Source organism: Pseudomonas sp. D5(2026), assembly GCF_057766845.1.
Map to the genome: position 1 here is coordinate 1 of NZ_CM173421.1, position 111,543 is coordinate 111,543.

At 61.4% G+C, this 111,543-nt stretch carries 109 protein-coding genes; 56 read left to right on the forward strand and 53 right to left on the reverse strand.

The genetic code is table 11. The features are described 5' to 3' along the window. The 4 genes from dnaA to gyrB are packed head-to-tail and all read left to right on the forward strand — an operon-like array spanning window position 1 to window position 6,206. Window positions 1-1,518 carry a chromosomal replication initiator protein DnaA gene (dnaA, locus tag AC3B5Q_RS00005; protein WP_021785315.1) on the forward strand — a complete coding sequence of 506 codons (1,518 nt, stop codon included), beginning with the start codon at window positions 1-3 and terminating at the stop codon, window positions 1,516-1,518. A 40-nt stretch (window positions 1,519-1,558) separates the two neighbouring features. After that, the gene (gene dnaN, locus AC3B5Q_RS00010) at window positions 1,559-2,662 is read left to right on the forward strand and encodes a DNA polymerase III subunit beta (protein WP_021785316.1); all 1,104 of its coding nucleotides are present in this window, start codon (window positions 1,559-1,561) and stop codon (window positions 2,660-2,662) included. Between the two features lie 15 nt (window positions 2,663-2,677). Further along, window positions 2,678-3,781, forward strand: coding sequence for a DNA replication/repair protein RecF (gene recF / locus AC3B5Q_RS00015; protein ID WP_003253154.1), 1,104 nt, complete (start codon window positions 2,678-2,680; stop codon window positions 3,779-3,781). 4 nt (window positions 3,782-3,785) lie between these two features. Continuing rightward, window positions 3,786-6,206, forward strand: a complete 2,421-nt coding sequence (gene gyrB, locus AC3B5Q_RS00020) for a DNA topoisomerase (ATP-hydrolyzing) subunit B (RefSeq protein ID WP_021785317.1) — start codon at window positions 3,786-3,788, stop codon at window positions 6,204-6,206. Window positions 6,207-6,270: 64 nt separating this feature from the next. On the opposite strand, the gene AC3B5Q_RS00025 is transcribed toward gyrB, so the two are convergent. Then, window positions 6,271-6,678, reverse strand: a complete 408-nt coding sequence (locus AC3B5Q_RS00025; protein WP_275966570.1) for an RcnB family protein — start codon at window positions 6,676-6,678, stop codon at window positions 6,271-6,273. Between the two features lie 130 nt (window positions 6,679-6,808). After that, window positions 6,809-8,101 (reverse strand): sigma-54 interaction domain-containing protein, encoded by a 1,293-nt coding sequence (locus AC3B5Q_RS00030; protein ID WP_003253147.1) that lies wholly within the window; start codon window positions 8,099-8,101, stop codon window positions 6,809-6,811. 222 nt (window positions 8,102-8,323) lie between these two features. On the opposite strand from AC3B5Q_RS00030, the gene AC3B5Q_RS00035 reads away from it, so the two are divergent. From AC3B5Q_RS00035 to AC3B5Q_RS00045, 3 genes are read left to right on the forward strand one after another with little or no spacing between them, the layout of a single operon-like run. Next, window positions 8,324-9,208, forward strand: coding sequence for an MBL fold metallo-hydrolase (locus tag AC3B5Q_RS00035; RefSeq protein ID WP_010951461.1), 885 nt, complete (start codon window positions 8,324-8,326; stop codon window positions 9,206-9,208). Between the two features lie 41 nt (window positions 9,209-9,249). Continuing rightward, entirely contained in the window at window positions 9,250-10,518 is a 1,269-nt protein-coding gene (locus AC3B5Q_RS00040; protein WP_021784546.1) for an NAD(P)/FAD-dependent oxidoreductase, read from the forward strand. Further along, a complete protein-coding gene (locus AC3B5Q_RS00045) occupies window positions 10,515-11,333 on the forward strand; it encodes a sulfite exporter TauE/SafE family protein (RefSeq protein WP_488392780.1) in 819 nt (272 codons plus the stop codon). The genes AC3B5Q_RS00040 and AC3B5Q_RS00045 overlap by 4 nt, the downstream gene beginning before the upstream one ends. Here AC3B5Q_RS00045 and AC3B5Q_RS00050 read toward each other — a convergent pair. Then, window positions 11,322-12,209, reverse strand: a complete 888-nt coding sequence (locus tag AC3B5Q_RS00050) for a LysR family transcriptional regulator (RefSeq protein ID WP_021784548.1) — start codon at window positions 12,207-12,209, stop codon at window positions 11,322-11,324. The genes AC3B5Q_RS00045 and AC3B5Q_RS00050 overlap by 12 nt on opposite strands. Window positions 12,210-12,440: 231 nt before the next feature. Between AC3B5Q_RS00050 and AC3B5Q_RS00055 the strand changes: the two genes are divergently transcribed. Together AC3B5Q_RS00055 and AC3B5Q_RS00060 are read left to right on the forward strand one after the other, a co-directional pair. Then, a complete protein-coding gene (locus AC3B5Q_RS00055) occupies window positions 12,441-14,087 on the forward strand; it encodes a GMC family oxidoreductase (RefSeq protein WP_330508774.1) in 1,647 nt (548 codons plus the stop codon). 97 nt (window positions 14,088-14,184) lie between these two features. Beyond that, on the forward strand, window positions 14,185-15,804 hold the full coding sequence (locus tag AC3B5Q_RS00060) for an MFS transporter (protein ID WP_021784550.1): 1,620 nt from the start codon (window positions 14,185-14,187) through the stop codon (window positions 15,802-15,804). 176 nt (window positions 15,805-15,980) lie between these two features. Here the strand turns inward: AC3B5Q_RS00060 and AC3B5Q_RS00065 are convergent, their stop codons facing one another. From AC3B5Q_RS00065 to glyQ, 4 genes are read right to left on the reverse strand one after another with little or no spacing between them, the layout of a single operon-like run. Beyond that, window positions 15,981-16,766: a lysophospholipid acyltransferase family protein gene (locus AC3B5Q_RS00065; RefSeq protein ID WP_021784551.1), complete on the reverse strand. Its 786-nt coding sequence runs from the start codon at window positions 16,764-16,766 to the stop codon at window positions 15,981-15,983. A 45-nt stretch (window positions 16,767-16,811) separates the two neighbouring features. After that, the gene (gene gmhB, locus AC3B5Q_RS00070) at window positions 16,812-17,339 is read right to left on the reverse strand and encodes a D-glycero-beta-D-manno-heptose 1,7-bisphosphate 7-phosphatase (protein WP_003253129.1); all 528 of its coding nucleotides are present in this window, start codon (window positions 17,337-17,339) and stop codon (window positions 16,812-16,814) included. Window positions 17,340-17,342: 3 nt separating this feature from the next. Then, complete coding sequence (gene glyS / locus AC3B5Q_RS00075; RefSeq protein ID WP_488392781.1) at window positions 17,343-19,397, reverse strand: glycine--tRNA ligase subunit beta; 2,055 nt, start codon at window positions 19,395-19,397, stop codon at window positions 17,343-17,345. Further along, entirely contained in the window at window positions 19,394-20,341 is a 948-nt protein-coding gene (glyQ, locus tag AC3B5Q_RS00080) for a glycine--tRNA ligase subunit alpha (protein WP_003253126.1), read from the reverse strand. The genes glyS and glyQ overlap by 4 nt, the downstream gene beginning before the upstream one ends. A gap of 83 nt (window positions 20,342-20,424) precedes the next feature. On the opposite strand from glyQ, the gene AC3B5Q_RS00085 reads away from it, so the two are divergent. Both AC3B5Q_RS00085 and AC3B5Q_RS00090 read left to right on the forward strand, forming a co-directional pair. Then, window positions 20,425-20,976: a DNA-3-methyladenine glycosylase I gene (locus tag AC3B5Q_RS00085; RefSeq protein ID WP_488392782.1), complete on the forward strand. Its 552-nt coding sequence runs from the start codon at window positions 20,425-20,427 to the stop codon at window positions 20,974-20,976. A 40-nt stretch (window positions 20,977-21,016) separates the two neighbouring features. Continuing rightward, window positions 21,017-21,904 (forward strand): lysophospholipid acyltransferase, encoded by an 888-nt coding sequence (locus AC3B5Q_RS00090; protein WP_003253121.1) that lies wholly within the window; start codon window positions 21,017-21,019, stop codon window positions 21,902-21,904. A 96-nt stretch (window positions 21,905-22,000) separates the two neighbouring features. Here AC3B5Q_RS00090 and AC3B5Q_RS00095 read toward each other — a convergent pair whose 3' ends face one another. Genes AC3B5Q_RS00095 through def form a run of 5 tightly spaced genes read right to left on the reverse strand, consistent with a single transcriptional unit; the run spans window position 22,001 to window position 26,530 of the window. Next, window positions 22,001-22,315, reverse strand: a complete 315-nt coding sequence (locus AC3B5Q_RS00095; RefSeq protein ID WP_014589214.1) for a tetratricopeptide repeat protein — start codon at window positions 22,313-22,315, stop codon at window positions 22,001-22,003. 11 nt (window positions 22,316-22,326) lie between these two features. Then, window positions 22,327-23,700, reverse strand: coding sequence for a Trk system potassium transporter TrkA (gene trkA, locus AC3B5Q_RS00100; protein ID WP_021784554.1), 1,374 nt, complete (start codon window positions 23,698-23,700; stop codon window positions 22,327-22,329). A 23-nt stretch (window positions 23,701-23,723) separates the two neighbouring features. Beyond that, complete coding sequence (gene rsmB / locus AC3B5Q_RS00105; RefSeq protein ID WP_392522116.1) at window positions 23,724-25,034, reverse strand: 16S rRNA (cytosine(967)-C(5))-methyltransferase RsmB; 1,311 nt, start codon at window positions 25,032-25,034, stop codon at window positions 23,724-23,726. After that, a complete protein-coding gene (fmt, locus tag AC3B5Q_RS00110) occupies window positions 25,031-25,963 on the reverse strand; it encodes a methionyl-tRNA formyltransferase (protein WP_488392783.1) in 933 nt (310 codons plus the stop codon). The genes rsmB and fmt overlap by 4 nt, the downstream gene beginning before the upstream one ends. A 60-nt stretch (window positions 25,964-26,023) precedes the next feature. Continuing rightward, window positions 26,024-26,530, reverse strand: coding sequence for a peptide deformylase (gene def, locus AC3B5Q_RS00115; RefSeq protein ID WP_003253111.1), 507 nt, complete (start codon window positions 26,528-26,530; stop codon window positions 26,024-26,026). 206 nt (window positions 26,531-26,736) lie between these two features. On the opposite strand from def, the gene dprA reads away from it, so the two are divergent. From dprA to AC3B5Q_RS00130, 3 genes are all read left to right on the forward strand, one after another. Then, window positions 26,737-27,834, forward strand: coding sequence for a DNA-processing protein DprA (gene dprA / locus AC3B5Q_RS00120; protein WP_084850788.1), 1,098 nt, complete (start codon window positions 26,737-26,739; stop codon window positions 27,832-27,834). Between the two features lie 42 nt (window positions 27,835-27,876). Continuing rightward, a complete protein-coding gene (gene tsaC / locus AC3B5Q_RS00125; RefSeq protein ID WP_014859478.1) occupies window positions 27,877-28,434 on the forward strand; it encodes an L-threonylcarbamoyladenylate synthase type 1 TsaC in 558 nt (185 codons plus the stop codon). Window positions 28,435-29,348: 914 nt separating this feature from the next. After that, entirely contained in the window at window positions 29,349-29,666 is a 318-nt protein-coding gene (locus AC3B5Q_RS00130) for a hypothetical protein (protein WP_021784558.1), read from the forward strand. A gap of 127 nt (window positions 29,667-29,793) precedes the next feature. Here the strand turns inward: AC3B5Q_RS00130 and AC3B5Q_RS00135 are convergent, their stop codons facing one another. Then, on the reverse strand, window positions 29,794-30,771 hold the full coding sequence (locus AC3B5Q_RS00135) for an NADPH:quinone reductase (protein ID WP_021784559.1): 978 nt from the start codon (window positions 30,769-30,771) through the stop codon (window positions 29,794-29,796). A gap of 134 nt (window positions 30,772-30,905) precedes the next feature. Here AC3B5Q_RS00135 and hemF point away from each other — a divergent pair, with 134 nt between their 5' ends. Then, a complete protein-coding gene (gene hemF / locus AC3B5Q_RS00140; RefSeq protein ID WP_014754944.1) occupies window positions 30,906-31,817 on the forward strand; it encodes an oxygen-dependent coproporphyrinogen oxidase in 912 nt (303 codons plus the stop codon). Between the two features lie 25 nt (window positions 31,818-31,842). Then, on the forward strand, window positions 31,843-32,667 hold the full coding sequence (gene aroE / locus AC3B5Q_RS00145) for a shikimate dehydrogenase (RefSeq protein ID WP_021784560.1): 825 nt from the start codon (window positions 31,843-31,845) through the stop codon (window positions 32,665-32,667). 27 nt (window positions 32,668-32,694) lie between these two features. Here the strand turns inward: aroE and AC3B5Q_RS00150 are convergent, their stop codons facing one another. From AC3B5Q_RS00150 to betC, 3 genes are all read right to left on the reverse strand, one after another. Continuing rightward, window positions 32,695-34,260, reverse strand: coding sequence for a SulP family inorganic anion transporter (locus AC3B5Q_RS00150; RefSeq protein WP_028697694.1), 1,566 nt, complete (start codon window positions 34,258-34,260; stop codon window positions 32,695-32,697). Between the two features lie 142 nt (window positions 34,261-34,402). Beyond that, window positions 34,403-35,326, reverse strand: coding sequence for a choline ABC transporter substrate-binding protein (choX, locus tag AC3B5Q_RS00155; RefSeq protein WP_021784562.1), 924 nt, complete (start codon window positions 35,324-35,326; stop codon window positions 34,403-34,405). Window positions 35,327-35,340: 14 nt separating this feature from the next. Then, window positions 35,341-36,858 (reverse strand): choline-sulfatase, encoded by a 1,518-nt coding sequence (gene betC / locus AC3B5Q_RS00160; RefSeq protein ID WP_021784563.1) that lies wholly within the window; start codon window positions 36,856-36,858, stop codon window positions 35,341-35,343. A 108-nt stretch (window positions 36,859-36,966) separates the two neighbouring features. On the opposite strand from betC, the gene AC3B5Q_RS00165 reads away from it, so the two are divergent. Next, window positions 36,967-37,866 (forward strand): choline sulfate utilization transcriptional regulator, encoded by a 900-nt coding sequence (locus AC3B5Q_RS00165; RefSeq protein WP_053870428.1) that lies wholly within the window; start codon window positions 36,967-36,969, stop codon window positions 37,864-37,866. A 21-nt stretch (window positions 37,867-37,887) separates the two neighbouring features. Here AC3B5Q_RS00165 and AC3B5Q_RS00170 read toward each other — a convergent pair whose 3' ends face one another. Then, entirely contained in the window at window positions 37,888-38,442 is a 555-nt protein-coding gene (locus AC3B5Q_RS00170) for an NAD(P)-dependent oxidoreductase (protein WP_021784565.1), read from the reverse strand. 52 nt (window positions 38,443-38,494) lie between these two features. Between AC3B5Q_RS00170 and AC3B5Q_RS00175 the strand changes: the two genes are divergently transcribed. Further along, window positions 38,495-38,827, forward strand: coding sequence for a DOPA 4,5-dioxygenase family protein (locus AC3B5Q_RS00175; protein WP_020189868.1), 333 nt, complete (start codon window positions 38,495-38,497; stop codon window positions 38,825-38,827). A gap of 120 nt (window positions 38,828-38,947) precedes the next feature. Here the strand turns inward: AC3B5Q_RS00175 and trpA are convergent, their stop codons facing one another. Continuing rightward, window positions 38,948-39,757, reverse strand: a complete 810-nt coding sequence (gene trpA, locus AC3B5Q_RS00180; RefSeq protein ID WP_064492530.1) for a tryptophan synthase subunit alpha — start codon at window positions 39,755-39,757, stop codon at window positions 38,948-38,950. Then, the gene (gene trpB / locus AC3B5Q_RS00185) at window positions 39,754-40,971 is read right to left on the reverse strand and encodes a tryptophan synthase subunit beta (RefSeq protein WP_021784567.1); all 1,218 of its coding nucleotides are present in this window, start codon (window positions 40,969-40,971) and stop codon (window positions 39,754-39,756) included. The genes trpA and trpB overlap by 4 nt, the downstream gene beginning before the upstream one ends. Window positions 40,972-41,081: 110 nt before the next feature. Here trpB and AC3B5Q_RS00190 point away from each other — a divergent pair, with 110 nt between their 5' ends. Beyond that, window positions 41,082-41,978 (forward strand): LysR family transcriptional regulator, encoded by an 897-nt coding sequence (locus tag AC3B5Q_RS00190; RefSeq protein WP_392520807.1) that lies wholly within the window; start codon window positions 41,082-41,084, stop codon window positions 41,976-41,978. Here the strand turns inward: AC3B5Q_RS00190 and AC3B5Q_RS00195 are convergent. After that, on the reverse strand, window positions 41,975-42,298 hold the full coding sequence (locus AC3B5Q_RS00195; protein WP_016712811.1) for an ElaB/YgaM/YqjD family protein: 324 nt from the start codon (window positions 42,296-42,298) through the stop codon (window positions 41,975-41,977). The genes AC3B5Q_RS00190 and AC3B5Q_RS00195 overlap by 4 nt on opposite strands. Window positions 42,299-42,448: 150 nt before the next feature. Here AC3B5Q_RS00195 and AC3B5Q_RS00200 point away from each other — a divergent pair, with 150 nt between their 5' ends. Together AC3B5Q_RS00200 and AC3B5Q_RS00205 are read left to right on the forward strand one after the other, a co-directional pair. Then, window positions 42,449-42,664, forward strand: coding sequence for a dodecin (locus AC3B5Q_RS00200; protein ID WP_012269893.1), 216 nt, complete (start codon window positions 42,449-42,451; stop codon window positions 42,662-42,664). A gap of 101 nt (window positions 42,665-42,765) precedes the next feature. Continuing rightward, complete coding sequence (locus AC3B5Q_RS00205) at window positions 42,766-42,987, forward strand: DUF1161 domain-containing protein (protein ID WP_021784569.1); 222 nt, start codon at window positions 42,766-42,768, stop codon at window positions 42,985-42,987. Window positions 42,988-43,086: 99 nt separating this feature from the next. On the opposite strand, the gene AC3B5Q_RS00210 is transcribed toward AC3B5Q_RS00205, so the two are convergent. Next, on the reverse strand, window positions 43,087-44,091 hold the full coding sequence (locus AC3B5Q_RS00210; protein WP_021784570.1) for an LLM class flavin-dependent oxidoreductase: 1,005 nt from the start codon (window positions 44,089-44,091) through the stop codon (window positions 43,087-43,089). A gap of 152 nt (window positions 44,092-44,243) precedes the next feature. Here AC3B5Q_RS00210 and AC3B5Q_RS00215 point away from each other — a divergent pair, with 152 nt between their 5' ends. Then, the gene (locus AC3B5Q_RS00215; protein WP_392520808.1) at window positions 44,244-44,669 is read left to right on the forward strand and encodes an OsmC family protein; all 426 of its coding nucleotides are present in this window, start codon (window positions 44,244-44,246) and stop codon (window positions 44,667-44,669) included. A gap of 75 nt (window positions 44,670-44,744) precedes the next feature. After that, window positions 44,745-44,978: a DUF1161 domain-containing protein gene (locus AC3B5Q_RS00220; RefSeq protein WP_021784572.1), complete on the forward strand. Its 234-nt coding sequence runs from the start codon at window positions 44,745-44,747 to the stop codon at window positions 44,976-44,978. 35 nt (window positions 44,979-45,013) lie between these two features. On the opposite strand, the gene AC3B5Q_RS00225 is transcribed toward AC3B5Q_RS00220, so the two are convergent. Next, on the reverse strand, window positions 45,014-45,427 hold the full coding sequence (locus tag AC3B5Q_RS00225) for a PA0061/PA0062 family lipoprotein (RefSeq protein ID WP_021784573.1): 414 nt from the start codon (window positions 45,425-45,427) through the stop codon (window positions 45,014-45,016). A 55-nt stretch (window positions 45,428-45,482) separates the two neighbouring features. Beyond that, window positions 45,483-45,896, reverse strand: a complete 414-nt coding sequence (locus AC3B5Q_RS00230; protein ID WP_488392784.1) for a PA0061/PA0062 family lipoprotein — start codon at window positions 45,894-45,896, stop codon at window positions 45,483-45,485. Between the two features lie 85 nt (window positions 45,897-45,981). Here AC3B5Q_RS00230 and AC3B5Q_RS00235 point away from each other — a divergent pair, with 85 nt between their 5' ends. Then, window positions 45,982-47,058 carry an aminopeptidase gene (locus AC3B5Q_RS00235; RefSeq protein WP_488392785.1) on the forward strand — a complete coding sequence of 359 codons (1,077 nt, stop codon included), beginning with the start codon at window positions 45,982-45,984 and terminating at the stop codon, window positions 47,056-47,058. Window positions 47,059-47,092: 34 nt separating this feature from the next. Here AC3B5Q_RS00235 and AC3B5Q_RS00240 read toward each other — a convergent pair whose 3' ends face one another. Then, entirely contained in the window at window positions 47,093-47,743 is a 651-nt protein-coding gene (locus tag AC3B5Q_RS00240; RefSeq protein WP_275967245.1) for an HAD family hydrolase, read from the reverse strand. A 121-nt stretch (window positions 47,744-47,864) separates the two neighbouring features. Next, on the reverse strand, window positions 47,865-48,413 hold the full coding sequence (locus AC3B5Q_RS00245; protein ID WP_004575263.1) for a gamma carbonic anhydrase family protein: 549 nt from the start codon (window positions 48,411-48,413) through the stop codon (window positions 47,865-47,867). Window positions 48,414-48,479: 66 nt separating this feature from the next. Between AC3B5Q_RS00245 and prlC the strand changes: the two genes are divergently transcribed. The 6 genes from prlC (at window position 48,480) to AC3B5Q_RS00275 (ending at window position 56,839) form a co-directional block, all read left to right on the forward strand. Next, window positions 48,480-50,567 carry an oligopeptidase A gene (gene prlC, locus AC3B5Q_RS00250; RefSeq protein WP_488392786.1) on the forward strand — a complete coding sequence of 696 codons (2,088 nt, stop codon included), beginning with the start codon at window positions 48,480-48,482 and terminating at the stop codon, window positions 50,565-50,567. After that, window positions 50,564-50,845: a YheV family putative zinc ribbon protein gene (locus tag AC3B5Q_RS00255; protein ID WP_010951500.1), complete on the forward strand. Its 282-nt coding sequence runs from the start codon at window positions 50,564-50,566 to the stop codon at window positions 50,843-50,845. The genes prlC and AC3B5Q_RS00255 overlap by 4 nt, the downstream gene beginning before the upstream one ends. Window positions 50,846-50,968: 123 nt before the next feature. Continuing rightward, window positions 50,969-52,963 carry a M3 family metallopeptidase gene (locus AC3B5Q_RS00260; RefSeq protein ID WP_488392787.1) on the forward strand — a complete coding sequence of 665 codons (1,995 nt, stop codon included), beginning with the start codon at window positions 50,969-50,971 and terminating at the stop codon, window positions 52,961-52,963. A 70-nt stretch (window positions 52,964-53,033) separates the two neighbouring features. Then, the gene (locus AC3B5Q_RS00265) at window positions 53,034-54,092 is read left to right on the forward strand and encodes a PA0069 family radical SAM protein (protein WP_488392788.1); all 1,059 of its coding nucleotides are present in this window, start codon (window positions 53,034-53,036) and stop codon (window positions 54,090-54,092) included. Between the two features lie 302 nt (window positions 54,093-54,394). Further along, a complete protein-coding gene (locus AC3B5Q_RS00270; protein WP_003253046.1) occupies window positions 54,395-55,114 on the forward strand; it encodes a carbonic anhydrase in 720 nt (239 codons plus the stop codon). 192 nt (window positions 55,115-55,306) lie between these two features. Continuing rightward, window positions 55,307-56,839, forward strand: coding sequence for a SulP family inorganic anion transporter (locus AC3B5Q_RS00275; protein ID WP_021784581.1), 1,533 nt, complete (start codon window positions 55,307-55,309; stop codon window positions 56,837-56,839). 188 nt (window positions 56,840-57,027) lie between these two features. Here AC3B5Q_RS00275 and AC3B5Q_RS00280 read toward each other — a convergent pair whose 3' ends face one another. Further along, window positions 57,028-57,669: a hypothetical protein gene (locus tag AC3B5Q_RS00280; protein ID WP_028697691.1), complete on the reverse strand. Its 642-nt coding sequence runs from the start codon at window positions 57,667-57,669 to the stop codon at window positions 57,028-57,030. A gap of 369 nt (window positions 57,670-58,038) precedes the next feature. On the opposite strand from AC3B5Q_RS00280, the gene coxB reads away from it, so the two are divergent. Genes coxB through AC3B5Q_RS00300 form a run of 4 tightly spaced genes read left to right on the forward strand, consistent with a single transcriptional unit; the run spans window position 58,039 to window position 62,279 of the window. Next, window positions 58,039-59,166: a cytochrome c oxidase subunit II gene (gene coxB / locus AC3B5Q_RS00285; RefSeq protein WP_103443604.1), complete on the forward strand. Its 1,128-nt coding sequence runs from the start codon at window positions 58,039-58,041 to the stop codon at window positions 59,164-59,166. Window positions 59,167-59,209: 43 nt separating this feature from the next. After that, the gene (gene ctaD / locus AC3B5Q_RS00290) at window positions 59,210-60,799 is read left to right on the forward strand and encodes a cytochrome c oxidase subunit I (RefSeq protein WP_021784584.1); all 1,590 of its coding nucleotides are present in this window, start codon (window positions 59,210-59,212) and stop codon (window positions 60,797-60,799) included. 9 nt (window positions 60,800-60,808) lie between these two features. Beyond that, a complete protein-coding gene (locus tag AC3B5Q_RS00295; RefSeq protein ID WP_021784585.1) occupies window positions 60,809-61,375 on the forward strand; it encodes a cytochrome c oxidase assembly protein in 567 nt (188 codons plus the stop codon). A 16-nt stretch (window positions 61,376-61,391) separates the two neighbouring features. Further along, entirely contained in the window at window positions 61,392-62,279 is an 888-nt protein-coding gene (locus AC3B5Q_RS00300; protein WP_020191170.1) for a cytochrome c oxidase subunit 3, read from the forward strand. Window positions 62,280-62,311: 32 nt separating this feature from the next. Here AC3B5Q_RS00300 and AC3B5Q_RS00305 read toward each other — a convergent pair whose 3' ends face one another. Next, a complete protein-coding gene (locus AC3B5Q_RS00305; protein WP_003253030.1) occupies window positions 62,312-62,515 on the reverse strand; it encodes a twin transmembrane helix small protein in 204 nt (67 codons plus the stop codon). Between the two features lie 51 nt (window positions 62,516-62,566). Between AC3B5Q_RS00305 and AC3B5Q_RS00310 the strand changes: the two genes are divergently transcribed. From AC3B5Q_RS00310 to AC3B5Q_RS00330, 5 genes are read left to right on the forward strand one after another with little or no spacing between them, the layout of a single operon-like run. Further along, a complete protein-coding gene (locus AC3B5Q_RS00310) occupies window positions 62,567-63,304 on the forward strand; it encodes an SURF1 family protein (RefSeq protein WP_028697690.1) in 738 nt (245 codons plus the stop codon). Continuing rightward, a complete protein-coding gene (locus AC3B5Q_RS00315; RefSeq protein ID WP_021784587.1) occupies window positions 63,273-63,854 on the forward strand; it encodes a PA_0111/PP_0108 family redox-active disulfide protein in 582 nt (193 codons plus the stop codon). The genes AC3B5Q_RS00310 and AC3B5Q_RS00315 overlap by 32 nt, the downstream gene beginning before the upstream one ends. A gap of 9 nt (window positions 63,855-63,863) precedes the next feature. Then, window positions 63,864-64,943 (forward strand): COX15/CtaA family protein, encoded by a 1,080-nt coding sequence (locus tag AC3B5Q_RS00320; protein ID WP_021784588.1) that lies wholly within the window; start codon window positions 63,864-63,866, stop codon window positions 64,941-64,943. Continuing rightward, on the forward strand, window positions 64,928-65,821 hold the full coding sequence (gene cyoE / locus AC3B5Q_RS00325; RefSeq protein ID WP_274102802.1) for a heme o synthase: 894 nt from the start codon (window positions 64,928-64,930) through the stop codon (window positions 65,819-65,821). Before AC3B5Q_RS00320 ends, cyoE begins: the two co-directional genes overlap by 16 nt. After that, a complete protein-coding gene (locus tag AC3B5Q_RS00330; RefSeq protein WP_021784590.1) occupies window positions 65,818-66,450 on the forward strand; it encodes an SCO family protein in 633 nt (210 codons plus the stop codon). Before cyoE ends, AC3B5Q_RS00330 begins: the two co-directional genes overlap by 4 nt. 93 nt (window positions 66,451-66,543) lie before the next feature. Here the strand turns inward: AC3B5Q_RS00330 and AC3B5Q_RS00335 are convergent, their stop codons facing one another. The 3 genes from AC3B5Q_RS00335 to AC3B5Q_RS00345 all read right to left on the reverse strand — a co-directional run bounded on the left by AC3B5Q_RS00335 (window position 66,544) and on the right by AC3B5Q_RS00345 (window position 69,057). After that, complete coding sequence (locus tag AC3B5Q_RS00335) at window positions 66,544-67,314, reverse strand: MetQ/NlpA family ABC transporter substrate-binding protein (RefSeq protein WP_252459055.1); 771 nt, start codon at window positions 67,312-67,314, stop codon at window positions 66,544-66,546. 64 nt (window positions 67,315-67,378) lie between these two features. Continuing rightward, the gene (locus AC3B5Q_RS00340; protein ID WP_021784592.1) at window positions 67,379-68,050 is read right to left on the reverse strand and encodes a methionine ABC transporter permease; all 672 of its coding nucleotides are present in this window, start codon (window positions 68,048-68,050) and stop codon (window positions 67,379-67,381) included. Beyond that, the gene (locus AC3B5Q_RS00345; RefSeq protein WP_021784593.1) at window positions 68,050-69,057 is read right to left on the reverse strand and encodes a methionine ABC transporter ATP-binding protein; all 1,008 of its coding nucleotides are present in this window, start codon (window positions 69,055-69,057) and stop codon (window positions 68,050-68,052) included. The genes AC3B5Q_RS00340 and AC3B5Q_RS00345 overlap by 1 nt, the downstream gene beginning before the upstream one ends. 227 nt (window positions 69,058-69,284) lie before the next feature. On the opposite strand from AC3B5Q_RS00345, the gene katE reads away from it, so the two are divergent. Then, on the forward strand, window positions 69,285-71,420 hold the full coding sequence (gene katE, locus AC3B5Q_RS00350) for a catalase HPII (RefSeq protein ID WP_275967242.1): 2,136 nt from the start codon (window positions 69,285-69,287) through the stop codon (window positions 71,418-71,420). 60 nt (window positions 71,421-71,480) lie between these two features. Here the strand turns inward: katE and AC3B5Q_RS00355 are convergent, their stop codons facing one another. The 4 genes from AC3B5Q_RS00355 to zur all read right to left on the reverse strand — a co-directional run bounded on the left by AC3B5Q_RS00355 (window position 71,481) and on the right by zur (window position 74,345). Next, window positions 71,481-72,188, reverse strand: coding sequence for a PA5502 family lipoprotein (locus AC3B5Q_RS00355; protein ID WP_021784595.1), 708 nt, complete (start codon window positions 72,186-72,188; stop codon window positions 71,481-71,483). 126 nt (window positions 72,189-72,314) lie between these two features. Next, window positions 72,315-73,097 (reverse strand): zinc ABC transporter permease subunit ZnuB, encoded by a 783-nt coding sequence (gene znuB, locus AC3B5Q_RS00360; protein WP_021784596.1) that lies wholly within the window; start codon window positions 73,095-73,097, stop codon window positions 72,315-72,317. Then, window positions 73,090-73,863: a zinc ABC transporter ATP-binding protein ZnuC gene (gene znuC, locus AC3B5Q_RS00365; RefSeq protein ID WP_021784597.1), complete on the reverse strand. Its 774-nt coding sequence runs from the start codon at window positions 73,861-73,863 to the stop codon at window positions 73,090-73,092. The genes znuB and znuC overlap by 8 nt, the downstream gene beginning before the upstream one ends. Next, window positions 73,860-74,345: a zinc uptake transcriptional repressor Zur gene (zur, locus tag AC3B5Q_RS00370; RefSeq protein ID WP_021784598.1), complete on the reverse strand. Its 486-nt coding sequence runs from the start codon at window positions 74,343-74,345 to the stop codon at window positions 73,860-73,862. Before zur ends, znuC begins: the two co-directional genes overlap by 4 nt. Window positions 74,346-74,411: 66 nt before the next feature. Between zur and AC3B5Q_RS00375 the strand changes: the two genes are divergently transcribed. Further along, window positions 74,412-75,320, forward strand: coding sequence for a zinc ABC transporter substrate-binding protein (locus AC3B5Q_RS00375; RefSeq protein ID WP_488392789.1), 909 nt, complete (start codon window positions 74,412-74,414; stop codon window positions 75,318-75,320). A 48-nt stretch (window positions 75,321-75,368) separates the two neighbouring features. Here the strand turns inward: AC3B5Q_RS00375 and AC3B5Q_RS00380 are convergent, their stop codons facing one another. Next, the gene (locus AC3B5Q_RS00380; RefSeq protein WP_021784600.1) at window positions 75,369-76,319 is read right to left on the reverse strand and encodes a homoserine kinase; all 951 of its coding nucleotides are present in this window, start codon (window positions 76,317-76,319) and stop codon (window positions 75,369-75,371) included. A gap of 69 nt (window positions 76,320-76,388) precedes the next feature. Continuing rightward, entirely contained in the window at window positions 76,389-76,676 is a 288-nt protein-coding gene (locus AC3B5Q_RS00385) for a DUF2782 domain-containing protein (protein WP_003252997.1), read from the reverse strand. A gap of 75 nt (window positions 76,677-76,751) precedes the next feature. Between AC3B5Q_RS00385 and polA the strand changes: the two genes are divergently transcribed. After that, entirely contained in the window at window positions 76,752-79,499 is a 2,748-nt protein-coding gene (gene polA / locus AC3B5Q_RS00390) for a DNA polymerase I (protein ID WP_021784601.1), read from the forward strand. Between the two features lie 357 nt (window positions 79,500-79,856). Here polA and yihA read toward each other — a convergent pair whose 3' ends face one another. Further along, window positions 79,857-80,489, reverse strand: coding sequence for a ribosome biogenesis GTP-binding protein YihA/YsxC (yihA, locus tag AC3B5Q_RS00395; protein ID WP_010951522.1), 633 nt, complete (start codon window positions 80,487-80,489; stop codon window positions 79,857-79,859). A 201-nt stretch (window positions 80,490-80,690) separates the two neighbouring features. Between yihA and AC3B5Q_RS00400 the strand changes: the two genes are divergently transcribed. From AC3B5Q_RS00400 to AC3B5Q_RS00430, 7 genes are all read left to right on the forward strand, one after another. After that, window positions 80,691-80,993, forward strand: a complete 303-nt coding sequence (locus AC3B5Q_RS00400) for a c-type cytochrome (protein WP_003252992.1) — start codon at window positions 80,691-80,693, stop codon at window positions 80,991-80,993. Between the two features lie 31 nt (window positions 80,994-81,024). Continuing rightward, the gene (locus AC3B5Q_RS00405) at window positions 81,025-81,642 is read left to right on the forward strand and encodes a c-type cytochrome (RefSeq protein WP_003252989.1); all 618 of its coding nucleotides are present in this window, start codon (window positions 81,025-81,027) and stop codon (window positions 81,640-81,642) included. A gap of 151 nt (window positions 81,643-81,793) precedes the next feature. Next, window positions 81,794-82,426, forward strand: coding sequence for a thiol:disulfide interchange protein DsbA (dsbA, locus tag AC3B5Q_RS00410; protein ID WP_003252987.1), 633 nt, complete (start codon window positions 81,794-81,796; stop codon window positions 82,424-82,426). Between the two features lie 12 nt (window positions 82,427-82,438). Beyond that, window positions 82,439-83,293, forward strand: coding sequence for an endonuclease/exonuclease/phosphatase family protein (locus AC3B5Q_RS00415; protein ID WP_021784602.1), 855 nt, complete (start codon window positions 82,439-82,441; stop codon window positions 83,291-83,293). A gap of 27 nt (window positions 83,294-83,320) precedes the next feature. Next, the gene (locus tag AC3B5Q_RS00420; RefSeq protein WP_021784603.1) at window positions 83,321-85,258 is read left to right on the forward strand and encodes a GGDEF domain-containing protein; all 1,938 of its coding nucleotides are present in this window, start codon (window positions 83,321-83,323) and stop codon (window positions 85,256-85,258) included. Between the two features lie 77 nt (window positions 85,259-85,335). Then, on the forward strand, window positions 85,336-86,124 hold the full coding sequence (locus AC3B5Q_RS00425) for an N-acetylmuramoyl-L-alanine amidase (protein ID WP_021784604.1): 789 nt from the start codon (window positions 85,336-85,338) through the stop codon (window positions 86,122-86,124). Window positions 86,125-86,330: 206 nt separating this feature from the next. Then, complete coding sequence (locus AC3B5Q_RS00430; protein WP_021784605.1) at window positions 86,331-87,929, forward strand: EAL domain-containing protein; 1,599 nt, start codon at window positions 86,331-86,333, stop codon at window positions 87,927-87,929. A gap of 14 nt (window positions 87,930-87,943) precedes the next feature. Here the strand turns inward: AC3B5Q_RS00430 and AC3B5Q_RS00435 are convergent, their stop codons facing one another. Continuing rightward, entirely contained in the window at window positions 87,944-89,725 is a 1,782-nt protein-coding gene (locus AC3B5Q_RS00435) for a KinB sensor domain-containing domain (protein WP_021784606.1), read from the reverse strand. After that, entirely contained in the window at window positions 89,722-91,068 is a 1,347-nt protein-coding gene (gene algB, locus AC3B5Q_RS00440; RefSeq protein ID WP_392505111.1) for a sigma-54-dependent response regulator transcription factor AlgB, read from the reverse strand. The genes AC3B5Q_RS00435 and algB overlap by 4 nt, the downstream gene beginning before the upstream one ends. A gap of 209 nt (window positions 91,069-91,277) precedes the next feature. On the opposite strand from algB, the gene AC3B5Q_RS00445 reads away from it, so the two are divergent. From AC3B5Q_RS00445 to AC3B5Q_RS00470, 6 genes are all read left to right on the forward strand, one after another. Next, a complete protein-coding gene (locus tag AC3B5Q_RS00445; protein WP_021784608.1) occupies window positions 91,278-92,099 on the forward strand; it encodes a BON domain-containing protein in 822 nt (273 codons plus the stop codon). 174 nt (window positions 92,100-92,273) lie between these two features. Further along, window positions 92,274-92,564, forward strand: a complete 291-nt coding sequence (locus tag AC3B5Q_RS00450; protein ID WP_021784609.1) for a hypothetical protein — start codon at window positions 92,274-92,276, stop codon at window positions 92,562-92,564. A 43-nt stretch (window positions 92,565-92,607) separates the two neighbouring features. After that, on the forward strand, window positions 92,608-92,769 hold the full coding sequence (locus AC3B5Q_RS00455) for a DUF1328 domain-containing protein (protein ID WP_003252966.1): 162 nt from the start codon (window positions 92,608-92,610) through the stop codon (window positions 92,767-92,769). A 2-nt stretch (window positions 92,770-92,771) separates the two neighbouring features. Next, window positions 92,772-93,242: an inhibitor of vertebrate lysozyme family protein gene (locus tag AC3B5Q_RS00460; protein ID WP_021784610.1), complete on the forward strand. Its 471-nt coding sequence runs from the start codon at window positions 92,772-92,774 to the stop codon at window positions 93,240-93,242. A gap of 744 nt (window positions 93,243-93,986) precedes the next feature. Next, complete coding sequence (gltP, locus tag AC3B5Q_RS00465; protein WP_021784611.1) at window positions 93,987-95,315, forward strand: glutamate/aspartate:proton symporter GltP; 1,329 nt, start codon at window positions 93,987-93,989, stop codon at window positions 95,313-95,315. A 147-nt stretch (window positions 95,316-95,462) separates the two neighbouring features. Then, window positions 95,463-96,692 (forward strand): spore maturation protein, encoded by a 1,230-nt coding sequence (locus AC3B5Q_RS00470; protein ID WP_021784612.1) that lies wholly within the window; start codon window positions 95,463-95,465, stop codon window positions 96,690-96,692. Here AC3B5Q_RS00470 and AC3B5Q_RS00475 read toward each other — a convergent pair. From AC3B5Q_RS00475 to AC3B5Q_RS00515, 9 genes are all read right to left on the reverse strand, one after another. Then, on the reverse strand, window positions 96,674-97,306 hold the full coding sequence (locus AC3B5Q_RS00475; protein WP_021784613.1) for an ABC-type transport auxiliary lipoprotein family protein: 633 nt from the start codon (window positions 97,304-97,306) through the stop codon (window positions 96,674-96,676). The two genes, AC3B5Q_RS00470 and AC3B5Q_RS00475, sit on opposite strands and share 19 nt — an antisense overlap. Next, window positions 97,303-98,241, reverse strand: coding sequence for an MlaD family protein (locus AC3B5Q_RS00480; protein WP_021784614.1), 939 nt, complete (start codon window positions 98,239-98,241; stop codon window positions 97,303-97,305). Before AC3B5Q_RS00480 ends, AC3B5Q_RS00475 begins: the two co-directional genes overlap by 4 nt. Before the next feature lie 3 nt (window positions 98,242-98,244). After that, entirely contained in the window at window positions 98,245-99,036 is a 792-nt protein-coding gene (locus AC3B5Q_RS00485) for an ABC transporter ATP-binding protein (RefSeq protein WP_014754977.1), read from the reverse strand. Then, window positions 99,033-100,166 carry an ABC transporter permease gene (locus AC3B5Q_RS00490; RefSeq protein ID WP_021784615.1) on the reverse strand — a complete coding sequence of 378 codons (1,134 nt, stop codon included), beginning with the start codon at window positions 100,164-100,166 and terminating at the stop codon, window positions 99,033-99,035. The genes AC3B5Q_RS00485 and AC3B5Q_RS00490 overlap by 4 nt, the downstream gene beginning before the upstream one ends. Before the next feature lie 129 nt (window positions 100,167-100,295). Next, window positions 100,296-101,321 carry a DUF5924 family protein gene (locus AC3B5Q_RS00495; RefSeq protein ID WP_021784616.1) on the reverse strand — a complete coding sequence of 342 codons (1,026 nt, stop codon included), beginning with the start codon at window positions 101,319-101,321 and terminating at the stop codon, window positions 100,296-100,298. Window positions 101,322-101,414: 93 nt separating this feature from the next. Next, entirely contained in the window at window positions 101,415-102,821 is a 1,407-nt protein-coding gene (locus AC3B5Q_RS00500; RefSeq protein WP_028697684.1) for a M16 family metallopeptidase, read from the reverse strand. Window positions 102,822-102,851: 30 nt separating this feature from the next. Continuing rightward, a complete protein-coding gene (locus AC3B5Q_RS00505; RefSeq protein ID WP_021784618.1) occupies window positions 102,852-104,510 on the reverse strand; it encodes a Na/Pi cotransporter family protein in 1,659 nt (552 codons plus the stop codon). 268 nt (window positions 104,511-104,778) lie between these two features. Next, window positions 104,779-105,549 carry a TerC family protein gene (locus AC3B5Q_RS00510; RefSeq protein WP_003252940.1) on the reverse strand — a complete coding sequence of 257 codons (771 nt, stop codon included), beginning with the start codon at window positions 105,547-105,549 and terminating at the stop codon, window positions 104,779-104,781. Between the two features lie 69 nt (window positions 105,550-105,618). Further along, window positions 105,619-106,926 carry a CitMHS family transporter gene (locus tag AC3B5Q_RS00515; RefSeq protein ID WP_021784619.1) on the reverse strand — a complete coding sequence of 436 codons (1,308 nt, stop codon included), beginning with the start codon at window positions 106,924-106,926 and terminating at the stop codon, window positions 105,619-105,621. 267 nt (window positions 106,927-107,193) lie between these two features. Between AC3B5Q_RS00515 and AC3B5Q_RS00520 the strand changes: the two genes are divergently transcribed. Then, window positions 107,194-107,595, forward strand: coding sequence for a GFA family protein (locus AC3B5Q_RS00520; protein ID WP_252459033.1), 402 nt, complete (start codon window positions 107,194-107,196; stop codon window positions 107,593-107,595). 38 nt (window positions 107,596-107,633) lie between these two features. On the opposite strand, the gene AC3B5Q_RS00525 is transcribed toward AC3B5Q_RS00520, so the two are convergent. The 5 genes from AC3B5Q_RS00525 to AC3B5Q_RS00545 all read right to left on the reverse strand — a co-directional run bounded on the left by AC3B5Q_RS00525 (window position 107,634) and on the right by AC3B5Q_RS00545 (window position 111,171). After that, entirely contained in the window at window positions 107,634-109,589 is a 1,956-nt protein-coding gene (locus AC3B5Q_RS00525; RefSeq protein WP_274119143.1) for a DUF7844 domain-containing protein, read from the reverse strand. Next, on the reverse strand, window positions 109,586-109,906 hold the full coding sequence (locus AC3B5Q_RS00530; RefSeq protein ID WP_021784622.1) for a DUF2388 domain-containing protein: 321 nt from the start codon (window positions 109,904-109,906) through the stop codon (window positions 109,586-109,588). Before AC3B5Q_RS00530 ends, AC3B5Q_RS00525 begins: the two co-directional genes overlap by 4 nt. A gap of 36 nt (window positions 109,907-109,942) precedes the next feature. Beyond that, on the reverse strand, window positions 109,943-110,236 hold the full coding sequence (locus tag AC3B5Q_RS00535; protein ID WP_021784623.1) for a DUF2388 domain-containing protein: 294 nt from the start codon (window positions 110,234-110,236) through the stop codon (window positions 109,943-109,945). A gap of 89 nt (window positions 110,237-110,325) precedes the next feature. Next, window positions 110,326-110,643, reverse strand: coding sequence for a DUF2388 domain-containing protein (locus AC3B5Q_RS00540; protein ID WP_274102781.1), 318 nt, complete (start codon window positions 110,641-110,643; stop codon window positions 110,326-110,328). Window positions 110,644-110,955: 312 nt separating this feature from the next. Beyond that, the gene (locus tag AC3B5Q_RS00545) at window positions 110,956-111,171 is read right to left on the reverse strand and encodes a DUF1127 domain-containing protein (protein WP_021784625.1); all 216 of its coding nucleotides are present in this window, start codon (window positions 111,169-111,171) and stop codon (window positions 110,956-110,958) included. Window positions 111,172-111,543 lie beyond the last annotated feature (372 nt).

Consider the following 111,543-nt stretch of genomic DNA (forward strand, 5'->3'; position numbering starts at 1 on the left):
GTGTCAGTGGAACTTTGGCAGCAGTGCGTGGAGCTTCTGCGCGATGAACTGCCTGCCCAGCAATTCAACACCTGGATCCGTCCGCTACAGGTCGAAGCCGAAGGCGACGAGTTGCGCGTCTATGCGCCTAACCGTTTCGTCCTCGATTGGGTCAATGAAAAGTACCTGGGTCGCTTGCTCGAGCTGTTGGGTGAGAACGGTAGCGGCATTGCACCTGCCCTTTCCTTATTAATAGGTAGCCGACGCAGCTCGGCCCCGAGGGCTGCGCCGAACGCGCCAGTCAGCGCTGCCGTTGCGGCTTCGCTGGCGCAGACCCAGGCACACAAGGCGGCCCCGGCAGCAGCGGTTGAGCCTGTTGCCGTGGCTGCGGCCGAGCCTGTGCTGGTCGAGACGTCTTCGCGTGACAGCTTTGATGCCATGGCAGAGCCCGCTTCGGCGCCGCCCAGTGGTGGCCGGGCTGAACAGCGCACCGTGCAGGTTGAAGGTGCGCTCAAGCACACCAGCTACCTGAACCGAACCTTTACCTTTGACACTTTCGTCGAAGGCAAGTCGAACCAGCTCGCCCGCGCGGCTGCCTGGCAGGTTGCGGACAACCCCAAGCATGGCTACAACCCGCTGTTCCTTTATGGCGGTGTGGGTTTGGGTAAAACCCACCTTATGCATGCTGTGGGTAACCATCTGCTGAAGAAGAATCCGAACGCCAAGGTGGTGTACCTGCATTCGGAGCGTTTCGTCGCGGACATGGTCAAAGCGTTGCAGCTCAACGCCATCAACGAATTCAAGCGCTTCTACCGCTCGGTGGACGCGTTGCTGATCGACGATATCCAGTTCTTCGCTCGCAAAGAGCGCTCGCAGGAAGAGTTTTTCCACACCTTCAACGCCTTGCTTGAGGGTGGCCAGCAGGTAATCCTTACTTCTGACCGCTATCCCAAGGAAATCGAAGGCCTGGAAGAGCGTCTGAAGTCGCGCTTTGGTTGGGGGCTGACGGTGGCTGTCGAGCCGCCAGAACTGGAGACCCGCGTAGCAATTCTGATGAAGAAGGCGGACCAGGCCAAAGTCGAGCTCCCGCATGACGCAGCCTTTTTCATCGCTCAGCGCATTCGATCCAACGTCCGTGAGCTGGAAGGTGCACTGAAGCGGGTTATCGCTCACTCGCATTTCATGGGGCGTGACATCACCATCGAGCTGATTCGTGAATCGCTCAAGGACCTGTTGGCGCTGCAAGACAAACTGGTCAGTGTGGATAACATTCAGCGTACTGTTGCTGAGTACTACAAGATCAAGATCTCCGATCTGCTGTCCAAGCGTCGTTCGCGTTCTGTCGCGCGCCCGCGTCAGGTAGCCATGGCCCTGTCCAAGGAGTTGACCAACCACAGTCTGCCGGAAATCGGCGACATGTTCGGTGGTCGCGACCATACGACCGTGCTGCATGCCTGCCGCAAAATCAATGAACTGAAGGAATCCGACGCGGACATCCGCGAGGACTACAAGAACCTGCTGCGGACGCTGACGACCTGATGGCCGTCTGCGCAGCTAATTGAAGGCAAGGGACTAGACCATGCATTTCACCATTCAACGCGAAGCCCTGTTGAAACCCCTGCAACTGGTCGCCGGTGTCGTCGAGCGCCGTCAGACCTTGCCGGTCCTGTCCAACGTATTGCTGGTCGTACAAGGCCAGCAACTTTCGTTGACCGGTACCGACCTGGAAGTCGAACTGGTAGGCCGCGTGCAACTGGATGAGCCGGCCGAGCCTGGCGAAATCACTGTTCCGGCGCGCAAGCTGATGGACATCTGTAAAAGCTTGCCTAACGACGCCCTGATCGATATCAAGGTCGATGAGCAGAAATTGTTGGTAAAGGCCGGCCGCAGCCGCTTCACCCTGTCGACCCTGCCTGCCAACGACTTCCCGACTGTGGAAGAAGGCCCGGGTTCGCTGACCTGCAACCTGGAGCAGAGCAAGCTGCGCCGCCTGATCGAGCGAACCAGCTTCGCCATGGCCCAGCAGGATGTGCGCTATTACCTCAACGGTATGCTGCTTGAGGTTTCCCGCAACACGTTGCGCGCCGTATCCACCGACGGTCACCGCTTGGCGCTTTGCTCGATGAGCGCGCCGATCGAGCAAGAGGATCGACACCAGGTCATCGTGCCGCGTAAAGGTATCCTGGAATTGGCGCGCCTGCTGACCGACCCTGAAGGTATGGTCAGCATCGTGCTGGGCCAGCATCACATCCGCGCCACTACTGGCGAGTTCACCTTTACCTCCAAGCTGGTGGACGGCAAGTTCCCGGACTACGAGCGCGTACTGCCCAAAGGCGGTGACAAGCTGGTTGTCGGAGACCGCCAGGCGCTGCGTGAGGCCTTCAGCCGTACCGCGATTCTTTCCAACGAAAAGTACCGCGGTATTCGCCTGCAACTGGCAGCTGGCCAACTGAAGATCCAGGCTAACAACCCCGAGCAGGAAGAAGCTGAAGAAGAAATCAGCGTGGACTACGAAGGTAGCTCGCTGGAGATTGGTTTCAACGTCAGCTACTTGCTGGACGTGCTGGGCGTGATGACTACTGAGCAAGTTCGTCTGATCTTGTCCGATTCCAACAGCAGTGCGCTGCTGCAGGAAGCTGGCAATGACGATTCTTCCTACGTTGTCATGCCGATGCGCCTGTAACCTGTAGCAGGCGAAATGTCCCTTCGACGTATCATGGTCACCGCGGTGCGCAACTTGCACCCGGTGACACTCTTACCCTCCCCCCGCATCAACATCCTTTACGGCGCCAACGGCAGCGGCAAGACCAGCGTGCTAGAAGCCGTGCATTTGCTCGGGCTGGCCCGTTCATTTCGCAGCACCCGCCTTAATCCGGTTATTCAGTACGAACAGGCTGCCTGTACTGTGTTCGGCGAGGTTCAGCTGACGGAGGGTGGTACGAGCAACCTGGGTGTGTCCCGTGAGCGCCAAGGGGAGTTTACTATCCGTATCGATGGGCAGAATGCGCGCAGTGCTGCGCAATTGGCTGAGTTACTGCCGCTTCAGCTCATCAACCCAGACAGTTTCCGGCTGCTTGAAGGTGCCCCAAAAATACGCCGCCAGTTTCTGGACTGGGGTGTGTTCCACGTGGAACCTCGTTTTCTGCCAGCCTGGCAACGCCTTCAGAAGGCGCTGCGGCAGCGGAACTCATGGTTGCGTCATGGTACACTTGACCCAGCTTCGCAAGCCGCCTGGGACCGGGAACTGTGCCTGGCTAGCGCGGAAATAGATGAATACCGTCGCAACTACATCAAGGCCTTGAAGCCCGTCTTCGAGCGAACCCTGAGCGAACTGGTCGAGCTGGACGGGTTGACCCTGAGCTACTACCGAGGCTGGGACAAGGACCGGGAACTGCAAGAAGTACTCGCCTCCTCTCTCCTTCGCGATCAGCAGATGGGCCATACCCAAGCCGGTCCGCAGCGTGCTGATCTGCGTTTGCGGTTGGCTGGCAACAACGCAGCCGACATCCTGTCGCGTGGTCAGCAAAAGTTGGTGGTATGCGCATTGCGCATTGCCCAAGGCCACCTCGTTAGTCAGGCTCGCCGCGGTCACTGTATTTATCTCGTGGATGACTTGCCGTCCGAACTGGATGACCAGCATCGCCGCGCACTGTGCCGCTTGCTTGAAGAATTACGCTGCCAGGTGTTCATCACCTGTGTAGATCACGAATTACTGAGGGAAGGCTGGCAGACGGAAACGCCAGTTGCTTTGTTCCACGTGGAACAAGGCCGTATCACCCAGACCCACGACCATCGGGAGTGAAGGCATGAGCGAAAATCAAACGTACGACTCCTCCAGCATCAAGGTGCTGAAAGGTTTGGATGCCGTACGCAAGCGTCCCGGCATGTACATTGGCGACACCGATGATGGTAGTGGCCTGCACCACATGGTCTTCGAGGTGGTCGACAACTCGATCGACGAAGCCCTCGCCGGTCACTGCGATGACATCACTGTCATCATCCACCCGGACGAATCTATCAGTGTGCGCGACAACGGTCGCGGCATTCCGGTCGATGTGCACAAGGAAGAAGGCGTTTCCGCAGCCGAGGTCATCATGACTGTGCTGCACGCCGGCGGTAAGTTCGACGACAACTCCTACAAAGTATCCGGCGGTCTGCACGGTGTAGGTGTGTCGGTTGTGAACGCCCTGTCCGAGAAGCTGGTTCTGACCGTTCGCCGTAGCGGCAAGATCTGGGAACAGACTTATGTTCACGGTGTTCCACAAGCGCCTATGGCGGTTGTCGGTGACAGTGAAACCACGGGTACCCACATCCACTTCAAGCCATCGGCTGAAACCTTCAAGAACATTCACTTCAGCTGGGACATCCTGGCCAAGCGCATCCGCGAACTGTCGTTCCTCAACTCGGGCGTTGGCATTCTGCTGAAGGATGAGCGCAGCGGTAAGGAAGAGTTCTTCAAGTACGAAGGCGGCCTGCGTGCGTTCGTCGAGTACTTGAACACCAACAAGACGCCGGTCAACTCCCAGGTGTTCCACTTCAACGTTCAGCGTGAGGATGGCGTGGGTGTTGAAGTCGCCCTGCAATGGAACGACAGCTTCAACGAAAACCTGCTGTGCTTCACCAACAACATTCCGCAACGTGATGGCGGTACCCACCTGGTGGGTTTCCGTTCCTCGCTGACCCGTAGCCTTAACAACTACATCGAGCAGGAAGGCCTGGCCAAGAAGAACAAGGTGGCAACCACTGGCGACGACGCCCGTGAAGGCCTTACTGCGATCATCTCGGTTAAGGTACCGGACCCGAAGTTCAGCTCGCAGACCAAAGACAAGCTGGTCTCCTCGGAGGTGAAAACTGCCGTGGAACAGGAGATGAACAAGTTCTTCGCCGATTTCCTGTTGGAAAACCCGAACGAGGCCAAGGCCGTCGTTGGCAAGATGATCGACGCTGCTCGCGCCCGTGAAGCCGCCCGTAAAGCCCGTGAGATGACCCGCCGTAAAGGTGCGCTGGATATCGCTGGCCTGCCGGGCAAACTGGCGGACTGCCAAGAGAAGGATCCTGCTCTCTCCGAACTGTACCTGGTGGAGGGTGACTCTGCGGGTGGCTCGGCCAAGCAAGGCCGCAACCGTCGTACCCAGGCGATCTTGCCGCTGAAGGGTAAAATCCTCAACGTCGAGAAAGCGCGCTTCGACAAGATGATTTCTTCCCAGGAAGTGGGCACGCTGATCACCGCGCTGGGCTGTGGTATCGGCCGCGAAGAGTACAACATCGATAAACTGCGTTATCACAACATCATCATCATGACCGATGCTGACGTTGACGGTTCGCACATCCGTACACTGCTGCTGACCTTCTTCTTCCGTCAGCTGCCGGAGCTGGTCGAGCGTGGTTACATCTATATTGCCCAGCCACCGCTGTACAAGGTGAAGAGAGGCAAGCAGGAGCAGTACATCAAGGACGATGAGGCCATGGAAGAGTACATGACCCAGTCGGCTCTGGAGGATGCCAGCCTGCACCTGGACGAATCGGCGCCAGCAGTTTCCGGTGTGCAGTTGGAAGCGCTGGTGAATGAGTTCCGTAGTGTCATGAAGACCCTCAAGCGCCTGTCGCGCTTGTACCCGGAAGAGCTGACTGAGCACTTCGTCTACCTGCCTGAGGTGACTCTGGAGCAGTTGGGTGACCACGCTGTGATGCAAGCCTGGCTGGCCCAGTTCCAGGCGCGTCTGAACTCCAATCAGAAGTCTGGCTTGGCTTACAACGCCAGCCTGCGTGAAGACAAAGAGCGCAACGTATGGCTGCCAGAAGTAGAAATCACCTCTCATGGCCTGGCCAGCTACATCACGTTCAACCGTGATTTCTTCGGCAGCAATGACTACCGTACCGTAGTCAACATTGGTGCCAAGCTGTCGAGCCTGTTGGGTGAAGGTGCGTATGTGCAGCGCGGTGAACGGCGCAAGGCGATCGTCGAGTTCAAAGAGGGCCTGGATTGGCTGATGAATGAGACCACCAAGCGCCATACGATTCAGCGATACAAAGGGCTGGGTGAGATGAACCCGGACCAGCTGTGGGAAACCACCATGGACCCGACCGTTCGCCGTATGCTCAAGGTCACCATCGAAGATGCCATCGCAGCAGACCAGATCTTCAACACCCTGATGGGTGATGCGGTCGAGCCGCGTCGTGACTTCATCGAAAGTAACGCGCTGTCGGTGTCGAACCTGGACTTCTGATCCGGTGTAATTCGCTAGACACTAAGAAGCCCGCTGATGCGGGCTTTTTAGTGCCTGCAAAGAATCAGTAGCCGGTGAGAATGTTCACGATCACACCGCTGGCAATAGCCACCAGCACATAGTCGCCATTCACATACAGCCAGCGATGATCACGAGGTGGCGCATACAGGTGGCGCGCTTTCCAGTCGGTTACCCAGTAACGGTCACCACGGTAATGTGGATCAACGGCATGACCACGGTGCCACTGCTTATGAGGTATCGGCATGCCTTGTTGTGGGCGGAAGTTTGGATCACGGTAAGCAGGTCCGCGGCCATTGTCATGTCGGCCCTGGTGCTGTGGTTGACCATGTGGCGGGTTGCCTTGGTGCGATGGGCCGCCATCATGCCGATCAGGCGGGCCCGGTTGCGCGAAGCTTGCCAGCGGTGTGCTGAGCATGAGCGCGGCGCAGATCACGGTTAGGGCTTTCTTCATTTGATGCGGTCCTCTGCCTGTTAATCGCCTGGCAGGTATTGAGTGCCAGGTTCGGTTAACTGATCAGACCACGATTTTTCCCTTTCAATGTCAGGGCGCAGGTAAAGGTCCGGTAAAGTCTGGCGTTCTTTCAGTTCAGCCCGAGCGCTTTCAAGCGGCGATACAGCGTGCGTTCACTCATGCCAAGATGACTGGCCAGTTCACTGCGCGAGCCTTTGAACTGCTCCAGCGCCTGCGCCAGCTCACCCAAGTCATTGCGACGGCCGCTTCCTTTAGCCGCGCCAGTCAGCCCAGTGTCTTCCGGTAAATGCTCCGGTCTGATTACTCCGTCATCGGCAAACAAACGCGCGCGTTCCAGAATGTTGCGCAGCTCGCGGATATTGCCCGGAAACGGATGCAACGCAAGTTGCTGCAAGGCGTCTTCACTCAGCCTGGGCGTCGGCTGGCCGGCCATGCGCTGCAGCAGGCTCTGTGCGAGCAGCGGCAGATCTTCCACCCGTTCGCGCAATGCAGGCAGACGAATCGGGAAGCCGCTGATGCGGTAATACAGGTCTTCCCGGAAGGAGCCATCCGCGACCATTTGTTTAAGTGGTTTATGGGTGGCCGATATCAGGCGGAAATCTGAATGGACAGTGCGCAGGCTACCCACAGGACGGAAACTGCCGGACTCTATCAGGCGCAGCAGCTTCACCTGCATCGCCAGCGGCACTTCACCGATTTCGTCGAGGAACAGGGTGCCGCCATGGGCTGCCTCGGCCAAGCCGATCTTGCGCTGATTCGCCCCGGTGAACGCACCCTTCTCATAGCCGAACAGTTCACTCTCGAACAACGACTCGGTCAGGCCGGTGCAGTCGACCACCACCAGTGGGCCGTTGGCCCTGGGGCTGCCCATATGCACTGCGCGGGCGAACAGCTCTTTGCCGGTCCCCGACTCCCCCTGCAACAACACCGGGATCTGCGCCGGTGCCGCACGCTGCAGGCTGGCCAGCGCGGCCTTGAAGGTTGGCGCGCGGCCGACCAACCCTTGCTCCTGTGGCTGCGCCGAGGCGAGGGTGATGGTGGTGAGGCGTTCGACAAAGGCCACTACCTTGCCCTGTTCATCCAGGATCGGCCGCAACTCGACATCCACATGCTCCGGGCCGCGTGGTGTGTGATGAATGTGCAATACCCGCTCCGGTACCTTGCTGTCCCACGCCTTGCGCATCGGGCAATGTTCGCCAGCCTGGTCGCACGGCACAGCGTAGTGATGCGAAACCCTGTGGCACTTCTCGCCCAGTGGGGCCTGATCATGCCGCCCAAACTGACGGCGATAGGCCGCATTGGCCGCGAGGATGTTGTAGTCGGTGTCCAACACGATGGTCGGGAGGGCATCGTGCTCGAGGTAGGAAACCAGAGCTAGGATGAGGGGATGGGCTTCAGGCATGACGGCACCGTATGGATGACCGACGCAGGGTAACAAGGACTGCCAAACACTGCCATTGGCTGTCAGTCGACTGCCACCTGGGCTGCCAGTTTTGCCGGCAGCAGTCTGCAACTGGCCGGTTTTATTGGCCAGTGAGTGGCAAAAAGCCTGGCATGCATCTTGATAAAGCTCCTGTCACTGCCTACGCCTGTACAAGGCGGGGCGGATAAATTGGAGAACGTGATGATCATCGGCAACAACCTTCACGTGGACGCCTTCTACGACGAGGCGACCTCGACCATCAGCTACCTGGTCATGGACCGTGAAACCCGACAATGCGCATTGATCGACAGCGTGCTGGATTACGACCCCAAGTCCGGGCGCACCTGCAGCGCTTCGGCTGATCGCCTGATCGAGCGTGTGAACGAGCTGAATGCCAGTGTGCGGTGGGTGCTGGAAACCCATGTACACGCCGACCACCTTTCAGCCGCTGCCTACCTGAAGGAAAAGCTGGGCGGTCATACCGCTATCGGCGCGCATATCACCCAGGTGCAGAAAGTGTTTGGCGCCTTGTTCAATGCAGAGCCCGGATTCGCCCGTGATGGCAGCCAGTTCGATGTGCTGCTCGAAGACGAGGAAGGTTTCCGGATTGGCAACCTGCAGGCCCGGGCGCTGCACACACCTGGGCACACGCCCGCGTGCATGAGTTTCATGATCGAGGATGCCGGCGAGATTGCGGTATTTGTTGGAGACACCTTGTTCATGCCCGACTACGGCACCGCCCGCTGCGACTTCCCCGGGGCCGATGCCCGCACCTTGTACCGCTCAATCCGTCGCCTGCTGGCTTTCCCCGATCAGACTCGGTTGTTCATGTGCCACGACTACCTGCCAGGTGGCCGCGACATGCAGTACGTCACTACTGTCGCCGAGCAGCGCGCCCACAACATTCACATCCACCAGGGTATCGACGAGGACAGCTTCGTGGCCATGCGCGAAGCCCGCGACAAGACGCTCGAAATGCCGGTGCTGATATTGCCTTCAGTGCAGGTGAACATGCGCAGCGGCCAACTGCCCCCACCGGAGGCGAACGGTGTGAGCTATCTGAAAATCCCGCTGAACAAGCTGTAACCGCCCTGCCCTCCATAATCAGATTTCCAGGATTTACCGCCATGCCTGCCTCGTTGTCCCCTGCCAATACCGACCACCACAAAGTGGTCATCGTCGGTGCCGGTGCCGCCGGTATCGCCACTGCTTCCAGCCTGATCAGCCGCGACCCGTCGTTGGACGTCGCCTTGATCGACCCTGCCGAAGTGCACTATTACCAACCCGGCTGGACCATGGTCGGTGCAGGTGTGTTCAAGGCACCAAGCACGGCCCGCACCATGGCGTCGACCATTCCTCGTGGTGTGCGCTGGGTCAAGGCTCGGGTAAAGGGATTCGACCCGTTGGGCCAGCTGGTCATCCTCGATGATGGTCGCACCATCAGCTATGAACAGCTGATCGTCTGCCCCGGCCTCAAGCTGGACTGGGTGGCCATCGATGGGCTCAGCGAGACCCTGGGCCGCAACGGTGTCACCTCCAACTATCGCTACGACCTGGCGCCCTATACCTGGGAACTGGTGCAAAAGCTCAAGCAAGGACGCGCGGTGTTCTGCCAGCCGCCCATGCCGATCAAGTGCGCCGGTGCACCCCAGAAGGCGCTGTATCTGTCTTGCGACCACTGGCTACGCCATGGCCATTTGGGCGCGGTGAAAGCCAGCTTCTACAATGCGGGTGCCGTGTTGTTCGGTGTCGCCGACTACGTGCCCGCGCTGATGAAATACATCGAGAAATACGCCGTCGATCTCAACTTCTCCCACAGGCTGCTTGCCGTAGATGGCCCGGGCAAGCGCGCTACATTCTTGCGTACCTTGCCCGATGGCAGCAGCGAAACGCGCATCGAGGCCTTCGACATGCTGCACGTGGTGCCACCACAGGTGGCGCCAGACTTCATTCGCGAAAGCCCCTTGGCCGATAGCTCCGGCTGGGTCGACGTCGATCCGCATACCCTGCGCCATCGCAAATACACCAACGTTCATGCCCTGGGTGACGTGGCTAACACCAGCAATGCCAAGACCGCCGCGGCGGCCCGCAAGCAGGCACCGGTGGTCGCCAACAATGTGCTGGTGGCATTGGGCAGGCTGGGAACCCTGGCCCATTACGACGGCTATGGCTCGTGCCCGCTTACCGTCGAGCGCGGCAAGATCGTCCTGGCCGAGTTCACCTATGGCGGCAAGCTGGCACCGAGCTTCCCCAATTGGTTGCTGGATGGCCGCAAGCCAACACGCTTGGCCTGGCTGCTCAAGGCACAGGCGCTGCCACCGTTGTACTGGCAAGGCATGCTCAAGGGGCGCGAGTGGTTGGCACGTCCGCAACTGGTAGCCGAGGGTGGGCAGTGATCGAGCATCAACTGTTAGGGGCGGGCCTGGGCGCAATCATCGGCGCGGTGCTGGCACTGACCGGCGCAGGCGGTGGCATTCTCGCTGTACCCTTGCTGGTGTTCGGCCTGGGGTTATCGATAGTCGAGGCGGCCCCGGTCGGCCTGCTGGCTGTTGGTTTGGCTGCGGGGGTTGGCGCAGTGCTGGGCTTGCGCCAAGGGCTGGTGCGTTATCGGGCTGCGCTGTTCATTGCGTCGGTTGGTGTGGCAGCAGCGCCGTTCGGGCTGATGCTGGCGCACCGCCTGCCAAATACACCGTTGCAGCTGGTATTCGCCGGGGTGCTAGTTTATGCCTGCCTGCGTATCTGGCGCAAGGCGGCCAAAGAACTGCGTGGCGAAGCCAATGAAGCTCATCGCTTTATCGAGCCGTGTGTGCTGAACCCGCTGCAGGGTCGTTTGCGCTGGACCCTGCCCTGCGCGCGCGCATTGGCATCCACGGGGGCCTTGTCCGGCTTGTTGTCCGGCCTGCTCGGCGTGGGTGGGGGGTTCGTCATCATCCCGGCCCTGAACCGCTACACCAATCTGCGCATGGCCAGCATCGTCTCCACCTCGCTGGCGGTGATTGCCCTGGTCTCTACCGGCAGTGTGGTCAGCGCCAGCCTTGCGGGCGTCATGCACTGGCAGGTTGGCGCCCCGTTTGCCGTCGGCGCGGTGCTCGGCCTGTTGCTGTCGCGACCATTGGCAGCCAGGTTGGCCGGGCCGCGCCTGCAGCAGATGTTTGCCTTGGCAGGTTGGGCCGCTGCCTTGTTGTTGGCCGGCAAGGCGTTACTGGGCTAGCAACTCGCTCTGTTCGGCCGCGCACAACGCCAGCAGGTAGTCCCACACCACCCGCAGGCGCACAGACTTGTGCAGCTCGCGGCGGGTGCAGATCCAGTAGCTGCGCTGGATGGTCTCACCCGGCAGCACGCGCACCAGTGTCGGGTCGTGGCGGGCCATGTAATTGGGCAGCACGGCGATGCCCAGCCCCGCGCGGGCGGCGGCTTGTTGGGCGATCACGCTGGTGCTGCGAAACACCACGTTGGGTGCTCGGCAGAAACTGTTGAGAAACAGCAGTTCCTGGCTGAACAGCAAATCGTCGACGTAGCCGATCCAGCTGTGCCGAGCCAGGTCTTCGCGGTGGCGCAGTGGCGGCGCGCGGTCCAGGTAGTCCTGGCTGGCGTATAGCGCCAAGCGGTAGTCGGTGAGTTTGCGGGTGATCAGCAGGTCGGCGTTGGGTCGCTCCAGATGGATACTGATTTCCGCCTCGCGGTTGAGGATGCTGACGAAACGCGGCACCGCTACCAGCTCCACTTCCAGGCCGGGGTAGCGCTCGAACAACGCGTTCATGCGCGGGGTGAAGAACATGATGCCGATGCCTTCGGTTACCCCCAGGCGAATCTTGCCCAGCGGGGTGATGGCCTGGGTGATTTCTTCCTGCGCCAGCAGGGCGACATTTTCCATGGCTTCGGCATGCTTGAGCAGGGCTTGGCCCGATGGGGTCAGCTCGTACCCCTGGGCATGCTGCACGAACAGCGCGGTCCCCAGGCTCTGCTCGATGCTCTCGATGTGCCGGGCCACGGTGCTGTGGGTAGTGTTGAGGCGCTTGGCGGCGGTCAGCAGGCGGCCGCTGCGCTGCAACTCGAGGAAAAACCGCAGATCGTTCCAGTCGAACATGCTTGTCCTTTTTGGCAGTTCGTTCCGGCCTCTCCGCGGGCAGTCCAGGTGCGCTGAACATCCTGCAGGCAACGTGGCCCCGGTGGGAGCGGGCGAGCCCGCGAAGAGGTCGGTACAGGCTTGCCACTGTGCTAAAACGCACAGCGGCTGCGCGAAATCTCGTGTTTCCACCACGAAATTACTCACTAAGATGGACCGGGACAAGAATAAAAAACAGGCGCGAGGTTGCACATGCCATCAGCCGATTCTGTCTTCGACTACGTGGTGGTGGGGGCCGGTCCCGCCGGATGCCTGCTGGCCAATCGTTTGTCCGCCGACCCTTCCTGCCGCGTGCTGCTGCTGGAGGCGGGTGGTCGTGACAATTATCCCTGGATCCACATCCCCGTCGGTTACCTCTACTGCATCGGCAACCCACGCACCGACTGGTGCTTCAAGACCGAGGCACAGCCTGGCCTCGGCGGTCGCGCTTTGGGTTATCCAAGGGGCAAGGTGCTAGGTGGCTGCTCTTCGATCAACGGCATGATTTACATGCGGGGCCAAGCCGCCGACTATGACCATTGGGCCGCGCAAGGCAACGACGGCTGGGCGTGGAAAGATGTGTTGCCGCTGTTCAAGGCCAGTGAAAACCACTTTGCCGGCGCCAGTGAGCACCATGGCGCGGAGGGCGAATGGCGGGTCGAGCGCCAGCGCTACAGCTGGCCGATTCTTGATGCTTTCCGTGATGCCGCCGAGCAGAGCGGAATTGGCAAGGTCGAAGATTTCAACACCGGCGACAACCAAGGTTGTGGATATTTTCAGGTCAACCAGCGCAGTGGTGTGCGTTGGAACGCTTCCAAAGCCTTCCTGCGGCCGATCAAGGATCGCGCCAACCTCACTGTGCTGACTGGCGTGCAGGTTGACCAGGTACTGCTCGACAACACCCGCGCAAGGGCGGTGAAGGCGCTCTGGCAAGGGGCCTGGCATGAGTTTGCGGCGCGTCGCGAGATCATCCTCTGTGCTGGGGCGGTTGGTTCACCGGGCATCCTCCAGCGCTCCGGCATCGGTCCGCGTCAGTTGCTGGAAAGCTTGGGCATTGCTGTTCGCCACGATATGCCCGGCGTTGGTGGCAACTTGCAGGACCACCTGCAACTTCGCCTGATCTACCAGATCCGCAACACCCGCACCTTGAACCAGATGGCCAACAGCCTGTGGGGCAAGATGGGCATGGGCGTGCGTTACCTCTACGACCGCAGCGGGCCGCTGGCCATGGCGCCGAGCCAGTTAGGCGCGTTCGTGCGTTCAAGCCCCGAACAGGCCACCGCCAACCTTCAGTATCACGTGCAGCCGCTGTCACTGGAACGCTTCGGTGAGCCGTTGCATCAGTTCCCGGCCTTTACTGCCTCGGTGTGCAACCTGCGCCCAGCCAGCCGCGGGCGTATCGATATCTGCAGCACCGACATGAACAGCACACCGCTGATCGACCCCAATTACCTCAGTGCTCCCCAGGACTTGCGCGTTGCCGCCGAAGCCATTCGCCTTACCCGGCGCATCGTCCAGGCCCCTGCCCTCGCCGCTTTCGAGCCCAAGGAATATTTGCCGGGCCCAGCGCTGCAAAGCGAGGAAGAACTGTTCGAGGCCGCTGGCAAGATCGGCACCACCATCTTCCACCCGGTCGGTACCTGTCGCATGGGCAACGGTGCCATGGACGTTGTGGATAACCAACTGCGTGTACATGGCATCCCCGGTCTTCGCGTGGCAGATGCTTCGATCATGCCGCAGATTACTTCCGGCAATACATGTTCCCCCACCCTGATGATCGCTGAAAAGGCGGCGCAACTGATCCTCAAAGGAGCTGCTACCCAGACCAACCTGAACGAAGACGCGTTACCGACGCCCTGACCCGGGTGCGTGCAGTACCGGCGGCTTGCGGTCAGAAGTCGCCGACAGTGGAACAACAAGAATAATCACTGTGGCCTACGGGCCGAGGACAGCAACGATGTCGGATTACATCCAAGAGCAGGATGCGGTGGCCAGCAGCCCCAGCCGCCGTGAAGAACGCAAGATCATTTTCGCGTCATCCCTCGGGACGGTTTTCGAGTGGTATGACTTTTTTCTCTATGGTGCGTTGGCAGCGGTCATCAGCAAGCAGTTCTTCGCTGGCGTGAACGATACCACCGCTTTTATCTTCGCCCTTATGGCCTTTGCTGCAGGCTTTCTGGTGCGGCCGTTTGGTGCGCTGGTGTTCGGCCGCCTGGGAGACATGATCGGGCGCAAGTACACCTTTCTGGTCACCATCGTGCTGATGGGCCTGTCCACTTTCGCTGTTGGGTTGTTGCCCACCTACGCCAGCATCGGCATCGCCGCACCGATCATCCTGGTGGTCCTGCGCATGCTTCAGGGGCTGGCGCTGGGCGGTGAGTATGGCGGTGCCGCCACTTACGTGGCCGAGCATGCGCCGCCCGGCAAGCGTGGCTTGCACACAGGTTTCATCCAGTCCACCGCAACGCTGGGCCTGTTGTTGTCGCTCTTGGTGGTGCTGGGTAGTCGCTACGTCAGTGGCGACCAGTTCGAAACCTGGGGCTGGCGCTTGCCGTTCCTGCTGTCGATCGTGCTGCTGGCGATCTCGACCTGGATTCGCATGAGCATGCACGAGTCGCCGGCCTTTGTGAAAATGAAGGCTCAGGGCAAGGTCAGCAAGTCGCCCATCCGCGAGTCCTTCACCTCCTGGCCAAACCTGAAAGTGGTGCTTACCGCCCTGTTCAGCATCAACGCTGGGCAGGCGGTGACCTTTTACACGGCGCAGTTCTACGTTCTGTTCTTCATGACCCAGATGCTGAAAATGGACTCGGCTCAGGCCAATACCCTGCTCATCATCAGCGTTGTGATTGGCGCGCCGTTCTTCGTGTTCTTCGGCTGGTTGTCCGACCGTATCGGCCGCAAGCCGATCCTGATGCTCGGCCTGTTGCTGGCTACGGTACTGTACTTCCCGCTGTTCAAGGCGCTGAGCCACTACGCCAACCCACAGATCGACGCCGCCAGCCGTCAGGCGCCGATCGTGGTCACCGCCGACCCGCAAGGCTGCACATTCCAGTTCGACCCAGTGGGCAAGGCTCGTTTTGACAGCCCGTGCGACAAGGTCAAGACCTTCCTGGTCAAGCAGGGCCTGCCGTACAGCTCGGTAAGCGTGGCCGGCAGTGAAGTGGTGGTGAACATCGGTGACAAGACCATCAACGGATTTGACGAAACTGCCATGCGTGCTGCAATCGAGCAGGCTGGTTACCCGGCCAAAGCCGACCCTGCGCAGGTCAATCAGGTAATGGTGGTGGTACTGATCGTGGCGATGATCCTGATCGCGACCATGACCTATGGCCCGTTGGCGGCGGTGATGGTCGAGCTCTTCCCGACCCGCATCCGCTACACCTCGATGTCACTGCCCTACCACATTGGTAATGGCTGGTTCGGTGGTTTCCTGCCTACCGTATCGTTCGCGCTGGTGGTCTATACCGGGGATATCTTCTACGGGCTGTGGTACCCGGTGCTGGTGACCGGGATCAGCCTGGTGGTAGGGATCTTCTGTCTGAAGGAAACCAAGGATGTAGATATCGACAAAGTCTGATGCTGTCCACATGCCATAAAAAACCGGCTGTAAAAGCCGGTTTTTTTATGCCTCAAAAAAACTTATGCACGATTTTCAGAAAAAATTCATACAGAAAAATAAATAGCAAATTCAAATACTTAGCTATCAATTCAAGCATTTAATCCAAAAACTGCACACAAGTTATCCACAGAAGGTCATGCCATCTGCTCCTGAGGTTTTTCCTCTGCTGGCGGCAGCGATCCCATGGCCCGCTGGGTCGCTTCGTTCCAGGCTGCAGCGCGGTCGTTGAGTTCGGCGATGGCCCGTGGCCCAGTGCCGTTGGCGTACATCGGTTCGCCAATTATCACTTCGATTGTACCGGCACGCTTGCCCCAACCGGTCTTGGGCCAGAACTTGCCGGCGTTGTGGGCAATCGGTAGCACCGGCAGCCCGGCATTCACGGCCAGTGCGGTACCGCCGCGGGAGAACTTGCCGATGGTGCCGAACGGCACACGGGTGCCTTCTGGAAAAATCAGCACCCACGTCTTCTGCTTGAGCAGTTCGTCACCCTTGCTCGCCACCTGGCGCAGCGCTTCCTTGGGGTTGTCGCGGTTGATCGCGATGGGCCGCAGCATGGCCATGGCCCAACCGAAGAACGGTACATACAGCAGTTCGCGCTTGAGCACCTGGCTAAGCGGCGAGAAGTACTGCGACAGGAAGAAGGTTTCCCAGGTGCTCTGGTGATTGGACAGAATCACGCAAGGCTCAGCTGGCACGTTCTCGGCGCCAGTGATCTTGTAGTCGATGCCCAGGATGGTGCGCACCAGAAACAGCGCGCAGCGGCACCAGTACACGTTGATGAACCTGTAGCGCTTGGGGAACGACAGGAACGGCGCGACGAAGAAGCTCAGCGAGCACCACAGCAGCGAACTGGTGCCCAGCAGCAGGTAAAAAAGAAAGATTCTGATCGCCTGCAGGATCGACATAGTGGCTTGTACCATTGCGGGCATGCCCGCCTGAGAAAAATGCGCCCGAAGGCGCACTGTTTAAATTAGTTCTCTGGCGATAGCTGCCAGATCGTCGAAAATCAGTGTAGTTTCCGGGACGCCTTTTTCCAGGGTCCGCTCACCTTTGCCGGTCTTCACCAGCACGGGTTGTGCACCGACGGCCAGGGCGGCCTCCAGGTCACCTTTGCTGTCGCCGACGAACCAGACGCCTTCAAGGCCAATCTGGTAATGCTCGGCGATCGCCCGCAGCATGCCGGGCTTGGGCTTGCGGCAATCGCACCCTTCGTCCGGCCCATGCGGGCAATACACGATGTGGCCCACTTCGCCGCCCTGCTCGGCCACTAGCGCGCGCAGGCGCGCATGCATGGCCTCAAGGGTTGCCAGCGGGTAGTAGCCACGGGCAATGCCGGACTGGTTGGTGGCCACGGCCACCGTCCAGCCCGCCTTGCTCAACTGCGCGATCGCATCGACCGAACCGGGGATCGGCACCCATTCTTCCAGCGTCTTGATGTACGCATCGGAGTCGTAGTTGATCACCCCGTCACGGTCGAGAATCAGCAGTTTCAAGGCTTACCCCAGCAGCGAAATGTCAGCCACGCCCAGGAACAGGCCGCGCAGGCGGCTGAGCAGGGCATAACGGTTGGCACGTACCTTGGCGTCTTCGGCGTTGACCATGACAGCCTCGAAGAAGGCATCGACCGGGTCACGCAGGGCCGCCAGGCGGGCCAGCGATTCGCTGTACTGACGTGCTGCAGCCATCGGTTGCACGGCCTGGTCGGCCTGCTGGATGGCCGAGTACAGGGAGAACTCGTTGGCATTGTCGAAGTACTTCGGCTCGACCTGCTCGGCGATGGCACCTTCGGCCTTGCTCAGCAGGTTCGACACGCGCTTGTTCACCGCAGCCAGGGCCTCGGCTTCCGGCAGTTTGCGGAACGCCTGCACGGCTTGTACGCGCTGGTCGAAGTCCAGGGCGGAGCCTGGCTGCAGTGCGCGTACCGACAGGTACGTGGCCACGTCGATGCCTTCGTCTTCGTAACGCGCGCGCAGGCGGTCGAAAATGAACTCCAGTACTTGCTCGGCCAGGCCGGGGGCCTTGACCTTGGCGCCGAACTGCTTGACCGCAAACTCGACTGCACCGGTCAGGTCCAGGTCCAGTTGCTTCTCGATCAGGATACGCAGCACGCCCAGAGCCGCACGGCGCAGGGCGTACGGGTCCTTGCTGCCGGTAGGCAGCATGCCGATGCCGAAGATACCCACCAGGGTGTCGAGCTTGTCGGCGATGGCCACGGCAGCACCGGTGAGGGTCTGCGGCAGCTCGGCGCCTGCACCGCGCGGCATGTACTGCTCGTTCAGGGCCAGGGCTACGTCTTCCGGCTCACCGTCGTTGAGCGCGTAGTAGTAACCTGCAACACCCTGCATTTCAGGGAATTCGCCGACCATCTCGGTGGCCAGGTCGCACTTCGACAGCAGGCCGGCACGGCCAGCGCGCTGGGCGTCGCCGCCGATCAGCGGGGCAACGAAGGCGGCCAGCCTGGAAACACGTTCGGCCTTGTCGTACACGGTGCCGAGCTGAGCCTGGAACACCACATTCTTGAGGCGCTCGTTGAAGGTTTCCAGTGGCTGCTTCTTGTCCTGCTTGAAGAAGAACTCGGCGTCGGTCAGGCGCGGGCGCACGACCTTTTCGTTGCCTTGCACGATCTGCTTCGGGTCGCGGCTTTCGATGTTGGCCACGGTAATGAAGCGCGGCAGCAGCTTGCCTTCGCTGTCCAGCAGGCAGAAGTACTTCTGGTTGTCCTGCATGGTGGTAATCAGGGCTTCCTGCGGCACCTCAAGGAAACGCTCTTCGAACGAGCACACCAGCGGCACTGGCCATTCGACCAGAGCAGTCACTTCGTCCAGCAGCGCCGGTGGCACGATGGCAGTGCCTTCCTGCTGCATGGCAAGCTCGGCGGTGCGCTTGCTGATCAGCTCGCGGCGCTCGGCGAAGTCGGCCAGCACGTACGCTTTACGCAGGTCTTCGACATAGTTGGCCGGTGTGGTGATGACCACGGCTTCCGGATGGTGGAAGCGGTGGCCACGGGATTCACGGCCGGCCTTCTGCGACAGAATGGTGCAGTCGACCACTTGGTCGCCCAGCAGCATTACCAGCCATTGGGTCGGGCGTACGAACTCTTCACGGCTGGTCGCCCAACGCATGCGCTTGGGGATCGGCAGGTCGTTCAGCGAATCTTCGACGATGGTCGGCAGCAGGTCAGTGGTGGCCTTGCCCGGGATGTGCTGGGAGAAGCGCAGCTTGGGGCCGCTCTGGTCGATTTCGGCCAGTTCAACACCGCACTTCTTGGCAAAGCCCAGCGCAGCCTGGGTCGGCTGGCCTTCGGCGTTGAAGGCTGCCTGCAGGGGCGGGCCGTCGATGTTGATGCTGCGGTCAGGCTGCTGCACGTCTAGCTGGCGAATCAGTACGGCCAGACGACGCGGCGCGGCGTACACCTGCTTGGCGGTGTAGTTCAGGCCAGCCGCCTGCAGGCCTTTTTCGATACCGGCCAGGAAAGCGTCGCCGAGGTTGGCGAGGGCCTTGGGTGGCAGCTCTTCGGTGCCCAGTTCTACCAGAAAATCTTGAGCACTCATTGTGCAGCCTCCAGCTTAGCCAACACTTCGTCACGCAGTTCAGGGGTGGCCATCGGGAAGCCCAGGCGTGCGCGGGCTTGCAGATAGCTTTGCGCCACGTCCCGGGCCAGGGTACGTACACGCAGGATGTAACGCTGGCGCTCGGTTACCGAGATGGCGCGGCGGGCGTCCAGCAGGTTGAAGGTGTGCGAGGCCTTCAGGACCATTTCATAGGTCGGCAGCGGCAGCTCCAGCTTGATCAGGCGGTTGGCTTCGCTTTCGTAGAAGTCGAACAGTTCGAACAGCTTGTCGACGTTGGCATGTTCAAAGTTGTAGGTCGACTGCTCCACCTCGTTCTGGTGGAACACGTCACCGTAGGTGACCTTGCCGAACGGGCCGTCGGCCCACACCAGGTCGTAAACCGAGTCGACGCCCTGGATGTACATGGCCAGGCGCTCCAGGCCGTAGGTGATTTCACCGGTGACCGGGTAGCACTCGATGCCGCCTACCTGCTGGAAGTAGGTGAACTGGGTGACTTCCATGCCGTTGAGCCAGATTTCCCAGCCCAGACCCCAGGCGCCGAGGGTCGGCGATTCCCAGTTGTCTTCGACGAAACGAATGTCGTGCACCAGCGGATCCAGGCCGATGGCTTTCAGCGAGCCGAGGTACAGCTCCTGGAAGTTGGCCGGGTTCGGTTTGAGCACCACCTGGAACTGGTAGTAGTGCTGCAGGCGGTTGGGGTTTTCGCCATACCGCCCGTCGGCAGGACGACGGCTAGGCTGCACATAGGCGGCGTTCCAGGTTTCTGGACCCACGGCGCGCAGGAATGTAGCGGTGTGGAAAGTGCCGGCGCCTACTTCCATATCGTAGGGCTGAAGTACCACACAACCTTGAGCTGCCCAGTAGTTCTGCAGGGCGAGGATCAGGTCTTGGAAGGTACGCACGGCTGGCGTAGGCTGGCTCACGAAATTCACCTGTATCTGGGGATGCGGATGTAAAGAGCGGGAGTATAACCTGATTCGCCTCGCCCTCTACTCATTGGAGCCTTATGCCACGCTGCTTTTGGTGTACCGACGATCCGTTGTACCAGGCCTACCACGACCAGGAATGGGGAATGCCACAGCGCGACCCGGCGTTGCTCTTCGAGATGCTTTTGCTCGAAGGGTTCCAGGCGGGGCTTTCGTGGATTACCGTTTTGCGCAAACGCGAGCGTTATCGCCAGGTGATGTACGGCTCCGACCCCTTAAAGCTGGCGGCCATGAGCGACGAACGTATCGAAGAATTGATGCAGGATGCAGGCATCATCCGCAATCGCCTCAAGCTCAAGGCTGCGCGGCGCAACGCCCAGGCCTGGCTGGCTGTGGATAACCCTGCCGAATGGCTGTGGTCGTTCGTCGGCGGCTCGCCGAAGATCAACCACTTCAAGGCTCGCGGCGACGTGCCGGCGGTTACCGATGAAGCCAAGGCAATGAGCAAGGCCCTGCAGAAAGCTGGCTTCACGTTCGTCGGTCCGACTATTTGCTACGGCTTCATGCAGGCCACCGGCATGGTCATGGACCACACCACCGACTGCGATCGCTACGCCGCCTTGTCGCGCTGAGGGTTACAATGCGCGCCTTGCTGAAATAAGGAATTCGCCTGTGGAAAAGTTCAAGGGCGCCCTGATGGTCGGGGTGCTGCGCCTGTTTGCCAAGCTGCCCTGGGGCGCTGTGCAGCGTGTCGGCGCCGGTATTGGCTGGCTGATGTGGAAAATCCCCAACAGTTCGCGCAACGTGGTACGGATCAACCTGGCCAAATGTTTCCCGGAGATGGACCCGGTTGCCCGTGAGCAACTGGTGGGCCAGGCGCTGCGGGATATCGGTAAATCCTTTGTCGAAAGTGCCTGTGCCTGGATATGGCCGCCACAGCGCTCGCTGGAGCTGGTCAAGGAAGTGCATGGCCTGGAAGTGCTGGAGCAGGCCCTGGCCTCGGGTAAAGGCGTGGTCGGCATCACCAGCCACCTGGGCAACTGGGAAGTGTTGAACCACTTCTACTGTAACCAGTGCAAACCGATCATCTTCTACCGCCCGCCGAAGTTGAAGGCGGTGGATGACCTGCTGCGCGAGCAGCGCGTGCAGATGGGTAATCGCGTGGCACCGTCGACCAAGGAAGGCATCCTCAGCGTGATCAAGGAAGTGCGCCGTGGTGGCCAGGTGGGTATTCCTGCCGACCCGGAGCCGGCGGAATCGGCGGGCGTGTTCGTGCCGTTCCTCGGCACCCAGGCGCTGACCAGCAAGTTCGTGCCGAACATGCTGGCCGGTGGCAAGGCGGTAGGCGTGTTCCTGCATGCGCTGCGGTTGCCTGATGGCTCGGGCTTCAAGGTGTTCCTCGAAGCTGCTCCGGAAGAGATGTACAGCACCGATGTGAACGTGTCGGCTGCGGCGATGAGCAAGGTGGTCGAGCGCTATGTGCGTGAGTACCCGAGCCAGTACATGTGGAGCATGAAGCGCTTTAAGAAGCGCCCGGCTGGCGAGCCGCGCTGGTATTAAGCCATTCACCGCCCCTGTAGGAGCGGGTTTACCCGCGAATGCGTCGGTGAATCCAACATCGCATTCGCGGGTAAACCCGCTCCTACAGGGGCCGCGTCAACCCGCTGCTTTGTTGAGCTTCTTCAGGAATACGGTCATCTCTTTTTCGGCCTGCTTGTCACCATGGGCCTGCGCCGCCACGATCCCGTCTTCCCACGCCTTGCGCGCCGCCGCCAGGTCGCCCTGCAACTGATAGGCCTTGCCCAGCAGCTTCCATGCTGCCGAGTATTTCGGATCCTGCTCTACACAGCGCGCCAGGTGCACCGCTGCTTCAGCGCCGTTGCCTTCATCCAGCCAGGCCTTGCCCAGGCCAAACCTCAGCAGCGGGTTATCCACACCTTTGGCCAGCATCTTCTCCAGCGACTCGCGCATGCCCTCTTCTCCTAGAAGAAACTCAAGCCGACGTGGAACAGCTTCTCCACATCGCGAATATGCTTTTTATCCACAACGAAGAGGATCACATGGTCCCCTGATTCGATCATGGTGTCGTCATGGGCAATCATCACCTCTTCATCACGGATGATCGCACCAATCGTGGTGCCCGGTGGCAGCGTAATGTCCTCGATTGCCTTGCCGACCACCTTGCTCGACTTCGAGTCCCCGTGTGCCACCGCCTCGATAGCCTCGGCTGCACCACGGCGCAGCGAGTGCACACTGACGATGTCGCCGCGACGGACGTGCGCCAGCAGGGTGCCGATGGTGGCGAGCTGCGGGCTGATAGCAATGTCGATTTCGCCGCCCTGCACCAGGTCGACATAAGCCGGGTTGTTGATGATGGTCATCACCTTGCCTGCGCCCAGGCGCTTGGCCAGCAGCGACGACATGATGTTGGCTTCGTCATCGTTGGTCAGGGCCAGGAAAATATCGGCGTCGGCGATGTTCTCTTCGAGCATCAGGTCTTTGTCCGAGGCGCTGCCTTGCAGGACTACAGTGCTTTCGAGGGTATCGGAGAGGTGGCGACAACGCGCCGGGCTCATCTCGATGATCTTCACCTGATATCGGCTTTCGATGGCTTCCGCCAGGCGCTCGCCAATCTGCCCGCCGCCGGCGATGACAATGCGTTTATTGGTCTCGTCAATGCGGCGCAGTTCGCCCATCACCGCGCGGATATCCTTCTTCGCGGCAATGAAGAACACCTCGTCGTCGGCTTCGATCACCGTGTCGCCACGCGGGGTGATCGGCCGGTCGCGGCGGAAGATGGCTGCCACGCGGGTGTCGACGTTGGGCATGTGCGCACGGATCTGGCGCAATTGCTGGCCGACCAGCGGGCCGCCATAGTAGGCCTTCACTGCCACGAGCTGGGCCTTGCCTTCGGCGAAGTCGATCACCTGCAGCGAGCCTGGGTGTTCGATCAGGCGCTTGATGTAATTGGTCACCACCTGCTCGGGGCTGATCAGAACGTCGACCGGGATATGGTCGTTATCGAACAGCTCTTCGCGGGTCAGGTAGGACGATTCGCGCACCCGTGCAATCTTGGTCGGGGTATGGAACAGCGAATAGGCCACCTGGCAGGCAACCATGTTGGTCTCGTCACTGTTGGTTACCGCCACCAGCATGTCGGCGTCGTCGGCACCGGCCTGGCGCAGCACCGTCGGCAGTGAGCCGCGGCCCTGGACAGTGCGGATGTCCAGGCGGTCGCCGAGGTCGCGCAGGCGGTCGCCGTCGGTGTCGACCACGGTAATGTCGTTGGCTTCGCTGGCCAGGTGTTCAGCCAGCGTACCGCCTACCTGCCCTGCGCCGAGGATGATGATCTTCATGCGCTACTCCCTATCCTTTGTTCTTATCCGCGCGAGGCGGCGATCTTGATCAGCTTGGCATAGTAGAAACCGTCGTGGCCGCCTTCCTGGGCCAGCAACTGACGGCCGTGGGGCTGGCGCAGGCCGGCTTCGGTCGCCAGGTCCAGCTCGCGGGCGCCCGGGGTGCGCGCGAGGAAGGCTTTGATCACTTCAGTGTTCTCGGTCGGCAAGGTGGAGCAGGTGGCGTATAGCAGCATGCCGCCCACTTCCAAGGTCGGCCACAGGGCATCGAGCAGCTCGCCTTGCAGCGTGGCCAAAGCCGGGATGTCGTCGGCTTGGCGGGCCAGTTTGATGTCCGGGTGGCGGCGAATTACGCCGGTGGCCGAGCACGGCGCGTCGAGCAGAATGCGCTGGAATGGCTTGCCGTCCCACCAGCTGGCAGTGTCGCGGGCATCGCAGGCGATCAGCTCGGCGTCCAGCTGCAGGCGGTCGAGGTTTTCTCGCACGCGGGTCAGCCGCTTGGCTTCGAGATCGATGGCCACCATGTGCGCCAGGCCAGCCTCGGCCTCCAGCAGGTGGCAGGTCTTGCCGCCCGGTGCGCAGCAAGCATCGAGCACGCGTTGGCCGGGGGCCAGTTCCAGCAGGTCGGCAGATAGCTGCGCAGCTTCGTCCTGCACGCTCACCCAGCCTTCGGCGAAGCCTGGCAGGCCGCGCACGTCGCAGGCTTCGGCCAGCACGATGCCATCCCGGCTGTACTGGCATGCGCTGGCGCCAATGCCGGCTTCGGCCAGCAGTGCCAGGTAGGCATCGCGGGTATGGTGACGGCGATTGACCCGCAGAATCATCGGCGGGTGGGCATTGTTGGCGGCGCAGATGGCTTCCCACTGCTCTGGCCAGAAGGCTTTCAGCGCTTTTTGCAGCCAGCGCGGGTGCGCGGTACGCACCACCGGGTCGCGCTCCATGCCGGCGAGCAGCTCCTCGCCTTCGCGCTGTGCTCGGCGCAGTACGGCATTGAGCAGGCCCTTGGCCCACGGCTTCTTCAGTTTGTCGGCACAGCCCACGGTCTCGCCGATGGCGGCATGGGCCGGAATGCGTGTGTAGAACAGCTGGTACAGGCCGACCAGCAGCAGTGCCTGAACATCGGCATCGGCTGCTTTGAACGGTTTTTGCAGCAGCTGTGCGGCCAACAGGTCAAGGCGTGGCTGCCAGCGTGCGGTGCCGAACGCCAGGTCCTGGGTCAGGCCGCGGTCGCGTTCATCTACCTTGTCCAGTTGCGCGGGCAGCGAGCTGTTCAGCGAAGCCTTGCCGCTGAGCACAGCAGCAAGCGCACGGGCGGCGGCGAGGCGTGGGTTCATTGGCCCAGCACCTTGCCGGCGGCGAACTTCTCGCGGCGGCTGTTGAACAGGTCACTGAAGCTCAATGCCTTGCCACCAGGCAGTTGCAGGCGGGTCAGGCTCAGGGCTTGGTCACCGCACGCAACTAGGAGGCCGTCCTTGCTGGCGGAAAGTATCTCGCCCGGGGCGCCTTGGCCTGTGGACAGGTTGGCGGCCAGCACCTTGACGCTTTCACCATCCAGGGTGCTGTGGCACACCGGCCATGGGTTGAAGGCACGGATCAGGCGTTCCAGTTCGACCGCCGGGCGGGTCCAGTCGATACGCGCTTCGTCCTTGTTCAGTTTGTGCGCGTAGGTGGCCAGGGCATCATCCTGTACTTCACCTTGCAGCGAACCGTCTGCCAGGCCGGCGATGGCCTGAACGACTGCGGGCGGGCCCATTTCGGCCAGGCGATCGTGCAAGGTGCCGCCGGTATCCTCGGCGCTGATCGGGGTGACTACCTTGAGCAGCATCGGGCCGGTGTCCAGGCCAGCTTCCATGCGCATTACGGTCACGCCGCTTTCGGCGTCGCCGGCTTCCACGGCACGCTGGATCGGCGCCGCACCGCGCCAGCGTGGCAGCAGGGAGGCGTGGCTGTTGATGCAGCCCAGGCGCGGGATATCCAGCACCACCTGCGGCAGGATCAGGCCGTAGGCGACCACTACCATCAGGTCGGGTTTCAGTGCGGCCAGTTCGGCCTGCGCATCGGCGTCGCGCAGGGTCTGCGGCTGGAACACCGGGATGTCATGGGCCACTGCCAGTGCCTTGACCGCACTTGGCATCAGCTTCTGTCCACGACCGGCGGGGCGGTCGGGCTGGGTGTAGACGGCCACGATCTCGTAGGGGCTGTCGAGCAGGGCCTTGAGGTGTTCGGCGGCAAACTCTGGAGTGCCTGCAAAGACGATGCGCATGGAGTTCTCGCTTCAAAAAAGAAAAAGGCTTGCCGGAGCAAGCCTTCAGGAAGGTAGGGATCAGGCTTGCTGGCGATGCTGCTTTTCCAGCTTCTTCTTGATCCGGTCGCGCTTGAGCTGCGACAGGTAGTCGACGAACAGCTTGCCGTTGAGGTGGTCGAATTCGTGCTGTACGCACACCGCCAGCAGGCCTTCGCATTCCAGTTCGAACGGCTTGCCGTCGCGGTCCTGGGCCTTGACCCGGACACGCAGCGGGCGGTCGACGTTTTCGTAGAAGCCCGGTACCGACAGGCAGCCCTCCTGGTACTGGCCCATGTCATGGGTCAGCTCTTCGACCGACGGGTTGATGAAGACGCGCGGTTCGCTGCGGTCTTCGCTGAGGTCCATGACCACAACCTGCTTGTGCACGTTCACCTGGGTAGCGGCCAGGCCGATGCCAGGGGCTTCGTACATGGTTTCAAACATGTCGTCGATCAGCTGACGCAGGGCGTCGTCGAACTCCGTCACCGGTTTGGCGAGGGTGCGCAGGCGCGGGTCCGGGAATTCGAGAATGTTCAAGATGGCCATAAGGTCAGGCAGTCACTGTGCGTTCGGTTGAAAACTGAGCACACATAATAAAGGGAAACGGGGATTTCGGCACCTGGCAAGCTCGTCTAGGGTGACTATGGGCTTGATAGCCCCCAGTCAATGGACAGCTTTTCAAAGTGTTACTCACAGAGTTATCCACAGCTTGTACCACGTAAATGGCCCTGTTTCGATCAAGGATGATCTCAATGCCCAGTCACCATTCGTCGCCCTGCCCGCCTGCCGAACTGGAGGCACGCTTACGCCTGCATCGCCTCCCCGAGGCTGGATTGCGGCGCTTTCGAACGTTGCTCGAAGCCTTCGGCAGTGCCTCCTCTGCGCTCAGTGCTCCCGCTTCGGCCTGGCGAGCGTTGGGCATCCCCCAAGCTACCATCGATGCCCGGCGCAGTGCCGAGGTGCGCGATGGCGCACTGGCCGCAATGGCTTGGCTGGAGCGCCCTGGCCAGCATTTGCTGATGTGGGACGGCCCAGACTACCCAGCCTTGCTGGCAGAAATCGACGATGCCCCGCCGCTGCTTTTTGTCGCTGGCGAACCTGCCTTGCTCGATCGTCCTCAGCTGGCGATCGTGGGCAGCAGACGTGCCACACCCCCGGCGCTCGACACCGCCCGGGCATTTTCCCGCTACCTCGCGCAGGCTGGTTTCACCATTACCAGCGGGCTGGCGGTAGGTGTCGACGGTGCCGCTCATCGGGCCGCGTTGCAGGCTGGCGGCGGCACGATTGCCGTGCTCGGTACGGGGTTGCAAAAACTTTATCCACAGCGGCATCGGGACCTTGCGCAGGCGATGATCGACAATGGCAGTGCGCTGGTTTCCGAGTATCCCCTGGATGCCGGGCCGCTGCCCGGCAACTTCCCACGGCGCAACCGCATCATCAGTGGGCTGTCGCTCGGTGTGCTGGTGGTCGAGGCGAGCCTCGCCAGCGGCTCGCTGATCACGGCGCGTCTGGCGGCGGAACAAGGCCGCGAGGTGTACGCCATTCCGGGCTCCATTCATCACCCGGGGGCCAAGGGGTGTCACCAGCTGATTCGTGATGGGGCGCTGCTGGTGGAAACTGTGGAGCAGATCCTGGAAAGCTTGCAGGGTTGGCAGAACCTGCCGCCTGCGGTTGTGGACAGATTTGACCATCCCCTGCTTGCCCTGCTGCATGCCGCACCCCAGACCAGTGAAAGCCTGGCCCACTGTAGCGAGCTGCCATTGGCCGACGTGCTGGCGCAGTTGACCGAGCTGGAGCTGGAAGGCCGGGTCAGCAATGAAGCCGGGCGTTGGTTTGCCCGCGCGGGCTAAGTACACTGCTCACATGCAAGGTATATAGGCGGAGAAACAGCAATGGTGAGCAGTTTTCGTGTGCAACAAGCCGCACGTGAGATCCGGGCGGGCGCGGTGATCGCCTACCCGACGGAAGCGGTCTGGGGCCTGGGCTGCGACCCATGGAACGAGGATGCGGTGTATCGCCTGCTGGCGCTGAAGTCGCGTCCTGTGGATAAAGGGCTGATTCTGATCGCTGACAATATCCGTCAGTTCGACTTCCTGTTCGAGGACTTCCCCGAAGACTGGATCGACCGCATGAGCAGCACCTGGCCGGGGCCGAACACCTGGCTGGTGCCGCACCAGGACCTGTTGCCCGAATGGGTGACCGGGCAGCATGACACGGTGGCGCTGCGGGTCAGTGATCACCCGGTGGTGCGTGAGCTGTGCGCGCTGGTGGGGCCGTTGATTTCCACCTCGTGCAACCCTGGCGGGCGCCCGGCGGCGAAGACCCGGTTGCGGGTTGAGCAGTACTTCCATGGCCAGTTGGACCTGGTGCTGGGTGGCGCTCTGGGCGGGCGGAAGAACCCGAGTGTGATTCGCAACCTGGCAACCGGCGAAGTTGTTCGGCCGGGCTGACATCTTTCCACAAGCCTTCTGCAGATTTTTCTGATTTGTCTCGGTTGGCGGGCGATTGTGTGAGGGCTGACGGGTGCCTGCCTTGAAGCTCTCTTCGCCTATGAGATCGAGCGCCGCCCGCGCGGCGCATCGCGAGCTGCGCTCGCTCCTACGTTTGTTTTTGGCCAGGAACGCCTGTTACAGGCGCGCGCGACCGCCTTGTTTTTACGATGCGATCTTGAGCCATACGCCAAAGCGTTCGCGCGCAAATGGCACAGAAATAATTGGCCCGAAACAAACGTAGGAGCGAGCGCAGCTCGAGATGCGCCGCGCGGGCGGCGCTCGATCTGCGCGACACCACAGAAACCAAGGCGAGCGCCTGGTTGCCGTTACGCGGTCTGCGTGCGCCAAATCGATTGAGGGGGTGGCCTAGGCCCTATCGCCCGAAAAAACAAAGGCCGCATAAGCGGCCCAAATGGTAAGGATGTACTCACCCGGATAACTTGAGTTCAGCCGACGCACCAGTACAACCTGAAGCAGAAACGCTTCGCTTCCAAACCAGCATGGTCAAGGCAGTGCCCTTTCTATCGCGTGCTGTGCATGCGCCTCCTGTTGCCATTTGCGTGATCAGGGTTTTCTGATTTTTGCCAAAATGGCTGTCCAGCTGGGCACTTCGGAAATATCCTACGAACCGCGTCTCCTTCCATCACCTTCTAAGTGGGAACCTCTGCCTCTAGGCTCTATCCGTCGCCGAATAACTTGGCGATCGGGTGTGGTAGCCCGGATGCATTTTTTCCATGACAGTCTATGGTGGCTGTGCGTGGGAGGCTTTCGAGCCTGCCTGGATTGGAAAATGCCCGGGTCTACCACCTCGCGTACAGTCGCCACCCATTCACGTGGTAGTGAAGGTTGGCGGCCTTGAGGAGCATTTTCCAATGATGAAGAAAATAGTCCCCGATCCACCCCTACCCTGCACCTCCACCCGCCCCTTCGGCCGCTGCGATGCCGGCCACGATCCACTCTTCACCGTCAACCCAAACATTTCTGCCGAGGACGCTCTGGTCCACGTAGCCCTGTACCTGCGCAGCGCTTACGAAACCGGCTACAAAGCTTTGGACTACATGCGTGAAGAAGGCCGTGGCATGTTCTGGTCGAACCTGCATGCGATTGAAATGGCAGAGGGTGTGATCGAGGCGATACTCGATGGCATCGAGTCGACTCCATTGCCGTCACGCCCAGCCTCCAAGGCATAGCGCTGCTATCGAGGCCGACTCAGTACCTGTGGGAGCGGGCTTGCCCGCGAACACCGGCAAAGCCGGTGCCATCCATCGCGGTGGCTTCTTCGCGGGTAAACCCGCTCCTACAGGGAATGTGCGTGGCTCAGGGGATTAGTACAGTCGATCCTACAGTCCGCCGCGCCGACAGCTCTGCCTGCGCCTTGGCCGCCTCGCTCAGTGGATACCGCTGCTGGATATCCACAACCAGCTTCCCGCTCGCAATCATCGCAAACAGGTCATCGGCCATGGCCTGGGTGTTCTCGGCATTGTTGGCATAGCTCGCCAAGGTCGGCCGGGTGACATACAGCGAGCCCTTCTGCGCCAGAATCCCCAGGTTCACCCCGCTCACCGCACCGGAAGCGTTGCCAAAGCTCACCATCAACCCGCGTGGCTGCAGGCAGTCCAGCGAGGTCAGCCAGGTGTCGGCACCCACGCCGTCATACACCACCGGACATTTCTTGCCGTCGGTCAGCTCCAGTACGCGCTTGGCCACATCTTCACGGCTGTAGTCGATGGTCGCCCAAGCCCCCAGCGCCTTGGCCCGCTCGGCCTTCTCGGCAGAGCTCACGGTGCCGATCAGCTTGGCGCCCAGGGCCTTGGCCCATTGGCAAGCCAGCGACCCTACACCACCGGCTGCGGCATGGAACAGGATCACATCACCCGCCTTCACCTCATAGGTCTGCTTCAGCAGGTACTGTACGGTCAAACCCTTGAGCATCACCGCTGCCGCCTGCTCGAAGCTGATGGTGTCCGGCAGCTTGACCAGGTTGGCTTCCGGTAGCGTATGCACCTCGCTGTAGGCGCCCAGCGGGCCGCCGGCATGTGCCACACGGTCTCCTACCTTCAGCCGGGACACGCCTTGGCCCACGGCCTCAACCACACCTGCCGCTTCTGTACCCAGCCCAGAAGGCAGGGACGGCGGTGCATACAGCCCGCTTCGGAAGTAGGTATCGATGAAGTTCAGGCCGATCGCATGGTTACGCACACGCACCTGCTGTGGCCCGGGCGGGGTGGGTTCGAATTCCACAAACTGCAGCACTTCCGGGCCACCATGCTGGCTGAACTGGATACGCTTGGCCATCTCGCACTCCTGTAGTCGGGATCGGGAAAGGCCTTCTATCGGACGCCTTTGCTTGGTCGTCGTCAACTGCGGCGCGCGCGCTGGCGGTGGTATGCTACGCGGCGAATTCTTCCCTGCCCGTTCCTGGTGACCCGATGACTAGCCGCACCGAGGCCGTGAAAGCCTACCTGCTCGACCTGCAAGACCGTATCTGCTCTGCCCTCGAAACAGAAGACGGCGGTGCCCGCTTCGTCGAGGACGCCTGGGTGCGCGAAGCCGGTGGCGGGGGCCGCACGCGGGTTATCGGTGATGGCAAAGTGATCGAAAAAGGCGGGGTCAACTTCTCCCATGTGTTTGGTGCCGGCCTGCCGCCGTCGGCCAGTGCCCACCGCCCCGAACTGGCAGGCCGTGGTTTCGAAGCCTTGGGCGTGTCGCTGGTGATACACCCGCACAACCCGCATGTGCCCACTTCCCACGCCAACGTTCGCTTCTTCATTGCCGAAAAGGAAGGTGAAGAGGCCGTATGGTGGTTCGGCGGCGGCTTTGACCTGACGCCATACTATGGCAACGAAGAAGACTGCATTCACTGGCACCGAGTGGCCGAGCAGGCCTGCGCGCCGTTTGGCGCCGACGTGTACCCACGCTACAAGGCCTGGTGCGATCGCTACTTCCACCTCAAGCACCGTGGCGAGCCACGGGGTATCGGCGGCTTGTTCTTCGATGACCTGAACGAGTGGGACTTCGACACTTGCTTCGCCTTCATCCGTGCCATTGGCGATGCCTACATCAACGCCTACCTGCCGATCGTCCAGCGCCGCAAAGACACGCCTTACACCCCGCAACAGCGCGAGTTCCAGGAATACCGCCGCGGCCGCTACGTGGAGTTCAATCTGGTCTACGACCGTGGCACCCTGTTCGGCCTGCAATCCGGTGGCCGCACCGAATCCATCCTCATGTCGCTGCCACCGCAGGTGCGTTGGGGCTATGACTGGAAGGCCGCGCCCGGCAGTGAAGAGGCACGCCTGACAGAGTACTTCCTGCAGGACCGCGACTGGCTCGGCCAGTAAGCCTGTGGATAAACAAGGAGCCGTCATGGACCAGTACGTCGTTTTTGGTAACCCCATCGGCCACAGCAAGTCGCCGCTGATCCACCGCCTGTTCGCCGAGCAGACCGGTCAGGACCTGGAATATGCCACTCTGCTGGCGCCGCTGGACGAGTTCAGCGACTGCGCGCGCGGCTTCTTCAAGCAAGGCAGTGGCGGCAACGTCACCGTGCCGTTCAAGGAAGAGGCTTACCGCCTGTGCGACAGCCTGACCCCGCGTGCCCGGCGCGCTGGCGCAGTGAACACGCTGAGCAAACTGGCTGATGGCACCCTGCAGGGCGACAACACCGATGGCGCTGGCCTGGTGCGCGACCTGACGGTGAATGCCGGGGTCGAGCTGGCGGGCAAGCGCATTCTCATCCTCGGTGCCGGTGGCGCCGTGCGCGGCGTGCTGGAGCCTATTCTGGCGCACAAGCCGCAGTCGCTGGTGATTGCCAACCGTACCGTGGAAAAGGCCGAGCAGCTGGCGCGTGAGTTCGATGAACTGGGGCCGGTGGTGGCCAGCGGGTTTGCCTGGTTGCAGGAACCTGTGGATGTGATCATCAACGCCACCTCGGCGAGCTTGGCCGGGGAAATGCCACCGATTGCCGACAGCCTGGTCGAGGCGGGTCGTACGGTTTGCTACGACATGATGTATGGCAAGGAGCCAACGCCGTTTTGCCAGTGGGCTACCAAGCTGGGGGCTGCCAAGGTACTGGATGGGTTGGGGATGCTGGCTGAACAGGCGGCTGAAGCCTTCTTTATCTGGCGTGGCGTGAGGCCCGATACGGCGCCGGTATTGGCCGAACTGCGTCGGCAACTTGCCAGGGGCTGAGATTGCAGGGCCGCTTTGCGGCCCCAATCAATCCTCAAACCGGATCGGGCACAACTCCACCCCTTCCAGCTTCTGCAATTCCTCGATCACCTGCGGCCTGGCCCGGTGCAAGGTCAAACTCCCCCCCAATCGCCGCAACCGCCGCGCCTCGCGGTGCAACATGTCCACACCCGAGTAATCGATGAAATTCACCTGCCGGGCATCGATCACTACATGCGGCCCTTGGCAGCGCTGCAAGCGCACCTGCAGGTAATGCGCCGCACCAAAGAAAATCGACCCACCTACCCGCAGTACATCCGCATCCCCTTCACGGCTTTGTTGGATCCGTGGTCGTGAGGTGCGCTTCAAATAGAAGAACAGCGAAGCCAGCACCCCGGCATAGATGGCTGTCTGCAGCTCCAGCAGCAATGTCGCTGCAGCTGTCAGCGCCATCACCAGAAACTCCGAGCGGCTGACCCGGAACAATGCACGGATCCCTCGGTGGTCCACCAACCCCCAGCAGATCAGCAAAATGCTGCCGGCCATGGCTGGTATCGGCAGGTGCGCGATCAGGCCGGCGCCGGTCACGGCGAATAATGCCACCCACAGCGCCGAAAACACCCCGGCCATGGGCGAGCGGGCGCCCGCCTCGTAGCTCAGGCCCGAGCGGGTGAAGGAGCCGGCAGACAGGTAACCAGAGAAAAATGCACCGGCAATGTTCGACAGGCCCTGTGCGCGTATTTCCTGGTCCGGGTCGATCAGTTGTTCTGAACGTGCCGACAACGAACGGGCAATCGACAGGCTGGTGACCAACCCCAGCATGCCTACCGCCACGGCGCTGGGCAGCAGACGCAACATGAGCTCCACGTCCAGCAAAGGCAGCGGGCTGAAAGGCGGGAGTTGCCCGGTGAACGCTGCCACCCGCGGCACATGGCCAAAGAAGCCCGGCATCAGCCACGCCAGCAAGCTGACCAGGATCAGGCTTATCAACAAGCTCGGCCAGCGTGGGCGCCAGAGTTTGAAGGCCACACCGATCACTATGGTGGCCAGGCCCAGCAGCAAGGAAGGCAGGTCGACCTCGCCTGCGTGGCTGGCCAGGTCTTGCACGGTCTTCAGCGCGGTGGACTGGCTGGGCAGGGCCATGCCCAGCAGGTTGGGCAGTTGGCCCAAGGCAATGACGATGGCGGCACCCAGCGTGAAACCGAGCACCACGGAATGGGAGACGAAATTGACCAGCGCGCCGAAGCGCAACAGCCCGAGCAGCAGCTGGAAAATGCCGCCAAGAAAGGTCAGCAGCAACACCAGCGTGATGTAGTCAGCGCTACCGGCCACGGCCAGCGGGCTGATGCTGGCGTAGAGCACGATGGAAATGGCGGCGGTCGGGCCGCAGATCAGGTACCAGGAAGAGCCCCACAAGCAGGCGATCAGTACCGGCACGATGGCAGCGTAAAGCCCATATTCGGCGGGCAGGCCGGCGATCAGGGCGTAGGCGATGGATTGCGGCAGGGCGAGGATGGCGCCGCTCAGGCCTACCAGCAGGTCCTGGCGCAGGCTGCGGCCCGATTGGCGGGGAAGCCAGCTGAGGAAGGGCAGCAGTAAAGAGAGGCGATGCATGGGTTATCCACAATCCTTAAGGGGTCGCCAAGCCCTGTGGGAGCGGGCATGCCCGCGAAAAAGCCAACGCGTTGCTTGGCACCGGCTTTGCCGGTGTTCGCGGGCGCGCCCGCTCCCACAGGGTTGGTGTGTCTTTGTGAGATTACAGTTTGGCTTTGACGGCCTCCAGGGCATCCCCATCGGCCTTGGTGGTAACCCCGGCCAACCACCCATCCAACCGTTCAGGATGCGCTTTCACCCAGGCCTTGGCCGCTTCATCGAAGCTGATCTTCTTGTCCACAACCTCTGCCATGATGCTGTTTTCCATGTCCAGTGTGAACTTGAGGTTACCTAGCAGCTTCGCCGCATTGGGGCAGGCTTGTGGATAACCCTTGCGGGTCAGCGTGTATACCTCGCCCTTGCTGCCGAACCACTTTTCCCCACCGGTCAGGTAATGCATTTTCAGTTTCACGTTCATCGGGTGCGGGGTCCAGCCAAGGAAGGTGATGAATTGCTGCTTCTTCACCGCCCGGTCGACCTGAGCCAGCATCGCCTGCTCGCTGGACTCCACCAGCTTCCACTGGCCGAGGTTGAATTCATTCTTGTCGATGATTTTCTTGAGCGACAGGTTGGCCGGGGCGCCGGAGCCGATTCCGTACAGCTTTTTGTCGAACTGCCCGGCGTGTTTTTGCAGGTCAGCGAAGTCCTTCACCCCGGCATTCCATACATAGTCGGGCACTGCGAGGGTGAACTCGGTTCCCTCCAGGTTGCGCGACAGCTGCTGCACATCGCCGTTGGCGATGAACTTGTCATGGAAACCTTGATGTGCGGGCATCCAGTTGCCGAGGAAGGCGTCGACCTGGCCGTCCTTGAGGCCGCCATAGATGATCGGTACGGCCAGGCTGTCGATCTTCACCTGGTAACCCAGGCTTTCCAGTAACAGGCGTGCCACGGCATTGGTCGAGGCAATATCACTCCAGCCGGGGTCGGCCATTTTCACGGTACTGCATTGCGCGTCGCTGTCTGCGGCGTGGGCCGTGGTGGCGCTCAGGGCCAGGGCGAACACGGCGGCGGAGAACTTGTGCATGGCGGCCTCTCTTCTCAATCCAGGGGGGCGGGCTGTGGATAACGTGCCTTGCGTTCGAGGTCATCGAGATCGATGTGGTTGCGCATGTACTGTTGGCTGGCGTCCACCAATGGTTGGTGGTCCCAGCTTTTCAGCTTGCCGATGGCCAGCGCTTCGGCCACCAGCCGGCGGCGGCGCTGGCTGGCTAGTACCTGCTGGCGCAGGTTGGGGATGTCCCAGCGCTGTTGCGCTTCATCGACAAATGCCTGTAGCAGCGTCTGGTGGTCCGGGCTGCCAGTGAGGTTCTCCCGCTCGTGCGGGTCGCGGCTCAGGTCATAGAGTAGACACGGGTCGTCTTCGCTGTACACGAACTTGTAGTGCCCGCGGCGGATCATCATCAGCGGGCCGACGGTGCCTTCGGCCATGTACTCGCCGATCACCTCGTCGTGACCGCCCTGCCCTTGCAGGTGGCCCAACAGTGAGCGGCCATCCAGATGCAGGTCTTTATCCACAGCGCCGCCAGCCAGTTCGACCAAGGTTGGCAGCAGGTCGCAGGTCGACACCGAGGCAGTTACCCGGCCCGCTGCAAAGCGCTTCGGCGCATGGATCAGCAACGGTACCCGCGCCGACATTTCGAACCAGTGCATTTTGTACCAGAGGCCACGCTCGCCAAGCATGTCGCCGTGGTCGCCGGAAAACACGATCAGTGTGTCATCGGCCAGGTTGCATTCCTCCAGGGTCTGCAGCAGCTGGCCAATGTTGTCATCGATATAGCTGCACGCGCCGAAGTAGGCACGGCGGGCATCGCGGATCTTGTCCACAGGCAGTGGCTTGTTCCACAGGTCGTAGACCTTCAGCAGGCGCTGCGAATGCGGATCGAGTTCTGCCTGGCCGAACTCGGCACGGGGCATGGGGATATCCACACCTTCGTAGCGGTCCCAGTAGCGTTTGGCAATGGTGTAGGGGTCATGCGGGTGAGTCATCGAAACGGTCAGGCAAAATGGCCGGCCATCGTTTTCGCGCACATGGTCGTACAGGTACTGACGCGCCTTGAACACCACCTCCTCGTCGAAATCCAGCTGATTGGTGCGCACGCACGGACCGGCCTGCAGCACCGAGGACATGTTGTGGTACCAGCTTGGACGCACATCGGGTTCGTCCCAGTTCACCGCCCAACCATAGTCGGCCGGGTAGATGTCGCTGGTCAGGCGTTCTTCATAGCCGTGCAACTGGTCGGGGCCGCAGAAGTGCATCTTGCCTGACAGCGCGGTGCGGTAGCCCAGGCGACGCAGGTAATGGGCGTAGGTTGGCACATCGGCAGGGAAGTCGGCCGCGTTATCGTAGGCGCCAATACGGCTGGGCAGCTGACCGCTGACCAGGGTGAAGCGTGATGGTGCGCACAGCGGGCTGTTGCAGTAGGCCGAGTCGAACACCACGGCTTGCTCGGCCAGGCGGCCGAGGTGCGGCATCTGGATGGGCGAAGGGCCGTAGATCGGCAGCAAGGGCGCGGCCATCTGGTCGGCCATGATGAACAGGATATTCGGACGCGTCATGGGGGCTTCCATCGTTGAGGGTTATGCGAACCGCTTGCCTACCAAGATGCGACTGTGGATAACATGGGTAAAGCCCATGGCGGGCAATGACTGGGATTAGCTACGCTTATGTTTGACCACCTTGCCGGGTTGTCGCTGGATACCTTGCGTGTATTCGAGGCTGCTGCGCGCCTGCGTGGCTTTACCGCTGCGGCGCTGGAGTTGGGTACCACGCAGCCGGCAGTGAGCCAGCAGGTGAAGCGCCTGGAGGCACAGTTGGGCACGCGCTTGTTTGACCGCATTTACCGGGGCATCGAGCTGACCGAGGCTGGCCAGGTGCTGTTCGAACAGGTGCAACAGGGGCTGCAGGCCATGGATGACGGTATCGCCCAGGCCAGCGGGCGTGGCCAGCATGAAGTGCTGCAGGTGGCCACCGACTTTGCCTTTGCGGCGTTCTGGTTGATGCCAAGGCTGCAACGCTTTCATGAGGCTTATCCACAGGTGGATGTGAGCCTGGTGACGGGTGAGCGCAGCCAGGGCATGTTGCGCCCGGACATCGATGTGGCGGTGCTGTTTGGCGATGGACGCTTTCACCAAGGAGAAAGCCGTTGGCTATTCGATGAGGAAGTGTTCCCGGTGTGCAGCCCCCGTCTGATTCATGGCAAAGCCTTGTCAGCTGTGGCCTTGCAACGATTGCCGCTGCTGCATTTGAAGGGCGAGCAGGCCAGCCGCTGGTTTGACTGGGCGGGGGTATTTCGCGGGTTTGGTGTGACCAGCCCACCGCCGGCGGGGCAGTTGCGGTTTGATAACTACACCTTGCTGATTCAGGCAGCGATTGCCGGGCAAGGAGTGGCGATTGGCTGGGGGCACCTGGTGGATGGGTTGGTGGAGCAAGGGTTGCTGTGTCGGCCGTTGGAGGGGAGCTTGCGTTCGCAACGCGGCTATTACGCGGTGTTGCCACCGCGCAAGCGGCGTGGAGCGTTGATCGAGCGGTTCGTGGATTGGTTGGAGCAGGAGCGCAACCGCTGAGCCCCGAGGCTGCGCGGTCATCTAGACCACGAAGTTAAGATGCTCGCCCCGGTGCAGGTCCAGCTCCAGCATATCCACGATCCCCGCCGCCACACGCGCCCACGCCGCGTCCGGCAGCGGCTGCGGGGTATTGATCAAGGTCCAGCGCAGCGCGCTGCGCTGCAACCCATCAACTACCTGATCCACGCTCTCCCGCTCTGCTGGGCTGTACTTGTTCGGCTCGTCCAGCACAGCGAAATCGCCCACCAGCAATAGCCGGCGTATAGTCGTACGCTCAAGCCCCGCCACCAGCGCTTCGCTCAGGCGTGCTTGCCCCGGCAGGTCACCTGACGCCAGCGTCGATAAAAGGGCGATTACCGCTGAACCGCCTGCCGCGCCCTGCTCCGCCTGGTCGGCACTGTTCAGCCCGCCTATCTTGAAGTGCAGGCCGGGGCGGGCGGTGTGGCGGTTGAGGTCATCCACCACGGCGGTGACTTCGTGTTGGCGCGATAGCAGTTCGGCCACCAGGGCATTGCCCAAGCTGCTTTCAGGCCCGAACAGGACCAGTTTGAATACTGGGGTTTCGGCGTTTTTCACTGCATCACTCCGTGTACAGGTGGTGATGGTTGGACCGCAATCAGGAGTTATCGTGCAGAGGATCAAGGGTTACCACGCCCACGTTTATTACGACGCAGCCACCATGGAGCAGGCCCGGGAACTGTGCGAGGAGGCGGCTCGGCTGTTTCCCGTGACCATGGGGCGCATGCACCAGAAACCGGTTGGGCCGCATCCGGACTGGAGTTGCCAGCTGGCGTTCGGGCCGGAAGTGGTGGGGGTGGTTTTGCCTTGGTTGGCGCTGTACCGCAAGGGCCTGGTGGTATTCATGCATCCGGAAACCGGGGATGAACTGGCGGATCACCGGGATCATGCGATCTGGATGGGGGCCGTGCGGCCATTGAATCTGTCGGTTTTTGGGGGCTAGGCGGGGGTAGCCTGTGCCGGCCTATTCGCGGGTGAACCCGCTCCTACAACGCTATCGCAGAGCCAGAGGGTGGCGCTGGTTCCGTAGGAGCGGGTTTACCCGCGAAGCAGACGACGCGGTTTAGCGGCGCGCGCCGCGCACCCCTTCAGCCAATGCCGAGCACAGGCTCAATACATCGGTCACCGCCTGATCGGCGCTTTTGGCCTGGGCAATCTTGTCGACCAGTGCCGAGCCCACCACCACACCATCCGCCAGGCGGGCAATGTTCGCAGCCTGTTCCGGCGTGCGAATGCCGAAGCCAACGCTGATCGGCAGATCGGTATGCCGGCGCAGGCGGGCAATGGCTTCGGTCACATGCTCGGTGGTCGCCGAACCGGCACCGGTCACGCCGGCCACCGACACGTAGTAGACGAACCCGGAGCTGCGCTCCAGCACGCGCGGCAGGCGCGCGTCGTCGGTGGTCGGGGTGGTCAGGCGGATGAAGTCGATGCCTGCGGCCTGGGCCGGGGTAGCCAGTTCGGCGTCGTGCTCTGGCGGAAGGTCGACGATGATCAGGCCATCGACGCCCGCTGCCTTGGCTTGAGCCACGAACGTGTCCACGCCAAAGCGGTGGATAGGGTTGTAGTAACCCATCAGCACGATCGGCGTGGTCTGGTTATCCACACGGAATTCGCGAACCATCTGCAGGGTCTTGGCCAAGGTCTGGCCAGCTTCAAGGGCGCGCAGGGTGGCCAGCTGGATGGCCACGCCATCGGCCATCGGGTCGGTGAACGGCATGCCCAGCTCGATCACGTCGGCGCCAGCAGCCGGCAGGCCCTTGAGGATCTGCAGCGAGGCGTCGTAGCCCGGGTCGCCAGCTGTGACGAAGGTGACCAGTGCCGAGCGGCCTTCGGCCTTCAGCTCGGCGAAGCGTTGTTCAAGACGGCTCATGCCTGTTTCTCCTGGGCGGCCATGTGGTTCATGACGGTTTGCATGTCTTTGTCGCCGCGGCCCGACAGGCACACGACCATCAGGTGGTCCTTGGGCAGCTTCGGTGCGCGCTTGATCGCTTCGGCCAAGGCGTGGGAGCTTTCCAGGGCTGGGATGATGCCTTCCAGACGGCAGGTTGCGTGGAACGCATCCAATGCTTCGTCGTCGGTGATGCTGACGTACTCGACGCGCTTTACCTCATGCAGATAGGCGTGCTCCGGGCCGATGCCCGGGTAGTCCAGGCCTGCGGAAATAGAGTGGGCATCGGTGATCTGGCCGTCTTGGTCCTGCAACAGGTAGGTGCGATTGCCGTGCAACACGCCCGGTACGCCGCCGTTCAGGCTGGCGGCGTGCTTGTCGGTGTGTACGCCATGGCCACCGGCTTCAACGCCGATGATCTGCACGCTCGGCTCTTCGAGGAATTCATGGAACAGGCCCATGGCATTGGAGCCACCGCCGACGCAGGCAACCAGGCTATCAGGCAGGCGGCCTTCCTTCTCTTGCAACTGGGCACGGGTCTCTTTGCCGATGATCGACTGGAAATCGCGGACCATGGCGGGGTACGGGTGTGGGCCAGCCACAGTGCCGATCAGGTAGAAGGTGTCTTCGACGTTGGTAACCCAGTCACGCAGGGCTTCGTTCATGGCGTCTTTCAGGGTGCCGGTGCCGGCGGTAACCGGCACGATCTCGGCGCCCAGCAGTTTCATGCGGAACACGTTCGCCTGCTGGCGCTCGATGTCGGTAGCGCCCATGTAGATCACGCAAGGCAGGCCGAAGCGCGCGGCGACGGTGGCGGTGGCGACACCGTGCATGCCGGCGCCGGTTTCGGCGATCAGGCGCTTTTTGCCCATGCGCTTGGCCAGCAGCACCTGGCCGATGCAGTTGTTCACCTTGTGCGCGCCGGTATGGTTGAGCTCTTCACGCTTGAAGAAAATCTTCGCCCCGCCGCAATGCTCGGTCAGGCGCTCGGCGAAGTACAGCGGGTTAGGGCGGCCGATGTAGTCGCGCTGGAAGTACGCCAGCTCTTCAAGGAACTTGGGGTCTGCCTTGGCAGCTTCGTATTCGCGGGCCAGGTCCAGCACCAGTGGCATCAGGGTTTCGGCCACATAGCGGCCGCCAAACGAGCCGAACAGGCCATTGGCGTCGGGGCCGGGGCGGTATTGGGACTGGGACATGGGGCGCTCCAAGGCGTAGTGAATGAGTGATGGGCTTTACTCTAACCACGGCAAGCTCGGCTGAAAACCGATAAGATTGCGCAAACTTGTCAGAAAAACTCACAGGTAAAATGGCCCACGACCTCCCTCCCCTCAATGCCCTGCGTGCCTTCGAGGCTACAGCCAGGCTGAACAGTGTCAGCCAGGCAGCTGAAGCGCTGCACGTCACCCACGGCGCCGTCAGCCGGCAGATCAAGGTGCTTGAGGAGCATCTGGGCGTCGCCCTGTTCGTCAAGGACGGGCGCGGCATCAAACTCACAGATGCAGGCGTTCGTCTGCGCGATGCCAGCGGTGAGGCCTTCGACCGGCTGCGCAGCGTGTGTTCCGAACTCAGCCGTGATGTGAGCGAGGCGCCGTTCGTGCTGGGCTGCTCGGGCAGCCTGCTGGCACGCTGGTTTATCCCGCGGCTGGGGCGGTTGCAGGCGGATTTGCCTGAGCTGCGCTTGCATCTGTCGGCGGGTGAGGGCGACCTTGACCCGCGGCGGCCTGGGCTGGATGCGTTGCTGGTGTATGCCGAGCCACCGTGGCCGGCGGATATGCAGGTGCATGTGCTGGCCGAGGAATGTATCGGACCGGTGCTCAGCCCGCATTTCGCAGGCTTCCAGCGCTTGCGGGGGGCGCCCGCCGAGGCACTGCTGGGCGAAGCCTTGCTGCACACCACTTCACGCCCGCAAGCCTGGCCGACCTGGGCGATGCAACAGGGCCTGGACCCGGCGGCCATTCACTATGGCCAGGCCTTCGAGCACCTGTATTACCTGCTGGAAGCTGCCGTGGCCGGATTGGGCGTTGCGATTGCACCGCAGCCACTGGTCGCCGATGACCTGCGGGCGGGCCGTTTGAGTGCGCCGTGGGGGTTTTCACCTACCCAGGCGGCGCTGGCATTGTGGGTGCCACGGCGCGCCGCAGACGGGCGCGCCGAGCAGTTGGCGCAGTGGTTACGGGCGGAACTTGCGCGGCAGGGCGCTTAGTTTCGCTTGCACATCAGGTAGGCCGCCAGCAGGCCCAACGCACCAATGGCCACACCAGCGGTTGTGTAGGGGTGTTCCTGGGCGTAGTCCCGGGTGGCTATGCCGGTCTGGCGGGTGCGCTGCTTCACTTCCTCGTACGCATCGCTCAGTAGGCTGCGCGAATGACGCAGTGCGCTTTCAGCGTTGCTGCGGATTGCCTTCACCGACTTCTGGGACTCTTCCGATGCATCATGCTTGAGGTTTTCCAAGCTTTTCAGAAGGCTCTCGATCTCTGCTTCCATGCTTTCCAGGGACGTTTTACGCAGCGAGTTACGGTGCATGTTGACTCTCCTTTGCAGTATGGGCTCTAAGGATTGCGACCCTTGGCCTGCGAGAAAGTGCGATCGAACTTTCGCTGACAGTGACTGCTCGCAGGTAAACCAGGCCTGCGCTGCTAGGCTGAAACTCACTGTCACCCATGGAGAGCACTCATGACCGATCATCACACCTACAAGAAAATCGAACTGGTAGGGTCTTCGCCCACCAGTATCGAAGACGCCATCAACAATGCTCTGGCTGAAGCCGGCAAAAGCATCAAGCACCTGGAATGGTTCGAAGTGGTCGATACCCGTGGCCATATCCGTGACAACAAGGCGGCGCACTTCCAGGTCACGCTGAAGGTCGGCTTCCGTATCGCCAATAGCTGATATAGCGTCGGGCTGCATGATCTCGGCGTGATGAGGTATTCAGGAACGGGGCGCCTTGGTGGGGTCCCCTTCTGATTTCATCTGCACAAGGAAAGCGAGTGATGAAAAAACTGATTCTGGCGCTGGGCCTGATGACCCTGGCCGGTGGTGCGCTGGCAGCGGGCAAACCGTGCGAGGAGTTGAAGGCGGAAATTGCGGCCAAGCTGGATGCCAAGGGCGTCACTGGCTACAAGCTGGAGATCGTCAAAAAAGGCGAGCCGGCGGGCAAGGTCATTGGTAGCTGCGAGGCCGGCACCAAGGAGATTGTGTACCGCCGCGGCTGATGGCCCCGCTCATTCGCGGGCTTGCCCGCTCCCACAGGTACAGCGCAGGCCTTGAAGGCTTCAGTCAACCTGTGGAAACGGGCGAGCCCGCGACGAGGGTCACTCGGTCTTGAGGGCCTGCGCCATCAGCTCATATGACCGAATGCGGTCCGCATGTTCATACAAGTCACAGGTAAAGATCAGTTCATCCGCACCCGTCTGGTCCAGCAGCACTTCTACCTTGGCCTTTACCTTCTGCGGGCTGCCAATCATGGCCAACCCCAGGAAGCTGCCCACCGTCTCTCGCTCATGGGGCAACCACAGCCCATCCATGCTCTCCACGGGTGGCTTCTGCATCAGGCTCTGTCCGCGAATCAGCGCCAGGATGCGTTGGTAGACCGAGGTTGCCAGGTATTCGGCCTTCTCGTCGGTCTGCGCCACCACCATGGGTATGCCCAGCATCACATACGGCTTATCCAGCGTGGTCGAGGGCCTGAAATGGTTGCGATATACGCGAATCGCCTCGTGCATGTAGCGTGGTGCGAAATGCGAGGCGAAGGCGTAGGGCATGCCGCGCATGCCGGCCAGCTGGGCGCTGAACAGGCTGGATCCCAGCAACCACATTGGCACGTCGGTGTCGTGCCCGGGTACGGCGATCACTTTTTGATCATCGGTGCGTGGCCCGAGGTAGCGCGAAAGCTCCTCGACATCGTCCGGGAAGTCATCCGGGCTGCCAGCGCGCTCGCGTCGCAGGGCATAGGCGGTCATTTGGTCCGAACCCGGCGCACGGCCCAGGCCAAGGTCGATACGCCCCGGATACAGGCTGGCCAAGGTGCCGAACTGCTCGGCAATTACCAGCGGCGCATGGTTGGGCAGCATTACCCCACCAGAGCCCACGCGAATACGTGAGGTCCCACCGGCCAGGTAGCCGATCAGCACCGAAGTCGCCGAACTGGCGATGCCGTCCATATTGTGGTGCTCGGCCACCCAAAAACGGTTATAGCCAAAGCGCTCGACATGCTGCGCCAGGTCCAGCGAGTTGCGCAGCGATTGCGCGGGGCCAGCGTCGGCGCGCACGGGCACCAGGTCCAGGGTGGAAATCTTCAGGTCACGCAGCTGCGTCATGGAGCCTCCGCAAGAATGATTGGCCAGAGGCCTTTTTGATTCTGTATGGGCGCATTCGTTGGATTCAATGCCTGCAAGCATATTGCTCTGAACTTGCGGCAGGCGGCGGGCCTCTGAACCGTAGGCAAGCAACCCAGTGATCAGGAGGCATCATGAAAAAGACAGCATCGGCGATCTGGCAAGGTGGCCTGAAGGATGGGAAAGGTCTGCTTTCTACCGAAAGCGGCGCGCTCAAGCAGAACCCTTATGGCTTCAATACACGTTTCGAGGGCACACCCGGTACCAACCCGGAGGAGCTGATCGGCGCGGCGCATGCCGGTTGTTTCTCGATGGCGCTATCAATGATGCTCGGCGAGGCGGGGCTTACCGCAGAGCGGATCGACACGGCTGCAGAGGTGACGCTCGACAAGCAAACGGACGGTTTTGCCATTACTGCCGTGCACCTGGTGCTCAGGGCCAAGGTACCCGGGGCCAGCGAGGCTCAATTCCTGGAGATTGCCAACAAGGCGAAGGAAGGCTGCCCGGTGTCCAAGGTTTTGAATGCGAAGATCAGCCTGGATGCCGCGTTAGTGGGGTGAAGCGGTGCAACGGTAGTGGTTTGCTGTAGTCTAAAGAACGTCGGCAGCGCCACTGCCCTTTCCAGGAGCCGTTCCATGATTCGCGTAGCTATCGCTGTGTTGGCTACCCTTGTCGCCACGTCTGCGCTGGCGGCCGTCAAGCCATGCGAGGAGCTGAAAGCCGAGATCGAGGCCAAGATCCAGGCCCAAGGGGTTACGTCCTACACGCTGGAGATCGTGCCCAACAGCGAGGTCGAGGACCAGAACATGGTCGTCGGGACCTGCGATGGCGGGACGAAGAAGATCATCTATCAGAAGAACGATCGATAAGCATCAGGGCTCGGGGCTGCAATGCAGCCCCGAATTCACGGTATGCAGAACACCTCGCTAGGCTCGTTCACCACCACCTTGCGGTTGGCGTCATACAGCAGCACCTGCGGCTCCATCACTGGCGCTCGCGCCTCCAGGCGATAGCGCTCGCCGGCCTTGAAGTTGTCAAAGCGTACGGTCAGGTAACAGGTTCGGTCCCTGGGTTCTGACATGATGCCGCCCGAGTAGATTTCATAATCAAAGCGCACCACCAGTTCGTGCTTGCCCGGCGTCACCTGAAAGTAACGGCCATCCTCCAGGCGCTTGCCATCGAGGCGGTCGGCCATGATCACCCGGCCGGGAGTCATGGTGTACAGGTCGACCCACGCCTGCTTCGGGTCGACTGGCGGCAAGGGGCTGGCGCAAGCCCCCAGTGTACTGAGGGCGATCAGCATCATGGGCTGGCGCATGGCGAAACTCCCACTTGCGATTTACAAGTAACAAGCATAGCGCCGTTTGTGCGGTTCAGGTGCGCTGACAACCCGCCGGCAGCCCTTGACCCAGCAGTTTTTGCTGGTGGTCGTAGAGTTTGATCCAAGGGCGGAAGCCAATGCTGCCAGCCTGCAGTTGATAACGCTGCCCGGCGCTGAAGTCCTTGAAGGTCAGCTTGACCTGGCAATCGCGCCACAGTGGCTCATTGACAGGGCCGATATTGCTGGGATTAACCGGAAACTGATAGCGCACGGTCAGTTCGTGGCTGCCGGGTTGAACCTCGAAATAGCGGCTGTCAGCCCAGTCACGCTCATCTACCTGCACGGCGTCCAGCGAGGTGTTGTCGTAGCGCGTGAGGTCGATCCAGGCCTGGTTCGGGTCTGGGTCTGGCAATGTTGAACAGGCAGAGATCAACAACAGTGAGCCGGCGACCAACAATGCACGCATGGCGAAACTCCCCCTTGGCGAGATAGTCTTGGAGCGAAATGGTCTTGAGCGAGTCAGACAGTACCGGATGCTTCGACTTTTTCTTATGCAGCGCTCAGGCCTTGGGGCACTCGACCGCATTTTCACCCGTTTGGTTCCGCTGCTTGCGGCGCTCCTGCTGAACGGTTGCAGCAATGTCGCCTACTATGGGCAGCTGGCCCAGGGCCAGTGGCAGTTGCTGCGGGCGCGGCAGCCTGTAGAGCAGGTATTGGCCGACCCTGCTACCCCTGCACCTTTGCGCGCGCACCTGCAACAGGCCGAACAGGCGCGGGTGTTTGCCAGCCAGCAATTGAAACTGCCAGACAACCGCAGCTACCGGGTATACGCCGACCTTGGCCGCCCCTACGTGGTGTGGAATGTGTTCGCCACGCCCGAGTTGTCGTTGCAACCGGTAACGCACTGCTTTCCGATAGCCGGGTGCGTGGCGTACCGCGGCTACTACCAGCAAGGCGCGGCGCGGGGCGCGGCGGCGTTGATGCGCCAGGATGGCCTGGATGTTTACGTCGGCGGCGTGGAAGCTTATTCGACCCTGGGTTGGTTCGATGACCCGATTCTGTCGTCGATGGTGGGCTGGGGCGATGAGCGCCTGGCTACGTTGATCTTTCATGAACTGGCCCACCAGCGCTTCTACGTGCAGGACGATACCGAATTCAATGAATCCTTCGCCTCGTTCGTCGAGCAGGAGGGCACGCGGCAATGGCGGGCGGCGCGTGGGCTGGCGGCGGTTGGCGCAGGGCGGAGGCAGCAGCAGCGTGATCAGTTCATCCGCCTGGTGCTGGCCTGTCGTGAGCGATTGCAGGCCATTTATGACGGGCCTTTGGATGATGCGCACAAGCGGCTGGCCAAGCGGGCGGAGTTCGACCGGTTAAGGCAGGAATACCGGCAGTTGCGTGATGGCCAATGGGGTGGGGACAAACGCTATGACGCCTGGATGCATGGGCCGATGAATAATGCCAAGTTGTTGCCGTTCGGGCTGTATGACCAGTGGGTGCCGGCGTTTGCCGCGCTGTTCCATGAGGTTGATGGTGACTGGGCCCGGTTTTATGAGCGAGTCGAGCAATTGGGGCGTTTGCCGATTGATGAGAGAAAGGCAGCGCTCCAGGGGTTGATGGCTGGCCGGTAAGATCCTGGGGGCCGCAAGGCAGCCCCCAGGGCCGTCACGCCTTGAGGAATGCCTGATGCATCTCGGCCAAGGTGGCAAAGTGGAAGGCAGGCTCCTCTGCCATCAACTCTTCCCGGCTGCCAAACCCGTACTCCACCGCTACTGCCTGCAGCCCGTTGCTGCGCGCGCCGATCAGGTCATGCTTGCGGTCACCGATCATCAGCGTCTGTGCAGGGTCCAGCCCTTCTTCATCCAGCAAATGGCGAATCAGCTCGACCTTGTTGGTGCGCGTGCCGTCCAGCTCACTGCCGTAGATCACCTTGAAGTGATGATCGAAGGCGAAGTGCCGGGCGATTTCGCGGGCGAACTCCCACGGTTTTGACGTGGCAATGTACAGCGTGCGGCCCTGGTCGTTCAGGGCTTCGAGCAATTCGGGGACGCCAGCGAACACCAGGTTTTCGTACAGCCCGGTCACGCGGAAGCGCTCCCGGTAGAAGTTCACCGCATCCCAGGCCTTGGCTTCGTCGAAGTTGTAGAACTGCATGAAAGCCTGCAGCAGGGGTGGGCCGATGAAATGCTCGAGGCGGGCCAGGTCCGGTTCATCGATGCCCAGTTTGGCCAGGGCGTACTGGATCGAGCGAGTGATGCCCAGGCGTGGGTCGGTCAGGGTGCCGTCGAGGTCGAAGAGGATGTTTTGCTGGTGCATGTACAGGGTTCCACTTGAGTGCTGCGTGGTCTTCTTCGCGGGCATGCCCGCTTCCACAGGTACAGCGCAGGCCTTGATGGCTCCACTGAACCCGTGGGAGCGGGCGCGCCCGCGAATGCGGTCATTCAGGTTGATCGTAGCCTTCGGCCAGGTGCTGGTCCTTGAGCTTCACGTAGTTGCCGGCGCTGTAGGAGAAAAATGCGCGCTCCTTGTCATTCAGCAGCCGGGCCTGTTTCACCGGGCTGCCCATGTACAGGTAGCCACTGACCAGGCGTTTGCCCGGCGGCACCAGGCTGCCAGCGCCGATGATCACTTCGTCCTCGACGATGGCACCGTCCATGATGGTGCTGCCCATGCCCACCAGGATGCGGTTGCCCAAGGTGCAGCCATGCAGCATCACTTTGTGCCCGATGGTCACTTCGTCGCCGATGATCAGCGGGAAACCGTCCGGGTTGAAAGGCCCCGCGTGGGTAATGTGCAGCACGCTGCCGTCCTGCACGCTGGTGCGCGCGCCAATGCGGATGCGGTGCATGTCGCCGCGCACCACGGTCAACGGCCAGACCGAACTGTCTTCACCGATCTCCACGTCGCCCAGCACCACCGCCGAACGGTCGACGAAGGCCCTGGGCCCAACTTTCGGAGTGTGTTGCTGGAAGCTGCGAATGGCCATGATAGCGTCTCTCATCTGTGCCGATAGGCAGGCTGCCTGCTGCGGTCGGCGTCGATTGTAATTAAGATGGGGCAGTGTTTCTTCTGCCAAGGTATCCAAACCGTGACTGCGAACAACCCGCTTCTGCAATCCCACGATCTGCCGCCCTTCTCGCAAATTCGTGCCGAACACGTGTTGCCGGCGATCGAAGCGATCTTGGCCGACAACCGTAAAGCCATTGCCGAGATCCTAGAAAAGCAGGGCAAGAACCCTACATGGGCCGGCCTGGTGCTGGCCATGGACGAACTGAACGACCGCCTGGGCGCGGCCTGGAGCCCGGTCAGCCACCTCAATGCGGTGTGCAACAGCGCCGAGCTGCGCGAGGCTTACGAGTCTTGCCTGCCAGCCCTGAGTGCCTACTCTACCGAACTGGGCCAGAACCGCGCGCTGTTCGAAGCCTACCAGGCGCTGATCGACAGCCCGGAGGCCGCCAGCTTCGACGTGGCGCAAAAGACTATCCTCGAGCACGCCCTGCGTGACTTCCGCCTGTCGGGTATCGACCTGCCAGCGGACAAGCAGCAGCGTTACGCCGAGGTGCAGAGCAAGCTCAGCGAGCTGGGCAGCCGTTTCTCCAATCAGTTGCTCGACGCCACCCAGGCATGGACCAAGCATGTCACCGACGAAGCTGCGCTGGCCGGCCTGACCGATTCGGCCAAGGCGCAGATGGCCGCTGCAGCCCAGGCCAAGGGCCTGGACGGCTGGTTGATCACCCTCGAGTTCCCCAGCTACTACGCGGTGATGACCTACGCCAGCGACCGCGCCCTGCGCGAAGAGCTATACGCCGCCTACTGCACCCGCGCCTCCGACCAGGGCCCGAATGCCGGCCAGTTCGACAACGGCCCGGTGATGCGCGAAATCCTCGACCTGCGCCAGGAACTGGCCGAACTGCTGGGCTACAAGAACTACGCAGAGCTGAGCCTGGCCACCAAGATGGCCGAGTCCAGCGACCAGGTGCTGAGTTTCTTGCGTGACCTTGCCAAGCGTTCCAAGCCGTTCGCCGCCCAGGACCTGCAACAGCTCAAGGCCTACGCTGCCGAACAAGGCTGTCCCGAGCTGGCCAGCTGGGATGCCGGCTACTTTGGTGAGAAGCTGCGCGAGCAGCGCTACAGCGTGTCGCAGGAAGCCCTGCGCGCCTATTTCCCGATCGACAAGGTGCTGGGCGGCCTGTTCAGCATCGTGCAGCGCCTGTACGGCATCGAAATCGCCGAGCTTGAAGGCTTCGACAGTTGGCACCCGGACGTACGCCTGTTCGAGATCAAGGAAAATGGTCAGCACGTTGGCCGTTTCTTCTTCGACCTGTACGCCCGCGCCAACAAGCGTGGCGGCGCCTGGATGGACGGCGCCCGTGACCGTCGCCGCACTGCCGGCGGCCAGCTGCAGAGCCCGGTGGCCAACCTGGTGTGCAACTTCACTCCGGCCGCGCCCGGCAAGCCCGCGTTGCTGACCCACGATGAAGTCACCACCCTGTTCCACGAGTTCGGTCACGGCCTGCACCACATGCTGACCCGCATCGAGCATGCCGGCGTGTCCGGCATCAACGGCGTGGCCTGGGATGCGGTCGAGCTGCCAAGCCAGTTCATGGAAAACTGGTGCTGGGAGCCGGAAGGCCTGGCACTGATTTCGGGTCACTACGAAACCGGCGCCGCCCTGCCCCAGGACCTGCTGGACAAGATGCTGGCCGCGAAAAACTTCCAGTCGGGCATGATGATGGTGCGCCAGCTGGAGTTCTCGCTGTTCGATTTCGAACTGCACGCCAGCCATGGCGACGGCCGCAGCGTATTGCAGGTGCTCGAAGGTGTGCGTGACGAGGTGTCGGTCATGCGCCCGCCGGCTTACAACCGCTTCCCCAACAGCTTTGCGCACATTTTCGCGGGCGGTTACGCGGCGGGCTACTACAGCTACAAGTGGGCCGAAGTGCTGTCGGCTGACGCCTTCTCGCGCTTCGAGGAAGAAGGCGTGCTGAACGCCGAGACCGGCCGCGCCTTCCGCGAGGCGATCCTGGCCCGTGGGGGTTCGCGCGAGCCGATGGAGCTGTTCGTCGACTTCCGTGGGCGTGAGCCTTCCATCGATGCATTGCTGCGCCACAGTGGTCTCACCGAGGACGCTGCAGCATGAGTGAGGTAGCTGTGAACAAGACCAAGAAGCGCTTCATTGCCGGTGCCGTGTGCCCGGCGTGCAGCGAGCCCGACAAGCTGATGATGTGGAACGAAGACGGTGTACCGCACCGTGAGTGTGTGGCTTGCGGCTTTACCGACACCCTCAACGAGCAGGGCTTGTCGGTGCCGAAGGAACTGGGCACCCGGGTCAACCACCTGGCGCCGAAAGCCGCGCCGGCCAAGGTGCAGACCGTGCAGTTCTTCCCAAATCCGAAGCTGAAAAAGCCGGCTGAGTAATACGGTCATGCCACCCGGGCGCAATGCCCGGGCAGGCATGGACAGGTGTTAGATAGTCAGGCCACCTGGCGCACGTTGGCCATGCAAGCTCTCTTGCTCATTTCTACCAGCAAGGTGTGCGTCATGGCCAACCCTCTTCTGCAAAATAGCCATATCCCCGTCGATTACTCATCCATCACCCTCGAAAACATGCAGGCGGCATTCGCTCACGTGCTGCTGGCACACGAGAACGGTGTAGAACGCATCATCCGTGATCAACGAACCATGCCCACCTGGGATGACATGGTGCTGGCGGTGGATGGGCTGGATAGCCGGCTGCTGGCAGTGTTGTATGCCGCTTCACCACTGGTCGGCCGGGATACGGCCTGGGCCAACGCCATCATCGATTTCTACGGCAGAGCGACGGCATGCTTCGAACAGAAGTTCGCCAACACTGGCTTGCATGAGCTGTATGAACGCTTGGCCGGCAGTGACATCGGCAAACAACTGGATGCCGGGAAGCGCGCCACCTTGCGTTGGCATCTGGACAAGTTCGCCGCTGGCGGCGCGTTACTCGACTCCGCAGGCAAGGCGCGTCTGGCAAACCTTCAGGCGCAGATTGGCACCGCACGCGAGGCGTTCCGCAGCAACATCAACCGGCCTGGGTTGAATATCACCGATGAAGCCGAACTGAGCGGCATACCACAGCGGGTACGCGACGAATTGGCTGCAGGAGCACAACAAGCAGGTAAGCAGGGGTGGTTGATTGCGTGTGACACGGTGACTACTCGTGAGGTGCTCAAACATGCTGGCAACCGCCAGCTCCGTGAGCGTGTGTACCGGGCTTTCCACGCCCGCGGCGTCAGCCATGATCCGCAACAGGACAACGGCACGTATCTGCAGCAACTGGCGCAGTTGCTTGAGGCGAAGGCCCTCCTGCTCGGTTATTCCGGCCATCTGGAGCAGAGCTTGCAGGTGAAGAGTGCGGGTTCGGTAGCCCAGGTGTGCGGCTTTCTTCACGATCTGGCCGATCATGTGCGACCTGCCATGTTGCGGTGGCGTTCGCAGGTGGAGCGCGGGGCTGCCGAACAGGGCCTGGGCAAACCCCTGCCCTGGGATTTCGAGTACCTGCGGCGTGCTTCGCGCAGTGAGTTTCCTGCCGAAGCGCTGCGCGATTACTTCCCGCTGAATACCGTTGTCAGTGCGTTGCAGCAACTGGCGCAGAAGTTGTTTGGTGTAGTGCTGCAGCCCAAAGCGCTGCCTGCTTGGGATGACAGCGTGCAGCCGTTCGAGGTGTGGCAGGACAGCGCTTTCATTGGTTTTCTGTATCTGGATGCCGTGCAACACGCAGGCAAGCAGCCAGACGCGGTGTTTACCACCTATGTAAGGAATCGTCGGGTCGATGCAGAGGGTATCTACCAGGCAGCCTCGGTGGTGGTGTTCAGTGATGTGCCGCAAGCGCTGTCAGGTTTACAGCCGTTGCTCGATCATTTGTCACTGCGCAAGCTTTTCCATGAATTCGGCCATGCCTTGCACCACCTGCTGGTACGTACGACGAACCACGTCATGTCCAACGTGACCGAGCTGGGCACCGATGGTGTGGAGTTGTTCGGCAAGCTGTTCGAGCGTTGGGTCTGGGACGCGGACTATCTGGTGGCGATCTCGGCGCGCACGCAGGACGGCCGTCAACTATCCCGCAAGCAAGCCGATGAGTGCCTGCAGCAGTTACGACAGCAGGGCGTGGAGGAGATCGCGAGTGATCTGTGCCTGGCGTTGTTCGACATGGACCTGCATGGCACACCAAACGATGGCAGGTCCTTGGAACAGCGATTGGGTGATGCCCGCGAACGTTGTGGTTACTGGCCGCTGGCTGATTTCGAACATCCGGCGCATGCCTTCGACCACCTTGTGAACGGCTACGATGCTGGTTACTACGCCTACCTGTGGTCGGATGTGCATGCCTTCGATTTGTTCACCCGCTTCGAAGCCGAGGGCCTGTTGAACGAAGCCACGGGTCGGGCACTGCAGGAAGCACTGTTCGCTCCAGGGGCATCGCGCCCGTTACGTGAAGGCATCGAGGCGTTTCTTGGGCGGCCATCGAGCCAGGCAGCGTATCTCAGCTGGCATGGCCTGAAGTAGTCAGACCAGAGGTGCTGGAAAGATCCCGGCATGCACGATACTGTATATGAATACAGTATGCAGGTGAGCCATGATTCCTCCAGCACCGCACAAGGGCCGTGGCACGGCGCACAACCCACACAACCGCTTTGCCCCTGGTCATTCGGTGGCGGAAGATGATGGCTGGTACCAGGAAGTGCCGCAAACCCAGGGCACCGAGGTGCGGATCGAGACAGCCAAGTCGGTGATCAGCCGCAACACTTCACCCGACCTCCCTTTCGATCGCTCCATCAACCCTTACCGTGGCTGCGAGCATGGCTGCATCTACTGCTATGCCCGCCCCTCGCACGCCTACTGGGACCTTTCTCCCGGCCTGGATTTCGAGACCAAACTGATAGCCAAGACCAACGCAGCCGAGGTGCTGGCACAGCAATTGAGCAAACCGGGCTACGTGTGCGCGCCGATCAATCTGGGCTCCAACACCGATCCGTATCAGCCGATTGAGCGGGAACAGTTACTGACCCGGCGCTTGCTCGAAGTGTTACTGCGTTTTCGTCACCCAGTGACCATTGTCACCAAGGGTTCACTGGTGCTGCGCGACCTTGACCTGCTGGCTGAGATGGCCCGCCAGCGCCTGGCACGGGTGATGATCAGCCTGACCACGCTGGACGACAGCCTCAAGCGCGTGCTCGAACCCCGAGCGGCCTCACCCGGTGCGAGGTTGAGGGCCATCCGGGTATTGCGTGAAGCGGGCGTACCGGTGGGTGTTTTGTGTTCGCCAATGATTCCAATGATCAACGACAGTGAGCTGGAGCGCCTGCTGGAGGCGGCCAGGGAGGCTGGCGCACAGAGTGCGGCCTACATGATGCTGCGTCTGCCGCTGGAAGTGGCGCCGTTGTTCGAGCAGTGGTTACAGGACCATTACCCGCAGCGGGCGGCGCATGTGTTGAGCCTGATCCGCCAGAGCCGCAGTGGCGCGCTGTATGACAGCCGGTTCGGCGTACGCATGCGTGGTGAAGGGGTGTTTGCCGAGTTGCTGGCGCAGCGCTTTGCCAAGGCAATGAAGCGGCTGGATTTCGAAGGGCGCGAGGCGCAGGCGCTGGATTGCTCGGCGTTCTGCCCGCCGGGTGGGCAGATGACGCTGTTCTGACTTGATCCCGCTCACACAAGGGCTGCGCATTGCTCACAACGCTACTAATAACAACCAATAATTGCGCTAATACATATTGGCAACTGATGTTTTTTTGCTATTATCCAACTCCCGCCTTTTTCTCTGGAACGCCCGTTCTAGAGCCTTCTAATTAAGTTTCAGTTAAGTTTTCCCCGCTAGCGTAGGTAATAAGTCCACACCGACTGTGATCTATGGCCCGTGCGTGTCATCTAAAACCCTGCATAGCCTGAATCTTTCACCGGTAAAATGGATTTACCTACACACCGTCAAGAGGATGAATCATGCCCGTCAAGGACCCATCCAAGGTCGTACCGCAGGTCCCCGCGGAAAGCGCCGATGCTGCCCTTAAGCACATCGTCGACGGCTTCCTGCGCTTTCACCATGATGTTTTCCCTGATCAGCAAGAGCTGTTCAAGAAGCTCGCCACCGCGCAAACACCACGCGCCATGTTCATCACCTGTGCCGATTCGCGCATCGTTCCCGAGCTGATCACCCAAAGCTCGCCAGGCGACCTGTTCGTAACCCGTAACGTGGGTAACGTGGTACCGCCTTATGGCCAGATGAACGGGGGCGTTTCCAGCGCCATCGAGTACGCCGTAATGGCGCTTAAAGTGCACCACATCATCATCTGTGGCCACTCCGACTGCGGCGCCATGCGTGCGGTACTCAACCCGCAGTCGCTGACCAAGATGCCTACCGTTGGCGCCTGGCTGCGCCACGCTGAAGTAGCCCGCACCGTGGTCGAGAACAACTGCTCCTGCGGCAGCGAGCACGAGACGATGCAAGTGCTGACCAAAGAGAACGTCATCGCCCAGTTGCATCACTTGCGCACCCATCCTTCGGTGGCTTCGCGCCTGGCGGCCGGTGAGCTGTTCATTCATGGTTGGGTGTACGACATCGAGACCAGCAAGATCGAAGCCTACGACGCCGCCAGCGACAGCTTCCTGCCCTTGGCCGCTGGTGAACCCGTTCCCTGCGCCACTCCGAGAGGCCGCTACTAAGCGACCCGTCCGCCGCTAGAACCTTGATAGCCGGCTGCACCCTACAGGGGTGTGGCGCGGCCTTCGGCTGCCTTGAATTCCCTGACTGCCCTGCCGGCGTGCTCGCTGGCGGCCCGCGCCTGCGCGCTTGTCAGGGGCAAACGTGCCCACGGCCAGGGGAATGGCCGTGCGACTAGAGAAAGGAGAAACACGGTGAACATTACACAGTTGAAAGCGGCCCTGCCGCGTGAGTTGTTGGCGTCGGTGGTGGTCTTCCTGGTGGCCCTGCCGTTGTGCATGGGCATTGCGATCGCCTCGGGCATGCCACCGGCGAAAGGCCTGATTACTGGGATTATCGGCGGCATTGTCGTCGGGTTCCTTGCCGGATCGCCGCTACAGGTCAGCGGCCCCGCTGCCGGTCTGGCGGTACTGGTGTTCGAGCTGGTACGCCAGCACGGCATGGCCATGCTTGGGCCGATCCTGCTGTTGGCCGGCTTGCTGCAGTTACTGGCCGGGCGCCTGCGCCTGGGCTGCTGGTTCCGCGTCACTGCGCCGGCGGTGGTGTACGGCATGCTGGCGGGGATTGGCGTGTTGATCGTGCTGTCTCAGGTGCATGTGATGTTCGACACGGCGCCGCAACCGTCAGGCCTGCAGAACCTGCTGGAGTTCCCGGCAACCGTGGCGGCAGCCCTGTCACAGGAGGGTGTTGGCTCAGGCTGGATGGCCGGTGCGCTTGGCCTGGGGACCATCGCCATCATGTGGGGTTGGGAGCGCCTTCGGCCGCAGCGGCTGCGCTTTGTCCCGGGTGCCCTGCTCGGCGTGGCAAGCATGACCGCCATCAGCATGTGGCTGGTCCTGCCGGTAAACCGCGTGCAAGTGCCGGCAGACCTGACCGAGGCCATTGACTGGATTCGCCCGGGTGACCTGATGCAACTGGCTGACCCTGCTCTGCTGGTCGCCGCCTTTGCCCTGGCTTTCATCGCCAGCGCCGAAACCCTGCTGTCGGCTGCAGCGGTCGATCGCATGCACAGTGGTCAGCGCTCGGATTTTGACCGTGAGCTTTCAGCCCAAGGCATTGGCAACATGCTTTGCGGGGTGCTGGGCGCCTTGCCGATGACCGGGGTGATCGTGCGCAGTTCGGCCAATGTCCAGGCCGGAGCGCAGACCCGGGCCTCGGCGATTTTCCATGGCCTATGGCTGTTGGCGTTCGTGGTGGCGCTTAGTAGCGTGCTGCAACAGATACCGGTAGCGAGCCTGGCGGGTGTGCTGGTGTTTACCGGGATCAAGCTGGTCGACTTCAAAGCGTTTCGTGGGCTAGGCCGTTATGGCCGCATGCCGATGTTCACCTATGCGGCGACGGCGCTGGCGATCATCTTTACCGACCTGTTGACTGGGGTACTGCTTGGCTTTGCCCTGACCTTGCTGAAACTGGCGTTCAAGGCTGCGCGGCTGAAGATCAACCTGGTCAGCCTGGAGAAGCCGGGACATATGGAGCTGCGGCTCAGCGGTGCGGCGACGTTCCTCAAGGTGCCGGCGTTGACCCAGGTGCTTGATAGCGTTCCGGCGGGCACCACGTTGCACGTCCCGCTGGGTAACCTGAGTTATATCGACCACTCGTGCCTTGAGTTGCTGGAGGACTGGAGCCGCAGCAATTCTGCCAATGGATCACGGTTGCGGATAGAGCAGCGGCGCCTGAAGCGGCGGATCGAGGGGCGCTTGCGGACCACGGCGGGGGTTGGGGCCTAGCCCCAGTGTAAGGAGCGGGTTCACCCGCGAATACGATGGCAGCGGCAGCGGTGAACGGCGGGTGGAAATTGGTTAGCAGGCCCGGCCCATTCGCGGGCAAGGCCGCTCCTACACCGGGCACGCTTCGGTGGTTCGGCACAGGCCGTTGTAGGAGCGGGTTCACCCGCGAATGGGCCGGGACAGGACAATCAGGCCGGCTGACCCAGCTCCACACCCAGCTGGCGCGACAGGCATGGCCAGCGCTTCCACGCCGCGCCGGTTTCCGGGCTGCTTAGCTTTTCGCGGTAAGCCTCCACCGATTCCACCGCAAAGCTTTCGTCATTGAGCATTTCGTCAACCGAGTGGTGCACCACTTCATCCAGCTGGTTGGCAAAGCTTTCGCCAATCAACTGGTGGGCAATCAGGTTGGCCACCGTGGTGTCGACCGGGATCAACGGCTGCTGGAAGTGGCGGATGTACAAGTCATTCACCTCTTCCACCAAGCGGTGCGCCAGGTAGGCCTCATCCAGTAGGCAGTCCAGGCCCACATGCCCTTGCATCACACTGGGCGGCTGAAGGAAGTAGGCCTCGGCAATTTTCAGTACCGGTTTGATCTGGGCTTCGATGCCGGCTTCGCGAGCGACCTCGTGGGCGGCCTCCAACAGTTCCGGAACCTGATCGATGTAGGCGCTGACGAAGCGCGCCAAAGTACCCTGGGCGTCCTGCTCAGGCAGTTGGATCGAGGGGTGCAGGTGGGGCAGTTGCAACTCGAGACGCTGTTTCAATTGGCCGGTCTGGCCTTCATGTTGATGGGCTTGGCTTACCTGCTCGCGTACAGCAGCGATGTTCATGACAACTCCAGGGACATTACGTTTCAAACGGAAGACACTAAATTAGCTCGGTATACAGAATACCTAAGACGTATTTGTTATAAACCACGCAAACGTGTGCTATCTCTGGCATAACCGAATGCCACCATTTTGCCATGAACTCTCAAGCGCGCGGTTTTCAGGCGTTCTGGCCATTTCGTGAAGTTCATTTCACAGGCGTCATTGCGTGCCATTGGTCGCTGTCTATACTCCCGTTGAACGTGATTCGTTGATGAGGCCCGACTGCTTTTAGCAGGGGCTCGGTCGTCGAAGCCAGGCAGTCTTGACCGCCGTTCCCTCTTGCCGCAGGCCACGCCTCCGGGACAACAAGAATTAGAAGGGGAACCCGCAATGATGCGACATCCACATGTCTGGATGGGCCTCCTGTTGTGGTCGGTTTTTGGTCAGGCGAACGCCGCCTGGACCGTGAACATGCACCCAGGGGCGACGGAAGTTTCCAACGCCGTCTTCGACCTGCACATGACCATCTTCTGGATCTGCGTGATCATTGGCATCGTGGTGTTTGGCGCGATGTTCTGGTCGATGGTCATCCACCGCCGCTCCACTGGCCAGCAGGCTGCGCATTTCCACGAGCACACCTGGGTGGAAATCCTCTGGACCGTAGTCCCCTTCCTGATTCTGGTGGCCATGGCTATCCCGGCCACCAAGACGCTGATCGACATCTACGATGCCAGTGACTCGGACATCGACATCCAGGTCACTGGGTACCAGTGGAAATGGCATTACAAGTACCTGGGCCAGGACGTCGAGTTCTTCAGCAACCTGGCTACCCCTGCCGACCAGATCCACAACAAGGCGCCCAAGGATGAGCATTACCTGCTGGAAGTCGACCAGCCGCTGGTGCTGCCGGTGGGCGCGAAAGTGCGCTTTCTGGTCACCGCTGCCGACGTGATCCACTCCTGGTGGGTGCCGGCCTTCGCGGTCAAGCGCGACGCCATCCCGGGCTTCGTCAACGAAGCCTGGACCCGTATCGAAAAGCCCGGCATCTACCGTGGTCAGTGCACCGAGCTGTGCGGCAAGGACCACGGCTTCATGCCGGTGGTGGTCGACGTCAAGTCCAAGGCCGATTACGAGACCTGGCTGGGCGAGCGCAAGGCTGAAGCCGCCAAGCTCAAGGAGCTGACCAGCAAGGAATGGACCCTGAACGAGCTGGTGGAACGAGGCGACAAGATCTACCACACCACCTGCGTGGCCTGTCACCAGGCCGAAGGCCAGGGCCTGCCGCCAATGTTCCCGGCGCTCAAAGGCTCGAAGATTGCCACCGGGCCCAAGGAAGACCACTTGAGCATTGTCTTCCATGGCAAGCCCGGCACGGCCATGGCCGCTTTCGGCAAGCAGCTGTCGGAAGTCGACATCGCCGCTGTGGTCACCTACGAGCGCAACGCCTGGGGCAACAACAAAGGCGATATGGTCACGCCGAAGGACGTGCTGGCGCTGAAGCAGGCAGAAGCCAAGTGAACCGGGTTACTCGCGGCAATCATTGGATTGCAGGAGACAGGACATGAGTGCAGTGATCGACGACCACGCCCACGGCCAGGACCATGCGCACGGCCCGGCCAAGGGCCTGATGCGCTGGGTACTGACCACCAACCACAAAGACATCGGCACGATGTACCTGTGGTTCAGTTTCATCATGTTCCTGCTCGGTGGCTCGTTTGCCATGGTGATCCGCGCCGAGCTTTTCCAGCCGGGATTGCAGATCGTGGAGCCGGCGTTCTTCAACCAGATGACCACCATGCATGGCCTGATCATGGTGTTCGGCGCGGTGATGCCAGCCTTCGTCGGCCTGGCCAACTGGATGATCCCGCTGATGATCGGCGCACCTGACATGGCACTGCCACGGATGAACAACTTCAGCTTCTGGCTGCTGCCGGCGGCCTTCCTGCTGCTGGTATCAACCTTGTTCAGCCCGGGCGGAGGGCCGAACTTTGGCTGGACGTTCTACGCGCCGCTTTCCACCACCTATGCGCCAGCCAGCGTCACCTTCTTCATCTTCGCCATCCACCTGATGGGTATCAGTTCGATCATGGGGGCGATCAACGTGATTGCCACCATCCTCAACCTGCGTGCCCCCGGCATGACCCTGATGAAAATGCCGCTGTTCGTCTGGACCTGGTTGATTACCGCGTTCCTGCTGATTGCGGTGATGCCGGTGCTGGCCGGCGTGGTAACCATGATGCTGATGGACATCCACTTCGGTACCAGCTTTTTCAGTGCCGCAGGTGGCGGTGACCCGGTGCTGTTCCAGCATGTGTTCTGGTTCTTCGGTCACCCTGAGGTTTACATCATGATCCTGCCCGCCTTCGGTGCGGTCAGCTCGATCATCCCGGCGTTCTCGCGCAAGCCGCTGTTCGGTTACACCTCGATGGTGTACGCCACCGGCGCCATCGCCTTCCTGTCATTCATCGTCTGGGCCCACCATATGTTCGTGGTAGGCATCCCGGTGGTCGGCGAATTGTTCTTCATGTACGCCACCATGCTGATTGCCGTGCCCACCGGGGTGAAGGTATTCAACTGGGTCAGCACCATGTGGGAAGGTTCGCTCACCTTCGAAACGCCGATGCTGTTCGCCATCGCCTTTGTCATCCTGTTCACCATCGGCGGTTTCTCCGGGCTGATGCTGGCGATCGCCCCGGCGGACTTCCAGTACCACGACACTTACTTCGTGGTGGCGCATTTCCACTACGTACTGGTGCCTGGTGCAATTTTCGGCATCTTCGCCTCGGCCTACTACTGGCTGCCGAAATGGACCGGCCACATGTACGACGAAACCCTCGGCAAACTGCATTTCTGGCTGTCGTTCATCGGCATGAACATGGCCTTCTTCCCCATGCACTTCGTAGGTTTGGCCGGCATGCCACGGCGCATTCCCGACTACAACCTGCAGTTCGCCGATTTCAACATGGTGTCGTCGATCGGCGCGTTCATGTTCGGTGCCACGCAGATCTTCTTCCTATTCATTGTCATCAAGTGCATTCGCGGTGGCGCGCCGGCACCGGCCAAACCCTGGGATGGCGCCGAGGGCCTTGAGTGGTCGATACCCTCACCTGCGCCCTACCACACCTTCCAGACACCCCCGGAAGTGAAATAGGAACCTGCCATGAACGGCCTGTCGCTGAAACGCCTGGTAACGCGCCTGCTGATGCTGACGGTGGTGATGTTCGCCTTCGGCTTCGCGCTGGTGCCGATCTACGACGTGATGTGCAAAGCCTTCGGTATCAACGGCAAGACCGGCGGCCAGTACGAAGGTAGCCAGGTCAGCGACCCGACGCGTGCGGTGCGGGTGCAGTTCATGTCGACCAATGCCAGCGACATGGTCTGGGACTTCTACTCCACTGCCGACCAGCTGGAGGTCAACCCGGGGGCGGTGAACCAGATGATTTTCATTGCCCACAACCCGACCGACCGGCCGATGAGTGCGCAGGCAATACCCAGCATTACCCCGGCCGAGGCCGCGGCCTACTTCCACAAGACCGAGTGCTTCTGCTTTACCCAGCAGGTGCTGCAGCCCGGCGAACGCATCGAGATGCCGGTGCGCTTCATCGTCGACCGCGACCTGCCGGCCAGCGTGAAGCAACTGACACTGGCCTACACCTTGTTCGACATCACCGCTCGCCACCCGCCGGTCGCGCACGTTGCGGCGCAGGACGTCCAGGGCGCCCGTTAAGGGAAGGAGAACAGCAATGGCAAGTCATGAGCACTACTACGTTCCGGCGCAGAGCAAATGGCCGATCATCGCCACCATCGGCATGTTCATCACGGTGTTTGGCCTGGGCACCTGGTTCAACGACATGAAGGCGGGCCACCCGGATTCGCACGGGCCGCTGATTTTCTTTGTGGGTGCGTTGTTTCTGGCCTACATGCTGTTCGGCTGGTTTGGGGCAGTGGTCAAGGAGAGCCGCGCCGGGTTGTACAGCCCGCAGCTGGATCGCTCGTTCCGCTGGGGCATGAGCTGGTTCATCTTCTCTGAAGTGATGTTCTTCCTGGCCTTCTTCGGTGCGCTGTTCTATGTGCGCGTACTGGCGGGGCCGTGGCTGGGTGGCGAAGGGGCAAAAGGTGTTGCGCACATGCTGTGGCCAACCTTCGAATTCACCTGGCCGCTGCTGCACACCCCCGACCCCAAGCTGTTCCCGCCGCCCAAGGAAGTGATCGACCCGTGGCACTTGCCGCTGATCAACACCATCCTGCTGGTCAGTTCCAGTGTGACAATCACCATTGCCCATCACGCCTTGCGGCGTGACCACCGCGGCCCACTGAAATTCTGGATGGCGTTGACCATTGTCCTGGGCATCAGCTTTATCGCGCTACAGGCCTTCGAGTACCACGAGGCCTATACCAAGCTGGGGCTGACACTGGGCTCAGGGATCTACGGTGCGACGTTTTTCATGCTTACCGGCTTCCACGGTGCCCACGTGACATTGGGCACGATCATTCTGATTGTGATGTTCGTGCGCATTCTGCGCGGACATTTCAACCCGGAAAAACACTTCGGCTTCGAGGCGGCCAGTTGGTACTGGCACTTCGTCGATGTGGTGTGGGTGGGGTTGTTCATCTTTGTTTATGTGTTGTGAATACGAGAACGCTGTAGGGGCGGGTGAGAACTTCAGAAAGGGGCGTGAGAGACCAGTTGACCGCTGATCAAACCCCAGGCGACCAGGCCTATGGTCAGGGCTGCCAGGGTCACCCGTACGGTCAGGGCCTTGAGCAGACGGGTCGAGTTTTCATCATCTTTGACCAGAAACACCAGGCCACTGAACAGGCTGGCAATGGTGGCCAACAGCATCAGGACAATCGCGGCCTTGAGCATGATGTTACTCCGGGGGGATGCGGTGATGTGGATAAGTATAGCGAGGCGCCCGTGAGGCCGTTTCGCCCAGGCTGGGTACCGACGCTGGTAGTGCTTGCGCTGCTGCCGGGGCTGATTGCGCTTGGTTGCTGGCAACTCGGCCGTGCCGAGGAAAAGCGCGTGCTGCTGGCCACTTATGCAGAACGGCGGATTGAAGCGCCGATCACCACCGCCCAGCTCCTCTCGAAAGAAGACAACGCCTTCCGCCGCGTGCATTTGTATGGCCGCTTCGACGCCGAGCACAGCGTGCTGCTGGACAACCGCATGCGCGACGGCAAAGCCGGTGTCGAGCTGCTGCAGCCCTTCCACGACCAAGCCAGCGGCCTGTGGTTGCTGATCAATCGTGGCTGGCTGCCATGGCAGGACCGCCGGCTGCCGGTGCACTTCGAAACCCCTGCGCAGGCCTTGGCGCTGGATGCCTCTGTGTATGTCGCGCCTGGCAGCACCTTCCAGCTGCACCCGGACCCCATCGGCGGGCAATGGCCACATCTGTTGACCGCTATCGATGCCGCGCTGCTATGGCAACAGCTTGATCGCGAAGGCTTCGCCCAGGAATTGCGCCTGGAGCCGGGCCCGGCGAGCTATCGCCTGGACTGGCCGGTTGTCGCCATGAGCCCCGAAAAACACGTGGGTTACGCCGTGCAGTGGTTTGCCCTGGCGACCGCTCTGGTTCTGCTCTACCTCTTCTTCGGCTGGCACCAAAACAAGGAGAAACGCCATGGCCACCGCCACTCCACTGGACGCGCATGAACGTAGCAAACCCAGAGCCCGTGGGCGTTTGCAGCTGTTGCTTATCCTGCTGGTGGTGCTTGGGCCGATGGTTCTGGCCACCAGCATGTACAAGCTCAAATTCTGGGTGCCGGAAGGCCGCAGCTACCATGGTGCCATGATTGGCAATGGGGAAAGCCGTGCCGATCTCGGCGTGGCAGGGCAGGACAATCGCTGGCAGTTGCTGGTCAGCGCACCCCAGGCTTGCACCGAAGACTGTCAGCGCCTGGTGTACCTGGCTCGGCAGATTCAGGTCGGGCTGGGGCGTGATGCCAGCCGCGCCAGCCACGCGCTGGCCGCCGCCCAGCCGCTGAGTGCCGACTACCAGGCACTGCTCGGCCGCGAGTACCCGCAGTTGCAGCGCTACCCGCTGGATGCGCAACGTTACCAGCAGAAGGTTGTCGAGCCCGGCCCGCAGCTGTGGATCGTCGACCCGCACGGCAACCTGGTGCTGCGCTATGACGGCAAGGTCAACGGCAAGCATGTGCTGGATGACCTGCGCCACCTGCTCAAGCTGTCCAATATCGGCTAGGAGCCTGCCATGGCCAGACCTGGATTTCGCCTTGCTGTGTTCGCCACCCTGCTGGCACTGCTGGTCGTCCTGCTCGGTGCCTATACCCGCCTGACCCACGCCGGCCTCGGTTGCCCCGACTGGCCAGGGTGCTATGGCTTTATCAGCGTGCCCAAGAGCGACGCGCAGTTGGCCCATGCCGAGCTGCACTTTCCTGAGCACCCGGTGGAGGCTGCCAAGGGCTGGGCCGAAATGGTCCACCGCTATTTCGCCGGTAGCCTGGCCGTGGTGATCGCCCTGCTCGCCTTTCAGGCAGTGCGCCGGCATGCCCGCGATGGGCAGCCTTATCGCCTGCCCATGCTGCTACTGGGTGTGGTGCTGGCCCAGGCAGCCTTCGGTATGTGGACCGTCACCCTGAAGCTATGGCCGCAGGTGGTCACGGCGCACTTGCTGGGTGGCTTTACCACGTTGAGCTTGCTGTTCCTGTTGTCTCTGCGTCTGTCCCGGGCCTTTGCGCCCTTGCCGAAACTGCCGCTGAGCCTGCGCCGAATCGCGGCGTTGGCGCTACTGGTGGTAATCGGCCAGATCGCCTTGGGCGGTTGGGTCAGCGCCAACTACGCCGCCGTGGCCTGCATCGACCTGCCGACTTGCCATGGCCAGTGGTGGCCAGCGGCGGACTTCAGCAACGGCTTCCACCTGACCCAACACGTCGGGCCCAATTACCTTGGCGGGCAGCTGGACAGTGATGCGCGTACGGCCATCCACATCAGCCACAGGCTGGGCGCGCTGCTGGTGACCTGCGTGCTACTGATGCTCAGCTGGAAGCTGCACCGCTGTGGTCTCCCCGGCCTGGCACGGCTGGTGCTGCTGGCGCTGGCCCTGCAAGTGGGCCTGGGCATCAGCAATGTGGTGTTCCACCTGCCGCTGGCGGTGGCTGTTGCGCACAATGCCGGCGGGGCGATGCTGCTGCTGAGCATGGTGCTGGTGAACTACCGCATTCGAGTGGTCGACAAGGTTCGAGTGGGCGTCGGCCATGGCTGGCGTCTGCGGCCCGTGGTCGGGGTGGGCATTTCCCATCATATGAGGAACGACTCGTGGCGACGCTTCTAAGCGTACGACGGGCTCGCTGGCGCGATTACCTTGAGCTGACCAAGCCCAAGGTGGTGGTGCTGATGCTGATCACCTCGCTGGCGGGCATGTTCCTGGCCACCCGGGCGGGCGTCAGCTGGAGCGTGCTGTTGTTTGGCAACCTGGGTATCGGCCTGTGCGCGGGTGGCGCGGCGGTGGTCAATCATGTGGTGGATCGGCGCATCGATGCGCTGATGGCGCGCACCCACAAACGGCCTTTGGCCCAAGGCCGAGTCGAGCCCCTGCCGGCGCTGTTGTTCGCTTTGGCCTTGGCCCTGTTAGGCATGGTCCTGCTGCTGGTGTTCACCAACGCCCTCACCGCTTGGCTGACCCTGGCCTCATTACTCGGTTATGCGGTGCTCTACACTGGCTTTCTCAAGCGCGCCACGCCCCAGAACATCGTCATCGGTGGCCTGGCCGGCGCCGCTCCACCGTTGCTCGGCTGGGTGGCGGTAAGCGGCCATGTCAGCGCCGAACCCTTGCTGCTTGTGCTGATCATTTTTGCCTGGACCCCGCCGCATTTCTGGGCGCTGGCCATCCACCGCAAGGAGGAATACGCCAAGGCCGATATCCCGATGTTGCCGGTGACCCACGGCGAGTACTACACCAAGCTGCATATCCTGCTGTACACCCTGATCTTGCTGGCAGTGAGCCTGCTGCCGTATGCCATCCACATGAGTGGCCCGCTGTACCTGGCCTGTGCCCTGGCTTTGGGCCTGCGCTTCCTGCATTGGGCCTGGGTGTTGTACCGTAGCAGCCGGCCGCACGCAGCGATCGGCACCTTCAAGTACTCTATCGGCTACCTGTTCGCGCTGTTCATTGCGTTGCTTCTTGACCACTACCTGTTGCTGAACCTATGACCCGAACCCAGAAAACCGTCTTCATCCTCGTTGCCCTGGTCGCGTTGATCATGGGCCTGACCGTCAACAAGGTGCTTAATGGTCGTGACCAGCCCAACCCTGCCGAGCTGATCGATGCGGGCATCATCCTGCTGCCGCAGAGCCGCGCCGTGGCCGATGTCACCATGACCAACCAGGACGGCCAGCCGGTGCAGATGGATGCCCTCAAGGGCAAATGGTCGCTGCTGTTCTTTGGCTACACCTACTGCCCGGATATCTGCCCGACCACTCTGGCCCAGCTGCGCCAGGTGAAGAGCGAGCTGCCCAAGGATGCCGTCGACCGGCTGCAGGTGGTGTTGGTGAGTGTGGACCCTAACCGCGATACGCCGAACCAGCTGAAGCAGTATCTGGGCTATTTCGACAAGGACTTTGTCGGCGTGGCGGGGTCGATCGAGGATACCCAGAAGCTGGCCAATGCCTTGAGCATTCCGTTCATTCCTGCGGATACCAGCAAGCCGGGGTATACCGTGGATCACAGCGGTAACCTGGCGATTGTCGGGCCGGATGGGCGGCAGCGCGGGTTCATTCGGGCGCCGTTCAACAACCAGAAGCTGGGGGCGCAGCTGCCGGGGCTGGTCAAGCGGGATTGAGTCAGCCCCAAAAGCTTCGCGGGTAAACCCGCTCCTACAACGATGTGTGTAGGGGCGGGTTTACCCGCGAAGAGCCCAGCGTGATAGTTCGGCTCAGAACGCCGGAACCACAGCGCCTTTGTACTTCTCGATGATGAACTGCTTCACCTCTGGCGAGTGCAGTGCAGCCGCCAGTTTCTTCATGTCGTCCGAGTCCTTGTTGTCCGGGCGGGCAACCAGAATGTTCACGTAAGGCGAGTCGCTGCCCTCGATGGCCAGCGCGTCTTTTTCCGGGTTCAGCTTGGCTTCCAGCGCGTAATTGGTGTTGATCAGGGCGGCATCTACCTGGGTCAGCACGCGCGGGATGGTGGCGGCTTCCAGCTCACGGAACTTCACGTTTTTCGGGTTCTCGGCAACATCCTTCACGGTCGACAGGATGTTCTTGTTGTCCTTGAGCTTGATCACGCCAGCCTTGTCCAGCAGCAGCAAGGCGCGGCCGCCGTTGGTGGCGTCGTTGGGGATGACCACGGTGGCGCCGGAGGACAGCTCGTCCAGCTTCTTGATCTTGGTCGAATACACGCCCAGTGGCTCGATGTGCACGCCAGTCACGCTCACCAGGTTGGTGCCCTTGGCCTTGTTGAACTCATCCAGGTAAGGCTGGTGCTGGAAGAAGTTGGCGTCCAGGCGCTTTTCGGCCACCTGCACGTTCGGCTGGATGTAGTCGGTGAATTCCTTGACCTTCAGCTCTACGCCTTCTTTCGCCAGTTGTGGTTTGACGAAGTTGAGGATCTCGGCGTGCGGCACCGGGGTGGCGGCGACGGTGAGGGTATCGGCCTGGGCCGAGAAGGCCGCGACAGCGGCAGCGACAGCAAGCAGCTTCTTCATTGATCACTCCTTGTGAGGGCCGCGACGGCCCCCGAACGGGTCGGCCAGGCCGACCCCATTGGGGTTACTTACGGGAAAAATGCACGACCAGTTTGTCGCCCACGCTCTGCAGTACTTGAACCAGTACCAGCAGCAGTACCACGGTCACTACCATCACATCGGTCTGGAAACGCTGGTAGCCGAAGCGGATAGCCAGGTCGCCAAGGCCACCGGCACCCACCACACCGGCCATGGCGGTGTAAGAAACCAGGGTAATGGCGGTTACGGTAATGGCCGCGAAGATGCCCGGACGGGCCTCCGGCAGCAGCGCACTGGTGATGATCTGGCGGGTGGTGGCACCCATTGACTGGGTGGCCTCGATGATGCCGCGGTCCACTTCACGCAGGGCGGTTTCAACCAGGCGCGCAAAGAACGGCGTGGCACCCACTACCAGCGGCGGGATGGCGCCCGCAACGCCCAGCGAGGTACCGGTGATCAGCACGGTGAACGGGATCATCACGATCAGCAAGATGATGAATGGCAGCGAGCGCAGGATGTTGACCACCAGCGACAGCAGCGCATAGACGCCTTTTTGTTCGAACATCTGCTTTGGCCCGCAGAGGAACAGCAGCACACCCAGTGGCAGGCCCAGCAGCACGGTGAAGAACAGCGAGCCGAACAGCATGATCATGGTATCGACGGTGGCCAGCCAGATTTCGGCCCAGTCGACGTTGGCGAAGAAACTCAGAGCGTCCATCAACGCATTACCTCCATATGTACATCAGCTGCCTTGAAGCGGGCGAACGCCGCTTCCATGTCTCCGCCGATCAGGGCGAGAGTGAGCTGGCCATAGGGGACATCCTTGATGCGGTCGATACGCCCGGCGAGGATGCTGTAGTCGACGCCGGTTTCGCGGGCCACGGTGCCCAGCAGCGGCGCGTAGGTGGCGTCGCCCTGGAAGGTCAGGCGTACGATGCGGCCTGGAACGTGGGCAAAGTCGTCGCGCTGCTCGCCTTCGTCGACCTGCTCGTCTTCCTGGACGAAGCGCTTGGTGGTGGGGTGCTGCGGGTGCAGGAACACCTCGGCCACCGAGCCTTGCTCGACGATCTTGCCGGCGTCCATCACTGCCACGCAGTCGCAGACACGGCGGATCACGTCCATCTCGTGGGTGATCAGCACGATGGTCAGCTTCAGTTCACGGTTGATCTCGGCCAGCAGTTGCAGCACGGAGGCCGTGGTTTGCGGGTCGAGGGCACTGGTGGCCTCGTCGCATAGCAGGATCTTCGGGTTGGTCGACAGGGCGCGGGCGATACCGACGCGCTGCTTCTGGCCACCGGACAGCTGTGCCGGGTACTTCTTGGCGTGGTCCGACAGGCCAACGCGAGCCAGTAGCTCGGTGACGCGCTTGTCGATTTCGCTGCGCGACAGCTCGCCGGCCAGGGCCAGCGGCAGGGCGACGTTGTCGGCGACGGTCTTGGAGGCCAGCAGGTTGAAGTGCTGGAAAATCATCCCGACCTGCTGGCGGAAGCCGCGTAACTGGCTGGCGTTGAACGCGGTGACGTCTTCGCCGTCGACGATGATCTTGCCGCCGGAGGGTTCCTCCAGGCGGTTGATCAGGCGCAGCATGGTGCTTTTGCCGGCGCCGGAATGGCCGATCAGGCCGAACACCTGGCCATCTTCGATGGTCAGGCTGGTCGGATTCAGTGCGGGGATTTCCCTACCGGCAACGCGGTAGGTTTTATGTACCTGTTGGAACTCGATCACGTAGCGAACCTTGTGGGGCGCATTGAAATTTGGGTCAGCGGTTAGCTGGGGTCGCGCATTTTAGCCTTTTCCCATAGCTGTTCTTAGCATTTATTTCGTCATGCACCAATCCATCGGGCATATCGCGACAACCGGTAATCCTGATTGAACGCTCGGCAACGCCCTCCAGTCACTACTTGCACAAGCCCTGAAGGGGCACGCCTTAAGACTGATGAGGAGAGCCGATCATGCCCAGCAAGAAAACGGATGCGCCCAAGCACAGCGAGGCCGCCGGCACCCAGACCCCCGACCGGGCCAACACCAATGCCAAGCTGCAGAGCCTGGAGGCCGACCGCAGCGATGCGACCGGGCATGCGCTGCGCACCAACCAAGGCGTGCGCATTGCTGACAACCAGAACTCCCTCAAGGCGGGTGATCGCGGGCCGTCGCTGCTTGAAGACTTCATCATGCGCGAGAAAATCACCCACTTCGACCATGAGCGTATCCCCGAGCGCATCGTGCACGCCCGCGGTACCGGGGCACACGGGTTCTTCCAGAGCTATGGCAACCACGCCGAGCTGACCAAGGCCGGCTTCCTGCAAGATCCGGAAAAGGTCACCCCGGTTTTTGTCCGCTTCTCGACGGTTCAGGGCCCACGCGGTTCTGGCGACACGGTGCGAGATGTGCGGGGCTTTGCCGTCAAGTTCTATACAGATGAAGGCAATTTCGACTTGGTCGGCAACAACATGCCGGTGTTTTTCATCCAGGATGCCATCAAGTTCCCGGATTTTGTCCATGCGGTGAAGCCGGAGCCACATAACGAGATACCTACCGGCGGTTCAGCTCATGACACCTTCTGGGATTTCGTATCGCTGGTGCCGGAGTCGGCTCATATGGTCATGTGGGCCATGTCTGACCGCGCCATCCCGCGCAGCCTTCGAATGATGGAAGGCTTCGGCGTGCATACTTTCCGCCTGATCAATGCAAAGGGCGTGGCCAGCTTCGTCAAGTTTCATTGGAAACCAAGCCAGGGCGTGCATTCCCTGCTGTGGGACGAAGCCCAGAAACTGGCGGGCAAGGACACCGACTTCCAGCGCCGTGACCTATGGGAAGCCATCGAAACCGGTGACTACCCGGAATGGGAACTGGGCGTGCAGATTGTGCCTGAGGCCGACGAACACAAATTCGATTTCGACCTGTTGGACCCGACCAAGATCATCCCGGAGGAACTGGTGCCCGTCACGCCGCTGGGCAAGATGGTGCTCAACCGCAACCCGGACAATTTCTTTGCCGAGGTCGAACAGGTGGCGTTCTGCCCGGGCCATATCGTGCCGGGTATCGACTTTACCAACGACCCGCTGCTGCAGGGCCGACTGTTCTCGTACACCGATACCCAGATCAGCCGCCTGGGTGGGCCGAACTTCCACCAGATCCCGATCAACCGGCCGGTATCGCCGAACCACAACAACCAGCGTGATGCGCTGCACCAGCACGTTGTGCACAAGGGGCGGGCGTCCTACGAACCCAACTCGATTGACGGCGGCTGGCCGAAGGAAACCCCGCCTGCGGCGCAAGACGGCGGCTTTGAGAGCTATCAGGAGCGTATCGATGCGCACAAGATTCGCCAGCGCAGTGAGTCGTTCGGCGATCACTTCTCGCAGGCTCGGCTGTTCTTCCAGAGCATGAGCCCGACTGAGCAACAGCACATCATCAAGGCTTACAGTTTCGAATTGGGCAAAGTCGAGCGTGAACATATCCGCGCCCGGGAAGTGAATGACATTCTCGCCAATATCGACTTGAAGCTGGCGGCGGCGGTTGCGGCCAACCTGGGCCTCCCCGCGCCGAAAGCGGGTACCGTGCAGGTAAAGGGTAGCCAGCCAGCGCAATCGCCTGCGTTGAGCCAGATGAACCACCCAGGTTCGGTGGGTATCAAGGGGCGCAAGATTGCCGTGCTGGTGGCGGATGGCGTGGACGCTGCCAGCGTCGACAAACTGGTCAAAGCCCTGGAAGCGCACAGTGCCCGGCCGATGCTGCTGGGGCCGACCTCGGCGCCGGTGAAGGCGGCGGATGGCAAACAACTGCCGGTAGCGGCGTCGATGGAGGGGATGCCTTCGATCATGTTCGATGGGATTGTCGTGCCTGCGGGCAAGGCCTCTACGGATGCGCTGGCGGCTAGCGGATTGGCCAAGCACTTCTTGCTGGAGGGCTACAAGCACCTGAAGGCGCTGGTGCTGACCAAGGAATTGGCGAAAGCATTGGGGCTCAAGGAGGATAAGGGGCTGCTGCTCGGGGATGAGCAGAAGGCAGTGGATGCCTTTGTCAAAGCGGTTGAAGGCCACCGGGTGTGGGAGCGGGAGGCGGCAGCTGAAGCGGTTCCTGCCTGATAAGGCCTTTTCGCGGGTCAACCCCCTCCTGATATAGGAGCGGGTTGACCCGCGAAGCGTTTACTGCCGATGTGGGACCAGCACCACCTGTGCCGGCAGCGAGCGCTGGATCTGATGCTTCTGCTTCAGCTCAAACCCACTGTCAATCTTGCGCACGCGCTTCTCCAGCAAGGTCTTCAGCCAGGGTGCATCCTCGGTGCGCGGTACCTGAAATACCACTTCACACTGGTAACTCACCACATCGGCGGCAATGTCGTCCAGTTGGCGGCGCAGCGCGCGGCTGTCAGTGGTCTTCAAGGCCACCACGGTACTTGGCGCTGTCGGGTCGATGATGCGTGCCTTGGGCTTGGCTTCGGCGGCTTTCAGCGCAGCTTCCGCCTTTTCCAGCTCGGCCTTGCGGGCCTGGGTCACAGCATCCCCGCCGGTCACCGCTGGCGCCTGCGGCATCAGTGCACGGGCGCGGGCCAGCGCGGTAGCTGCCGCGTTCACATCGCCCTTTTGCAGGACGATCTGGCTACGTTGCAAGTAGGCTTCGGCCAGTTGGCGCTGGTATTGCTCCAGGCGTGCATCATCCGGCGACTGGGCCTGCAGTGCTGCAAGCTGGTCTTCGGCGGTAGCCAGCTCATTGCTGGCGATGTTCTGTTGCAACTGCTGCCAGGCATCTGCTTGGGCAGGTGCGGTGGCCTGGTCGACCGGCGCATTGGAACAGGCAGCCAGGATCAGGGAAAACGCGGCAACAAGCAGATAACGGGAGGCGAACGGCTTCATTCCTGCGACTCTCTATTTGCGCAAAAAGCGAGCAAGTCTACACCCAGGTGCGCACGCTCGAAAATAGGCCTTACAGACCCTTTACCGGCCAAAGGTTGCAAGGTGTGCCTGCACACACCCTGCCTCTCAGCGTTTTGGCAGGGCCAGGCTCAGCAAGAATAGCACCGCGGCGCAGACCACGATCGACGGCCCGGCGGGGGTGTCCTTGAACCAGGACATGGCCAGGCCGCCGCAGACCGCGGTGACGCCCAGTAGGCTGGCCCCCAGGGCCATTTGCTCTGGTGAGCGGGCGTGCCGCTGTGCCGCAGCCGCAGGGATGATCAGCAGCGAGGTGATCAGCAGCACGCCAACGATTTTCATGGCAACTGCAATCACCACTGCAATCAGCAGCATCAGCGCCATGCGCAGGCCGGCCACGGGCAGGCCTTCGACCATGGCCAGCTCTTCGTGCACGGTAACTGCCAGTAGCGGCCGCCACAGCACAGCGAGCAGCAGCAGGACCAGTGCACTGCCGCCGAGGATCCAGGCCAGGTCGGTTGGGCTGATGGCCAGCAGATCGCCGAACAGGTAAGCCATCAGGTCGATGCGCACATCGTGCATGAAGCTCAGCACCACCAGGCCCAGCGACAAGGTGCTGGGGGCCAGGATGCCCAGGAGGGTGTCGGAGGCCAACGGCTGGCGTTGCTGCAATGTCACCAGCAGAATCGCCAGCAACAGGCAGCCCACGGTTACCGCCAGTGCCGGGCTGACATCCAGGGCGAAACCCAGGGCCACACCGAGCAGGGCGGCGTGAGACAGGGTGTCGCCAAAGTAGGCCATGCGCCGCCATACCACGAAAGAGCCCAGTGGGCCTGCAACCAGTGCCAGGGACAAGCCGGCAAGCAAGGCGTAGAGAAGAAAGTCAGCCATGCTTGCAGTGCTCTCCGTGAACATGGGTGCCAGGGGCGACCACCGAGCCATGTAGGTCGTGGCTGTGGTCGTGATGGTGGTGGTAGATGGCCAGGCTCGGTGCGGTTTTGCCGAACAGTTCGACGAACGCTGGGTCACCGCTGACTTGCTCGGGGTGGCCCGAGCAGCATACGTGGCGGTTCAGGCACACCACCTGGTCGGTGGCGCTCATGACCAGGTGCAGGTCGTGGGACACCATCAGCACGCCGCAGCCGTGGCGGTCGCGCAGGCGGGTGATGAGGTTGTAAAGCTCGGTCTGGCCGACCACGTCTACACCTTGTACCGGTTCGTCGAGCACCAGCAACTGGGGTTCGCGCAGCAAGGCGCGGGCCAGCAGCACGCGTTGCATTTCGCCGCCGGAAATAGTCTGGATCGGGCTGTCGATGACTTGCTCGGCGCCCACTTCCTGCAGCGCCGACAAGGCTGCCGCGCGGTCTACACCTGGCACCAGGCGCAGGAAGCGCAGCACCGAAAGCGGCAGTGTGGCATCAACCTGAATCTTCTGGGGCATGTAGCCAATGCGCAGCTTGGGCTTGCGCCATACCTTGCCGCGATGTGGCTTGAGCAGGCCAAGTACGGCGCGCACCAAGGTAGTCTTGCCCGCCCCGTTGGGGCCAATCAGGGTGACGATCTGGCCTGGGGCGACCGACAGGTCGATGCTGTCGAGCACCGCCTCGCCGCCAAAGGTGACGCCGACCTGCTCCAGGCGAATCAGGGCCTCGCTCATGCCGCGCTCCGGCAGCTACCGCACAGGCCGACCACTTCCACGGTCTGGGTCTCGACCGTGAAACCCACGCCTTTGGCGCTGTTGATGATGGCCTCGCTGATGCTGCTCTGTTCAAGCTCGATGGCCACATGGCAGGCCCGACAGATCAGAAACTGGCCTTGGTGCACGTGCTCGGGGTGGCTGCAGCCGATGAAGGCGTTGAGCGACGCGATGCGATGCACCAGGCCGTTTTCCAGCAGGAAGTCCAGCGCGCGGTACACCGTGGGCGGCGCGGCGCGGCGGCCGTCCTGCTCACTGAGCACCGCGAGGATGTCGTAGGCACCCAGCGGCTTGTGGCTCTGCCACACCAGCTCCAGCACACGGCGGCGCAGGGCGGTCAGGCGCAGGCCCTGGCGGGTGCACAAGGCATCGGCTTCAGCCAGTGCGCTGTGTACGCAATGGGAGTGGTCGTGAGGACGGTTGGCCAGCGGTGTGATGGACATGGGCAGCGACGGTTCTGGACAGAGACGTTATTATGTTACCTGTTTCTGACGACTCGAGTATTCACCGTGTCCCGATTCCTGGTTCTGTTTGTCGCTTTCATCGCATTTTCCGCGCAGGCCGACGTGCGTGTGCTCACCAGTATCAAGCCCCTGCAGCAGATTGCCGCTGCCGTGCAGGATGGTGTTGGCAGCCCTGAAGTGCTGCTGCCACCCGGGGCTTCACCCCACCACTATGCGCTGCGCCCCTCCGACGTGCGGCGGGTAGGCGATGCCGACCTGCTGTACTGGATCGGCCCGGACATGGAGAACTTCCTTCCGCGTGTGCTGGGAAGCCGTAGCAAGGCCACAGTGGCTGTGCAGGCGCTGCCTGGCATGAAGTTGCGCCACTTTGGCGAGGACAGCCATTCCCATGAGGAAGAAGACCACAGCGACCACGACCATGACCACCGCCCAGGCAGTCTTGATGCACACTTGTGGCTATCGTCGGTCAATGCGCGAGTGATCGCAGCTAAAATGGCAGCTGATCTGGCCCAGGTCGATCCGGCCAATGCGGCTCGCTATCAGAGCAACCTGAAGGCCTTCGATGAACGCCTGGAGGCGTTGGACGGGCGTATCAAGGCGCGCGTGGCCGGTATTGCCGGCAAGCCGTACTTCGTCTTCCATGAAGCCTTCGATTATTTTGAGGCTGAATATGGCTTGAAGCACGCGGGCGTGTTCAGCGTAGCGTCCGAGGTGCAGCCTGGGGCGCAACATGTGGCGGCCATGCGCCAGCGCCTGCAGGAAGTAGGGAAGACCTGCGTGTTCAGCGAGCCGCCAATACGGCCGCGATTGGCCGAGACCCTGACTGCCGGGTTGCCGGTGCGCCTGGCCGAGCTGGATGCCCTGGGCGGCACCGATCCGGTGGATGGCAAAGGGTATGAGCGCTTGCTCGAGAAACTGGGCGGTGACCTGGCAGGCTGCCTGGAGCAGTTGTAAGCCTATACCGGCCCTTCGCGGGCGTGCCCGCGAAGAAGCTGAAGAGGGCTAGAGGGCGAACGGCAGGTGCAAAGCCACCTGCTGGCGCTGCGCCAGACGCACTTCGAACTCGCCCGGGTCGTGGATCATCACATCCATCCCGGCGAACGACTCGGCCGCAATCAGGCGCGACAGCCAGAAACGCACGCAGCCTACCCGCAACATTTCCGGCCACAGCTCGGCTTCGGCGGCAGTGAACGGCCGTAGCGCCGCATAGGCTGCCAGCAGCGCCTGGGCGCGAGGTACATCTACCGCGCCCTGCTCATCCAGGCACCAGTCGTTCACGGTGATGGCGATGTCATACAGCATCGGCCCGGAGCAGGCATTGTAGAAGTCGATCACACCGGTCAGGTGGGTGCCTTCGAACATCACGTTGTCGCGGAACAGATCGGCATGCAGGTTAGCCCGCGGCAAGGCCAGAATCTGCGCCTTGTGTGCGCTGATTTCGTCCAGCGCCGGCTGCAGTAATGCGGCTTGCTCTGCAGTCAGGCGTGGCAGGAGCTCGGCACCCGAAGCCAGCATCCAGTCCAGACCGCGGTCGGTGCGGCGTTCGATGATGTGCTCGCGGGTGGCCAGGTGAATGTGTGCCAGCAACTCCCCGACCTGGGCGCAGTGCTGGTTGTTGGGGGCCTTGATGTGCTTGCCCGACAGCCTGGGCTGCAACAATGCCGGCTTGCCGCACAGCTCGCGCAGGCCATTGCCGTCGCGGTCACGAATGGCATAGGGCACCGGCATGTCGGCAGCGTGCAGGGTGTCGAGCAGCTCGATGAAGAACGGCATGTCCTCGCTGGGCCCACGCTCGATCAGCGTCAGGACGAACTCCCCCTGTTCGAGGCTGACGAAGAAATTGCTGTTCTCGGTACCGGCGGCAATGCCCTGGAAGTCGAGCAGACGGCCCAGCTCGTACGGCGCCAGAAAGGTTTCCAGCTCAGGCCGGGTCACGGGGGTGAAGACTGACATGATGAAAAATTGCCCATACGGGCACTTCCGCCGGGAAGTGCCGGGTTGATGTGAACGGTGCGCGTCAGCTTACCACTCGAAGATCTTCCAGGACGGAATCAGCATGTCCGGCTGGTCGGATCGAATGAAATTGGCATCAGTGCCATCGGCGCGTACCAGAAAATAAGGCTTGCCGTTTTTCGGCGTGATCTTGATCGCATACAGGAAGCCGTTCTGCCGGTATTCCTGGATGGTTTTGTCGCCTTCCGTGCGAATGGTCACCTCGGGATCGGCCGAGGGGGCGTCGTCCGCCGCCAGGGTGACGACAGGCGTGGTTGCCAACAGGCCGAGCAGTAACAGGCGATTGAGTGTGCGCATGATAACCTAGTCCCTTTGTCGTCAATGATTCTGGCTATTCTAGCGCCGGACCCGTCGAAAAGGTTGATTCTGCTCATGAGCCAAGCGCCCCTCGTCCTGGTGGACGGTTCCTCCTACCTTTATCGCGCCTTCCACGCGCTGCCGCCGCTGACCACGTCCAAGGGCATGCCGACCGGTGCGGTGAAGGGTGTGCTGAACATGCTCAAGAGCTTGCGCAAGCAATACCCCGACAGCCTGTTCGCCGTGGTGTTCGACGCCAAGGGCGGCACCTTCCGCGATGCCATGTTCGCCGAGTACAAGGCCAACCGCCCCAGCATGCCGGACGACCTGCGGGTACAGATCGAGCCGCTGCACGCCAGCGTCAAGGCACTGGGCTACCCGCTGCTGTGCGTGGAGGGTGTCGAGGCTGACGACGTGATCGGCACCCTGGCGCGCAGCAGCGCCGCCCTGGGTCGCCCGGTGATCATCTCGACCGGTGACAAGGACATGGCGCAACTGGTGGATGGGCACATTACCTTGGTCAACACCATGACCGGAAGCGTGCTGGACGTGGCTGGCGTGCACGAGAAATTCGGCGTCGGCCCGGAACACATCATCGACTTCCTGGCCCTGATGGGTGACAAGGTCGACAACATCCCCGGCGTGCCGGGCGTGGGTGAAAAAACGGCGGTGGGGCTGCTGACCGGCATCGGCGGTGGTCTCAGCGACCTTTACGCCAACCTGGACAAGGTGCCAGCGCTGGCCATTCGCGGCGCCAAGACCTTGCCGGCCAAGCTGGAGGAGCACCGCGACGCGGCATTCCTGTCCTACGAGCTGGCCACCATCAAGGTTGACGTGCCGCTGGACGTCGAGGTCGAGGCGTTGGTATGCGGTGAACCTGACCGCGAGGCGCTGTTGGCGTTGTACACCGAGATGGAGTTCAAGAGCTGGGTCGCCGAGGTGCAGCGTGATGCGGCCAAGGCCGGTGACGATGTTGCCCCGGCTGCGGAGCCGGCGGCCAAGGTCGAGCCTAGGTACGAAACCATTCTCGACCAGGCCCGTTTCGACGCCTGGCTGGAGAAGCTGCGCCAGGCACCGCTGTTCGCCTTCGACACCGAGACCACCGGCCTGGACGCCCAGCAGGCGCAGTTGGTCGGCCTGTCGTTCGCTGTCGAGCCGCATGAAGCGGCCTATGTGCCGCTAGCCCACGATTACGAGGGCGCGCCGGTTCAGCTGGACCGCGAGGCCGTGCTGCTGGCGCTGAAACCACTGCTGGAGGACCCGGCCAAGGCCAAGGTCGGGCAGAATGCCAAGTACGACATCAACATCCTCGCCAATGGCTCCCCCGCCATCGAGATGCGCGGCGTGGCCTACGACACCATGCTCGAGTCGTATGTGCTGAACTCCACCGCCACCCGTCATGACATGGACAGCCTGGCGCAGAAGTACCTCGACCACACCACGATCGCCTTCGAGGACATCGCCGGCAAGGGTGCCAAACAGCTCACCTTCAACCAGATCAACCTGGACAAAGCTGGCCCCTACGCCGCCGAAGATGCCGACATCACCCTGCGCCTGCACCACGTATTGCAGGCCCGCCTGGCACAGACGCCGAGCGTGCAACCAGTGCTGATGGATATCGAGATGCCGCTGGTGCCGGTACTGGCCAGGATCGAGCGCCAGGGTGCTCTGGTCGATGCCGAGCTGTTGAAAGTACAGAGCGGTGAGCTGGGCGTGAAGATGGCTGAGCTTGAGCTGCGTGCCTACGAGCTCGCCGGTGAGGCGTTCAACCTCGGTTCGCCCAAGCAGCTGGGCGCGATCCTTTACGACAAGCTGGGCATGCCGGTGCTGAGCAAGACTGCCAAGGGCCAGCCATCTACCGCCGAAGCAGTACTCGACGAGTTGGCCGAGCAAGGCTACCCGCTGCCAGAGGTGCTGATGCAGTATCGCAGCCTGAGCAAGCTCAAGAGCACCTACACCGACAAGTTACCGGGGCAGATCAACCCGCGCACCGGGCGTATCCACACCTCCTACCAGCAGGCCGTGGCGGCCACCGGCCGGTTGTCGTCGAGCGACCCAAACCTGCAGAACATCCCGATCCGCACCGCAGAAGGCCGGCGTATCCGCCAGGCGTTCGTCGCCAGCCCGGGTTACAAGCTTCTGGCGGCGGACTATTCACAGATCGAGCTGCGCATCATGGCCCACCTGGCCAAGGACGAAGGCTTGCTGCATGCCTTCCGCAACGACCTGGACGTGCACCGCGCTACGGCAGCCGAAGTGTTCGGAGTGGCCCTGGAAGATGTCACCACCGACCAGCGCCGCAGCGCCAAGGCCATCAACTTCGGCCTGATCTACGGCATGAGCGCCTTTGGCCTGGCCAAGCAAATCGGCGTCGATCGCAAGCAGTCACAGGACTACATCGATCGCTATTTTACCCGCTACCCGGGCGTGCTGGCCTATATGGAGCGCACCCGCGCTCAGGCGGCCGAGCAAGGCTTTGTCGAAACCCTGTTTGGCCGCCGGCTGTACCTGCCAGACATCAATGCCAAGAACCCTGCCCTGCGCAAGGGCGCCGAGCGCACGGCGATCAACGCGCCGATGCAGGGGACTGCTGCCGACATCATCAAACGGGCAATGGTCAAAGTAGACAACTGGTTGAGCGAGAGCGGGCTGGATGCCCGGGTGATCCTGCAAGTGCACGACGAACTGGTGCTCGAGGTACGCGAGGACCTGGTGCAGCAGGTGAAAGATGAAATTCGCCACCACATGAGCCAGGCCGCGCAGCTGGATGTGCCGCTGCTGGTCGAGGCGGGAGTTGGTGCGAATTGGGACGAAGCTCACTGATTGAGCAGGTAAAACTGTGTAGGATCTGCGACGTAGTGACGCAGATCCAGGCACCGCTCAGTGCCGTGGATGCTTAAGTTTCATGAAACTATCGCAAATAGTTTTATGGGCTTCGGAACTAAACCGGTGAAGCGGAACTCAGAGTAACTGAATGGCTGGTGAAGCCCTTCGATGCTCCTATGTTGTGTTAAGTGTTGGCAGATATCTGGACCCCGCCCTAGCGGTCCGGACTTGGACCCCGAACTTCCCCCTCCCCATACGAAGTCCGGGGTTTTTTTTGCCCGGAATTTGCCGTTTGGCTTGTACTGAGCCCCGTAGGAGCGGGTAAACCCGCTCCTACGGTTCAAGTGCAAAGCATTAAACGACCGGCTTGTCTTCCAGTTCCATCCAGTCGGCCAGCACCCGGTAGGCATCCTCCACACCCAGACGCTTGGGTGCCGAGAACAGCTGGATGGTCACGCCATCGCCCCAACCCTTGCGGATTTCCGACTGCACTTTCAGCAGTGTGTTCTTGCCCGCGCCGTGGGTCAGCTTGTCGGCCTTGGTCAGCAGGATGTGCATCGGCATGCTGCTGGCCTTGGCCCAGTCGAGCATCATTTTGTCGAAGTCGGTCATCGGGTGACGCACGTCCATCATCAGGATCACGCCACGCAGGCACTCACGGCTGCCCAGGTAGGCTTCCAAGTGTTTCTGCCAGTGCTGCTTGAGCGGAATAGGAACTTTTGCATAACCATAGCCTGGCAGGTCGACCAAACGCCGTTCATCGTCCAGACTGAAGAAATTCAACAGCTGGGTGCGCCCGGGAGTTTTCGAGGTACGCGCCAGGCTGGCATGAGTCAGGGTATTGAGGGCGCTGGATTTGCCGGCGTTGGAACGGCCGGCAAAAGCCACCTCGTAACCCTGGTCGTCCGGGCATTGTTCGACCTTGGCTGCGCTGAGGGCGAATTTGGCTTTCTGGCAGAGGCCGAGGATGGGGTTCTTGACTTGCATGGGATATCCGATGTGGGTGTTGCCTGACTTTGTAGAGCCAAGCCTGGCAAGCGGTGTCGTTTCCGTTTGGATGGCGGAAGTATATAATGCCCCAGTTTTTGTGTGCTCATTCTCCCAGCGAAGGAGAACGGGCATGGGGTGTCGAACAATAGCTCGCGCAACAGAACGCAGCGCGGCCCCCAACCCTGAAGGTCGTTCCGCATGGCGAAATGGCTGCTTGCTGTCGGTATGTTCCTGCCGTTTTTCAGCGCACAGGCTACACAGGATCCCGAGGTGTTGTACAACCGCACGTGTGCGGCCTGTCACACCGGGCAGTTGCCACAGGCACCCAGACGGGGTGACCGGGCAGCATGGGAGCCAAGGCTGGCGCAAGGCATGGATGTACTGGTGAAGCACGTGACCCAGGGTTTCAAGGCTATGCCGCCGCGTGGATTGTGCATGGACTGCAGTGCCGAGGACTACCGTTTGGTCATCCTTTGGATGAGCGGCAGTCCCGATACATAACATTTCACCCTTAGCCGTGTTGGATTAGCTGATGAACAAACTAGTCGTGAGTCTGCTGTTGACCTTGGGTGTCGCTGGTGCGGCCACTGCTGCGCAACCTATCAAAGGCGATGCCGCCGCTGGCCAGGCCAAGACCGCCGTCTGTGGCGCCTGCCACAATCCCGACGGCAACAGCCTGGCACCGAACTTCCCTAAACTGGCCGGCCAAGGCCAGCGCTATCTCGAAAAACAACTGCACGATATCAAATCGGGCAAGCGTACCGTGCTGGAAATGACCGGCATGCTGGCCGCATTCAGCGACCAGGATCTGGCCGATATCGCTGCCTACTTCTCCAGCCAGAAAGGCAGCGTGGGTGCCGCCGATCCCAAGCTGGTCGAGCGCGGCCGTGCGCTGTTCAACGGCGGCGACCTGGAAAAGGGCATGCCAGCGTGCACTGGCTGCCACTCGCCTAACGGCGCGGGCATCGCCCTGGCTGGCTTCCCGCACCTGGGCGGGCAGCACTCGCAGTACGTGGCCAAGCAGCTCACTGACTTCCGCGAAGGCAACCGCACCAACGATGGCGATGCCATGACCATGCGCACTATCGCTGGCAAGCTGAGCAACCATGATATCGAAGCGTTGGCCAGCTACATCCAGGGCCTGCATTAACTTTCGGTTAATGTTGTAGGCCAATGATGAAAGGGCGGCCGGGCTGCCCTTTTTTCCGTCCGCAGCCGTTACACTACAGAACTCGAGCCCTTCCCGGCCTGTCTCAGTGCAGGTCGCGTCGTGGCGACTCATGACTGCTCAGGAGTAAAGCATGCGTAAACTGATTCTCAGCGCTGCGCTGGTCGCCGCCAGCGTATTCGGTATGACTGCCGTTCAGGCCGCCGAGCCTGTTGCTGGCAAGGAATACATCGAGCTGAGCAACCCTGTTCCGGTTTCCGTACCTGGCAAGATCGAAGTCGTCGAGCTGTTCTGGTACGGCTGCCCACACTGCTACCACTTCGAGCCGACCATCAACCCTTGGGCTGAAAAGCTGCCCAAGGACGTCAACTTCAAGCGCGTACCTGCCATGTTCGGTGGCCCGTGGGATGCGCACGGCCAGATGTTCCTGACCCTCGAAGCCATGGGCGTCGAGCACAAGGTGCACGCGGCGGTGTTCGATGCCATTCAGAACCAGCACAAGCGCCTGACCGACAAGAACGACATGGCCGACTTCCTCGCCACTCAAGGCGTTGACAAGGACAAGTTCCTCGCTACCTTCGACTCGTTCGCCATCAAAGGCCAGGTCAAACAGGCCAAGGAACTGGCGAAGAAGTATGAAATCACCGGCGTACCGAGTATGGTCGTCAACGGCAAGTACCGCTTCGACCTGGGTACTGCCGGCGGACCGGAAGGCGTGCTGAATGTCGCCGACCAGCTGATCGACAAGGAGCGCGCCGCCAAGTAGGCGGCGCCATCCATGCCCCGCTTCAGAGCTACGCGTGGCATTAGCCTGCACGAGCCGCAGGTCAACGAGCATCACCTGCAGGCCCCGGGCCTGCCCGAGGATGGCCGCCTGCGGTTGCTCAGTTTCAACATCCAGGTGGGCATAAGCACCGAGCGCTACCGCCATTACCTGACGCGTAGCTGGCAGCACCTGCTGCCGCATAACGGGCGTGCCGGCAACCTGCAGAAAATCGGCAGGCTGCTGGGCGACTTCGACCTGGTGGCCCTGCAGGAAGCCGATGGTGGCAGCCTGCGCTCGGGTTACGTCAACCAGGTCGAACACCTGGCCCACTTGGGGGCCTTCCCCTATTGGTACCAGCAGCTCAACCGCAACCTTGGGCGTTTTGCCCAGCACAGCAACGGTGTGCTCAGCCGCCTGAAGCCTCAACTGCTCGAAGACCATCCGTTGCCTGGCCCGGCCGGGCGTGGTGCGATCCTGGTCCGGTTTGGCGAAGGTGACGATGCGTTGATAGTGGTGATGATGCACCTGGCATTGGGGGCCAAGACCCGCGCCCTGCAGCTGGGGTATATCCGCGAGCTGATTGGCGGTTACCGTCACCAGGTGCTGATGGGCGACATGAACACCCACGCCACTGACCTGCTCGAGCACTCGCCGCTGCGCGACCTGGGCCTGGTCGCCCCGCAAGTCGAGGCCACTTTCCCCAGCTGGCGACCGCAGCGTTGCCTTGATCATATTCTGCTCAGCTCAAGCCTCACACTGGAACGTGTCGAGGTGCTGGCGCAGCCAATTTCGGACCACCTTCCCGTTGCAGTCGAGATTCGATTGCCTGATGCATTGACTGTGGATACGCTGCCGGTTTTGAGCTAATTGCCATCACCGTTTGCGGACCCGGGCATGACTGAAGACGCTGAGCGCTGGAAAGAAAAATACCTTAAAAGCATCGAGCAGCAAGAAAAGCTCGAGCGTCGTTGGGACGCCCGCCTTGACCTGCTGCGTCGAGGTCTGGTGCGCAGCACCCTGGCTGCTGAAGGCAGTGACAAGGTGGTAGACGAGTGCATGAAGGAAATGCGCGACGTCATTCGCAGCAGCAACATGGACGCCGGCCTCGCCGGCTTGATTCCGCGCCTTGAGAAAGCGGTACTGGATTCCGAACAGCGTCGCGAAGCCCGCATGAACCAGGTCAGCGATGCGCTGACCGCACTGGTTGGCCAACTGCAAGGCCTCCCGCTACCCAGTGATATCTCGCGGTCATTGAAAAAACTGGCGAAGAAACTCGACGGTGGGGTTGCCCAGTCACGCGAGCTGCCGCCACTGTTGGGCGAGTTGAGTGGCCTGCAGGGGCGCGCGCTGTCGGCCCTTGGCAAGACGGGTGAAGAAGCCCGACCGGGTTTTCTGCAGCGGTTGTTTGGAAGCCGCGAGGAAGATGTACAGGCAGGACCAGAGCTTGCGCCGGTGGCGTTGCCAGTTGAAGAGGTTGTGCCCTTGGCAGCCGGCAGTACCGAGCCCTCGCAGCCCGATGACGTCGATGCGCTACAACCGCTGGCGGCCCCTGCTGCTCCGACTGTCGAGGTGGCCGAAGCGCCCGAGCTTGAGCTGGAGGCGCTTGGCCCGGCTCTGATCGAAACGGCGGAAATGCCGCCAGTCCCGTTGCCACAGCATAAAGTGCCACTGCCAGAGGTTGCAGTTGCCGTCAGCGAGCCGTTGGCTGACGCAGAACCATTACAAGCCCTTGAAGAAATCCTTGGTGAAGACGGTCCCTATGCACTGCCCTACGCAGTGGAGCCGCCTTACAGCCAGGTTGCCGCGCACATTGAGCAGACCCTGATCGGTCTGCTCGATGACCTCAGTCTGCCCGAGCGACACAAGGCTCAGGCGCTGGAAATGCGCGAGCGGGTTGCCCGCGGATTGAACTGGTATGAGCTGATTCCGGTGCTGGATGACTTGGCAGTACTCATGTTGGCGATCACCGACAGCGGCCAGCACGAATTCGAAACTTACCTGCAGCAGCTCAATGAACGCCTGGAAGGTTTCCAGAGTCATCTGCACGAGGCCAGCGCCGGCCATGCTGACAACAGCACCGCTGCCCGCGAACTGGATAGTCAACTGCGTGAACACGTCGACGGCCTGCAGAGCAGCGTGCAAGGTGCCGCCGATGTAGACAGCCTCAAGCACATTCTGGAAAACCGCCTGGAAGGCTTGCTGGTGACCATGGACGAGCACAAGCACGAGCGTGATCGCCGCGAGCAGGAACTGGCCGATCGACTGCAAGGCTTGTCGGAGCGGGTGGCGAGCATGGAGCATGAAGCACTTGGTTATCGCGAGCACCTGGAGGAGCAGCGCCAGAAAGCTCTGCTGGACCCGCTCACCGGCCTGCCCAACCGTGCGGCCTGGAGCGAGCGAGTCGAACGCGAAATGCTCGAATGGAAGGAAAACGGTGGCCATCTGGCGATGGCGATTCTTGACCTGGACCATTTCAAGCGCATTAACGACAACTATGGGCATCTGGCTGGGGACAAGGTCCTCAAGATCGTTGCCGACCAGTTGCGCAAGCGTCTTCGGGCCCGTGATTTTATCGCCCGGTTTGGCGGCGAGGAATTCGTCTTGCTGCTGCCGCAGACCACGCCGGCAGTCGCCGCGCAAATGGCCGAGGTGTTGCGCGCCACAGTCGAAGCCTGCCCATTCCACTTCAAGGGTGAGCGGGTGGTGATCACCACCTCCATCGGCTTGGGCGCATTCCACTCTGGCGAGCGCAGCGACCAGGTGCTCAAACGAGCCGATGCAGCGCTGTACCGGGCAAAGGAGCAGGGGCGAAATCGCGTTGAGCAGGGCTAGCCAGCCGCCGTCGCCTCGGCAGGCACAGCGCAGGCGAGCACGTTATACTGTAGCACTCGTACGCTGAGGCCACTGACGTGCTTTCCACGCTTAAGAAAACCCTGATTTCCTTTTTGCTGTTGTCTGTCGCCGGTTGCTCGACAGGCCTGCGCATCGACCGCAGCCACCCTTCGGTCAATCAGGACAACCGCATCCAGTTCATTGTCCTGCATTACACCAATGCTTCGCTGGAGCGCTCCCTGGCGCTGCTTACCCATGGTGAGGTCAGCAGCCATTACCTGATCGGCGATGGTCCGGCCAAGGTGTATCAACTGGTGGATGAAAACCGTCGTGCCTGGCATGCCGGTGATAGCCAGTGGCAGGGGCGCACCTGGCTGAACTCCTCGTCCATTGGTATCGAGATCGTCAATCCGGGCTTCACCGACACCCCGAACGGCCGGGTCTGGCACCCTTACAGCGAGGCGCAGATCCAGTCGTTGATCGCGCTGCTCAAGGACATTGTCAAACGCAACAACATCGAACCACGCCATATCATCGGCCACAGTGACATCGCCCCGTTGCGCAAGCTGGACCCGGGACCCTTGTTTCCGTGGAAGCGCTTGGCCGATGCCGGGCTGGGTGTCTGGCCGGATGCCAACGCCGTGGCACGGCAGCAGGCCTACTTCAGCGTCAACCCGCCAAGCGTTGGCTGGTACCAGCAGGAGCTGGCACGGTTTGGCTATCAGATCGATCAGACCGGTGTGCTGGATGTAGCCACACGCCATGTAATCGCCGCGTTCCAGATGCGCTTCCGCCCGCAGCGTTTCGACGGCATGCCGGATGCGCAGACAGCAGCGATGCTGCAGGTACTTAACCGCATGCGTTGAGACACGGCGGGCGGGGTATTTGTTGCAGCGGCCTTGCGCTGCGAAGAGTCGGGTTTGGTCGACGCAGTCGTACCAACGTTAATGGTCTCATCACGGCCACGAGGCTGCCTCTAAAAAGAGCGTAGGAGGATTGCAGCGAAGCGCCAAACGGTGAAGGTGATTCTTGATTCAGTTGCTATACCTTGGTTATCAACTGGATGCCATTGATGTCAGCCTTCATCGCCTTGCTGCGCCAAATTTTTTACCGTCCCTGGATGCTGGCCACTTTGGCAGCGCTGGCCAGCGCCGCGGTGTTGCTCTCTGCCAGCATCGGCATTGCCCTGCAACAAATGAAACAAAGCGAAAGCGAACAAATGAATGCTCAGGGCGAGCGTTTTCTGGAGCGGCTCGAACAGGTGTTCGGCCAGTTACGCGAAGGGGTCGATCTGCTGCAGGCCCAACCCCTGCGTGGCTGCAGCCCGGCAATGCTGGCAGCCTTGCAACAGGTTGGCCTGAACTCGCGGTTCATCTATGAAGCTGCTTATGTGGATGGTGATGTTGCCTGCTCCAACCGCGGTGATGAGCGAGCGTTCGTTCCCTTGCGGGCGCCGGATATCCAGGGGCCGACTTACAGCTACTGGCTTAACACCACCACCGAGCCGAACGAGAACCTGGCAGCACTGATGCTGGGTCGGGGCAAGTTTCTGGTTTCCACCTCCCGTGGGCATTTGACCGATGTGGTGGACCTGCCCCCGGGCGGCAGCCTGGTCGTGGTGCTGGACAACGGTGCCCGGGCCATTCCGGTGCTCGGCCCGCCACAGGTATGGCCGCCGCCCTCGGCCTGGTCGACCAGCCAAAAGTCGCTGCTGGAACTCAGTGACCGGCTTATCTACCGAATGCCGACCAAGTCGCCGGATTACCAGTTGGTGCTGATTGCCCCGAGGGCCAGTCTGCCGCTGAGGATGAACGGCATGCTCTGGTTGCTGTTCCCCGGCAGCGTGCTGGCGGCCTGCTGCATCGGTTGGTTGGTACTCCAGTTGATTCTGCAACGGCGGTCGATGAGCTCAGAGTTGCAGAATGCCTTGCGTCGTGGAGAGCTGCAGGTGCTCTACCAGCCAATCATCGAGCTCGACAGCCGGCGCTGTGTGGGCGCCGAGGCCTTGGTTCGCTGGCGCCGCCCGGACGGCACCCTGACCAGCCCGGACCTGTTCATCCCGCTGGCGGAAAATACCGGGCAGATCCGCCAGATCACCGACTTTGTCCTGCAGCGTGTGCTTGAACAGCTAGGGCAGCTACTGCGTTCGCACCCCAAGCTATACATCTCGATAAACCTGGCGGCCTGCGATGTGATGGTGCCCCGTATTGGCCGGGTGGCGGCGCGCTTGTTGGCCTTGCATCGAGTGGCGCCCAGCCAGATTGCCTTCGAGGTGACCGAGCGCGGCCTGATTGACGTGGTGGTCGCCCGTGACAACCTGCAGGCGCTACGCGCCGTGGGGCACCAGGTGCTGATCGACGATTTTGGTACCGGTTATTGCAGCCTGGCCTACCTGCAAACCCTTCCAGTGGACTGCCTGAAGATCGACAAGGCATTCATCGACGCTCTGGGCCACGATGCCGCCAGTAGTGGCGTGGCCCCGCATATCATCCGCATGGCCCATGACTTGCACCTGCGGGTAATTGCCGAAGGTATCGAGTTCGAGGACCAGGCCGTGCTGCTGAACAGCGAGGGGGTCAATTATGGCCAGGGCTGGCTGTTTGCCCGGCCGCTGAACGCCCGGCAGTTTGCCGAGTTGGTGACTCGCGGACACCTGCCGCGGCGGGTGTAGGTGCGGTAAAGCAGTCAGACCGGCAACGCCATGTAGAATTGGGTCCCCTGCCCTGGCCGGGAAAACACGCCCATGCGCCCTCCGTGCAACTGCACAATCTCCTTGCACAGCGCCAGGCCCAGCCCAGCGCCGCCTTTCTTGCGACCTACCTGCACGAAGGGCTCGAAGATGCGCCCTTGCTGCCCATAGGAAATGCCCTCGCCGTTGTCCTCGACGCTGATGATCACCCGTTCCGCATGGCGTCGGGCATGCAGGCGTATGCGCCCGCCGTTGGCAGTGTGGCGGATGGCGTTGTGCAGCAGGTTGTCCAGCACGCGGTCCAGTTGGGCGACGTCGGCCTGGATACGCGGTAGCGGCGGGTCCAGTTCCTTGATCAGTTCGATCTGCTTGTTCGCAGCCTGTTCGGCAAAGCGCAATTGCGCCTGCTCCAGCAGTTCGTCGATGGCACAGGGGGCCAGCTCGAGCTTTTGCAACCCGCTTTGATAACGGGAGAAGTTGAGCAGGTCATTGATCAGTTGGGTCAGGCGCTGCATTTCTTCGCCGATGGTTTCCAGCAGGTCGTACTCGCGGGCCTCGGGCGGGAACTTGACCCGCTCGCGCAGCAGGCCGAAGGCCATGTGCATGCCGGTGACCGGGGTGCGCAGTTCGTGGGAGGCGCGCAGCACGAATTCGCTGCGCACCCGCTCGAAGGCCCTTTGCTCGGTCACATCGTGCAGTACCATCACCGCGCCGAGGATTGGCCCCTGCGGGTGGCTGACGGGGGTCAGGCTGTAGGTGAGCAGGCGTGATTCTTCATCGACCTCCATGTTCAGGTCGTCCGGTGGGCGGTCGAGGCTGCCCCCGCGCAGAACCTGGCGCAGTTGTTGCTCAAGCTCGGGTCGCTGCAAGGCTTCGACCAGGCTGCTGCCCACGCGGCTGTCGTTCCAGCCCAGCTGACGCTGTGCCACCGGGTTGAGGTGCTCGAGGCGGCCCTGGCGGTCGATGATCAGCAGGCCGTCGTCGATGCTGTCGAGCACGGCTTGTAAACGCTGCTGGCCGGCCAACAGTTCGTCAACGTTGGTGGCCTGGTGCTTGCGCAAGGCATCGGCCATCAGACCAAAACGGCGGGTCAGCTGGTTAAGCTCGGCGGCCTGGGTGACCGGCAAGGTAACGTCGAAATTGCCCTTGCCCAATTGGTCGGCTGCCTTGGCCAAGGCTTCGATCGGTTGGCCGAAACGCCGGGCGATGTTGTGCGCGGTGATAAAGCCCAGTACCAATACCACCAGCCCCATCAGGCCGAGTACACCACTGACCAGCAAGGCGCGGTCACGGGTGCGTTCCTCGCTGCGGGTAATCAGGTCCAATGCTTGCTTATGGGAATCGATCAGGTCGGTGCGCACCTGATTGAACGCAGCTCCAAGCGGCTGATCGACACCCATGCTACGAGCGGGTGTGGCGCTGTCGCGATAGGTCTGGAGGAAGGACTGGTAATTGCTGCTGGCTTTGCTGAAACCGGTGCGCTCACCGCCTTGCTCCAGCCCTTGGTTGAGCAGGTCCTGGAAATTGTCCTGCAGCAGCCGCAGGCTTTCCGGGGCGGTGTTCTCATCGAGAATGAGCATCAGCTGTTCGCCCAGGTTCTGGCGCAACTTCAGCCCCACTTCCAGGGCATGGGTGGTATCGCGCACCAGCTGCTGTTGCACTGTAGCCATCTGCAGCATGCTGACCAGGCCCAGCAGCAGCCCTAGCAACGCCACAGTGATGAGCGCCGAGATGCTAAGGAAAAGCCGCGTGCGCAGCTTCATGGGCGGCCATTTCATAGGTTGTACTGCTTGCGCTTGCGGTACAGGGTAGAAGCATCGATGCCCAAGGTCTTGGCGGCTTGATCGAGGGTATCGCTGGCGGCCAGTACGGCACCGATATGGGCACGTTCCAGCTCATCCAGGCTAAGCGCGGCACCTACGCGTGGGGCATTGCCGGCGGGTTGTTCACCCATGCCCAGGTGGCTGATTTCCACGCGCTCCTGCGGGCAGATGATGCTGGCCCGTTCTACTACGTTGCGCAGTTCGCGAATGTTGCCGGGCCAGCGGTAATTGAGCAGGGCGGCGCGCGCCTCATCACTGAAACCACGGGCGGGGCGGGAGTATTCCTTGACGAAACGGGCGAGGAAGCGGTCGGCCAGGATGAGGATGTCTTCACTGCGCTCGCGCAGGGGGGGCAGGTGCAGGGTAATCACGTTCAAGCGATACAGCAGGTCTTCGCGGAAGCGGCTTTCGCGCACCATCTCTTCGAGGTTGAGGTTGGTGGCAGCCAGGATACGCACATCGGCACGTCGGGTAACCGGGTCACCGACGCGTTCGTATTCCTTGTCCTGGATGAAACGCAGCAGTTTGGGTTGCAAGGTCAGCGGGAAATCGCCGATCTCGTCGAGGAATAGCGTGCCCCCGTCAGCCTGGCTGACCCGCCCCAGGGTACTTTCGCTGGCGCCGGTGAAGGCGCCGCGGGTATGGCCGAATAGCTCGCTTTCCATCAACTCGGCGTTAAGCGATGGGCAGTTGATGGTCACACAGGCTTTGCGTGCACGTTTGCTCCAGCCATGGATGGCCCGTGCCAGCTCGCCCTTGCCGGTACCCGATTCGCCAAGGATGAGGATGTTGGCGTCGGTGATGGCGACTTGGCGGGCAGTTTCAAGCACCGCCATCATGGCCGGGCTATGGGAATCGAGGCCGTCCTTGGGTTTGCGTACTTCACCTTCCAGAGCTTCCAGGCGCGCAGAAAGCTGGCGCACCTCCAGTTGCTTGGCGGTGGCCAGGCGTAACTGGTCGGGGCTGCACGGTTTGACAAGGTAGTCGGCAGCGCCGGCCTGGATGGCGTCTACTGCGGTGTCGATCGCCGAGTGCGCAGTGACGATCACCACCCGCATCCACGGGGCCTGGATACGCATTTGCGCCAGCACGTCGAGGCCGTTGTCTTCACCCAGGCGCAAATCGAGGAAGCACAGGTCGAACACCTGGCGTTGCAGCAGGCTCTCTGCCTGGGCGGCACTGTTGGCCGTGGCCACGCTGTAGCCCTCGTCTTCCAGGCAGTAGCGGAAGGTGCGCAGGATTGCGGACTCGTCATCCACCAGCAGAATGCGGCCTTGGTTGTCCTGGGCTGATTCCATTTCCTGTGCTCCTTAGGATAGATCTTTATTTAGTGTGGGAAAAATCGGGCAAGTTGCATGGTCAATTCTGAAGGATTCTGTCCTTTGCATGCTAGCCAATGGCCAAACGATGCCCACGAGCCGCGATTCTTCAATGATTTGCTTAGAGGCACACGCTGGCACATTGGTTGCGATGATTTTCAGTTTTTGCCCACGAAGGAGGCACTGTCATGCCCTTTTCCCTGCGTACAGCCGTTTTGGCCGTCACCCTGTTGCCAATATTTACCCCAGCATTCGCCGACCCTGTGCAGGACGCGCGCCTGGAAGGCGCCCTGCAGACCGCTTTGTCACTGAACCGGATGCTCGACCCGTTTCGTATCAAGGTTGAAGTGAACGGCAAGCAGGCGCGGCTTTCCGGTGAGGTGGAGAACGAGGTCGAGCGGCAGTTGGCCGAGGATGTGGCCCGTGCTACCCGGGGCATCGAACAGGTGGAGAACCTGCTACAGCTCAATACCCAACTGGTGGAGCGTCCGCTGGAGCTGCGTGCCTACGCTCAGCGCCTGGAAGACGTGACCCTGTCTGCTGTGGTGCGTGCACGGCTGTTGTGGAGCCGTACCACCGAAAAGGCACCAATAGAAGTACAAAGCAGTGAGGGTGTGGTGACGTTGCGTGGCAAGGTCGACAGTGCCGAAGCCAAGGAGCTGGCGGGTGTGATAGCGCGAACCACCGACGGCGTGTATCTGGTCAACAACCTGGTCAGCCTCGATACCGCCGCCATGGCCAAGGCGCGGGAAACACCAGTGGGCGCGCCAACCGGGCCGCAACCAAGCGACAGCTGGATCGTCGACAAGGTCCAGAGCAGCTATCGCTTCAGTCGCAACCTTGATGGCCTGAACCTGAGGGTGGTCAGCGAAGCAGGCATGGTGCGGCTCTCGGGCGAGGTGGTTAGCGCGGAGCAGAAAACCATCGCTGTTGAGATCGCCCGGCAGATCATCGGCGTACGTGGCGTGGATGCTGACCTGCTGAAGGTGGCCACCAAGGTCGAAGGCTGATCGTGCAATTCGCACGACCCCACAGGCGTCATCGTGCAGGATACGTCCTCGTGGTGTAACTGTTAATTGCATAACTAGTTGATTTATAAGGATTTTATCAAAATCAAAAGGCTGGCATGCAGGCTGCAATTACCTGTTCAGGTTTGAACAAAAATTACAGCAGGAGGAGCCAGCATGAATCGCCAACCCGTCGCCCGCTCGCAGAGCGCCGCACTGCCTTTGCGCCAGGTGCTGACCCTCGGCATGGCGATGCTGCTGACCTTGGCCGCTGGCCTCTTCTATTACAGCTTGCAGACGGCGCGTCTGGCTGAGCAGGTGGCAGCTCAAACTGCCCTGTTGACGCAGATTCAGGCAACTCGTGCCAACACCTTGGTCAAGGCCGCTGACTGGCAGCCAGCTGGCCAGGCCATTGCCTCACCGGCCACTGTGGAAAAAGTTGTTCCTCAGGAACGCTGGGTTTTTTGACCTGACGGCCGGATCGATTCCGCAAAAAGAAAGGAGAACTACCATGCTGAGTTGGGCTATCACTTTCCTCATCATCGCCATTGTCGCCGCCGTACTGGGCTTCGGTGGTATCGCGGGCGCTGCTACAGGTATCGCCAAGATCCTGTTCATTGTCTTCCTGGTGTTGTTTGTAGCCTCCTTCTTCTTTGGACGCGGGCGAGGTTGAAGATGGGCAGGAAGCTTCGTTCAGCCGTGGTCGCCGCCCTGCTGCTGGGCGGTAGCGCGGCAGCCATGGCGGCAAATGACGGCCAGGTTCGGGTCGACCAGCTACTCGGCTCGGACCCGGAGTACCGGGAAACCTGGCAGGACACCATTGAAGGCGAGGAACGCCTACCCGATTGGGTGGTCAACCTGACCGGCAGTGCCCAGCAGCAGATGTCTGCCGTTACTGAAGACGGCGACAAGTACCTGGTCGGCCCGTTGTGCGAAAAACAGGACAATTGCACCTACAAGCGGCTGATCGTGGCGTTCAGTTGGGACAAGGATGATGCCTACGGGATGCTGGTGGAGGTACCCGAAGGTTTGCCGAGCGACAAGTCGCCCACCCGTCACGCGCAGTATCGCTGGCTGGGCGAACCCGACGACGGCATGAAGGCAATGCTGCAGGAGCAGCTCAAGCGTGACCCGAACTGGTACTGAGCATTTGTTGCCGGTACGGATGAAAGGTCACTCACTGTCACGTAATAGAAGCTGAAGCTTTCTATAGTTCAGCCTTCTATGATGCGCCGCCCCGAGGAGGGGTAGCACATGACCAAGGGGCCGGGCTGTTCTGGTTGTTACAGGATCGGAGTGGCCTAGGGGTACAGGGAGTGCCTCCAGTAATGGGCCGGGTCAGGAAAGGCGAAATCGGAAGTCTCAGGTCGGCGGTGTCACAGGGATACCTTGCGAGACCTGACTTCCGAGGAGCCTGTACGAAACGTCGCTTCCCTTGCGCGTTTTTTCCCTTGAGACACATTTTGTCTCGACCGTACATCAAATTTTTTTCGACTATCTCGGTGCGCCTACAAGTGGCATTTCCGCCATTCGGATTGTCGAACAGGCCATCTTTCATACCTAATCTGTACTGCCAAATCTGCCGAAATATGGCGGTTTGGTCTTGTTCGGGATTCCGAATGTTATAAATCAAGCACTTGCGAAGCTGCCGGCTAGGTCGAAAATGGTATGCATAAACGGCATGGGTTATGCGTTTCCGGCATTAGCTTTCGCCCCTTGCCGTCGCAATAGTTGCCGCCTTTTTCGCTGGCCAGAGCGCCTTGTCGCTCGCCTGCGGTGTCCTTACATGACGTCGCCTTACGGAAGCCCTTACTGCCCGTGACCTTGCCTATGGCTCTGTTACGCGCGTTTCCGCCAGGTGCCATGACCACTAAAACAAAGGGTAAAGACATGAAGAAGGCAAAACTGAGCCTCGCCTGGCAGATCGTCATCGGTCTGGTCCTGGGTGTTGCAATCGGCGCTCTACTGAATCATTTCAGTGCAGAAAAGGCATGGTGGATCAGCAACGTCCTTCAGCCCGCTGGTGACATCTTCATCCGCCTGATCAAGATGATCGTTGTCCCGATCGTGATTTCGTCGCTGATCGTGGGTATCGCCGGTGTTGGCGACGCGAAGAAACTGGGCAGCATCGGCCTGAAGACCATCATCTACTTCGAAGTAGTGACCACGATCGCCATCGTCGTAGGCCTGGTGCTGGCCAACCTGTTCCATCCGGGCGCCGGCATCGACATGAGCACTCTGGGCACTGTGGACATCTCCAAGTACCAGGCGACAGCGGCCGAAGTGCAGCATGAGCACGCGTTCATCGAAACCCTGCTGAACCTGATCCCGTCGAACATCTTCGCAGCGCTGATGCGTGGCGAAATGCTGCCGATCATCTTCTTCTCGGTGATGTTCGGTCTGGGCCTGTCGAGCCTGCAGGCAGAGCTGCGTGACCCGCTGGTTCGTACCTTCCAGGCCGTCTCGGAAACCATGTTCAAGGTCACTCACATGATCATGAACTACGCCCCGATCGGCGTGTTCGCCCTGATTGCCGTGACCGTGGCCAACTTCGGTTTCAGCTCGCTGCTGCCGCTGGCCAAGCTGGTGCTGCTGGTGTACTTCGCGATCGCCTTCTTCGCCTTCATGGTGCTGGGCCTGGTGGCCCGCGTGTTCGGCTTCTCGGTGATCAAGATCATGCGCATCATGAAAGATGAGCTGATCCTGGCCTACTCCACCTCCAGTTCGGAAACCGTGCTGCCGCGGGTGATCGAGAAGATGGAGAAGTACGGTGCGCCAAAGTCGATCTGCTCGTTCGTGGTTCCGACCGGCTACTCGTTCAACCTCGACGGTTCGACCCTGTACCAGAGCATCGCGGCGATCTTCATTGCTCAGCTGTACGGTATCGACCTGTCGTGGAGCCAGCAACTCCTGTTGGTACTGACCCTGATGGTCACCTCCAAAGGTATCGCTGGTGTGCCGGGCGTATCGTTCGTGGTACTGCTGGCCACCCTGGGCAGCGTGGGCATCCCGCTGGAAGGCCTGGCCTTCATCGCCGGTGTGGACCGCATCATGGACATGGCCCGGACTGCGCTGAACGTTGTGGGCAACGCCTTGGCTGCGTTGGTCATTGCTCGCTGGGAAGGCATGTACGACGCGGTCAAGGGCGAGAAGTACTATGCCTCGCTGATGGCCGAGAAGCGGGAAGCTGTAGTGGTTGGCGAAACCGCCAAGCGCTGAGCCTGATGGCTGTTTGACCAAGAGCCCCGACCTGTCGGGGCTTTTTGTTATCTGCGAGATTTTGAGCCGCACCTGCAAAGGCTCGCGATCGCCAGTCACAGGCTGCGATACGCTATTATTCGGGCACTTTTGAGGGGGAACATACGGATGCTCAACGGCCTTTGGCTCGGCTTTTTCCTGGTGGCGGCGGTGTCCGCCCTGGCCCAATGGCTGGTAGGTGGCAACGCTGGCATCTTCGCGGCAATGGTCGAAAGCATCTTCGCCATGGCCAAGCTGTCGGTCGAGGTAATGGTGTTGCTGTTCGGCACGCTGACCCTATGGCTGGGCTTTCTCAAAATCGCCGAAAAAGCCGGCATCGTCGAATGGCTGGCCAAGGTTTTGGGCCCGCTGTTCGCTCGTTTGATGCCGGAGGTGCCGCCTGGCCACCCGGCCCTGGGCCTGATCACCATGAACTTCGCCGCCAACGGCCTGGGCCTGGACAATGCCGCCACGCCGATTGGCCTGAAGGCCATGCGGGCGCTGCAGGAGCTGAACCCCAGCAGCACTACGGCAAGCAATGCGCAGATTCTGTTCCTTGTGCTCAACGCCTCGTCGCTGACCCTGCTGCCGGTGACCATCTTCATGTATCGGGCCCAGCAAGGTGCGGCAGACCCGGCCATGGTGTTCCTGCCAATCTTGCTGGCTACCAGCGTCTCGACCTTGGTTGGCCTGCTGTCAGTGGCGGTGATGCAGCGCTTACGCCTGTGGGATCCGGTCGTGCTCGCCTACTTTATTCCCGGCGCTTTGCTGCTGGGTGGTTTCATGGCTTTTCTTGGCTCGTTGTCGGCGGCTGCGCTGGCAAGTCTGTCGTCAGTCCTGGGCAACCTCACGTTGTTTGGCGTGATCACGTTGTTCCTGGTGATCGGCGCCCTGAGACGCGTGCAGGTCTATGAAGCCTTTGTCGAAGGCGCCAAGGAAGGCTTTGATGTGGCCAAGAACCTGCTGCCTTACCTGGTGGCGATGTTGGTGGCGGTGGGTGTACTGCGTGCGTCAGGCGCCCTCGAGCTGGCCTTGGAAGGCATTCGCCATGCGGTGAACTGGATGGGCATGGATACACGCTTCGTCGAAGGCTTGCCGACGGCGCTGGTCAAACCGCTCTCTGGCAGCGCTGCACGGGCGATGCTGATCGAGACCATGCAGACCCACGGCGTGGACAGTTTTCCGGCGCTGCTGGCGGCGACTATCCAGGGCAGTACCGAAACCACCTTCTATGTGTTGGCGGTGTACTTTGGTGCCGTGGGTATCCAGCGCGTGCGCCATGCGGTGGGATGCGCGCTGCTGGCTGAGTTGTCCGGCGTGATCGCGGCGATCTTTGTCTGCTATTGGTTCTTTGCCTGAACCTTCAGCTGTGCCTGATTGGCCTGGGTGATGGTCCAGTTTACGACTTGCCCCACCAGCTGGTCGCTGGCCTGGCCGAAGCCTGCGACCACTGCTGATACCTGTTTGTCGTTCAGCGGTTGGCGGATTTCGAAGCGCTTGCTAGCCAGGATACGTTGGTTGCGGCCCTGGACCAAGCGAGCGTCATAGCGGATCACCACCTCCACAACCCCATCTGTGCGGTATTCACTCTGAAATGCCAGCAGCTCGCCGGCCAACTCGTAGTCAGCCTGCAGGTTGCTGTCGTCGGCGCTGAGGCGCTGTACCTGGCCCTCTCGCTGGAACCCATCGAGCAAGCGGTTGCGCAGCAGCACCGGGGCCGCATCGCTCCAGCGCGCGCCCTTGTAGCTGCTCACCACATTGCCTTGGGGAATCACGGCAATCCTTGGCCCGGCCAACACTTCACTGGCCAGCGGCTTGTTCAGGCGCAATGACCAGTCCAGCGCCGGTGCCGTGCGGCTGGGTTGATTCACCGGCAGGCGATAAAGGTCCACAGGTTCACTTTTCGGCAGGATCGAGCAGGCGCTGGCCAGGCTCAGCGCAACCACAAGGGTCAGCAGGCGTAACGGATTCATGGCTGGAACTCCTTGTTATTGTCGCGGCCCAGCAGGTAGCCGCTTGGATCGGCTTCCAGTTGCCGGGAAATGCCTTTGAGTGCGTTAAGGGTTTCGCGCAGTTCGCGAATGGCTGGGGCGAGTTGGTTCAGGCTCTGGGCGCCGTCACCGATAGCCTCGCTGTTGTTCTTGAGCAGGTTATTGATGGTTGCCGTGCTTTGGGCCAGTGACTGCATGGCCTGTTCGGCGCTGCCGATCGCCTGTTTGCCTTCGCTACCCAGCAGGCCGTTGGCATTTCGCATCAGCGCCTGGGTTTCGGCCAGGGTGGCACTGGCCTGCTTGCCAACCTGCACCAGCTGCTCGATGGCCTCGGCGATGCTGCCGTGCTGGCCGGCAAAGGCGCCGGTGGTCTTGTCGAGGTTGGCCAGCGTGTTGCTGAGGTGGCCTATGTTGTCCTCGGAGAACATCTGGTTGGCGTTGTGTAGCAGCATGTTGATGTTGGTCACCAGGTCGCTGCTGTCGTTGAGCAGACGCGAGATTGGCGATGGCGAAGCGACGATCACCGGCAGCTTGCCATCCTTGCCTTTAAGCTCGGGGCTTTGCGGGGTGCCGCCGCTGAGCTGGATGAACGAGTTGCCGGTGACGCCGGCCAGGGTCAGTTTGGCCTGGGTGTCTTCCTTCACCGGGGTATCGGCGCTCAGACGCACCCGTGCCAATACCCGGCGCGGGTCTTTCGGGTCCAGGCGCAGGGTGGACACGTCGCCCACCTTGATGCCGTTGTACTGCACCGTGCTGCCACGGGAAAGGCCAGACACGGCTTCGTTGAACACTACTTCGTAATCCTTGAAGGCGTCGTCGACACTGGACTTGGCCAGCCACAGGCCGAACAGCATGGCCCCGGCCACCACCAGAACGGTGACCAGGCCGATGAGGACGTGATGGGCTCGGGTTTCCATTGCTCAGCGCTCCTGCCCGGCACGGGTGGCAGCCTGTTCGGCTGCACGCCCGCGTGGGCCGTGAAAGTATTCTTGGATCCAGGTGTCGTTGGTTTTCTCGACCTCGGCCAGCGGGCCGGCCACCAGGACTTTCTTCTGCGACAGCACCGCGATGCGGTCGGTGATGGTGTACAGGGTGTCGAGGTCGTGGGTGATCAGGAACACCGACAGGCCCAGAGCATCGCGCAGGGTAAGGATCAACTGGTCAAATGCCGCAGCACCGATCGGGTCCAGGCCAGCCGTGGGCTCGTCGAGAAAAAGGATGTCCGGGTCCAGGGCCAAGGCGCGGGCCAGCGCTGCGCGCTTGATCATGCCGCCCGACAACGAGGCCGGATACTTGTCGGCAGCCGAAATCGGCAACCCGGCAAGGGCCAGTTTCACCCCGGCCAAGTGCTCGGCATCATTGCGCGACAGCCCGGCGTGCTCGATCAGCGGCAAAGCCACGTTTTCGGTCACCGTCAGCGAAGAGAACAGCGCGCCCTTCTGGAACAACACGCCAAAGCGCCGTTCGACCAGTGAACGCTGTTCTTCGCGCAGGCCGGTCAGGTCCTGGCCGAGTACCTTGATCTGCCCTTCATTGGGCCGGCGCAGGCCAATGATGCTGCGCAGAAGCACCGACTTGCCGCTGCCTGAGCCGCCTACCACGGCGAGGATTTCGCCGCGGTACAGGTCAAGGTCAAGGTTTTCATGCACCACCTGGCGGCCGAAGCGGTTGCAGATGCCGCGGGCTTCGATTACGCAATCCTGGCCACTCACCAGCCCATCTCCATGAAGAACAGCGCTGCCACCGCATCCAGCACGATGACCACAAAAATCGACTGCACCACTGCCGAGGTGGTGTGTGCCCCCACTGACTCGGCGCTGCCGCTGACCTTGAAGCCTTCCAGGCAGCCGATGGCAGCGATCAGGAAGGCGAAGAACGGTGCCTTGGCCAGGCCTACCAGGAAGTGCTGCACGCCAATGTCGCTTTGCAGCAGTGACAGGAACATGGCCGGCGAAATGTCCAGCGTCAGGGCGCATACTACTGCACCACCAACGATGCCGCAGATCATCGCGACAAAGGTGAGTAACGGCAGCGAAATCAACAGGGCCAGTACCCGCGGCACCACCAGCAGCTCCATGGGGTTGAGGCCCAGAGTGCGGATGGCGTCAATTTCTTCGTTGGCCTTCATCGAACCGATCTGTGCGGTGAACGCGCTGGCAGTGCGGCCGGCCATGAGAATGGCTGTCAGCAGCACGGCGAACTCGCGCAGGAACGAGAACGCAACCAGGTCGACGGTGAAAATGGTCGCGCCGAAGTCGGCCAGCACCGTGGCACCGAGGAACGCGACTACGGCGCCCACCAGGAATGTCAGCAACGCAACGATGGGCGCGGCATCCAGCCCGGTCTGTTCAATGTGTGCCACCACAGGAGTGAAGCGCCAGCGATGTGGCTGGAAGGCGCGGCGCAGCAAGGTTTCGAGAATCACACCGACGAAACCAAGCAATTGCATGCTGTCCTGCCAGAGCGTGCCGACGGCGCAACCGATACGCTCCAGCAGCTGCAACAGTACATTGCGCTCGGGCTCTTTGACCGGGATGCAGTAATCCTGGACCGAGCAGTAGACATTCTTCAGCAGCGCCCGGCTGGCTTCAGGCAGCTCGAGGGTGCAGCGCGACAGGCGCTCGGAGCCTAGCAGTTCGGCCAGCAGCGAAGCGCCGGCGGTGTCCAGGCGGCCCAGCTGGCTGAGGTCGGCGATGGTGTCGTCAGGGCACTGCGTGCGCAGGCGCTCGCTCTCGCGCTTGAGGTTGGCGTAGTGTGCCAGGGTCCAGTCGCCGGTAACCCGCAGGCAGGCCGGTTGGCTGCGGGTGTCCAGGGTGGCGCTGGGGGTGGTCATAGGCTCCATGCAATTGACTCGGCGCTAAGGCTTAGGGCCTGATCATAGCGCAGGGGGCATGGGGTGTTTGGTGATTATGTGCTGTATGTACGCTTGGCAACAGTGACCTGGGCCTGCTTGTGCTGCGCAAGGCAGGGGTCAACTAGCAGCTGGTGCATCATTGACCACCTTGAAGCGCAGCACGCCGATCACTTGCCCATCCTCGGTCAGCACCCTCACCTGCCACTTGCCTACCGGGTTGGGCGGGAAGTTCTGCTTGTGGGTCCAGGCCCGATAGCCTTCCTTACGTCCGCCGTGGATGTCCAGGGCAATGCGGTCGACCTCCTGGCCGTCCTTCTGCCACACATGGTAGATCCGCTCGTTCAGGCCGCGTGGAGCGTTGATGGCGGTGTAGGCATACAGGCCACTGCTGCGGATGCGGCTGGCGGCAATTTCGTCCAGCGAATCGCCCGGTTGGCGGTTCAGTACCTCAGTACTCACTGCCACCTCGGTCATCCACAGGGTTGCCGGCGGTACCCAGGAGCGCAGCAGCCAGCCCCCGGCACCGACCGACAGGGTAACCAGCACCAGTGCCACCGCGCGGCGCCAATTGTTGACCGGGAAGCTGCTGGCCAGGCTGGGGAAAGACAGGGCCATGGCCGCGATCAGGGCCAGCTTGAAGCTTTGTGCGGTGGTCAGGTGCAGGATGATCGGGAGAGCGGTCAGCAGAGCGGCGAACAACGTCAGGGTATGCAGCGCCAGGAACAGCCAGCGCCGCGGTGCCAGCCACTTGTAGTACAGCGGGTCGATGATCGAGACCAGGCCGGCGGCGCCGAGCAGGCCTGTGAAGACAAGCTGTCCGCTGTTCCAGGTGGTGGTGATGAAAAAGAACGGCAGCACGAAGAACAGCGTTTCCTGGTGGATCATCTGCGTTGCGTAACGCAACAGCGGCTGAGGGATCTCGCGGTTGAACGTGCGCGCGAACAGCCCGGTGAGGGTGTTCTCCAGCATCAGCCAGACCCAGCTGACCAGCATGAGCACGGCGACCCAGCTGGCCAGGCCAGCCTGGCGGTCGACCAGGATGAAACTGCCGATGCCGGAGAGGAAACCGCCGAGCGCGATGATGCCGGGGTAGCGCTTGAGGAGTTCGATGATGCGCTGAACGATTTGGGGGATTTGGGGCATTGGGGGCTACAACAGAAAAGTGAGGTGGCTGTGCCAGCCTCTTCGCGGGCAAGCCCGCGAAGGGTCCGGTACTGGCAAAAGGATACCGCCGAATCACCGCTGCCGTGTAGCACCACTGGGCCGCTCAGGCCTTTGCCGCCGCCAGCGCAACAGCCCCGCCGCCAGGACCAGCCCTACAAGCAAGGCCATCAGCCCGTAAAGCTCGTCATAGCCTAGCAACGGCTTTTCGATGCGCACATAGCCATCTTCCTTGAGTAGATCCTTCAGCGCCTCGTTGGCCTGTTCCAGGCTGACCTGGCGCAGCTTGCGCACCGGGTTGGCAAAGCGCCCGTCGGTGTAGTCGTTCAGCGCCCCCCAGTAGTAGTCGGCCAAGGCACTGTTGCCTTGGGTGCTCCAGCTTTCCTTGCCGATGCTGGCTTCCTTGATGCGGGCGAAGGTGTCTGGGTCCAGGCCTTCTTTGCGCAGGTGGTCGAACAGGCCCTGCATCACCTTGATTGCCTTGTCGATGTCATCGCGCTCAAGGTCCGCATTGAGGCTGAGCAGGCCGGTGTCGCCAAAGCTCTCACGCTGTACGGAGGGGCCGTAGGATAGCCCGTTGCGCAGGCGCAGCTGGTCGTACAGCGCCCAGTCCAGGTAGCGCGACAGCAGGTCGAGGGTGGCTTGGTGGTCGTTGTCCAGCACCGGCTCGATGAACAGCCAGTGCAGTTTGACGCCATCGCCCAGCCAGCCGCGGGTCAGGTTGCGACGCTGCTCGGCCTGTCGGGTGATGCTTTCAAGGTTGCGGCGCTCTTCGGGTTCAGTAGTGGGCAGCTCGCCAAAAGACCGCTCCAGATAGGCCGGAAGCAGGCGGTCGAGGCCGCCGACCATGATCAGGGTCATGTTGTTGGCCGCGTACCAGCGGTCACGCAAAGCCTGGACTTGCGCCAAGGTCATGTCGTCGAGGTTGGAACGCTCCGGGCATTTCAGACCCAGCTCGGTGGCCAGTTGACTGCTGGCGGGATGGCCGATGTCCTGGCGGTCGAGCCAGCGCTGCAGGTGGCCATAGTGGCCGCCATCCTCGCGCTCTATGATGCGCTTGGCGGTGGCCAAGGCCTTGGCGTCGATGCGGGTATCGCGGATTACTGCCAACAGCAGGTCCAGGACCTTGCGCTGGTTGCGCGCCGGGGCCTCGATGACAAAGGTGGTGTCGGCACTGCTGGTATAAGCGTTCCACTCGCCGCCAAGCGCTTGCAAGCGCTCTTCCAGCCCACCTTCGCCTGTTTCGTCGATACCACTGAACAACAGGTGCTCAAGCAGGTGTGGCAGCTCTTTCTGCTCGCAGTCGAAATCATCCAGGCCCACGCCGACCACCAGACGAATCGCCACATGGTCACGTTCGTAACCGTTTTTCAGGATGACCTGCAGACCATTAGGCAACAGGTAGCCTTCAACCCGCGAGCGGTCGAGGGCGAACGAGGACAGGCTGCAGATCAGCAGGCAAACGAACATCAGGCAACGCATGGGCGAGCGAGGGTCCTCAGCAAGGAGAAATCAGGGCTGGCGGGCTTCATCGGGCACACTGTCGAGCATCAGCCCTCCGGTGTCCGAGCCGCCTAGTACCACATAGGCACTACTACAGAACAAAGAGTTCAACCGCTTCATGTCGGCGATCAGCTCCAAGTGTAGCGAACTGGTTTCGATACTTTGCACGATCTTGCGCTGCAGGCGGCTGACATGGGCGTGGGCGAGGCGCCGTTCCTGGGCACGGAACCGACGTTTTTCCCGCAGCAGCAAGCGGGCGCTTTCCGGGTCGGCACTGAGGAACACCGACAGGCCCAGGCGCAGGTTGGCCAGCAATTGCTCCTGCAGGCCGGACAGCTCTTCCAGGCCTACCTGGGAGAATTCCCGGCGCTGGCTGGTTTTTTGCTGCTGGACCTTGCGCAACATGCGTTCGATCAGGTCACAGGCGAGTTTGAGGTTAATTGCCAGTTCGATGATTTCGGCCCAGCGGCGGTTGTCCTGTTCGCTGAGGTCTTCCCGTGACATCTGCGCCAGGTACAGCTTGATTGCGCTGTACAGGGCTTCGGCGTCCTCGCCCAAGGCGCGAACTTGCTGTGGCAAGGCGGCCTGGGTGCCACGCAGGGCTCCGAGCATGGCTTCGAGCAGGCTATCGACGATGTCCCCCAGGCGCAAAGTCTCGCGCGCGGCGTTGGCCAAGGCCAGGCTGGGCGTTTCCAGGGCCGAGGCGTCAAGGTGGCGCGGACGCATCTGGCCATTGCCGGTTTCCCGTTCCGGCAAGAGGACGTTGCACACTCGCCCCATCGGTTTGACCGTCGGCAGCATGATCAGACAGCGCAGCGTGTTGTAGAGCAGGTGAAAGCCGATGACCAGCTCCTGAGGGCTGAAACTCAACGAGTCCATCCATTCCACCAGCGGGTGCAGCACAGGGATGATCAGCACCAAGCCGATCAGCTTGTACAGCAGGCTGCCCAAGGCTACCCGACGCCCGGCGCCGTTCTGCATGCTGGTACTGATGAAAGCCAGCAGCCCGCTGCCGATATTGGCGCCGACCACCAGCCCGATGGCTACCGGCAAGCTGATCAGTTCGGCGCCGGCCAGTGTTGCTGTGAGCAGAACGGCTGCCAGGCTGGAATAGGAAATCATGGCGAACATTGCCCCGACCAGAGCGTCGAGCATGATGTCGCCGGTCAGTGAGGCAAACAGCACTTTCACGCCTTGAGCATGGGTGATCGGTGCAGCTGCCTGCACGATAAGTTCAAGTGCCAGGATGATCAGGCCAAGCCCGATGCCTACCCGGCCCAGTTGGCCGGCCCGTGTCTGCTTGCGCGAAAGGAAGAAAATCACGCCAAGGAAGATCAGCAGCGGCGACAGCCAGGACAGGTCGAAGGTCAGCACCCGGGCCATCAGTGCGGTACCCACGTCGGCACCCAGCATGATCGCCAAGGCCGGGGTCATGGCCATCAGGCCTTGGCCGACGAAGGAGGTGACCAGCATGGCCGTGGCGTTACTGCTTTGAACCATGGCAGTGACCAGAATACCGGCGATGAATGCCAGCGGGCGCTTGTCCATGTTCTGGCTGATGATGCGCCGCAAGTTCGAGCCGAATACCCGAAGGATGCCGGTACGCACAATGTGGGTACCCCAGACCAGAAGCGTCACGGCCGAGAGCAGGTTGAGCAGGGTCAGCATGGCGAAGGCCCCCTGTTGCAAAGGCCCATTGGGCCAAGAAAAGAAACGTGAGCGTTTGAATAATTTTCAGTGCTCACTCAAAGCTTTAGTTGTTTTGCCCAAGTGTCGCCAGCTTCGCATGGCAGTCATTTATTTGAAACAGATCTGAAATGAATGATTGCTTGTACGGGTAGCTTCGCGGGCAAGCCCCCACTGTGACCCCACACAAAAAAACGGGCATGAAAAAGGGCCCTGCGAAGGGCCCTTGTTGTGCTGCACTTCCTTGGCCTTATTGACCCGGAATGTCCTTGCGCAGTTTCACCGGTTCATGATCTTTGCCCTCCTTGCGGGCCATGGCGGTGCGCATGCGTATGTTGATGGCTTCCACCCCCAGCGAGAAGGCCATGGCGAAGTAGACATAGCCCTTCGGCACATGCACATCGAACGCTTCAGCGATCAACACCGTACCGACCACGATCAGGAACGACAGCGCGAGCATCTTCAGCGACGGGTGCTTGTCGATGAAATTGCTGATGGCGCCGGCGCACAGCATCATCACCAGCACGGCCACGACGATGGCGGCGATCATCACCGGTACGTGGGAAACCATGCCCACAGCGGTGATCACCGAGTCCAGCGAGAACACGATGTCGATGATGGCGATCTGGATGATGGTGTAGAAGAACTTGCCACCTGCGCCTTTGGGCTCCTCTGCGTTCTCGTCCTCGCCTTCCAGGCCGTGGTAGATCTCTTGCGAGCTCTTCCACAGCAGGAACAGGCCACCGAAGAACAGGATCAGGTCACGCCCGGAGATGCCTTGGCCAAAGACCACGAACAGGTCGGCGGTAAGGCGCATCACCCAGGTAATCGACAGCAGCAGCATGATACGGGTGACCATGGCCAGGGCCAGGCCGAAGATCCGGGTGCGTGGCTGCATGTGCTTGGGCATGCGGCTGACCAGAATCGAGATCATGATGATGTTGTCGATACCGAGGACGATCTCAAGCGCGGTAAGGGTGAAAAAGGCAACCCAGATTTCCGGGCTGGTCAGCCATTCCATGTATTTTCCTTCGAGCGGTAATGGCAACGCGCCCCGGTCAGGGCGCGTCGCGTACGTGATACGGATGTATTAAAGACTACTGAACAGCGGGAAAATCCCCATCAGCAGTGCGCCGAGCATTATGCACAGGCATACCAGCACTGCCCACTTGAGCGTGAAGCGCTGATGGTCGCCGAACTCGATACCGGCCAGGGCCACCAGCAGGTAGGTGGAGGGTACCAGCGGGCTGAGCAGGTGTACCGGCTGCCCGACGATCGATGCACGGGCCATTTCTACCGGGGTAATGCCGTAGTGGCTGGCGGCTTCGGCCAGCACCGGCAGCACGCCGTAGTAGAACGCGTCGTTGGACATGAAGAAGGTGAACGGCATGCTCACGATCGCGGTGATTACAGCCAGGTATGGGCCTAGCGCTTCAGGGATGACCGACAGCAGGCTCTTGGACATGGCGTCGACCATGCCGGTACCGGACAGGATGCCGGTGAAGATGCCGGCGGCGAAGATCAGCCCGGTTACGGCCAGCACGCTGCCGGCGTGGGCAGCAATGCGGTCCTTCTGTTGTTGCAGGCATGGGTAGTTGACGATCATGGCGATACTGAAGGCAATCATGAACAGCACTGGCAGCGGCAGTACACCGGCGATCAGTGCGGCCATCAGGGCGGCGGTCAGGGCACCGTTGAAGTACAGCAGCTTGGGCCGACGTGCGTCCGGGTACTGCGAGACGGTGATTTCGCTGTGGTCGATGTCGTCGGTAGGCAGATGCAGTTCGCCCAGGCGGGCGCGTTCACGTTTGCCATACATGTAGGCAATGGCCAGGATCGCCAGCACACCGAACAGCATGGCCGGGATCATCGGCACGAAGATGTCTGACGGGTCTACGTGCAGGGCGCTGGCAGCACGGGCGGTCGGGCCACCCCAGGGGGTCATGTTCATCACGCCGCCGGCGAGGATGATCAGGCCGGCCATGATCCGCGGGCTCATGCCCAGGCGGCTGTACATCGGCAGCATGGCGGCGCAGCAGATCATGTAGGTGGTAGCACCGTCACCGTCGAGCGAGACCACCAGGGCCAGTACAGCGGTGCCCACCGAGACTTTCAGCGGATCGCCCTTGACCAGCTTGAGGATCTTGCGCACGGCCGGGTCGAACAGGCCGGAATCGATCATCAGGGCGAAATAGAGGATGGCGAACATCAGCATCACGCCGGTAGGTGCGAGCTTGCTGATGCCCTCTAGCATCATGGGGCCGATCTTGGCGGAAAAACCACCGAACAGGGCGAACAGGATCGGTACCAGAATCAGCGCGATCAAGGCCGACAGGCGCTTGCTCATGATCAGGTACATGAACGTGATGACCATGGCAAAGCCGAGGAAGGTCAGCATGGCAATACTCCAGGCGTGGCGCGGCGAAAGGACAGTCGATTCGGGCGTATCAGCGCGCAGGGCGCTGTGCAGAGAGCATGCGGAGGGGGGCTACGAAAAGGCGGGCGCAGGAATACATCAGAATCACCATTGTTGTTGTTGATTGGGCCGGGCGCGGTATTGACCGGGTGCCCTGGCTGACCGGTCTTGTGCCGGTAGTGGGCGCTATCCTAAGAGGGCAAGCTTTCAGCCAGCTTTCGCTGAAGCAAAGGTGACGGGAGGTAGGTGATGCAGGATGTAACCGAAGGTGGCTGCCATTGTGGTGCCCTGCGTTATCGGCTGGAGGGCAACCTGACGGACATTGCCCACTGTCATTGTTCGATCTGCAGGCGGGTCAGCGGTGGACTGGTAGTCACCTGGCTTACCCTGCCCCGTTCCGGGTTCCAGTGGTTAACGGGCGAGCCGAACTGCTACGTGGCGCCGGCCAGTTGCAGCCGTTACTTCTGTGGGCAGTGTGGGGCGCATGTGGCGCTGGTGACCACGCATAGCCCGCAGACGATCGATGTGACGGTGGCGACGCTGGATCACCCTGAATGGGTGCGAGCCAACCGGCATATCTGGGTGGGCAGCCGGTTGCCCTGGTTGCATCTGGATGAGGATTTGCCCTCGGAAGATGAGGAGAGCCTGTAGGCGCGGGCTTGCCCGCGAAAGGGGCAGCCCTGCATGCATCACAACTGCAGGCCACCGGCAGCTTTGTGCAACGCCCGCAAGTGCTCGCCGATCTGCTTCACGTTGGCCTCGACCTCTGCAATTTCCCTGGCTCGCGACGGCTCCAGCAGCGCCCTCACCTCTTTGTCCAGGCTGGTGCTCAAACGCAACAGCTGTGCCTGCCGCTCGCTGCTCACCTGCTCCAGGTGCTTGCGCTCTTCCGGCTGCGGCAGCCCGTAGCCTTTGGAGTCGAGCAACTCTGCCGGGCGGCTTAGAAAACCGCTGTTGGCAAGCATTTGCTTGAGCGTGGCATCGGCTTTGTTGATGCTGCCATCTTTCAATGCTGCGGCATTCAGGTAGCGCTGCTTGACCTCGTCCTGGGCCAGCAGAAGCTGCCGGCGCAGGCTGGCTTGCTCAAGCAGAAGCAGTGCCGCGCTGGTGCGCAGGTCGGCCTTGGCGAACCAGCTGCGACGCTGCTCCGCATCGAGGGCCAGCCAGTCCTCAACCAAAGCTTGCTTGATCGGCAGCTGTTTTCTCAGCACCTCGAACATCGCCTGGTAGCGGTCGCGGTAAGAATCGAAGCGGTAGCCCAGGCGTAACGCTTCGCGCGGGTTATCAAGCACGCTGGTGTCTGCCAGCCCCCTGCCCTTGAGCACGGCCAGCAAACCGTTGGGCATGATGCTGTCCAGGTCGTTGAGGCGCGGATTGGCGGTGCCGCTGCGCAGCAGCTTCAACGACTCTACTGCACAGTTGTTTGACAGGAACCAGTAGTTGCCGTCGTAGCTCCAGTGCATTTCGGCGGCCTGGCGCACCAGATTTTCGATTTCGTCGCGGTTGAGTTTCAAGGGCACCGAGGCCAGGCTGCGCAGCTCGGTCTTGGTGTATTCGTCGATCACCTGGCCCAGCGGCAGCACGAATAGCCGCGACGGGTAGTTGCCGACCAGGCCGTCCCAGCTGGACAGTTGCACGTCGTTGACGAAGGCGCGGTACGACAGCACCAGGCTTTGATCGAGGTCCAGGCGGCAATCTGGTCCGCGTGGGCGGCCTGGCTTGCAGATCACCAGGCGCAGCATGCTGTGCCCCCAGCGGCTGACCAGGTTCTGATTGGCTTCAGCCAGCAGGTAGTCCACTTCGTAGACCCGCTCCGGGTCGATTTCACCTAGTGGCTGGCGGGCGAAGTCGCTGCCGGCATTGATGAATGGTAAGCCTTTGGCACAGGTGCTCTGTTGCGGTGCCCAGCCGAAGTGTTCGTGAAGGTATTGGTACAGCGCCGGGCGACGGCAGCTGTAGCTCGGGTCGAGGAGGAAATACTCCATGTTGACCGCGATGTATTCCTTGGGACTGCTCAACTCATAGCTGTCGGGGCTGCGCACGAATTGACCATTGTGCTGCTCGCGCTCGCCACGTCGGCCCACATACTGCTGCCATCCGGCCAGGTCGAGCAGCCGTGGGTCGTCGCTTAGGGTGAAGCGGCGCTCGGCCTGGCCGCGGCATTCTTCCGGCAGGCCGACCTTGCCCAGCGTGCCTTGCTGGCGTTTGCAGCGTGCAATCAGTGTTTTTTCGGCGCTGGGCCACAGGCGGGCACGGTCGTAGAGATGGGTGAGCTCGTGTAGCACGGTGGCCAGCAGCTCTTCACGCACCGTGCCATGTGGGCGACTGGTGCGCTCGTTGGCGGCGCTGCCATCGGTTAGGCTGGGCAGCAAGCGGCGGTTGAGCTCGAGGGTGGATATCAGTGATGCCTGCCCGTAAGTGTCGGCAGGCATGTTGTCGCTCCAGCTGACCCGTACGCGGCGGTCCAGCTGTTGCTTGAAGCGCGGTGGCAGCTTGCCCATGGCCTCGTCGAGCAGGGCTTGGGAGGCTTGTGCTTGTCGCGGGTCGAGTCCGGACGCCTGCAGCTCAAGCTGCAGGTCGGCCAAGGCGGGCGTGCCGAGCAGCGTCAGGGCGCAGCCGAGCAGCCAGGCACGCACGCGCTTCACAGGGCGAGTATGGCTTCAGCCAGTACCTGGTCGCTGGCGCTGCGCGCTTCCGGTACGCGCTCGCGCAGGGTATTGAAGGCGGCCTCGAGTTGGACGCCGCGGATGTCACCATTACTGGCGACGAAGCTTGCAGCGTCGTCGTGGGCTTCGCGCACCACTTTGGAGTCGCGGATCGATGTGGTGGTGTCCGAGGTGAAGTCGATCGAACGGCCAAAGGCACGCACGATGATGTTGCTGGTGGCCACCAGGGTCTGTGCCTGGGCCAGGTCGGCCAGCAGCAGCATGCCGAGGGAAGCGGCAATCAGCGGTTTGCGCATGGAGCATCTCCGAAAAATACAGGGAGTCAGGTGTGGTTATTGGACGAGAATTGCCTGCGCCAGTTCCAGATCGCCGACGGCGTGCCGTGCGCAATTGTGGCGTAATGATTCCAAGGCAGCTTCCAGGCGTGCCCCACGGATCCGCCCGTCGCTGGCAACGAATGCGGCGGCATCGTCGCGGGCCTGTGTGACCAGTTTGCGATCGAACGGTGCGGTTGTGACCTGGCTGGTGACATAGCCGGTGATGACCAGGCTTTGTGTGGTGGTATCCATGGCATGGGCGCTGGCCATGCCTGTGGCGGCGAACAGCAACGGCAACAGATAACGCATGAGCTTTCTTGAAGACTGGAAAAATGAACGGCGAAGCCTACCTCAGGTGCGAGGGCCGAAGCCAACGCACCTGTTTTGCATGGCGTGTATCAGAGCGCCAGGATGGCCTGGGCCAACTGTGTATCGCTAGCTTGCAGGTTGGGCATGTTCGAACGGATGTGAACAAAAGCGCTTTCAAGTCGGGCGCCGCGGATAGCGCCCTGAGTGCCGACGAAGCTGGCTGCGTCATCGCGGGCGGCCTGGACGATCTTGTCGTCGCGGAACGAAGAGCTCAGGTCGGAAGTGGCGTCGGTGGAGGCGGCAACGGCACGTACTACCGTATCGGTGGTGACAACGAAGCTGGTGGCGTTGGCAGTGCCGGCCAGGCCAAGCAACAGCGCGGCGCCAAGCAAGTGTTTGCGGGACATGGTCGTGGACTCCTGGGTAGGTCAGGTTGGTTCTGCTGTATCGGACGTTTGCAGGGCTCGTTACGTTACGTTTTCAATAATTGGTTCTAGCAGACGGTTAGGCCAAGCGTACCACGCGGTGCTGCATGGAGAGGATGACGACTGCTGAGCCGGAGAACTGTTCAGGCCAATATGAAGTTTTGTAAAACTGTACTGGTCGAATCATAAGTACTCTACAACGGTGCGTCTTTCGGGCATTAAAAAACCCGCTGCAGTCGCCTGCAACGGGTTTGAGGAATTCACGGTGCCGGCCAAAGCCGGCAAGCCGGGAGCTTAGCGCCAGAAAGGCTTGCTCAGCTCTTCGTAACGCTGCGACTCGCTGATACCGGCGTCTGCAAGCAGGCGGGAGTCCAGGCGAGCCAGTTGACGACGGCTGGTCATGCGACGCTGCCACAGCAGCAGGGTCGACAATGCACGCAGTGGCATCGAGGCGTTGGATTGTTGGGCGTTGCTTTCAAAAACCAGACCGGAACTGAGGGTACGTTCCATGATGCTTCATCCTTCCGCTTATGGCGGGATTAGGTAGTGATTTAACTGATGCCAATGATCCTCCTCTGTCGTCCATAACAGTAGATACAGTTCGGTTGAAAGACGATGGCTCAGTTAACTGTGTAACCCTACTGTTGCACTCGAAATAGGCGTAACTGTACTGGTCCGCACTTCTTTGGTGCATTCTTGTTCGAGAAATGGGATTTGTCAGTCGAGAAGGTCTAAAAACACCAGTACAGTAGTACAGATTGTGTTGTTGATAGCGGAAAGGGTGTATTGATAGAAGGGTTTGACTGTTATGGTCCATACGAGAGCTTGCCCGCTCCCACAGGGAAAGTGCTGCCCTTGAGGGTTGCACATCACCTGTGGGAG

Bases quoted from the DNA above. Each gene is read 5' to 3' on its own strand.
- dnaN (WP_021785316.1), top strand. From the start codon at position 1,559: ATGCATTTCACCATTCAACGCGAAGCCCTGTTGAAACCCCTGCAACTG.
- recF (WP_003253154.1), top strand. From the start codon at position 2,678: ATGTCCCTTCGACGTATCATGGTCACCGCGGTGCGCAACTTGCACCCG.
- gyrB (WP_021785317.1), top strand. From the start codon at position 3,786: ATGAGCGAAAATCAAACGTACGACTCCTCCAGCATCAAGGTGCTGAAA.
- AC3B5Q_RS00025 (WP_275966570.1), bottom strand. From the start codon at position 6,678: ATGAAGAAAGCCCTAACCGTGATCTGCGCCGCGCTCATGCTCAGCACA.
- AC3B5Q_RS00030 (WP_003253147.1), bottom strand. From the start codon at position 8,101: ATGCCTGAAGCCCATCCCCTCATCCTAGCTCTGGTTTCCTACCTCGAG.
- AC3B5Q_RS00035 (WP_010951461.1), top strand. From the start codon at position 8,324: ATGATCATCGGCAACAACCTTCACGTGGACGCCTTCTACGACGAGGCG.
- AC3B5Q_RS00040 (WP_021784546.1), top strand. From the start codon at position 9,250: ATGCCTGCCTCGTTGTCCCCTGCCAATACCGACCACCACAAAGTGGTC.
- AC3B5Q_RS00050 (WP_021784548.1), bottom strand. From the start codon at position 12,209: ATGTTCGACTGGAACGATCTGCGGTTTTTCCTCGAGTTGCAGCGCAGC.
- AC3B5Q_RS00055 (WP_330508774.1), top strand. From the start codon at position 12,441: ATGCCATCAGCCGATTCTGTCTTCGACTACGTGGTGGTGGGGGCCGGT.
- AC3B5Q_RS00060 (WP_021784550.1), top strand. From the start codon at position 14,185: ATGTCGGATTACATCCAAGAGCAGGATGCGGTGGCCAGCAGCCCCAGC.
- AC3B5Q_RS00065 (WP_021784551.1), bottom strand. From the start codon at position 16,766: ATGGTACAAGCCACTATGTCGATCCTGCAGGCGATCAGAATCTTTCTT.
- glyS (WP_488392781.1), bottom strand. From the start codon at position 19,397: ATGAGTGCTCAAGATTTTCTGGTAGAACTGGGCACCGAAGAGCTGCCA.
- AC3B5Q_RS00085 (WP_488392782.1), top strand. From the start codon at position 20,425: ATGCCACGCTGCTTTTGGTGTACCGACGATCCGTTGTACCAGGCCTAC.
- AC3B5Q_RS00095 (WP_014589214.1), bottom strand. From the start codon at position 22,315: ATGCGCGAGTCGCTGGAGAAGATGCTGGCCAAAGGTGTGGATAACCCG.
- trkA (WP_021784554.1), bottom strand. From the start codon at position 23,700: ATGAAGATCATCATCCTCGGCGCAGGGCAGGTAGGCGGTACGCTGGCT.
- rsmB (WP_392522116.1), bottom strand. From the start codon at position 25,034: ATGAACCCACGCCTCGCCGCCGCCCGTGCGCTTGCTGCTGTGCTCAGC.
- fmt (WP_488392783.1), bottom strand. From the start codon at position 25,963: ATGCGCATCGTCTTTGCAGGCACTCCAGAGTTTGCCGCCGAACACCTC.
- def (WP_003253111.1), bottom strand. From the start codon at position 26,530: ATGGCCATCTTGAACATTCTCGAATTCCCGGACCCGCGCCTGCGCACC.
- dprA (WP_084850788.1), top strand. From the start codon at position 26,737: ATGCCCAGTCACCATTCGTCGCCCTGCCCGCCTGCCGAACTGGAGGCA.
- tsaC (WP_014859478.1), top strand. From the start codon at position 27,877: ATGGTGAGCAGTTTTCGTGTGCAACAAGCCGCACGTGAGATCCGGGCG.
- AC3B5Q_RS00130 (WP_021784558.1), top strand. From the start codon at position 29,349: ATGATGAAGAAAATAGTCCCCGATCCACCCCTACCCTGCACCTCCACC.
- AC3B5Q_RS00135 (WP_021784559.1), bottom strand. From the start codon at position 30,771: ATGGCCAAGCGTATCCAGTTCAGCCAGCATGGTGGCCCGGAAGTGCTG.
- hemF (WP_014754944.1), top strand. From the start codon at position 30,906: ATGACTAGCCGCACCGAGGCCGTGAAAGCCTACCTGCTCGACCTGCAA.
- aroE (WP_021784560.1), top strand. From the start codon at position 31,843: ATGGACCAGTACGTCGTTTTTGGTAACCCCATCGGCCACAGCAAGTCG.
- AC3B5Q_RS00150 (WP_028697694.1), bottom strand. From the start codon at position 34,260: ATGCATCGCCTCTCTTTACTGCTGCCCTTCCTCAGCTGGCTTCCCCGC.
- choX (WP_021784562.1), bottom strand. From the start codon at position 35,326: ATGCACAAGTTCTCCGCCGCCGTGTTCGCCCTGGCCCTGAGCGCCACC.
- betC (WP_021784563.1), bottom strand. From the start codon at position 36,858: ATGACGCGTCCGAATATCCTGTTCATCATGGCCGACCAGATGGCCGCG.
- AC3B5Q_RS00165 (WP_053870428.1), top strand. From the start codon at position 36,967: ATGTTTGACCACCTTGCCGGGTTGTCGCTGGATACCTTGCGTGTATTC.
- trpA (WP_064492530.1), bottom strand. From the start codon at position 39,757: ATGAGCCGTCTTGAACAACGCTTCGCCGAGCTGAAGGCCGAAGGCCGC.
- trpB (WP_021784567.1), bottom strand. From the start codon at position 40,971: ATGTCCCAGTCCCAATACCGCCCCGGCCCCGACGCCAATGGCCTGTTC.
- AC3B5Q_RS00190 (WP_392520807.1), top strand. From the start codon at position 41,082: ATGGCCCACGACCTCCCTCCCCTCAATGCCCTGCGTGCCTTCGAGGCT.
- AC3B5Q_RS00195 (WP_016712811.1), bottom strand. From the start codon at position 42,298: ATGCACCGTAACTCGCTGCGTAAAACGTCCCTGGAAAGCATGGAAGCA.
- AC3B5Q_RS00200 (WP_012269893.1), top strand. From the start codon at position 42,449: ATGACCGATCATCACACCTACAAGAAAATCGAACTGGTAGGGTCTTCG.
- AC3B5Q_RS00205 (WP_021784569.1), top strand. From the start codon at position 42,766: ATGAAAAAACTGATTCTGGCGCTGGGCCTGATGACCCTGGCCGGTGGT.
- AC3B5Q_RS00210 (WP_021784570.1), bottom strand. From the start codon at position 44,091: ATGACGCAGCTGCGTGACCTGAAGATTTCCACCCTGGACCTGGTGCCC.
- AC3B5Q_RS00215 (WP_392520808.1), top strand. From the start codon at position 44,244: ATGAAAAAGACAGCATCGGCGATCTGGCAAGGTGGCCTGAAGGATGGG.
- AC3B5Q_RS00220 (WP_021784572.1), top strand. From the start codon at position 44,745: ATGATTCGCGTAGCTATCGCTGTGTTGGCTACCCTTGTCGCCACGTCT.
- AC3B5Q_RS00225 (WP_021784573.1), bottom strand. From the start codon at position 45,427: ATGCGCCAGCCCATGATGCTGATCGCCCTCAGTACACTGGGGGCTTGC.
- AC3B5Q_RS00230 (WP_488392784.1), bottom strand. From the start codon at position 45,896: ATGCGTGCATTGTTGGTCGCCGGCTCACTGTTGTTGATCTCTGCCTGT.
- AC3B5Q_RS00235 (WP_488392785.1), top strand. From the start codon at position 45,982: ATGCAGCGCTCAGGCCTTGGGGCACTCGACCGCATTTTCACCCGTTTG.
- AC3B5Q_RS00240 (WP_275967245.1), bottom strand. From the start codon at position 47,743: ATGCACCAGCAAAACATCCTCTTCGACCTCGACGGCACCCTGACCGAC.
- AC3B5Q_RS00245 (WP_004575263.1), bottom strand. From the start codon at position 48,413: ATGGCCATTCGCAGCTTCCAGCAACACACTCCGAAAGTTGGGCCCAGG.
- prlC (WP_488392786.1), top strand. From the start codon at position 48,480: ATGGGGCAGTGTTTCTTCTGCCAAGGTATCCAAACCGTGACTGCGAAC.
- AC3B5Q_RS00255 (WP_010951500.1), top strand. From the start codon at position 50,564: ATGAGTGAGGTAGCTGTGAACAAGACCAAGAAGCGCTTCATTGCCGGT.
- AC3B5Q_RS00260 (WP_488392787.1), top strand. From the start codon at position 50,969: ATGGCCAACCCTCTTCTGCAAAATAGCCATATCCCCGTCGATTACTCA.
- AC3B5Q_RS00265 (WP_488392788.1), top strand. From the start codon at position 53,034: ATGATTCCTCCAGCACCGCACAAGGGCCGTGGCACGGCGCACAACCCA.
- AC3B5Q_RS00270 (WP_003253046.1), top strand. From the start codon at position 54,395: ATGCCCGTCAAGGACCCATCCAAGGTCGTACCGCAGGTCCCCGCGGAA.
- AC3B5Q_RS00280 (WP_028697691.1), bottom strand. From the start codon at position 57,669: ATGAACATCGCTGCTGTACGCGAGCAGGTAAGCCAAGCCCATCAACAT.
- coxB (WP_103443604.1), top strand. From the start codon at position 58,039: ATGATGCGACATCCACATGTCTGGATGGGCCTCCTGTTGTGGTCGGTT.
- ctaD (WP_021784584.1), top strand. From the start codon at position 59,210: ATGAGTGCAGTGATCGACGACCACGCCCACGGCCAGGACCATGCGCAC.
- AC3B5Q_RS00295 (WP_021784585.1), top strand. From the start codon at position 60,809: ATGAACGGCCTGTCGCTGAAACGCCTGGTAACGCGCCTGCTGATGCTG.
- AC3B5Q_RS00300 (WP_020191170.1), top strand. From the start codon at position 61,392: ATGGCAAGTCATGAGCACTACTACGTTCCGGCGCAGAGCAAATGGCCG.
- AC3B5Q_RS00305 (WP_003253030.1), bottom strand. From the start codon at position 62,515: ATGCTCAAGGCCGCGATTGTCCTGATGCTGTTGGCCACCATTGCCAGC.
- AC3B5Q_RS00315 (WP_021784587.1), top strand. From the start codon at position 63,273: ATGGCCACCGCCACTCCACTGGACGCGCATGAACGTAGCAAACCCAGA.
- AC3B5Q_RS00320 (WP_021784588.1), top strand. From the start codon at position 63,864: ATGGCCAGACCTGGATTTCGCCTTGCTGTGTTCGCCACCCTGCTGGCA.
- AC3B5Q_RS00330 (WP_021784590.1), top strand. From the start codon at position 65,818: ATGACCCGAACCCAGAAAACCGTCTTCATCCTCGTTGCCCTGGTCGCG.
- AC3B5Q_RS00335 (WP_252459055.1), bottom strand. From the start codon at position 67,314: ATGAAGAAGCTGCTTGCTGTCGCTGCCGCTGTCGCGGCCTTCTCGGCC.
- AC3B5Q_RS00340 (WP_021784592.1), bottom strand. From the start codon at position 68,050: ATGGACGCTCTGAGTTTCTTCGCCAACGTCGACTGGGCCGAAATCTGG.
- katE (WP_275967242.1), top strand. From the start codon at position 69,285: ATGCCCAGCAAGAAAACGGATGCGCCCAAGCACAGCGAGGCCGCCGGC.
- AC3B5Q_RS00355 (WP_021784595.1), bottom strand. From the start codon at position 72,188: ATGAAGCCGTTCGCCTCCCGTTATCTGCTTGTTGCCGCGTTTTCCCTG.
- znuB (WP_021784596.1), bottom strand. From the start codon at position 73,097: ATGGCTGACTTTCTTCTCTACGCCTTGCTTGCCGGCTTGTCCCTGGCA.
- znuC (WP_021784597.1), bottom strand. From the start codon at position 73,863: ATGAGCGAGGCCCTGATTCGCCTGGAGCAGGTCGGCGTCACCTTTGGC.
- zur (WP_021784598.1), bottom strand. From the start codon at position 74,345: ATGTCCATCACACCGCTGGCCAACCGTCCTCACGACCACTCCCATTGC.
- AC3B5Q_RS00380 (WP_021784600.1), bottom strand. From the start codon at position 76,319: ATGTCAGTCTTCACCCCCGTGACCCGGCCTGAGCTGGAAACCTTTCTG.
- AC3B5Q_RS00385 (WP_003252997.1), bottom strand. From the start codon at position 76,676: ATGCGCACACTCAATCGCCTGTTACTGCTCGGCCTGTTGGCAACCACG.
- polA (WP_021784601.1), top strand. From the start codon at position 76,752: ATGAGCCAAGCGCCCCTCGTCCTGGTGGACGGTTCCTCCTACCTTTAT.
- yihA (WP_010951522.1), bottom strand. From the start codon at position 80,489: ATGCAAGTCAAGAACCCCATCCTCGGCCTCTGCCAGAAAGCCAAATTC.
- AC3B5Q_RS00400 (WP_003252992.1), top strand. From the start codon at position 80,691: ATGGCGAAATGGCTGCTTGCTGTCGGTATGTTCCTGCCGTTTTTCAGC.
- AC3B5Q_RS00405 (WP_003252989.1), top strand. From the start codon at position 81,025: ATGAACAAACTAGTCGTGAGTCTGCTGTTGACCTTGGGTGTCGCTGGT.
- dsbA (WP_003252987.1), top strand. From the start codon at position 81,794: ATGCGTAAACTGATTCTCAGCGCTGCGCTGGTCGCCGCCAGCGTATTC.
- AC3B5Q_RS00415 (WP_021784602.1), top strand. From the start codon at position 82,439: ATGCCCCGCTTCAGAGCTACGCGTGGCATTAGCCTGCACGAGCCGCAG.
- AC3B5Q_RS00420 (WP_021784603.1), top strand. From the start codon at position 83,321: ATGACTGAAGACGCTGAGCGCTGGAAAGAAAAATACCTTAAAAGCATC.
- AC3B5Q_RS00430 (WP_021784605.1), top strand. From the start codon at position 86,331: ATGTCAGCCTTCATCGCCTTGCTGCGCCAAATTTTTTACCGTCCCTGG.
- AC3B5Q_RS00435 (WP_021784606.1), bottom strand. From the start codon at position 89,725: ATGAAATGGCCGCCCATGAAGCTGCGCACGCGGCTTTTCCTTAGCATC.
- algB (WP_392505111.1), bottom strand. From the start codon at position 91,068: ATGGAATCAGCCCAGGACAACCAAGGCCGCATTCTGCTGGTGGATGAC.
- AC3B5Q_RS00445 (WP_021784608.1), top strand. From the start codon at position 91,278: ATGCCCTTTTCCCTGCGTACAGCCGTTTTGGCCGTCACCCTGTTGCCA.
- AC3B5Q_RS00450 (WP_021784609.1), top strand. From the start codon at position 92,274: ATGAATCGCCAACCCGTCGCCCGCTCGCAGAGCGCCGCACTGCCTTTG.
- AC3B5Q_RS00455 (WP_003252966.1), top strand. From the start codon at position 92,608: ATGCTGAGTTGGGCTATCACTTTCCTCATCATCGCCATTGTCGCCGCC.
- AC3B5Q_RS00460 (WP_021784610.1), top strand. From the start codon at position 92,772: ATGGGCAGGAAGCTTCGTTCAGCCGTGGTCGCCGCCCTGCTGCTGGGC.
- gltP (WP_021784611.1), top strand. From the start codon at position 93,987: ATGAAGAAGGCAAAACTGAGCCTCGCCTGGCAGATCGTCATCGGTCTG.
- AC3B5Q_RS00470 (WP_021784612.1), top strand. From the start codon at position 95,463: ATGCTCAACGGCCTTTGGCTCGGCTTTTTCCTGGTGGCGGCGGTGTCC.
- AC3B5Q_RS00475 (WP_021784613.1), bottom strand. From the start codon at position 97,306: ATGAATCCGTTACGCCTGCTGACCCTTGTGGTTGCGCTGAGCCTGGCC.
- AC3B5Q_RS00480 (WP_021784614.1), bottom strand. From the start codon at position 98,241: ATGGAAACCCGAGCCCATCACGTCCTCATCGGCCTGGTCACCGTTCTG.
- AC3B5Q_RS00490 (WP_021784615.1), bottom strand. From the start codon at position 100,166: ATGGAGCCTATGACCACCCCCAGCGCCACCCTGGACACCCGCAGCCAA.
- AC3B5Q_RS00495 (WP_021784616.1), bottom strand. From the start codon at position 101,321: ATGCCCCAAATCCCCCAAATCGTTCAGCGCATCATCGAACTCCTCAAG.
- AC3B5Q_RS00500 (WP_028697684.1), bottom strand. From the start codon at position 102,821: ATGCGTTGCCTGATGTTCGTTTGCCTGCTGATCTGCAGCCTGTCCTCG.
- AC3B5Q_RS00505 (WP_021784618.1), bottom strand. From the start codon at position 104,510: ATGCTGACCCTGCTCAACCTGCTCTCGGCCGTGACGCTTCTGGTCTGG.
- AC3B5Q_RS00510 (WP_003252940.1), bottom strand. From the start codon at position 105,549: ATGGAATGGCTGACCAGCCCGGAAATCTGGGTTGCCTTTTTCACCCTT.
- AC3B5Q_RS00515 (WP_021784619.1), bottom strand. From the start codon at position 106,926: ATGCTGACCTTCCTCGGCTTTGCCATGGTCATCACGTTCATGTACCTG.
- AC3B5Q_RS00520 (WP_252459033.1), top strand. From the start codon at position 107,194: ATGCAGGATGTAACCGAAGGTGGCTGCCATTGTGGTGCCCTGCGTTAT.
- AC3B5Q_RS00530 (WP_021784622.1), bottom strand. From the start codon at position 109,906: ATGCGCAAACCGCTGATTGCCGCTTCCCTCGGCATGCTGCTGCTGGCC.
- AC3B5Q_RS00535 (WP_021784623.1), bottom strand. From the start codon at position 110,236: ATGCGTTATCTGTTGCCGTTGCTGTTCGCCGCCACAGGCATGGCCAGC.
- AC3B5Q_RS00540 (WP_274102781.1), bottom strand. From the start codon at position 110,643: ATGTCCCGCAAACACTTGCTTGGCGCCGCGCTGTTGCTTGGCCTGGCC.
- AC3B5Q_RS00545 (WP_021784625.1), bottom strand. From the start codon at position 111,171: ATGGAACGTACCCTCAGTTCCGGTCTGGTTTTTGAAAGCAACGCCCAA.